The 112,835-nt window shown below is 69.5% G+C and carries 109 protein-coding genes, 1 rRNA gene and 3 pseudogenes (1 of these 113 cut by a window edge); 36 read left to right on the forward strand and 77 right to left on the reverse strand.

The annotated features are described in order from the left end of the window. Positions 1-829: the 5' portion of a glycoside hydrolase family 5 protein gene (locus ACLJQ7_RS04660; RefSeq protein WP_410646887.1), read on the reverse strand. 251 nt of this gene lie to the left of the window's left edge; only the first 829 of its 1,080 coding nucleotides appear in the window; its start codon is at positions 827-829; its stop codon lies off the left edge, out of view. A 177-nt stretch (positions 830-1,006) separates the two neighbouring features. Between ACLJQ7_RS04660 and ACLJQ7_RS04665 the strand changes: the two genes are divergently transcribed. After that, on the forward strand, positions 1,007-1,759 hold the full coding sequence (locus ACLJQ7_RS04665; RefSeq protein ID WP_410646888.1) for a PIG-L deacetylase family protein: 753 nt from the start codon (positions 1,007-1,009) through the stop codon (positions 1,757-1,759). Here ACLJQ7_RS04665 and ACLJQ7_RS04670 read toward each other — a convergent pair. Continuing rightward, on the reverse strand, positions 1,748-2,311 hold the full coding sequence (locus ACLJQ7_RS04670; RefSeq protein ID WP_410646889.1) for a CGNR zinc finger domain-containing protein: 564 nt from the start codon (positions 2,309-2,311) through the stop codon (positions 1,748-1,750). The two genes, ACLJQ7_RS04665 and ACLJQ7_RS04670, sit on opposite strands and share 12 nt — an antisense overlap. Before the next feature lie 248 nt (positions 2,312-2,559). After that, entirely contained in the window at positions 2,560-3,405 is an 846-nt protein-coding gene (locus ACLJQ7_RS04675) for an LLM class flavin-dependent oxidoreductase (RefSeq protein ID WP_410646890.1), read from the reverse strand. Between the two features lie 181 nt (positions 3,406-3,586). Between ACLJQ7_RS04675 and ACLJQ7_RS04680 the strand changes: the two genes are divergently transcribed. Further along, a complete protein-coding gene (locus ACLJQ7_RS04680) occupies positions 3,587-4,852 on the forward strand; it encodes a family 1 glycosylhydrolase (RefSeq protein WP_410646891.1) in 1,266 nt (421 codons plus the stop codon). Here ACLJQ7_RS04680 and abc-f read toward each other — a convergent pair. Continuing rightward, the gene (gene abc-f / locus ACLJQ7_RS04685; RefSeq protein WP_410646892.1) at positions 4,836-6,458 is read right to left on the reverse strand and encodes a ribosomal protection-like ABC-F family protein; all 1,623 of its coding nucleotides are present in this window, start codon (positions 6,456-6,458) and stop codon (positions 4,836-4,838) included. The two genes, ACLJQ7_RS04680 and abc-f, sit on opposite strands and share 17 nt — an antisense overlap. A gap of 284 nt (positions 6,459-6,742) precedes the next feature. Between abc-f and ACLJQ7_RS04690 the strand changes: the two genes are divergently transcribed. The 5 genes from ACLJQ7_RS04690 to ACLJQ7_RS04710 all read left to right on the forward strand — a co-directional run bounded on the left by ACLJQ7_RS04690 (position 6,743) and on the right by ACLJQ7_RS04710 (position 10,729). Beyond that, the gene (locus ACLJQ7_RS04690) at positions 6,743-7,339 is read left to right on the forward strand and encodes a hypothetical protein (RefSeq protein WP_410646893.1); all 597 of its coding nucleotides are present in this window, start codon (positions 6,743-6,745) and stop codon (positions 7,337-7,339) included. Positions 7,340-7,381: 42 nt separating this feature from the next. Beyond that, positions 7,382-8,209, forward strand: a complete 828-nt coding sequence (locus tag ACLJQ7_RS04695) for a M55 family metallopeptidase (protein ID WP_410646894.1) — start codon at positions 7,382-7,384, stop codon at positions 8,207-8,209. Continuing rightward, a complete protein-coding gene (locus ACLJQ7_RS04700; protein WP_410646895.1) occupies positions 8,202-9,497 on the forward strand; it encodes a M20/M25/M40 family metallo-hydrolase in 1,296 nt (431 codons plus the stop codon). Before ACLJQ7_RS04695 ends, ACLJQ7_RS04700 begins: the two co-directional genes overlap by 8 nt. A 61-nt stretch (positions 9,498-9,558) precedes the next feature. After that, positions 9,559-10,092 (forward strand): hypothetical protein, encoded by a 534-nt coding sequence (locus tag ACLJQ7_RS04705; RefSeq protein WP_410646896.1) that lies wholly within the window; start codon positions 9,559-9,561, stop codon positions 10,090-10,092. Between the two features lie 16 nt (positions 10,093-10,108). After that, positions 10,109-10,729 (forward strand): maleylpyruvate isomerase family mycothiol-dependent enzyme, encoded by a 621-nt coding sequence (locus ACLJQ7_RS04710; protein ID WP_410646897.1) that lies wholly within the window; start codon positions 10,109-10,111, stop codon positions 10,727-10,729. 20 nt (positions 10,730-10,749) lie between these two features. On the opposite strand, the gene ACLJQ7_RS04715 is transcribed toward ACLJQ7_RS04710, so the two are convergent. Then, positions 10,750-11,352, reverse strand: a complete 603-nt coding sequence (locus ACLJQ7_RS04715) for a TetR/AcrR family transcriptional regulator (RefSeq protein ID WP_410646898.1) — start codon at positions 11,350-11,352, stop codon at positions 10,750-10,752. 66 nt (positions 11,353-11,418) lie between these two features. Here ACLJQ7_RS04715 and ACLJQ7_RS04720 point away from each other — a divergent pair, with 66 nt between their 5' ends. After that, positions 11,419-12,999: an FAD-dependent oxidoreductase gene (locus tag ACLJQ7_RS04720; protein WP_410646899.1), complete on the forward strand. Its 1,581-nt coding sequence runs from the start codon at positions 11,419-11,421 to the stop codon at positions 12,997-12,999. Positions 13,000-13,110: 111 nt separating this feature from the next. Beyond that, on the forward strand, positions 13,111-14,184 hold the full coding sequence (locus ACLJQ7_RS04725; RefSeq protein WP_410646900.1) for a GDSL-type esterase/lipase family protein: 1,074 nt from the start codon (positions 13,111-13,113) through the stop codon (positions 14,182-14,184). Between the two features lie 114 nt (positions 14,185-14,298). On the opposite strand, the gene ACLJQ7_RS04730 is transcribed toward ACLJQ7_RS04725, so the two are convergent. The 6 genes from ACLJQ7_RS04730 to ACLJQ7_RS04755 are packed head-to-tail and all read right to left on the reverse strand — an operon-like array spanning position 14,299 to position 18,287. Further along, positions 14,299-14,598: a hypothetical protein gene (locus tag ACLJQ7_RS04730; RefSeq protein ID WP_005150941.1), complete on the reverse strand. Its 300-nt coding sequence runs from the start codon at positions 14,596-14,598 to the stop codon at positions 14,299-14,301. Beyond that, positions 14,585-14,812, reverse strand: coding sequence for a hypothetical protein (locus ACLJQ7_RS04735; RefSeq protein WP_007035425.1), 228 nt, complete (start codon positions 14,810-14,812; stop codon positions 14,585-14,587). The genes ACLJQ7_RS04730 and ACLJQ7_RS04735 overlap by 14 nt, the downstream gene beginning before the upstream one ends. Positions 14,813-14,859: 47 nt before the next feature. Further along, positions 14,860-15,312 carry an Lrp/AsnC family transcriptional regulator gene (locus tag ACLJQ7_RS04740; protein ID WP_410646901.1) on the reverse strand — a complete coding sequence of 151 codons (453 nt, stop codon included), beginning with the start codon at positions 15,310-15,312 and terminating at the stop codon, positions 14,860-14,862. Continuing rightward, a complete protein-coding gene (locus ACLJQ7_RS04745) occupies positions 15,309-16,451 on the reverse strand; it encodes a M24 family metallopeptidase (RefSeq protein WP_410646902.1) in 1,143 nt (380 codons plus the stop codon). Before ACLJQ7_RS04745 ends, ACLJQ7_RS04740 begins: the two co-directional genes overlap by 4 nt. Before the next feature lie 10 nt (positions 16,452-16,461). Further along, the gene (locus ACLJQ7_RS04750) at positions 16,462-17,712 is read right to left on the reverse strand and encodes an MFS transporter (RefSeq protein WP_410646903.1); all 1,251 of its coding nucleotides are present in this window, start codon (positions 17,710-17,712) and stop codon (positions 16,462-16,464) included. Next, positions 17,709-18,287, reverse strand: a complete 579-nt coding sequence (locus ACLJQ7_RS04755) for an ArsR/SmtB family transcription factor (RefSeq protein ID WP_410646904.1) — start codon at positions 18,285-18,287, stop codon at positions 17,709-17,711. The genes ACLJQ7_RS04750 and ACLJQ7_RS04755 overlap by 4 nt, the downstream gene beginning before the upstream one ends. A 118-nt stretch (positions 18,288-18,405) precedes the next feature. Here ACLJQ7_RS04755 and ACLJQ7_RS04760 point away from each other — a divergent pair. The 3 genes and pseudogenes from ACLJQ7_RS04760 to ACLJQ7_RS04770 all read left to right on the forward strand — a co-directional run bounded on the left by ACLJQ7_RS04760 (position 18,406) and on the right by ACLJQ7_RS04770 (position 20,944). Next, a pseudogene (locus ACLJQ7_RS04760) lies at positions 18,406-18,941 on the forward strand (NADPH-dependent FMN reductase). Positions 18,942-19,016: 75 nt separating this feature from the next. Further along, complete coding sequence (locus tag ACLJQ7_RS04765) at positions 19,017-19,961, forward strand: 5'-3' exonuclease H3TH domain-containing protein (RefSeq protein ID WP_410646905.1); 945 nt, start codon at positions 19,017-19,019, stop codon at positions 19,959-19,961. Then, positions 19,958-20,944, forward strand: coding sequence for a pirin family protein (locus ACLJQ7_RS04770; RefSeq protein ID WP_410646906.1), 987 nt, complete (start codon positions 19,958-19,960; stop codon positions 20,942-20,944). Before ACLJQ7_RS04765 ends, ACLJQ7_RS04770 begins: the two co-directional genes overlap by 4 nt. A 158-nt stretch (positions 20,945-21,102) precedes the next feature. Here ACLJQ7_RS04770 and ACLJQ7_RS04775 read toward each other — a convergent pair whose 3' ends face one another. The 5 genes from ACLJQ7_RS04775 to ACLJQ7_RS04795 all read right to left on the reverse strand — a co-directional run bounded on the left by ACLJQ7_RS04775 (position 21,103) and on the right by ACLJQ7_RS04795 (position 28,001). Continuing rightward, on the reverse strand, positions 21,103-22,323 hold the full coding sequence (locus ACLJQ7_RS04775) for a GNAT family N-acetyltransferase (protein WP_410646907.1): 1,221 nt from the start codon (positions 22,321-22,323) through the stop codon (positions 21,103-21,105). A gap of 44 nt (positions 22,324-22,367) precedes the next feature. After that, entirely contained in the window at positions 22,368-22,766 is a 399-nt protein-coding gene (locus tag ACLJQ7_RS04780; RefSeq protein ID WP_410646908.1) for a DUF4333 domain-containing protein, read from the reverse strand. A 34-nt stretch (positions 22,767-22,800) separates the two neighbouring features. After that, positions 22,801-24,000 carry a GNAT family N-acetyltransferase gene (locus ACLJQ7_RS04785; RefSeq protein ID WP_410646909.1) on the reverse strand — a complete coding sequence of 400 codons (1,200 nt, stop codon included), beginning with the start codon at positions 23,998-24,000 and terminating at the stop codon, positions 22,801-22,803. A gap of 41 nt (positions 24,001-24,041) precedes the next feature. Further along, positions 24,042-24,818 (reverse strand): DUF4333 domain-containing protein, encoded by a 777-nt coding sequence (locus tag ACLJQ7_RS04790; protein WP_410646910.1) that lies wholly within the window; start codon positions 24,816-24,818, stop codon positions 24,042-24,044. A 405-nt stretch (positions 24,819-25,223) separates the two neighbouring features. Continuing rightward, on the reverse strand, positions 25,224-28,001 hold the full coding sequence (locus ACLJQ7_RS04795; RefSeq protein ID WP_410646911.1) for a DEAD/DEAH box helicase: 2,778 nt from the start codon (positions 27,999-28,001) through the stop codon (positions 25,224-25,226). 151 nt (positions 28,002-28,152) lie between these two features. Here ACLJQ7_RS04795 and ACLJQ7_RS04800 point away from each other — a divergent pair, with 151 nt between their 5' ends. Further along, the gene (locus ACLJQ7_RS04800) at positions 28,153-28,701 is read left to right on the forward strand and encodes a hypothetical protein (RefSeq protein WP_410646912.1); all 549 of its coding nucleotides are present in this window, start codon (positions 28,153-28,155) and stop codon (positions 28,699-28,701) included. Here ACLJQ7_RS04800 and ACLJQ7_RS04805 read toward each other — a convergent pair. The 7 genes from ACLJQ7_RS04805 to ACLJQ7_RS04835 form a co-directional block, all read right to left on the reverse strand. Further along, positions 28,685-29,560 (reverse strand): diacylglycerol/lipid kinase family protein, encoded by an 876-nt coding sequence (locus tag ACLJQ7_RS04805; RefSeq protein WP_410646913.1) that lies wholly within the window; start codon positions 29,558-29,560, stop codon positions 28,685-28,687. The two genes, ACLJQ7_RS04800 and ACLJQ7_RS04805, sit on opposite strands and share 17 nt — an antisense overlap. A gap of 7 nt (positions 29,561-29,567) precedes the next feature. Next, a complete protein-coding gene (gene tatC, locus ACLJQ7_RS04810; RefSeq protein WP_410646914.1) occupies positions 29,568-30,539 on the reverse strand; it encodes a twin-arginine translocase subunit TatC in 972 nt (323 codons plus the stop codon). A 95-nt stretch (positions 30,540-30,634) separates the two neighbouring features. Then, complete coding sequence (tatA, locus tag ACLJQ7_RS04815) at positions 30,635-30,970, reverse strand: Sec-independent protein translocase subunit TatA (RefSeq protein ID WP_410646915.1); 336 nt, start codon at positions 30,968-30,970, stop codon at positions 30,635-30,637. Between the two features lie 38 nt (positions 30,971-31,008). Then, positions 31,009-31,218, reverse strand: coding sequence for a bacteriophage holin (locus tag ACLJQ7_RS04820; protein WP_219152056.1), 210 nt, complete (start codon positions 31,216-31,218; stop codon positions 31,009-31,011). Positions 31,219-31,227: 9 nt separating this feature from the next. After that, positions 31,228-32,205 (reverse strand): helix-turn-helix transcriptional regulator, encoded by a 978-nt coding sequence (locus tag ACLJQ7_RS04825; RefSeq protein ID WP_410646916.1) that lies wholly within the window; start codon positions 32,203-32,205, stop codon positions 31,228-31,230. Further along, positions 32,202-33,182 carry a helix-turn-helix transcriptional regulator gene (locus ACLJQ7_RS04830; RefSeq protein ID WP_410646917.1) on the reverse strand — a complete coding sequence of 327 codons (981 nt, stop codon included), beginning with the start codon at positions 33,180-33,182 and terminating at the stop codon, positions 32,202-32,204. The genes ACLJQ7_RS04825 and ACLJQ7_RS04830 overlap by 4 nt, the downstream gene beginning before the upstream one ends. Positions 33,183-33,191: 9 nt before the next feature. After that, a complete protein-coding gene (locus ACLJQ7_RS04835) occupies positions 33,192-33,623 on the reverse strand; it encodes a winged helix-turn-helix transcriptional regulator (RefSeq protein WP_410647012.1) in 432 nt (143 codons plus the stop codon). A gap of 100 nt (positions 33,624-33,723) precedes the next feature. Between ACLJQ7_RS04835 and ACLJQ7_RS04840 the strand changes: the two genes are divergently transcribed. The 3 genes from ACLJQ7_RS04840 to ACLJQ7_RS04850 are packed head-to-tail and all read left to right on the forward strand — an operon-like array spanning position 33,724 to position 35,847. Further along, positions 33,724-34,662, forward strand: coding sequence for an NADP-dependent oxidoreductase (locus tag ACLJQ7_RS04840; protein ID WP_410646918.1), 939 nt, complete (start codon positions 33,724-33,726; stop codon positions 34,660-34,662). A gap of 37 nt (positions 34,663-34,699) precedes the next feature. Next, positions 34,700-35,152: an SRPBCC family protein gene (locus tag ACLJQ7_RS04845; RefSeq protein WP_410646919.1), complete on the forward strand. Its 453-nt coding sequence runs from the start codon at positions 34,700-34,702 to the stop codon at positions 35,150-35,152. Next, complete coding sequence (locus ACLJQ7_RS04850) at positions 35,149-35,847, forward strand: SDR family oxidoreductase (RefSeq protein WP_410646920.1); 699 nt, start codon at positions 35,149-35,151, stop codon at positions 35,845-35,847. The genes ACLJQ7_RS04845 and ACLJQ7_RS04850 overlap by 4 nt, the downstream gene beginning before the upstream one ends. A gap of 171 nt (positions 35,848-36,018) precedes the next feature. Here the strand turns inward: ACLJQ7_RS04850 and ACLJQ7_RS04855 are convergent, their stop codons facing one another. Further along, a complete protein-coding gene (locus tag ACLJQ7_RS04855) occupies positions 36,019-37,062 on the reverse strand; it encodes an oxidoreductase (RefSeq protein ID WP_410646921.1) in 1,044 nt (347 codons plus the stop codon). A gap of 78 nt (positions 37,063-37,140) precedes the next feature. Next, positions 37,141-38,499, reverse strand: a complete 1,359-nt coding sequence (gene pafA / locus ACLJQ7_RS04860; protein WP_007035399.1) for a Pup--protein ligase — start codon at positions 38,497-38,499, stop codon at positions 37,141-37,143. A gap of 147 nt (positions 38,500-38,646) precedes the next feature. On the opposite strand from pafA, the gene ACLJQ7_RS04865 reads away from it, so the two are divergent. Further along, the gene (locus ACLJQ7_RS04865) at positions 38,647-40,125 is read left to right on the forward strand and encodes a bifunctional phosphatase PAP2/diacylglycerol kinase family protein (protein ID WP_410646922.1); all 1,479 of its coding nucleotides are present in this window, start codon (positions 38,647-38,649) and stop codon (positions 40,123-40,125) included. Positions 40,126-40,320: 195 nt separating this feature from the next. Here the strand turns inward: ACLJQ7_RS04865 and prcA are convergent, their stop codons facing one another. The 4 genes from prcA to dop form a co-directional block, all read right to left on the reverse strand. After that, positions 40,321-41,082, reverse strand: a complete 762-nt coding sequence (gene prcA / locus ACLJQ7_RS04870) for a proteasome subunit alpha (RefSeq protein WP_410646923.1) — start codon at positions 41,080-41,082, stop codon at positions 40,321-40,323. Positions 41,083-41,134: 52 nt separating this feature from the next. Then, on the reverse strand, positions 41,135-41,971 hold the full coding sequence (prcB, locus tag ACLJQ7_RS04875; RefSeq protein ID WP_410646924.1) for a proteasome subunit beta: 837 nt from the start codon (positions 41,969-41,971) through the stop codon (positions 41,135-41,137). 77 nt (positions 41,972-42,048) lie between these two features. Beyond that, the gene (locus ACLJQ7_RS04880; RefSeq protein ID WP_410646925.1) at positions 42,049-42,243 is read right to left on the reverse strand and encodes a ubiquitin-like protein Pup; all 195 of its coding nucleotides are present in this window, start codon (positions 42,241-42,243) and stop codon (positions 42,049-42,051) included. Positions 42,244-42,340: 97 nt separating this feature from the next. Beyond that, a complete protein-coding gene (dop, locus tag ACLJQ7_RS04885) occupies positions 42,341-43,843 on the reverse strand; it encodes a depupylase/deamidase Dop (RefSeq protein ID WP_410646926.1) in 1,503 nt (500 codons plus the stop codon). A gap of 43 nt (positions 43,844-43,886) precedes the next feature. Here dop and ACLJQ7_RS04890 point away from each other — a divergent pair, with 43 nt between their 5' ends. Continuing rightward, entirely contained in the window at positions 43,887-44,405 is a 519-nt protein-coding gene (locus ACLJQ7_RS04890; protein ID WP_410646927.1) for an NUDIX domain-containing protein, read from the forward strand. Here ACLJQ7_RS04890 and ACLJQ7_RS04895 read toward each other — a convergent pair. Genes ACLJQ7_RS04895 through ACLJQ7_RS04905 form a run of 3 tightly spaced genes read right to left on the reverse strand, consistent with a single transcriptional unit; the run spans position 44,402 to position 46,356 of the window. Continuing rightward, the gene (locus tag ACLJQ7_RS04895) at positions 44,402-45,007 is read right to left on the reverse strand and encodes a hypothetical protein (protein WP_410646928.1); all 606 of its coding nucleotides are present in this window, start codon (positions 45,005-45,007) and stop codon (positions 44,402-44,404) included. The genes ACLJQ7_RS04890 and ACLJQ7_RS04895 overlap by 4 nt on opposite strands. A 54-nt stretch (positions 45,008-45,061) precedes the next feature. After that, the gene (locus ACLJQ7_RS04900; RefSeq protein ID WP_410646929.1) at positions 45,062-46,015 is read right to left on the reverse strand and encodes an aldo/keto reductase; all 954 of its coding nucleotides are present in this window, start codon (positions 46,013-46,015) and stop codon (positions 45,062-45,064) included. Then, on the reverse strand, positions 46,012-46,356 hold the full coding sequence (locus ACLJQ7_RS04905; RefSeq protein ID WP_410646930.1) for a hypothetical protein: 345 nt from the start codon (positions 46,354-46,356) through the stop codon (positions 46,012-46,014). Before ACLJQ7_RS04905 ends, ACLJQ7_RS04900 begins: the two co-directional genes overlap by 4 nt. A 143-nt stretch (positions 46,357-46,499) precedes the next feature. Here ACLJQ7_RS04905 and ACLJQ7_RS04910 point away from each other — a divergent pair, with 143 nt between their 5' ends. Then, on the forward strand, positions 46,500-47,411 hold the full coding sequence (locus ACLJQ7_RS04910) for a DMT family transporter (protein WP_410646931.1): 912 nt from the start codon (positions 46,500-46,502) through the stop codon (positions 47,409-47,411). A 54-nt stretch (positions 47,412-47,465) separates the two neighbouring features. Here the strand turns inward: ACLJQ7_RS04910 and arc are convergent, their stop codons facing one another. After that, the gene (arc, locus tag ACLJQ7_RS04915; protein WP_410646932.1) at positions 47,466-49,268 is read right to left on the reverse strand and encodes a proteasome ATPase; all 1,803 of its coding nucleotides are present in this window, start codon (positions 49,266-49,268) and stop codon (positions 47,466-47,468) included. A 362-nt stretch (positions 49,269-49,630) separates the two neighbouring features. Here arc and ACLJQ7_RS04920 point away from each other — a divergent pair, with 362 nt between their 5' ends. Both ACLJQ7_RS04920 and ACLJQ7_RS04925 read left to right on the forward strand, forming a co-directional pair. After that, positions 49,631-50,452, forward strand: a complete 822-nt coding sequence (locus ACLJQ7_RS04920) for a hypothetical protein (RefSeq protein WP_410646933.1) — start codon at positions 49,631-49,633, stop codon at positions 50,450-50,452. Between the two features lie 7 nt (positions 50,453-50,459). Continuing rightward, the gene (locus tag ACLJQ7_RS04925; RefSeq protein ID WP_410646934.1) at positions 50,460-50,915 is read left to right on the forward strand and encodes a hypothetical protein; all 456 of its coding nucleotides are present in this window, start codon (positions 50,460-50,462) and stop codon (positions 50,913-50,915) included. 209 nt (positions 50,916-51,124) lie between these two features. Here the strand turns inward: ACLJQ7_RS04925 and ACLJQ7_RS04930 are convergent, their stop codons facing one another. Beyond that, on the reverse strand, positions 51,125-51,949 hold the full coding sequence (locus ACLJQ7_RS04930) for a tRNA (adenine-N1)-methyltransferase (protein WP_007035384.1): 825 nt from the start codon (positions 51,947-51,949) through the stop codon (positions 51,125-51,127). Positions 51,950-52,046: 97 nt separating this feature from the next. Next, a complete protein-coding gene (locus tag ACLJQ7_RS04935) occupies positions 52,047-53,198 on the reverse strand; it encodes a M50 family metallopeptidase (protein WP_410646935.1) in 1,152 nt (383 codons plus the stop codon). Between the two features lie 128 nt (positions 53,199-53,326). Between ACLJQ7_RS04935 and ACLJQ7_RS04940 the strand changes: the two genes are divergently transcribed. The 3 genes from ACLJQ7_RS04940 (at position 53,327) to ACLJQ7_RS04950 (ending at position 56,177) form a co-directional block, all read left to right on the forward strand. Further along, positions 53,327-54,220, forward strand: a complete 894-nt coding sequence (locus ACLJQ7_RS04940; protein WP_410646936.1) for a RecB family exonuclease — start codon at positions 53,327-53,329, stop codon at positions 54,218-54,220. A gap of 168 nt (positions 54,221-54,388) precedes the next feature. Continuing rightward, a complete protein-coding gene (locus ACLJQ7_RS04945; protein WP_410646937.1) occupies positions 54,389-55,174 on the forward strand; it encodes a thioesterase family protein in 786 nt (261 codons plus the stop codon). 67 nt (positions 55,175-55,241) lie between these two features. Continuing rightward, entirely contained in the window at positions 55,242-56,177 is a 936-nt protein-coding gene (locus tag ACLJQ7_RS04950) for a ParA family protein (protein WP_410646938.1), read from the forward strand. Between the two features lie 75 nt (positions 56,178-56,252). On the opposite strand, the gene hisG is transcribed toward ACLJQ7_RS04950, so the two are convergent. From hisG to ACLJQ7_RS04975, 5 genes are all read right to left on the reverse strand, one after another. Then, on the reverse strand, positions 56,253-57,098 hold the full coding sequence (gene hisG / locus ACLJQ7_RS04955) for an ATP phosphoribosyltransferase (RefSeq protein ID WP_410646939.1): 846 nt from the start codon (positions 57,096-57,098) through the stop codon (positions 56,253-56,255). 32 nt (positions 57,099-57,130) lie between these two features. Continuing rightward, complete coding sequence (locus ACLJQ7_RS04960; protein WP_034306611.1) at positions 57,131-57,394, reverse strand: phosphoribosyl-ATP diphosphatase; 264 nt, start codon at positions 57,392-57,394, stop codon at positions 57,131-57,133. 72 nt (positions 57,395-57,466) lie between these two features. Beyond that, complete coding sequence (locus tag ACLJQ7_RS04965) at positions 57,467-57,958, reverse strand: methylated-DNA--[protein]-cysteine S-methyltransferase (RefSeq protein ID WP_410646940.1); 492 nt, start codon at positions 57,956-57,958, stop codon at positions 57,467-57,469. A gap of 15 nt (positions 57,959-57,973) precedes the next feature. Further along, positions 57,974-59,437: an AlkA N-terminal domain-containing protein gene (locus ACLJQ7_RS04970; protein ID WP_410646941.1), complete on the reverse strand. Its 1,464-nt coding sequence runs from the start codon at positions 59,435-59,437 to the stop codon at positions 57,974-57,976. A 56-nt stretch (positions 59,438-59,493) separates the two neighbouring features. Then, entirely contained in the window at positions 59,494-60,174 is a 681-nt protein-coding gene (locus tag ACLJQ7_RS04975) for an HAD family hydrolase (protein ID WP_410646942.1), read from the reverse strand. Positions 60,175-60,351: 177 nt separating this feature from the next. On the opposite strand from ACLJQ7_RS04975, the gene ACLJQ7_RS04980 reads away from it, so the two are divergent. Next, on the forward strand, positions 60,352-61,251 hold the full coding sequence (locus ACLJQ7_RS04980; RefSeq protein ID WP_410646943.1) for a PAC2 family protein: 900 nt from the start codon (positions 60,352-60,354) through the stop codon (positions 61,249-61,251). A gap of 195 nt (positions 61,252-61,446) precedes the next feature. Here the strand turns inward: ACLJQ7_RS04980 and ACLJQ7_RS04985 are convergent, their stop codons facing one another. From ACLJQ7_RS04985 to ACLJQ7_RS05010, 6 genes are all read right to left on the reverse strand, one after another. Next, complete coding sequence (locus tag ACLJQ7_RS04985) at positions 61,447-63,789, reverse strand: polysaccharide lyase 8 family protein (protein ID WP_410646944.1); 2,343 nt, start codon at positions 63,787-63,789, stop codon at positions 61,447-61,449. Positions 63,790-63,895: 106 nt separating this feature from the next. Beyond that, complete coding sequence (locus ACLJQ7_RS04990) at positions 63,896-65,356, reverse strand: aldehyde dehydrogenase (NADP(+)) (protein WP_410646945.1); 1,461 nt, start codon at positions 65,354-65,356, stop codon at positions 63,896-63,898. A gap of 60 nt (positions 65,357-65,416) precedes the next feature. Then, positions 65,417-66,583 carry a hypothetical protein gene (locus tag ACLJQ7_RS04995; protein ID WP_410646946.1) on the reverse strand — a complete coding sequence of 389 codons (1,167 nt, stop codon included), beginning with the start codon at positions 66,581-66,583 and terminating at the stop codon, positions 65,417-65,419. A gap of 4 nt (positions 66,584-66,587) precedes the next feature. Next, positions 66,588-67,844, reverse strand: a complete 1,257-nt coding sequence (locus ACLJQ7_RS05000) for a glucarate dehydratase family protein (RefSeq protein WP_410646947.1) — start codon at positions 67,842-67,844, stop codon at positions 66,588-66,590. A gap of 2 nt (positions 67,845-67,846) precedes the next feature. Further along, positions 67,847-68,830 carry a 5-dehydro-4-deoxyglucarate dehydratase gene (locus ACLJQ7_RS05005; RefSeq protein WP_410646948.1) on the reverse strand — a complete coding sequence of 328 codons (984 nt, stop codon included), beginning with the start codon at positions 68,828-68,830 and terminating at the stop codon, positions 67,847-67,849. Positions 68,831-68,876: 46 nt separating this feature from the next. After that, positions 68,877-70,388, reverse strand: coding sequence for a sodium:solute symporter family protein (locus ACLJQ7_RS05010; protein WP_410646949.1), 1,512 nt, complete (start codon positions 70,386-70,388; stop codon positions 68,877-68,879). Positions 70,389-70,551: 163 nt separating this feature from the next. Here ACLJQ7_RS05010 and ACLJQ7_RS05015 point away from each other — a divergent pair, with 163 nt between their 5' ends. From ACLJQ7_RS05015 to ACLJQ7_RS05025, 3 genes are all read left to right on the forward strand, one after another. Then, entirely contained in the window at positions 70,552-71,364 is an 813-nt protein-coding gene (locus ACLJQ7_RS05015; protein WP_410646950.1) for an IclR family transcriptional regulator, read from the forward strand. Between the two features lie 35 nt (positions 71,365-71,399). Beyond that, complete coding sequence (locus tag ACLJQ7_RS05020; RefSeq protein ID WP_410646951.1) at positions 71,400-72,224, forward strand: NAD-dependent epimerase/dehydratase family protein; 825 nt, start codon at positions 71,400-71,402, stop codon at positions 72,222-72,224. Between the two features lie 133 nt (positions 72,225-72,357). Then, complete coding sequence (locus tag ACLJQ7_RS05025; RefSeq protein WP_410646952.1) at positions 72,358-72,834, forward strand: hypothetical protein; 477 nt, start codon at positions 72,358-72,360, stop codon at positions 72,832-72,834. Positions 72,835-72,849: 15 nt separating this feature from the next. On the opposite strand, the gene ACLJQ7_RS05030 is transcribed toward ACLJQ7_RS05025, so the two are convergent. Further along, entirely contained in the window at positions 72,850-73,092 is a 243-nt protein-coding gene (locus ACLJQ7_RS05030; protein ID WP_410646953.1) for a hypothetical protein, read from the reverse strand. A 236-nt stretch (positions 73,093-73,328) separates the two neighbouring features. On the opposite strand from ACLJQ7_RS05030, the gene ACLJQ7_RS05035 reads away from it, so the two are divergent. Beyond that, a complete protein-coding gene (locus ACLJQ7_RS05035) occupies positions 73,329-74,777 on the forward strand; it encodes an amidase (RefSeq protein WP_410646954.1) in 1,449 nt (482 codons plus the stop codon). Positions 74,778-74,787: 10 nt separating this feature from the next. Then, positions 74,788-75,330 (forward strand): GNAT family N-acetyltransferase, encoded by a 543-nt coding sequence (locus ACLJQ7_RS05040; RefSeq protein WP_410646955.1) that lies wholly within the window; start codon positions 74,788-74,790, stop codon positions 75,328-75,330. Between the two features lie 134 nt (positions 75,331-75,464). Here ACLJQ7_RS05040 and ACLJQ7_RS05045 read toward each other — a convergent pair whose 3' ends face one another. The 10 genes and pseudogenes from ACLJQ7_RS05045 to ACLJQ7_RS05090 all read right to left on the reverse strand — a co-directional run bounded on the left by ACLJQ7_RS05045 (position 75,465) and on the right by ACLJQ7_RS05090 (position 87,198). Next, a complete protein-coding gene (locus tag ACLJQ7_RS05045) occupies positions 75,465-76,433 on the reverse strand; it encodes a peptidylprolyl isomerase (protein ID WP_410646956.1) in 969 nt (322 codons plus the stop codon). 60 nt (positions 76,434-76,493) lie between these two features. Then, positions 76,494-77,060: pseudogene (locus tag ACLJQ7_RS05050) on the reverse strand (glycoside hydrolase family 95-like protein); the annotation flags it as partial. 26 nt (positions 77,061-77,086) lie between these two features. Further along, a complete protein-coding gene (locus ACLJQ7_RS05055; protein WP_410646957.1) occupies positions 77,087-77,251 on the reverse strand; it encodes a tyrosine-type recombinase/integrase in 165 nt (54 codons plus the stop codon). Further along, positions 77,230-77,835, reverse strand: a complete 606-nt coding sequence (locus ACLJQ7_RS05060; protein WP_410646958.1) for a hypothetical protein — start codon at positions 77,833-77,835, stop codon at positions 77,230-77,232. The genes ACLJQ7_RS05055 and ACLJQ7_RS05060 overlap by 22 nt, the downstream gene beginning before the upstream one ends. 147 nt (positions 77,836-77,982) lie before the next feature. After that, positions 77,983-79,395, reverse strand: a complete 1,413-nt coding sequence (locus tag ACLJQ7_RS05065; protein WP_410646959.1) for a M1 family metallopeptidase — start codon at positions 79,393-79,395, stop codon at positions 77,983-77,985. 74 nt (positions 79,396-79,469) lie between these two features. After that, entirely contained in the window at positions 79,470-83,372 is a 3,903-nt protein-coding gene (locus ACLJQ7_RS05070) for a Pls/PosA family non-ribosomal peptide synthetase (protein WP_410646960.1), read from the reverse strand. Between the two features lie 260 nt (positions 83,373-83,632). Then, entirely contained in the window at positions 83,633-85,153 is a 1,521-nt protein-coding gene (gene der, locus ACLJQ7_RS05075) for a ribosome biogenesis GTPase Der (RefSeq protein WP_410646961.1), read from the reverse strand. Positions 85,154-85,157: 4 nt separating this feature from the next. After that, a complete protein-coding gene (locus ACLJQ7_RS05080) occupies positions 85,158-85,826 on the reverse strand; it encodes a lysophospholipid acyltransferase family protein (RefSeq protein WP_410646962.1) in 669 nt (222 codons plus the stop codon). After that, positions 85,823-86,527, reverse strand: coding sequence for a (d)CMP kinase (gene cmk / locus ACLJQ7_RS05085; protein WP_410647013.1), 705 nt, complete (start codon positions 86,525-86,527; stop codon positions 85,823-85,825). Before cmk ends, ACLJQ7_RS05080 begins: the two co-directional genes overlap by 4 nt. Before the next feature lie 92 nt (positions 86,528-86,619). Continuing rightward, positions 86,620-87,198, reverse strand: coding sequence for a TetR/AcrR family transcriptional regulator (locus ACLJQ7_RS05090; protein WP_410646963.1), 579 nt, complete (start codon positions 87,196-87,198; stop codon positions 86,620-86,622). Positions 87,199-87,289: 91 nt separating this feature from the next. Between ACLJQ7_RS05090 and ACLJQ7_RS05095 the strand changes: the two genes are divergently transcribed. From ACLJQ7_RS05095 to ACLJQ7_RS05105, 3 genes are read left to right on the forward strand one after another with little or no spacing between them, the layout of a single operon-like run. Then, complete coding sequence (locus tag ACLJQ7_RS05095; protein WP_410646964.1) at positions 87,290-87,682, forward strand: DUF4267 domain-containing protein; 393 nt, start codon at positions 87,290-87,292, stop codon at positions 87,680-87,682. A gap of 15 nt (positions 87,683-87,697) precedes the next feature. Continuing rightward, on the forward strand, positions 87,698-88,180 hold the full coding sequence (locus tag ACLJQ7_RS05100; RefSeq protein WP_410646965.1) for a cation:proton antiporter regulatory subunit: 483 nt from the start codon (positions 87,698-87,700) through the stop codon (positions 88,178-88,180). Between the two features lie 6 nt (positions 88,181-88,186). After that, on the forward strand, positions 88,187-89,383 hold the full coding sequence (locus tag ACLJQ7_RS05105; RefSeq protein ID WP_410646966.1) for a cation:proton antiporter: 1,197 nt from the start codon (positions 88,187-88,189) through the stop codon (positions 89,381-89,383). Between the two features lie 126 nt (positions 89,384-89,509). On the opposite strand, the gene ACLJQ7_RS05110 is transcribed toward ACLJQ7_RS05105, so the two are convergent. From ACLJQ7_RS05110 to xerD, 7 genes are all read right to left on the reverse strand, one after another. After that, a complete protein-coding gene (locus ACLJQ7_RS05110; protein WP_410647014.1) occupies positions 89,510-91,384 on the reverse strand; it encodes a Xaa-Pro dipeptidyl-peptidase in 1,875 nt (624 codons plus the stop codon). Between the two features lie 93 nt (positions 91,385-91,477). Next, positions 91,478-92,230, reverse strand: coding sequence for a pseudouridine synthase (locus ACLJQ7_RS05115; protein ID WP_005153474.1), 753 nt, complete (start codon positions 92,228-92,230; stop codon positions 91,478-91,480). Then, positions 92,220-92,906 carry an SMC-Scp complex subunit ScpB gene (gene scpB, locus ACLJQ7_RS05120; protein ID WP_410646967.1) on the reverse strand — a complete coding sequence of 229 codons (687 nt, stop codon included), beginning with the start codon at positions 92,904-92,906 and terminating at the stop codon, positions 92,220-92,222. The genes ACLJQ7_RS05115 and scpB overlap by 11 nt, the downstream gene beginning before the upstream one ends. Continuing rightward, on the reverse strand, positions 92,903-93,838 hold the full coding sequence (locus ACLJQ7_RS05125) for a segregation and condensation protein A (protein WP_410646968.1): 936 nt from the start codon (positions 93,836-93,838) through the stop codon (positions 92,903-92,905). Before ACLJQ7_RS05125 ends, scpB begins: the two co-directional genes overlap by 4 nt. Next, entirely contained in the window at positions 93,838-94,263 is a 426-nt protein-coding gene (locus ACLJQ7_RS05130) for a cobyrinic acid a,c-diamide synthase (RefSeq protein ID WP_410646969.1), read from the reverse strand. Before ACLJQ7_RS05130 ends, ACLJQ7_RS05125 begins: the two co-directional genes overlap by 1 nt. After that, a complete protein-coding gene (locus ACLJQ7_RS05135; protein WP_378369859.1) occupies positions 94,260-95,276 on the reverse strand; it encodes a ParA family protein in 1,017 nt (338 codons plus the stop codon). The genes ACLJQ7_RS05130 and ACLJQ7_RS05135 overlap by 4 nt, the downstream gene beginning before the upstream one ends. Before the next feature lie 92 nt (positions 95,277-95,368). Continuing rightward, complete coding sequence (gene xerD / locus ACLJQ7_RS05140) at positions 95,369-96,271, reverse strand: site-specific tyrosine recombinase XerD (protein ID WP_410647015.1); 903 nt, start codon at positions 96,269-96,271, stop codon at positions 95,369-95,371. Positions 96,272-96,390: 119 nt separating this feature from the next. Here xerD and ACLJQ7_RS05145 point away from each other — a divergent pair, with 119 nt between their 5' ends. After that, complete coding sequence (locus ACLJQ7_RS05145) at positions 96,391-96,876, forward strand: DUF1707 domain-containing protein (RefSeq protein ID WP_410646970.1); 486 nt, start codon at positions 96,391-96,393, stop codon at positions 96,874-96,876. A 345-nt stretch (positions 96,877-97,221) separates the two neighbouring features. On the opposite strand, the gene ACLJQ7_RS05150 is transcribed toward ACLJQ7_RS05145, so the two are convergent. Beyond that, a complete protein-coding gene (locus ACLJQ7_RS05150) occupies positions 97,222-97,848 on the reverse strand; it encodes an NUDIX domain-containing protein (RefSeq protein WP_410646971.1) in 627 nt (208 codons plus the stop codon). After that, positions 97,845-99,545, reverse strand: a complete 1,701-nt coding sequence (locus ACLJQ7_RS05155; protein ID WP_410646972.1) for a CTP synthase — start codon at positions 99,543-99,545, stop codon at positions 97,845-97,847. The genes ACLJQ7_RS05150 and ACLJQ7_RS05155 overlap by 4 nt, the downstream gene beginning before the upstream one ends. Before the next feature lie 88 nt (positions 99,546-99,633). Between ACLJQ7_RS05155 and aroA the strand changes: the two genes are divergently transcribed. After that, complete coding sequence (gene aroA / locus ACLJQ7_RS05160) at positions 99,634-100,920, forward strand: 3-phosphoshikimate 1-carboxyvinyltransferase (protein WP_410646973.1); 1,287 nt, start codon at positions 99,634-99,636, stop codon at positions 100,918-100,920. On the opposite strand, the gene ACLJQ7_RS05165 is transcribed toward aroA, so the two are convergent. Then, entirely contained in the window at positions 100,917-101,849 is a 933-nt protein-coding gene (locus ACLJQ7_RS05165) for an aminoglycoside phosphotransferase family protein (RefSeq protein WP_410646974.1), read from the reverse strand. The two genes, aroA and ACLJQ7_RS05165, sit on opposite strands and share 4 nt — an antisense overlap. Positions 101,850-101,872: 23 nt before the next feature. Beyond that, positions 101,873-102,550: a GntR family transcriptional regulator gene (locus ACLJQ7_RS05170; RefSeq protein WP_410646975.1), complete on the reverse strand. Its 678-nt coding sequence runs from the start codon at positions 102,548-102,550 to the stop codon at positions 101,873-101,875. A gap of 137 nt (positions 102,551-102,687) precedes the next feature. On the opposite strand from ACLJQ7_RS05170, the pseudogene ACLJQ7_RS05175 reads away from it, so the two are divergent. Continuing rightward, a pseudogene (locus tag ACLJQ7_RS05175) lies at positions 102,688-103,127 on the forward strand (aspartate/glutamate racemase family protein); the annotation flags it as partial. A 72-nt stretch (positions 103,128-103,199) separates the two neighbouring features. On the opposite strand, the gene ACLJQ7_RS05180 reads toward ACLJQ7_RS05175, so the two are convergent. The 9 genes from ACLJQ7_RS05180 to rrf form a co-directional block, all read right to left on the reverse strand. After that, positions 103,200-104,147, reverse strand: a complete 948-nt coding sequence (locus ACLJQ7_RS05180; RefSeq protein ID WP_410646976.1) for a copper transporter — start codon at positions 104,145-104,147, stop codon at positions 103,200-103,202. Beyond that, positions 104,144-105,328: a putative cytokinetic ring protein SteA gene (gene steA, locus ACLJQ7_RS05185; RefSeq protein WP_340685737.1), complete on the reverse strand. Its 1,185-nt coding sequence runs from the start codon at positions 105,326-105,328 to the stop codon at positions 104,144-104,146. Before steA ends, ACLJQ7_RS05180 begins: the two co-directional genes overlap by 4 nt. A gap of 243 nt (positions 105,329-105,571) precedes the next feature. Beyond that, on the reverse strand, positions 105,572-107,368 hold the full coding sequence (gene recN / locus ACLJQ7_RS05190; RefSeq protein WP_410646977.1) for a DNA repair protein RecN: 1,797 nt from the start codon (positions 107,366-107,368) through the stop codon (positions 105,572-105,574). Between the two features lie 104 nt (positions 107,369-107,472). Beyond that, the gene (locus ACLJQ7_RS05195) at positions 107,473-108,384 is read right to left on the reverse strand and encodes an NAD kinase (RefSeq protein ID WP_350586084.1); all 912 of its coding nucleotides are present in this window, start codon (positions 108,382-108,384) and stop codon (positions 107,473-107,475) included. Continuing rightward, a complete protein-coding gene (locus ACLJQ7_RS05200; protein ID WP_410646978.1) occupies positions 108,381-109,196 on the reverse strand; it encodes a TlyA family RNA methyltransferase in 816 nt (271 codons plus the stop codon). The genes ACLJQ7_RS05195 and ACLJQ7_RS05200 overlap by 4 nt, the downstream gene beginning before the upstream one ends. A gap of 4 nt (positions 109,197-109,200) precedes the next feature. Next, complete coding sequence (locus tag ACLJQ7_RS05205) at positions 109,201-109,443, reverse strand: hypothetical protein (protein ID WP_410646979.1); 243 nt, start codon at positions 109,441-109,443, stop codon at positions 109,201-109,203. Between the two features lie 22 nt (positions 109,444-109,465). Next, complete coding sequence (locus ACLJQ7_RS05210) at positions 109,466-110,455, reverse strand: HAD-IIA family hydrolase (protein ID WP_410646980.1); 990 nt, start codon at positions 110,453-110,455, stop codon at positions 109,466-109,468. Continuing rightward, positions 110,448-112,388 (reverse strand): hypothetical protein, encoded by a 1,941-nt coding sequence (locus ACLJQ7_RS05215; RefSeq protein ID WP_410646981.1) that lies wholly within the window; start codon positions 112,386-112,388, stop codon positions 110,448-110,450. Before ACLJQ7_RS05215 ends, ACLJQ7_RS05210 begins: the two co-directional genes overlap by 8 nt. A gap of 163 nt (positions 112,389-112,551) precedes the next feature. After that, positions 112,552-112,668 (reverse strand): 5S ribosomal RNA (gene rrf / locus ACLJQ7_RS05220). Positions 112,669-112,835 lie beyond the last annotated feature (167 nt).

Raw genomic sequence — 112,835 nt, forward strand, 5'->3', positions numbered from 1 at the left:
CGGTCACGAACAGCGGGATCTTGCTCGCGGCGCGGCTCAGCGCGTTGAAGTACTCGGATTTGTGCGACGCCGCGTAGAAGTGGAACGTGTACATGAAGTTGCCGGCGCGCACCGGGTTGTTGATGATGTCGGTCTCGTTGCGGCCGTCGGAGATGCCGAGCGAGCCCCAGCCGTGCGTGCCCACGAGTACGACGCCGTCGGAGTCCTGGGCGCGGATGACCGGGATCATCTGCTCCGCGTAGCTGCGGACCCGGTCCCAGCTGACGTTGTTGGGCTCGTTGGCGATGTCGTAGATGATGTTGGTCTTGTCCTTGTGCCGCTGGGCGATCTCGGTGAAGAACGTCTTGGCGCGGCTGAGGTTGGCGTTCGGGTCGCCGGGGGTGAGCTGGTGCCAGTCGACCAGGGCGTACATCCCGCGTTTGGTGGCCTCTTCGATGTAGCCGTGCACCATGTCGGTGAACTTGCGCGGATTGGTCTCGTAGCCGCCTTCCTGGATGTACATCGAGATCCGGAGGACGTCGGCCTTCCAGTCGTTGGCCAGCGCGTCGAGCGAAGCGGTCTTCACGCACTGGCTGAACCACTGGATCCCGTGGGTGCTCATGCCACGGAGCTGGATCGGTTTGCCGGCGGAGTTGCAGAGCTGGAGGCCGCAGACCTTCAGCTGCCCGTTGACCGCCGCCGGACTTCCCGGCGGCAGCGCGGCGGCTGCCTGCGTTGCGGGTTCTGCCGCGGTCTCGGTCGCCATCGACGTGCTCGCGATCGCGACCGGGGCGAGCAGTCCGGCGGCCAGTGCGGCCGTCACCCGGAGACGGATCTTGTCCCAACGCATTCGGCTTCTCCTCTCGCGTCGACGGCACCGACGTTGGCGCGCCGACGGTCAGGGCGGCGGAGTTAAATAGGAAACTTTCCTTACTATTGGAAAGTAAAGGGAAGATTACCCACAGGGTCGACGGACGGTCAAGAGCCGACCACCGACTGTTCCGGGGACCTCGGGCATGCTCGAAGCGTGACGACCATCGTGACCTTCCACGCCCATCCGGACGACGAAGCCCTGCTGACCGGCGGCACCCTCGCCCGCGCCGCTGCGGACGGCCACCGGGTCGTCCTCGTCGTCGCCACCATCGGCATGCTGGGCGCGAACGCGCCGCGGTGGGCCGAACTCGAGGCGAGCGCGAAGGTGCTGGGCGTCGCGCGGGTCGTCCATCTCGGCTACGCCGACAGCGGTCACGGCCCGATTCTCTATCCGGACCCGCCGGGCTGGGTCCGTTTCGTCCGCGCGAGCACCGACGAAGCGGCAGCCCGGCTCGTGACGATCCTGCGCGAAGAGGAAGCTTCGGTTCTGCTGGGCTACGACCGCAATGGCGGCTACGGTCACCGCGACCACGTCAAGGTGCACGAAGTCGGCAAGCGGGCGGCGGAACTCGCCGGCGACGTCCGGCTGCTGGAGGCCACGATCCCCCGCGACGTCGTCGCGCGCCTGGTGCGGATCGTGCGCCTGTCACGGATCCCGTTCCGCTACGACGTCGACGCGCTTCTCCGCTTCTACAGCGCCAAGTCCGAGATCACGCACACCTTCGACGTCCGGCGCTTCGCGCGCCAGAAGCAGGCCGCGATCGCCGCTCACTCCTCGCAGGTGAAGGGGAACGGCAGGCTCGCGCTGCTGATGCGCGTGATCACCCGGCTCCCGGCGCCGCTCTTCGGTCTCATGTTCAACCGCGAGTGGTACGTCGACGCGACACCACGAGGCTCACACTCCTGACCGGCGGGCGCGGTACGCGGCGGCCTTCACCCGGTTCTGGCAGGCGAGTCCGCAGAACCGCTTGATCTGCGCCTGGCTCGCGTCGACGTACACCTGGTCGCACCGCGGCGCCGCGCACAACCCGACCCGATGAGGGATGTCGTCGCCGAGCACCGCCGCCACGGACACCGCGAGACCTGCCGCCCACTGCTGGACGAGGTCGGCTTCAGGACCGTGGAAACGCAGCTGCCACGACTGTTCGCCGTGGCGATGCAGGGATGGCCGGGCCTTGCTGTCGACGAGCATCTGGTTGAGCAGCCCGGCCGCCCGATCCTGTTCCCGCACCGACAGCGACTCGATGATCTCCCGCAGACGCGACGCGAGATTCCGCAGCCGCTCCGCGGTCAGGAGATCGACCTGGCCGTTCCCGGTTCCGAGCGCTTCAGTGGCGTCGCGGACCAGATCCTGGCCCCGGAGGGCGGGTTTCGGCCTGCCGTGGATATGCTCCCCCGTCAACGCGTTGACCAGCGAGACCCCGGTTTCCAGCCGCGTCGCATGGTGCTCGTCAGCCATTCCGCCCCTCCCCCGAGCGTCACTGGTTCGCAGGACGCCGCGGTGACGTTAGCAAAGGCCGGCGACACCGCAAGGGTGATGAAGTCGTTCGGAGCAACGAGATCCGACGGACGGCGGAGTGTCGGTCCACTGTGGACAGCCGACGAGAGGACGGCGGACACGGCATGTTGCGAAAGCCACTTTCGCAACGTTGAGGGTTGCGAAAGTGGCTTTCGCAACGTCGGCACCGTTCGAGGCCGAGTGGCCGCTCACCACCGAGGCGGGCCGGCGTCCACGATCTTCTGCGAAAGCTCCAGCGGGTCGAGGTGCATCAGCGACTCCATCCACCACGTCATCCCCGCCTGCCCCAGCGCGGGCAGGTCGACCTTGATCGGCTCCTCCCACGCCGGGCTCGCGTTCCCGGCGACGGCGACGTCGAAGGGACGGCCCGGCTCCAGCCCGGCGAGACCGAGCGCACGGTGGGTCTCCGCGATCTCCTCGGCGGTCGGCGTGTGGTCCTCCGGATTCGGGAAGATCCCGTCGCACAACGCCGCCCGCCGGACGACGCGCGGGTTGTCGGTGGAACTCGCCACCCAGATCGGGATCGGGAACGGCTCGGGCGGGGCTTCGGCGAGCGCGACCTGGTAGTGCGCGCCGTCGTGATCGAAGCGCCTGCCGGACCAGATCGCGCGGATGACCTCCAGGCCCTCGTCGAACATCGCCGATCGGGTCAGCAGGTCGGTCTGCTCACCGAACCGGCTGAAGTCACCGGATTCGTCGGAACCGAGCCCGGTGCCGAGGATCAGCCGCCCGCCGGAGAGCCTGCTGACCGTCGACGCGTGCCGGGCGACCACCCAAGGGCGGCGCCGGGCGGGCGGGGTGATCATCGGGCCGAACAGCAGCCGGTCGGTGGCGTGCGCGATGGCGCCGAGCGTCGTCCACGGATCCGCGATGGGCATGGTGTCCGCGACCACGTGGTCCCACAGGAAGAACCCGTCCCAGCCCGCCGCCTCGGCGCGTACGGCGAGGTCGACGAGCACTCCCGGCTCACCGAACGGGCCGAAAGGCGGCAGATAGACGGCGTGTCGGACCGTGCTGCCGGTCAAGTCGATCATCTCCCCAACGTCATCGTCGAAGTCCCCGGACGGCCGCTTGTTTACACCGTTCACCCACGTTAGCGTCCCGAGGATGGCGGACGCTGGTGAACGATCGACGAAGTGGCCGGAGCATCGGAGAAGGTTACGCCGGGTGTTGTCGTCGGTGGTCGCCGTCTCACTATGCGCGACACTTTCGGCCGTGAACGCGTCCGCATCGCAGGATGACGACTGGTCCCGGGACTTCTACTGGGGCGTCGCGTCTTCGGGCTACCAGTCCGAAGGCAGCGCGCCCGACAGCAACTGGAAGCGGTTCGTGGACCGTTCCGCCGGCAAGGACGGCGTCGACGAGTACCGCGACTCCGTCGACTTCCGGCACCGCTACGCCGACGACATCCGCCTCGCGGCCGGGCTCGGCGTCAACACTTACCGCTTCGGCATCGAGTGGGCTCGCGTCGAACCCGCACCCGGCCGGTGGGACGAGACCGAACTGGCCTTCTACGACGACGTGTTCCGGCAGGTCCGGGCCGCCGGCATGACCCCGATGATCACGCTCAATCATTGGGTCTACCCGGGCTGGGCGCTGGATCAGGGCGGCTGGGCCGAGTCTCGGACGGCCGACGCGTGGCTGGAGTTCAGCCGGAAGATCGTCCAGCGCTATGCCGGGCAGGACGTCCTCTGGGTGACGTTCAACGAGCCGCTCATCTTCCTCAAGAACGAACAGAAAGTCGGCGCGCTGAACGCCACGCGGTACTTCGCCGCGCAGTCCAACATCGTCCAGGCGCACCGGCGGGCCTACGACCTGATCCACGAACTCGACCCGACGTCGAAGGTCACCAGCAACCAGGCCTACCTCACCGGGGTCAACGGGATGGCCGACTGGTTCTTCCTTGACCAGGTCAAGGACAAACTCGACTTCATCGGGATCGACTACTACTACGGTCTGAGCATCGACAACTGGACGGTGTTCGCCGCCGCCACCGACAAGTTCTGGGACGTGAAGCTCCAGCCCGAAGGCATCTACTACGCGCTGCGCAGCTACCACGACCGATTCCCGCGCCTGCCGCTCTACATCGTCGAAAACGGCATGGCGACCGACAACGGGAAGCTCCGCGACGCGGACTACACCCGCGGCGACCACGTCCACGACACGGTGTATTGGCTCCAGCGAGCCAAAGCCGACGGGATGAACCTCATCGGCTACAACTACTGGAGCCTCACCGACAACTACGAATGGGGCAGCTATCGCGCCCGGTTCGGACTGTACACAGTGGACGCTCTCACCGATCCCGCGCTGGCCCGGCGCCCCACGGACGCCGTCCCCGCCTACCAGGCTCTGGTGAGGGCGGGTGGCGTGCCGCAGGGCTTCCGGCTCGAACGCGGTCCGGGGACCTGTTCCCTCGTGGACGGGCTGAACAGTTGCCTCGATCCGGCCAAAGTGGACGGACCGCTCATGCCGCTGAAGTGACCAGTTCCAGCCGCCTGCCCTCGAACGTCCGCCGCATCCGCCGGTCGTGGGTGACGACCACGAGCGCGCCGGAGTACTCCGCGAGCGCCTGCTCCATCTCCTCCACGAGATCCGGGGCGAGATGGTTGGTCGGCTCGTCGAGCAGGAGCAGATCGGTCTTGGCCGTCACGAGCCTGGCCAGTTCCAGTCTGCGCCGCTGCCCGATCGACAGCTCCCGGACCGGCTTGCGCAGATCCGGCGCCCGGAACAGGCCCAGCGACAGCAGCCTCTCGGCCGCCGCGTCCTCGTCACCGTCCCCGGCGAAGACCGCGAGAACGGTCCGGGCGTCGGCGGCGAGTCCGCCGTTCTGGTGCAGGAACCCGATCCGTCCGGTCCGCTCCGCCGACCCCGTCGACGGCGTCAGCTCACCGGCGAGCACTCGCATCAGGGTCGTCTTGCCCGCCCCGTTGGGCCCGGTCACGAGGACCCGTTCGCCGGGCAGCACGCTGAGCGACGTCCGCGGCAGACGGCCGTCGACCGACACGTCGTCCACCTTCACCACGTACTGATCGACTTCGGTCTCCCCTGCGGCGATCCGTGCGGTGAACCGGAGCGGCTCGGGCGGCGGCGGAACGCGGCCCGCCTCGAGCCGCTGGATCCGCTCGCGCGCCGACCGGATCCGGCTCATCGCCCCGTGCGCCCGGGATCGGGCCCGGAACGCGCCGGCCCCGCTGAAGGCCGCCGGAGCCTTGCGCGGGATCGCCGAGAACCGGTCGATGTTGACGTCCGCGAGCCGTTCGTAACGGGCCATTTCCAGCCGCCACTCCTCGTACTCCCGGACCCACCGGGCCCGCGCGGTCTCTTTCGCGGCGAGGTAACCCGCGTAACCGTTGCCGTGCCGGTGCACGGTCCGGCGGTCGGCGTCGACCTCGAGGATCGTGGTGGTGACCCGGCTGAGGAACAACCGGTCGTGGGTGATCGCGACGAGCCTGCCGCGATGCCCGCGGAGGTGGTTCTCCAGCCAGGCGACGGCTTCGTCGTCGAGATCGTTGGTCGGCTCGTCCAGCAGCAACAATTCCGGCGAAGCGGCCAGGGTGGCCGCGAGCGCCAGCCGGGATCGCTGACCGCCGGACAGGCTGCCCAGCGCACGGTCACGATCGAGGCCCGGCTGCCCGAGCCCGTGCAGGGCGGCCTCGACCCTGGCGTCGGCCTCGTAACCGCCACGGGCTTCGTAGGCGGTCATGAGTTCGCCGTAAGCCGCCAGGTCTTCTGCGGTTTCGAGGACTGTTTCGGCTGCCCGCAGCCGCGACTCGAGGTCCCGGATGTCGGCCAGCGCGAGGTCGATCGCGTCGCCGACCGTGGCGGTGTCGGGCAGTTCCAGCGTCTGCGGGAGATAGCCGACGCCTCCGGGCGCGGTGACGGTCACCGAGCCGTTGTCCGCCCGGTCCCGGCACGCGATCAGCCTCAGCAACGTGGACTTGCCCGAGCCGTTGTCGCCGATGACGCCCGCCTTCTCCCCCGGTTTGACGGTGAAGGAGACCTGGTCCAGTACGACGTGGTCGTCGAAACGCTTGGTGACACCGGAGAGCACGAGTTGTGTTACGGGATTTCGATGCGGGGTACGCACAGGGGCGTCCTCCTGATTCTCGCAAGGGAAGAAGAGAACATGCGGAAGGACGCGGCCCGGCGGAGCGAAAGGCTCTACGCCAGGGCCGCGTCGAAGGCGAGAATCACAGAGTGAAGAAAATCCCCATGCCGAAGACGGTAGCGGGGGAACGCGGGCGGGTAAAACGAATTAAAGGTTGTGTACGGGTTCACAGAGTGGTCTGTGTCCCCATACCGCGACAACGGCGCCGCGGTGACCGAGAATCGAAGACGGAGTTTTCGCGGTCTGAGGGAATGGGGTTCCTCGTGCACGGGTCCAGCGGTCCGATCGCCCGGTTCGGGCGACGGCTCTTCCCCGGTCACAACTCGCTGGCCCGCGGCTCCGACCGGTTCGAAGCCCTGGTGCTCAAACTCGTCATCCTCGCGGCCTTGCTCGCCATCCCGGTCGCGGCCACCGTCGGCTCCACCAACCACGGCAGGCAGGTCGCCGCGGCCGCCGCCGATGCCACCGGGCGCCAGGCCGCCACCGCGTATCTGCTGACGGCCGCGCCCGTCCGCATCGTCGACAGCGAGAGCGTCGGGACCGACGACTCCACCACCCAGGCGATCTGGACCGACTCGCGCGGAACGCGGCACACCGGTGGCGTCCTCGCGACGCCGGGCAGCCCCGCCGGAACGGCCGTGCCGGTCTGGATCGACGCCCGCGGCGAGCTCACCGCCGCCCCGAGGAACGCGTCGACGGCGGTGTTCGATTCCGTGCTCGTCGGCCTCTGGCTGTGGTTCGCCGTGGTCGCCGCGCTCGTCCTGGTCCACCGGGTCGTCCGGCTGGTGCTCGACCGGCGGCGCGCCGCGGCCTGGGAGCGTGCCTGGGCGGTCTATCCGCGCTCCGGTTCCTGGCCGTGATCCCGGCGGCGAAGGCAAAGAGCCTCGGCTAGGGTGCCCCGCATGCGCATCATGATCTCGGCGGACATGGAGGGCGCCACCGGCGTCACCTGGACCGAGGACGTCATCCCCGGTACCGAGCAGTGGCAACGATTCCGGCGCCTGTTCACCGGTGACGTCAACGCCACCATCGCGGGCCTGTTCGACGCCGGCGCCACCGACGTACTGGTCAACGAGGCGCATTCGTCCCAGCGGAACCTCTTGCTCGAAGACCTCGACGGCCGGGCGCGCATGCTCACCGGCAGGCACAAGCCGCTCTCGATGATGCAGGGGATCGACACCGGCGTGGACGGCGTCGTCTTCCTCGGCTACCACGCCGGCGCGGGATTCGACGGCGTCCTGTCGCACACGTACCTGGAGAACCAGATCACCGGCGTGTGGCTCGACGACGTCCCCGCCAGTGAAGGCAGGCTGAACGCCGCGATGGCCGCCGAGTACGGCGTCCCGGTACTCGTCGTCTCCGGAGACGACAAGGCCTGCGACGACGCCCAGGACTACGCGCCGGACGCCGAACTGGTCACGGTGAAGGAATGCGTCAGCCGGTACGCCGCGATCTGCCTGCCGCCCGCGAGGACGGCCGAACTGCTGAGCTCCGCCGCGGCGGACGCGATGAACCGGGCGGGCCGGGTCGAGCGGTTCACCACGCCGCACCGGATCGAGGTCGAGTTCGACGCGAGCCACCTCGCGCAGGCCGCGGCGGTGATCCCGACGGTGGAACAGATCGGCGTGCGGCGGGTCGGCTTCGACGCACCGGACATGACCGAAGCGATGAAGGCGTTCAAGATCGTCACGGCGATCGCGGCCGGGGCGGTGCAGGGTATCTATGGCTGAGCTGGATGTCGTCGAAGTCTGTTCGCGGCTGATCCGGTTCGACACCACGAACCGGGGCGACGGGGACTCCGCGGGCGAGCGCGAGGCCGCCGAGTACGTGGCGTCGCTGCTTTCGGGACTCGGGATCGACACGAAGATCATCGAGTCCGCGCCACGCCGCGCGAACGTGATCGCCCGGGTGCCTGGAACCGACCCGCGCCTGCCCGCGCTGCTCGTGCAGGGACATCTCGACGTCGTCCCGGCCGACGCCGCCGACTGGTCGGTGGATCCGTTCTCGGGCGAGGTCCGCGACGGGTTCCTCTGGGGCCGGGGCGCGGTCGACATGAAGGACTTCTGCGCGATGGTGCTCGCCGCCCTCGCCACGGGTGTGCGGCCGCGGCGGGACATCGTCCTGGCGTTCGTGGCCGACGAGGAGGACAAGGGCGAGTACGGGGCCCACTGGCTCGCCGCGGCGCACCGGGACCTGTTCGACGGCTGCGCGGCCGCGATCAGCGAATCGGGCGGATACACCTACCACGTCCCGGCCGCCGACGGCCGGACCGTGCGGCTTTATCCGGTGGCGACGGCGGAACGCGGTACGGCACATCTACGTCTGACCGCCAAAGGCCGCGCGGGACACGGGTCGCGCCCCAACGACGAGAACGCGGTCATCCGGTTGGTCACCGCTCTCGGCAAGATCGCCGCGCACCGCTGGCCGATCCAGGTGACGCCGACGGTGCGAGCGTTCCTGGAACGCACCGGTGAGGCGCTGGGCGTTCCGGTCGATCTGTCCGATGTGGACGGAACGATCGCGCGGCTCGGGCCCGCCGGGGCGCTGGTGGTGCCGACCGTCCGCAACAGCACGACGCCGACCATGCTCGACGCCGGGTACAAGGTGAACGTCATCCCGACTTCGGCCGAGGCCCAGGTCGACGTCCGTGTCCTCCCCGGTACCGCCCCCGAACTGCTCGCCGAGATCGACACGATGCTCGGCGAGGGCGTCAGCCGCGAGTTCGTCGCGCACCAGCCGCCGGTCCAGGCTCCGGTGGATTCGCCGTGGTTCGACGCGATGGCTGAAGCGCTGCGCTCCGAAGACCCCGACGCCGTCGTCGTGCCCTACTGCATGGGTGGCGGCACGGACGCGAAAGCGTTCAGCCCGCTGGGGATCGACTGCTACGGCTTCGCGCCGTTGTGGTTGCCGGAAGGCTTCCCGTACCGCGCGATGGCGCACGGTGTGGACGAGCGCGTCCCGGTGGAGGGCCTGCGGTTCGGAACGCGAGTGCTGCGTCACTTCCTGGAGAACTGCTGAGGCGGCCACACCGGCCCGAGGCTTCATCCGAATTTCATGAAGGCCACCTAGCGTCGGCGGCGTGAGACCTCTGACTTCGCGCGGCCGGGCCGCCGTGCTCCTGATCGGCCTCGGCACCCTCCTTTCCGCGTGCCACGGCGGGCTTTCGCTCCCGCTTGCCGACTCGTCTCCCATGACGTCGACGTCGCACTCCGCTCCCCCGGTCCAGACCGAGACCCTCACCGTGACCCCCTCGGCGCCGACGGCGCCGAGTTCGACGGCCGCGCCGGGCCTCGAACCCGCCGCGATCGACCGCGTGTTCCAGGTCTACATGAACGGGCTGGCCAATCACGACATGACCGCGTTGCGCAGCGGGACCTGTCCGCGTCTGCGGGCGAGCCTGCTCGGGTTCGAACTCCACGGGCACTACGTCGAGCGCTGGGAGATGCTGCCGTACTCCGTCCCGTCCGGACAGGAGTACGTGACGGTGCAGGCCACGATCACCCAGCGGAACGCGCGCACCGGCAAACTCGCGGGTGACGTCGTCTACTCCTGGTACGTGGAGCGGAACGAGGACACCGCCTACTACGTTTGCGGGTGGCTCGACTACCAGTGATTCGAGGAGGCCGCCGGTGAGCTCAGTCGTGCGACTCGCGCGGGACGAACGAGCGGACTTCGCCGCTTTCCTGCGAACGCTGACCCCCGGACACTGGGACGCGCCGACGTTGTGTTCGGAGTGGACCGTCCGAGAAGTGGTCACCCACGTCGTCGACTACGACGCCTTGCGCCCGCGTGATCTGCTCGGCCAGGCCGTCCGCGGCGGGCTGCGGCTCGACCGGATGAACGCCCTCGGAGTCGCGCGAGAACCCGGCCGGACGCCGGAGGAGCTGATCGCGAGGATCGAGGAGCACCTCGAGCCACGCGGCCTGACCGCCGCGTTCGGCGGGCGGGTGGCGCTGCTCGACGGGCTCATCCACCAGCAGGACATCCGGCGTCCGCTGGGGTTCCCCCGCGAAGTGCCGCGGGATCGGCTGCGGCACGCTCTGGCCTTCGCCCGCTACGCCCCGCCGATCAAAGCGGGCCGGAGGGCGCGCGGGCTCCGGCTCGTCGCCACGGATCTCGACTGGTCGGCCGGGGGCGGGCCGGAAGTCCGCGGCCCTGGGGAAGCGCTCCTGATGGCGATCGCGGGCCGGGTCGCGGCGCTCGGCGAGGTTTCCGGGCCCGGCACGGCGATCCTCGCGTCCCGAACCTGACCAGGATCGACGGGCCGGCTTCACCAAGCCGCGGCCAGCGCAGTGAACGCGGCGTTGAGCCGCTCGCAATGCGCGGCGACGAGGACGTCGAGATCGTCTCCGGCGAGGCGTCGCCGGGTCGTCGCCACGGCGACGGTGCGGTACGCGGCGACGATCACCGCGGCGACCAGTTCGCTGTCGCCCGAGAACCGGGCATCGCTTTCGAGCTCGTCGGCGAGCTCCGCCTCGATCTCGTGCTCGAACTCGCGCAGTCGTGAGATGAGCGCGCGCGACCCGGCGACGGTGCGCGCGAGCGGCTCGCCTGCCGGACTCAGCCCCGAAAGCGGATGTTGCTCCTGCGCGAGAGCGAGCGCCGTCCGGCGGAACGCTTCCACGACCCCCACTCCGTCCGGCCGGTCGCGGATCGCGGCGCGGGCGACGCCGACGGCGTCGGGCAGCCGATCGAGCGCGAGGTCCTCCTTGCGCTCGAAGTGCGAGAACACCGTCACCTTCGAGACGCCGGAGGCGGCGGCGATCTCGGCGACGGTGACGTCGTCGAAACCTCGCTCCACGAACAGCTCCGTCGCGACCGCGGCGATATGCGCCCGCGTCTTCGCTCCGCCTCGATCTCCCCGCTTCGCCATATGACAACCTTACCTTTACTCATTAAGCTTACCGAGTAAGCTTAATGAGTAAAGCTTGGAGTCGACGTGGAACGCATCGATGTACTCGTGGCCGGAGCGGGACCCACCGGCCTGCTCGTCGCGAGCGAACTGGCCCTGCGAGGAGTGCGGGTGACCGTGCTGGAGCGGCTCGAGGAACCGGATCCGACGATCAAATCCGGCTCGATCAACGTCGCCAGCGCCGAGATCCTCGACCGCCGTGGCCTGCTGCCCGCGGCGGAAGAGGTGCAGCGCCGTCGCTTGGCGGAGGCCGGCGCCTTCACCGCCGGCCGCTCGAACCGGATGGTGCGCGAGCTGACGGACGCGGCGGGCCGGAAGTCCCGCCGGTTCGCGGTCCTCGGGCATTTCGCGGGGCTCATGTTCCGCCACGACCTGGTCGACCAGACCGACCCGGTCCTCGCCGCGCATACGGCGGTGGCGAACGGGATCATGGTGCCGCAACACGACCTCGAACTGCTGCTCGGCGAACACTGCGCCCGGCTGGGCGTCGAGATCCGCCGGGGTGTCGAGGTACGGGGCCTGCGCGGCACCGGCTCGGGGCTGGACGACGACGCCGACGTGGTCGTCGAAACCAGCGCGGGTGACTTCACCGCCGGCTGGGTCGTCGCGGCCGACGGCGGACGGAGCGTCCTCCGCAAGCGGCTCGGCGTCGACTTCGTGGGTACCGGCCCGGAACTGGTGGGCTACCAGGCCATCGCGGATTTCGACGACCCGGGCGAACTGCGCCGAGGCTGGAACTGGACGCCTCGCGGCATCTACACCTACGGTCCGGTGCCGGGACGCGTCCTCGTCGCCAGGTTCGCGCCCCAGCCCGAGGACAAGAACGCTCCAGTCACCCTCGAAGAGCTGCAGAGCGCGGTGCGCGACGTCACCGGCGTCCCGGTCACGATCACGAGTCTGCGCGGGCGGGCGACGCGATGGTCGGACAACGCGCGCCAGGCGCGGACCTACCGCCACGGCAGGGTGTTCCTCGCCGGCGACGCCGCTCACGTGCACTCGCCGTTCAGCGCACAGGGCCTCAACCTCGGCCTCGGCGACGCCGTGAACCTCGGCTGGAAACTCGCCGCGACCGTCACCGGCCGGGCGCCCGCCGGTCTGCTCGACACCTACCAGACCGAACGGCATCCGATCGGAGCGTGGGTCCTGGACTGGACGCGAGCCCAGGTGGCGCTGATGCGCGGCGATGAACGGACCGCTCAGTTGCGGAAGGTCGTCGGCGACGAACTGTTCACCGTTCCCGGCGCCACCAACCGGATGATCGCGCTCTCCTCCGGGATCCTGCAGCGGTACGACGTCGCCGAGGACGCCGCAGCCCCGGTCGGGTCGATCGCCGGGGACGTCGACCTGACGTCCGGCACCCGGCTCGCCGACCACGCTCACGACGGCCGTTTCGTCCTCGTCGACCGCTCGTCCGATGGCCGGTACGCCGACGCGGTCACCGGGTTGGCGGACAGCGTCGCGTACACGGCGGATCCGACGTCCGAGGACTCGACGCCGAGCCTGCTCGTGCGCCCGGACGGGGTCATCGCCTGGGCCGACGCGTCCGAAGACTCCGTCGAGAACGCGCGAAAACTGCTCGACGCCGCGATCCGACGCTGGGTCTGCTGACCGGCGGAAGTCCCCTTCTTTGCGGCAAACGCAGGAAGGGGACTTCACGAGACCCGGCCCACACGGCCATGATCACCCTATCGGTCCACGGGTCCGTAGAATCCGGTGACGATGCGACGTTTCCGGTGGTGGTGGGGTGCTCTGGCGCTCACGTTCGTGGTGGTTCTTGTCGGGTTCATTGCCTTCACCGGGTCGGAAAGCCGCCCAGGGCAGCCGTCCCCGCGCCAAGGCCCACCGGGGACGGGGCCGCTGACGGTCGTGTCCATCGGCGACAGCACCGTGTCCGGCGAGGGCGCGGGCGACTACACGCCCACGACCAACGGGCAGGGCGGCAACTGGTGCCACCGCTCCCCCAACGCCTTCGTCGAGCAGATCAAGATCCCCGACGTCACCGCCCGGGTGAACCTCGCGTGTTCGGGGGCTCCCTCGGAGCAGATCGCCCTCGGCGACGTCAAGCAGTGGACCGAGCCGTCACAGGCCCAACAGCTCGCGAACCTGATCAAGGACCATCGGGTCGCGGCGGTGATGATCGCGATCGGCGCGAACGACGAGCCCAAGTTCTCCGCGCAGGTCAACGAATGCTTCAAGGCCTGGTTCTCCCCGCAGAACCCGCCGTGCAGCGCGGCTCTTCGCACCACTTGGAAGTCCAAAGTGGACGCCATGGTGCCGAAGGTGACCAACGCCGTCGCCGACGTGAAGAAGGTGCTGGCGCAGGCCGGTTACGTCCCGGCGGACTATCAGCTCGTGCTGATGTCCTACGCCTCGCCTGTCGGCCCCCAGATCCCGGAGGCCCTGCGCAGCCTCAACGGCTGCCCGTTCCGCACCGAGGACCTGGAGTGGATGCGCCGCGACGGCGTCTCCGTCCTGTCGGACGGGCTCAAGCAGGCGTCGAGGGCGACCAGCGCGCGGTTCCTGGACCTTTCGCGGGCGGGCGCCGGGCACGAGGCGTGCAGCAGCGACCCGGCGAACGAGTGGTTCAGCAGGCTGACGCTGCAGCTGCGTGACCTCGGCCAGGTGGAGCGCGCGAGCCACGCGCTGCAGGAGTCGTTCCATCCCAACGCGAACGGCCACGCGCAGATCGCGAACTGCCTCAACGAATTCCTCGCCGCCCGCGGCGGTAACGCGTCGTGCCTTTCCGGCCCCGACGGCAAACTGCACGCCGCGCCCGAGGTGATCGCGCGTTAGTCGCGTGATCAGGCGCGCGACATGCGTGATCGGAGACGTGACTCGCGTGATCGGAGACGCCACTCGCGTGATCAGACGCGCGACATGCGTGATTGAAGACGCGACTCGGGCGGGCTAGAGGTCGAGTGCGGCGCGCAACGCGATGTCGATGCGCTCCTGGACCTCTTGGTCGATCTCCGCGATCTTCTCGTCGAACCACGGCCGGTACAGGCGCGTGAGGTTCAGCGTGGAGACCCAGTACCGCGCGTCGACGGCGACGCCGAGGATGTCCTGCGGATCACGGTCCAGCAATTCGGTGCCGAGCAGCCACGGCCGCTCGGATTCGTTCACCCCGTCCGAGGACAGCAGGACGACGGTGCGCTGCCGTGCCGGTTCGGTCGGGGGGTGGTACGTCCAGACTTCACCCCTGTGCACGCAGATCCTTCTCCGCGGCGGTCAGCTCGGCCTCGTCCGATTCGGCGGACGGTTCGACCGGGGCGCGCTGCGGGGTGTATCCGGTGCGGACGGCCTCCCTGCGGGCCGCTTTGGACAACCACGACGAGACCGAGATCCCGTGTGCCTTCGCGGCCCGCTCGGCGAACTCGAGCGCACCACTGTCGAGTGAGAGAGTGACCTTACGTGTTGCCATACCTTTTATCGTACCAGCGCCGCGCAAGCCCACCCCTTTTTCCGCTCTCACAGAGTAGGCGAACGGCCCTCGAACGGCGTCGACAGCACCACCGTGGTCCTGGTCGAGACCTTGGCGGCCTCCCGGATACGGCGGAGCAGGTCCTCCAGTCCGAGCGGCGAAGCCACCCGGACCAGGAGGATGTACGACTCGTCCCCCGCGACCGAGTAGCAGGACTCGATCTCCTTGATGTGCTCCAGACGCTGCGGGTAGTCGTCCGGGGCAGCCGGATCGTTCGGGGTCAGCGAGATCAGCGCCGTGAGCGGCAGGCCGATCTGCTCGCCGTCGAGCCGCGCGGTGTACCCGAGGATGACCCCGCGCTGCTCCAGGCGGCGCACCCGCTGGTGCACCGCCGACACCGAAAGCCCGACCCGCTCCGCCAGATCGGTGAAACTGCGCCGTCCGTCCGCGGCCAGTTCCTGCACGATGGCCTGATCCAGCGGCTCCAGGGAAGCGGTCATGCGTCGAGCACGATCAGGTCGTGCGGGCGCTGGTTGACCGGCTCGACACCGTTCTCGGTGACCACGACGATGTCCTCGATGCGGGCACCCCAGCGGCCGGGCTGGTAGATGCCGGGTTCGACGCTGAAGGCCATGCCCGGTTCGAGCGGCAGGGCGTTGCCCTTGATGATGTAGGGCTCCTCGTGCACGTCGAGGCCGATGCCGTGGCCGGTCCGGTGGATGAAGTACTCGCCGTACCCCGCCTCGGTGATGATGTCGCGCGCGGCGGCGTCGATCGACTCGGCGGCGACGCCCGGGCGGACGGCGTCGACGGCGGCCTGCTGCGCCCGCTGCAGGACGGCGTAGGTCTCGGCGACGTCGGCGTCACGCGGCTCGCCCACCGCGTACGTCCGGGTGGAGTCGGAGTTGTAGCCCTCGGCGATCGGGCCCCCGATGTCGACCACGACGACGTCACCGCGCTCGATGACCCGATCGGAGACGTCGTGGTGCGGGCTGGCGCCGTTCGGGCCCGAACCGACGATCACGAAGTCGGCGTGGGTGTGACCCTCCTCGACGATCGCGGCGGTGATGTCCGCGCCGACTTCGGCCTCGGTGCGGCCGGGGCGCAGCCATTCGTGCACGCGGGCGTGCACGCGGTCGATCGCCGCGCCCGCGTCGCGCAGCGCCTGGATCTCGGCGGCGTCCTTGCGCATCCGCAGTTCGCGCACGATCGGCCCGGCCAGCGTCTGCTCGGCGTCGCCGAGCGCGCCGCGGAAGGCGAGCACGTGCAGCGCCGGGGTGAAGTCGCTGACCGCGACGCGGCCTGGCTTGCCCAGCCGGTCGGCGACCAGTTCGTAGGCGTTGTCACCGTCGACCCAGGTGACGATCTCGATGCCGAGTTCGTCGGCGGGGACGTCGGCGTAACCGGGCGCCTCCAGCTTCGGCAGCACCAGCGCCGGGACGCCGTCGGCCGGGATCACCAGCGTGGTCAGCCGTTCGAAGGAGCCCCCGGCCTGGCCGATGAGGTAGCGCAGGTCCGAGCCGGGTGCGATCAGCAGGGCGTCGGTGCCGGCGGCGGCCGCGGCGGCGCGCGCCCGGTCGAGGCGGGCGCGAAGACCGGCGGCGTCGGGGGCTGGGTTGTGGAGGGAACGGCGCGACATGATGGCGAGCCTAGTCGGTCCGCGCCGCTCGGCTCACCGGCCGGTCACCCCCGATCGGGGCGGGATCGTCGAGCCCGCGCCACACCCGGAAGATCGCCGGGAAGGTGCCGGCGATCAAGTACAGCCCACCGAACACGGCGAGCGCGCCGACGAGGCCGATCCCGTCCAGCAGCAACCCGGCCATCATCGAGCCGAGCGGCATCGCGGCGAGCACCCCGCCGACGAGAAGGCTGAGCACCCGGCCGCGGACGGCTTCCGGGACCCGCTCGTAAACCGCCGGGAGCACGATCGGATTCAGTGCGCCCGCCCCGATCCCGGCGACCACGAGCCCGGCCAGAAGCACGGGCGGTGCGGGTTCCAGCGCGAGCAAGGCGAAGCGCGGCGCGCCTTCGATCGCGACAGCGACGAGGATCGCCGTCCGCCGGGAGAACCGGTGGCCGATCCAGCCGTAGATCGCCGAACCGAGCAGAGCGCCCGCCGCGACCGCGGTGATCATCGCGCCGATGAGCGCGGTGCTGTGCAGGATCTGGTCGCCGTAGGCCGGGTACAGAACGCCGAGCAGCCCGAAATCGAGGCTGTTGGTGAGCATCAGCATGCCGACCACCGCGCGCAGTACCGCGTCGCGTTTGACGTACCCGAGCCCCTCGCGCAACTGCTTGAGATACCCGCCCGTCGGCGGCCGCGGCGGCCCGGCCGCGGCCGGGATCAGCGCGAACACCAGTGCCGAGGAGAGCAACAGCGCGCCCGCGTCGACGAACAGCACCGGTATCGGGCCGATCAGCGCGATCAGCGCACCGGCGGCGGGCCCGCCGGCCATCCGGCCGGTTCTCATCGCCGCTTCGACGGCGCTCGCCGCCCGGCTCACGCCGACACCGCCGAGTTCCGCGACGCCGGGGAGCAGCACCTGCTTCGCCGTGTCGGCGGGCCCCCGGGAAACACCCATCACGAACGACAGCGCGATCAGTCCGGGCAGGCTGAGCCCTGTCGTGCCCATCGCGAGCGGGATCAGCAGCACCGTGACGGTGGTCAGCAGGTCCGCGCCGACGCTGGCCCGGCGCGTGCCGACCCGGTCGACGATCGGCCCGCCCAGCAGCGCCGCGACCATCAGGCCCAGCACCTCGGCCGCGGTGACGAGACCGGTCTTGGTGCCGCTGCCCGTGCTCTGCAGCACGAACCAGGGAATCGCGAGCAACGTCATCATCACCCCGGCCGAGGAGAGCCCCGAAGCCACGACCAAGGCCCCCAGTGGCATCCGGCTCATGGCCTCTCCGGCCGGGACTCCCTCGGGAAGGCCGCCCAGTGCACGCGGACCTGGGTGTCCCCGTCCTTCTCAGGACGGCGGTAACGGCCGATGACGTCGAGGATTTCGTCACTCAACGCGGCGGCCTCGTCCGGTGTCAGCGAGAGCGGCGAGTCGTGGAAGCTGACCTTGTCGATCCACTCGTCGGCCCAGTCCCGCACTTCGGCGACGAACTGCGCTTCGGCGGCGTAACGCCGCTCGATCATCGTGTGCGCGTAGGCGTTGAACGGGCCGGCGAGATCGGGATCGTCGATGAAGTCCCTGGCCTGCATCTGGTCTCCCTCGTGCACGGCCTTCCACCACCGGTCGCGCCTGCTGCCGCGTTCGGTGTCCTCCGTGATGAGCCCGGATTCGGCCAGCTGACGCAGATGCCAGCTCGTGGTCCCGGAGCTCTCCCCCACCCGCTTCGCCAGCCCGGACGCCGTCGCCGGACCGTCCTCTCGCAGCAACTCCAGGATCTTGACGCGCAGTGGATGCGACAGCGCCCGCAGAATGCGGCCGTCGACCCGCGCGAGATACCTCTCGCTCTTCCCCATGCGCTACACCCTATGACCGCAGAGAGTTCTTTGCAAAGAGTCCTCTGCGATTAAGCCCCGACATACGGCGATTCTGGAGTTTGACCTCAAGTTAAGTACAGGTTCTACGGTTTTGGGCATGACAACGAACTCGCCTTACCAACTCGCCGTCGTGATCAGCAGCGTCCGCGAGGGCCGCTTCGCTCCCGTCGTCGCGAACTGGTTCCTCGACCGCGCCAAACAGCGCGACGACGTCACCCTGTCCGTCATCGACCTGGCCGAAAGTCCCGGCGATCTCTCCCCCGGCGTCGCCGCCGCGGACGCCGTCGTCGTGATCGTCCCCGAGTACAACCACAGCTACCCCGGCCCGCTCAAGAGCGCGCTCGACGCCACCGGCCCCGAATGGCACGGGAAACCGGTCGCCTTCGTGTCCTATGGCGGATCTCGGGCGGCCTGCGCGCGGTGGAACATCTGCGCCCGGTCTTCGCCGAACTCCACGCCGCCACGATCCGCGAGACCGTGAGTTTCCCCTACGCCTGGAACCACTTCGGTCCGGACGGTGCGCACGACGACTTCGAAGGCGCCTCCGTCGCGGCCACCACGCTGCTGAATCAGCTGAGCTGGTGGGCCAACGCCCTCCGCGACGCGCGCCGGGTGCGGCCCTACGCGGCCTGACGATGTCCGTGGAGGACCCGGCTGGGGGTCGGGTCCTTCACGGACATCCGGGGCGGGACATGGCAGGCTGTCCGCGTGACCGGACCACTCGCTCTCCTCGATTCCGCGAGCCTCTACTTCCGCTCGTTCTACGCACTGCCCGATTCGATGACCGCCCCCGACGGGACACCGGTCAACGCGGTGCGCGGGTTCACCGACACCATCGCGCGGATCCTCGTCGACCGGCGGCCTTCCCGGCTCGTGGCGTGTCTCGACGCGGACTGGCGCCCGAAGTTCCGCACCGATCTGCTGCCCAGCTACAAGGCGCACCGGGTGGCCGAAGAGGTCCCGGAAGGCAGCGACGTCGAAGAGGTGCCGGACACCCTGACACCCCAAATCCCGATCATTCTGGAACTGCTGGAGGCCTTCGGGATCGCGACCGCCGAAGCGGCCGGATACGAGGCCGACGACGTCATCGGCGCGCTCGCGATCCGCGAGCGGGAATCCCCCGTCGAGGTCATCACCGGTGACCGTGACCTGTTCCAGCTGGTCCGCCATGAACCGACGCCCACGGTCGTCATCTACGTCGGCAAGGGCTGGAACAAGGCCGAGGTCCTCGGCCCGGAGGAGATCGCGGAGAAGTACGGGATCCCGGCCGGGATCGCCGGGCCCGGATACGCCGACATGGCGGCGCTGCGCGGAGACCCGTCGGACGGGCTGCCCGGCGTCGCCGGGATCGGCGAGAAGACGGCGGCGAAACTGATCACCCAGTTCGGTTCGCTGCAGGAGCTGATCGAGGCATCCAACGCCGGCGACTCGCGGGTGCCGCTCAAGACCCGGCTCCGGCTGACCGACGCCGCCGACTATCTCGCGGTCGCCCCGACCGTCGTCCGGGTCGCCGCCGACGCGCCGATCGACCAGTCCCGCCCGGACGTCGTCCCGGCCGAGCCCGCCGACCCGGACAAGGTCGCGGAACTCGCGGAGCGCTGGAATCTCGGTCGTTCGGTGGAGCGGCTGCTGGCCGCGCTCCCGAAGTCATGAGCAACACCGAGGCCGCCCCTGCCGAACTGCTGTACTCCGAACGCCCGGGCGAAGGTGTCACCGTGCTGACTCCGCGCGACGTCCCGCTCGGCGGTCCGCGCGCCATCCGGGTCCGGCGGACACTCCCGCAGCGCCGACGTTCCCTGATCGGCGCCTGGTGTTTCGCCGACCACTACGGCCCGCAGGACGTTGCGGAGTCCGGTGGGATGGACGTCGCGCCGCATCCGCACACCGGATTGCAGACCGCGAGCTGGCTGTTCAGCGGCGAGATCGAGCACCGCGACAGCATCGGCACCCGGGCGATGGTGCGGCCCGGTGAGCTCAACCTGATGACCGCCGGGCACGGCATCGCGCATTCCGAGGTGTCCACAGTGTCCACAGTGTCCTTATCGGACACCTCGACGCTGCACGGCGTCCAGCTCTGGATCGCGCTGCCGGACGAACATCGAGACACCACACGGGACTTCCGGCACTACGCGCCGCCGCTGCTCGACCTGCCCGGCGCGACCGCCCGGGTCTTTCTCGGGAGCCTCGCCGGGGCAACGTCACCCGTCCCGGCGTTCACTCCCCTGCTGGGCGCCGAACTCACCGTGGAGCCCGGGGCGACCCTGGCCCTCGACGTCGACCCGGCCTTCGAGCACGGTGTCCTGCAGGACATCGGCTCCGTCACCGTCGCCGGAGCCGCATTGGCCACCGGGGAACTCGCCTACCTCGCACCCGGCGCCGGACGGCTCGAACTGACGAACTCCGGCGGCGAACCGGCTCGGGTGCTCCTGCTCGGCGGGACGCCGTTCACCGAGGAACTCGTCATGTGGTGGAACTTCGTGGGCCGCAGCCACGAGGAGATCGCGGAGTACCGCGAGGCGTGGCAGGCACAGGCGGACCGGTTCGGTCAGGTGGAGGGCTACGAGGGCACGACGCCGTGGCTGCCCGCACCCACGCTGCCGCAGGTGCGGATCAAGCCTCGCCGCAATCCGGCTTAGCAGCGCGGGCCCTCGTGGACCCCTGTCCCAGTCCGTGAAGGCCTCCTTGAGCGACCCTGGGTCCCTCAAGGAGGCCTTCACGGACTCGGCATCACCAACGTCCATCAGCAGCCACAACAGGCGCTCGTGAAGGGGCACCGGTGCCGAGCAGGCGTGGGCTAGAAGAACGTCCCGCACCACGGCGTGCGCGCGGTGTGGAACAACGCGTCGGCACGGGCGACCGCGGCCTCGTCCAGCACTTCGACCCGGCCGGACAGGGCCAGATCGCCGAACAGGCCGTGGCCGAGGTACAGCGACGACAAGGTGGCGACGTCCAGCCGCAGATCGGCCTCGGCGGTCGTGCGTTCCACGCCGTCCGGGCCGACGACGTAACGGCCGTCGTTGTCCGGAAGCTGCTTGTCGCGCACTTCGAGCACCACGGGCCCGGCGGTGCCATAGGAACGTGCCCGCAGCGCCGCGAGCACGTCGACGAGCCGCAGCCACAGGTCGTCGATGACCTCGGTGGTGTTCACCGCACGCGGGTCGGTGACCAGTTCGGCGAGCGGCTCGTCCAGCGGGCGGCCACGGCCGGCGACGGCCGAGACCAGGTCGATCGACAGCAGGAAGCGCCACAGTCCCGCCCACGCCTGTGGCGTGGCGGCATGGAGTTCACGGACGTCCAGGAGCGCGCCGCGCTCCGGCGCCTGCCGGTCACGAGTGTCGATGGTCTGGTAGACGACGAAACCGTCGTCCCCGTCCGGTCCACTGTGGACGGCGACCCGATACCCGTCGTCTCCGGTGACCACTCGGTCGAAGAAGCCCGGCCACCAGTTGGCGGGCCGAGCGACGAAACCCGGCCGTGTTCCCTCGAAGCGGCTGTACAGCGCGGGGACGCGCTCCACGGCTTCGGCCGGGGTGACGAGCCTGGCCACGCCGTCCCGTCCCACGCCGTCGCGAAGCCGGGCGCGGGGGCGTTCGACGGAAACGCCCCTGCAGAACGTGGCCGCGCCGTAACCGAAGCGACCGTAGATCACCGCTTCCGAAGCATGCAGGGCCGCGAGCGGGACACCGCGCGCCGCGAAGTCTTCCAGTTGTACGGCCATCATCGCGGTCAGGATCCCGCGGCGGGTCCAGTCGGCGCGGACGCCGACACCGTCGACGGCGGCCGTGACGAGCTTCCGTCCACCTGGGACGGTCAGCTCCACCTCGAACGAACTGGTGATCCCGACCGGGGAGCCCTGGTCGTCGAACGCGGCGAATTTCCCGGCGGCGGGCCAGGACGAGGCCATCTTCGCCCAGACCTCGTCCGTGGCGGGCTTGCCGTGCAAGGATTCCGACAGGACGTCGAGACACGCCCTCTGTTCGCCTTCGGCCACGGCACGCACATGGAATTCGCTCATACCCGCCGATCCTGCCGTCAGGGCCGGGCGAACCCAACCGGTTTTCAGGCGGGCGCGCCGACCTCGTAGCGGCCGTCGTCCCCGGTGACGGTGATCGTGACGGTCTTGCCCTCCCCGCCGACCTGGACGGTGCAGGTGAACGTGCTGCCGTCCTTGACGGTCTGGTTCGCCGGGCAGAGCACGTCGCCGACTTCTCTCACCTGATAGGTCTCGGTGAGGATCTTCCGCACGTCCGCCTGCATGGTCCGCGGGTCGAAGACTCTGCCCGGCGAGGCGGAAGACGAACCGCCCGACGTGCCGGGCTTGCTCGACGAAACGCTCGTCGTCGGCGGGACCGTGACGGTCTTCGTCGCCGGCGCGGGCTCCGGGGTGTCCGAACACGCCGCCAGCACCGCGAAAGCGGCACAACACAGACCGACCGTCGCGACGGCTCGCCTGCTCAAGCTTCTCCACCCCCACCGGTGTGATCATCCAACGTCAGAAGAAGGTACCGCACCAGGGGTTGACCCGCGTGCCGAACAGCAGGTCCGCACGTTCCAGAGCGGCCGCACCGGTGGCACGGACCCGCCCGGCGGCCGCGAGATCCGAGGGACGCCAGCCGCCGAGGTACACCATCGACAAGGTGTCGGCATGCAGTTTGAGATCCGCCGGGCCGGTGGTACGGACGGCGCCGTCCTCGGACAGGCGATAGCGGCCGGAGTTGTGTTCCAAGAAGGGATCCGTGACGTCGATGACGACCGGCTCGCCCCGGTACGTGCGCGCGCCGAGCATCCTCTCGACGTCGACCAGCCGGAGCCAGCCTTCGTCCTGGATCTTCTGCACCGTCACGTGCCGCGGGTCGGTGAACAGCAATTCGACCGGCTCGTCGAGCGGCCGTTTCTCGGCGGTGATGAGGTCGACCAGGTCCACGGACACCAGATAGCGCCACAAACCCGCGAACGCGTCAGGACTCGCGTAGTGGAACGACTGGATCTTCAGCTGCGTCGGAGCACCGAAATGAGCCCTCTCGACGGTGTAGGTGACGTAACCGTCGATCCCGTCCTGGCCGCGATGCACCGCGGTCGTGACCGGCGTGGTCGCCCGGCGCAGTTCCCGTTCGTAGCCCGGCCACAGATGTGGGCTCCGCGCGATCATGCCCGGCCGGGTGCGTGGGAGCGCGTCGAAGAGCGACGGCCATTGCTCGACGGTGCTTTCCAGATCCAGCAAGGAGATCTGACCGCCCGCGGGCGCCTCGGGCCGGAAGCGGGCACGACGCTTGTCGACCTCGATCGACTTCGCCCGCACGGCGACGCCGTAGCCGAACCTGCCGTAGATGGCGCCTTCGGACGCGTGCAGCATCGCCGCGGGAACGCCCCGGTCGGCGAAATCCTCGAACTGAGCGCGCATCAACCCGGTCAGCACGCCGCGGCGGGTCCGGTCGGCGCGGACGCCGACCAGGCTGACCGCGGCGAGCGGCGTGCTGCCGGCGCCGGGCAGCGTCACGTCCGAATCGAAGGACCGGAGGGTGCCGATCAGCTCCTCGTCGAACGCGCCGAACCCGCGGTCCGGCTGCATCGACGGGGCGATGGCCGACCATTCCTCGTCGGTCATCTCCTTGACGTGCAAGGCGCGCCTGAACAAATCGGTCGCGGCCCGTTCCTCGTCGGACCGCAGTCGCCGTACGGAGAAGTCGCTCATGACTCGATCATGCAGGATCGACCGCGCCAGGCGCCCGCCGTTTATTTGGTGGCGGGCGGCGAGACCTCGTAGTTGCCGGTGTCACCCTTCACGGTGATCGGCACCTCCTGCGGCTTGCCCTCGATCGTGGCGGTGCAGGTGAACTTCACGCCGTCCTTGACCTCCTGGCCGGAGGGGCAGGTGACCGCGCTGATCTCCTTGATCCCGTAGGTCTCGGTGAGCAGCTTCTGCACGTCGGTCTGCATCTGCGTGTTGTTGAACACCTGGGTGTTGAACCAGCCCGGCGTGACGAAGCCGAGGATGCCGACCGCGGCGATGATCACCACGAGCGCGCCGATCCCGATGAACAAGCCCTTCTTGGACTTCGGCTTGTTCTGCGCCTCGCCCTGGGTGCCCTGGAACTGGCTCTGGCCGTAGTCGTACTGGCCGGGCTGCTGTTGCCCGTACTGCGGCTGCTGCTGCGGGCCGCTCTGGGGGTAGCCGGGCTGCTGCTGGGGCCCGCTCTGCGGATACCCCGGCTGCTGGCCGTACTGCGGCTGCTGACCCCACTGGGGCTGCTGTTGCTGCGTCTGCGACGGGTCCTGCTGCTGCGGGTACCCCGGCTGCTGCTGGGACGGGTCGTAGGGCGCGGGCTGCTGACCCCATTGCGGCTGTTGCTGCTGGGTCTGCGACGGGTCGTACTGCGGCTGCTGACCCCACTGCGGTTGCTGCTGCGGGCCGCTCGGCGGTTGAGCGCCGCCAGGCTGTTGCCCGTAGCCCGGCTGCTGCCCCCATTGGGGCTGCTGCTGCGGGTCGTTGCCGCCATACGGCGTGCTCATCGTTCGCCTCCGCCTGTTCCGCCATCGTCACCGGCCGACCTGCATGGCCGTCGTGGGCGATCCAACCACAGGTCGGCGCCCCTGCCCACTGTTCCCGGCCGGTGTCGGGGCAACTCGCCGCGACCGTGCTCACACCGGCGGCGGGGCACTCCGCCGGTCAGCCCAACATCTCGGGACTGGTATGGACGATTCTCGCCGTCCTTGCCACCCAGGAAACTTGACCGGTTCGGTGCCGCCCGCTTGAAGTACGTGAAGGACCCCTTCCCTCGGCTGAGCCGAGGGAAGGGGTCCTTCACGCGCAGCCCCTGGTGCTGGTGGGGCGCGTGTGACGATCATCGAGTCCGTGAAGGCCTCCTTGAGGGACTCTGGGTCCCTCAAGGAGTCCTTCACGGACCGGGCCGGGGATCACGCGCCGCCGGCCGCCACGACTCCTCGCCGCAAGGCCTTCACCGCGTCCGAGGCCGCCGCTCCGACCGGATCCGCCTTCCCGAGGACGTCGCGGATCTGGTCCAGCAGGTCGATGACCTGCCGCGACCACCGCACGAAGTCACCGGCCGACAGCTCCTGCCCGTTCGCCTCGGCGGCGGTGAGGACCTTCTCCAGCGATTCGCCGCGCGCCCACCGGTAGACGGGCCAGGCGAAGCCGGCGTCGGGTTCGCGGGTGCGGTCCAGCTTGTGGCGCCGCTCGTCGTCGGTGAGTTCGATCCACAGCCGCGTGGTCGCCTGCCAGGCGTCGAGCACCTTGCCCGCGGGCAGGCGCGGCTCCCCCGCGGTGTCCCGCCGCGCCTCGAAGACCAGCGTCGAGACGACGGCGGCGAGTTCGGCGGGCGCCAGGCCCTTCCAGACGCCGTGCCGGATGCACTCGGCGGCGAGCAGATCGGACTCGCTGTAGAGCCGGGTGAGCCGCTTGCCGTGTTCGGTGACGCGGTCCTCGCCGTCGCCCTTCGACTCGGGGCCGAGGTACCCGCGCTCGCCGAGCAGCCGCAGGATGCGGTCGAAGGCACGGGCGAGCGAGTGCGTGGTCGCGGCGACCTTGCGTTCCAGTTGCTCGGTCTCGCCCGTGAGCCGCTGGTACCGCTCGACCCAGCGCAGGTTCGCCTCGCGTTCGGCGAGGCCATGGCACGGATGCGCGCGCAGCGCCCGCCGCAGCGCGGCCAGCTCACCGTCCTCATTGGCCCCCGTGCGGCGTTTTTGCCTGCCGGGCAAGGAGATTCCCGCGTTGCGCAGACTCGAGGCGATATCCCGCCGGGTCTTGGGCGAGCGCAGCTCGATGTGCTTCGGCAGCTTGATGTTCCCCAGCGCCTCGACCGGCGACGGGAAGTCGGAGACCGAGAGCGGCCCGGACCAGCGGTCCTCGGTGACCACCACGGGCCGCGGTTCGCGGATCGGGTCGAGCCCCGGGTCGACGACGACCGCCAGGCCCGCACGCCGTCCCGCGGGCACGGCGATGACGTCGCCCTTGCGGAGCTTCTCCAGCGATTCGGCGGTTCCCGCACGGCGGGCGGAGGTGTTCTGACGGGAGAGCGCCTTCTCCCGGGCGGAGATCTTCGCCCGCAATTCGACGTATTCCAGCATCTGGTCGAAATCGCCGGTGATGGCCGAGGTGTAGCCCCGCAGGGCCTCCTTGTTCCGCTCGATCCGCCGCGCCGTCCCGACCACCGACCGGTCGGCCTGGAACTGCGCGAACGACTGTTCCAGCAGGTCACGGGCCTCTTCGGCGCCGACCTGGGCGACCAGGTTCACCGCCATGTTGTAGCCGGGCCGGAAGGACGACCGCAGCGGGTACGTCCTGGTCGAGGCCAGCCCGCCGACCTGCTTCGGGTCGATCCCCGGCTGCCAGGCGACGACGGCGTGGCCTTCGACGTCGATCCCGCGCCGTCCCGCCCGCCCGATGAGCTGCGTGTACTCCCCCGGCGTCAGGTCGACGTGCGCCTCGCCGTTGTACTTCACGAGCCGTTCCAGCACGACTGTGCGCGCGGGCATGTTGATGCCGAGCGCGAGCGTCTCGGTGGCGAAGACGGCCTTGACGAGACCCTGGACGAACAGTTCCTCGACGGTCTCCTTGAACGCCGGGAGCAGCCCGGCGTGGTGCCCGGCGATACCGCGCTCGAGGGCCTCACGCCATTCCCAGAAGCCGAGGACGCCGAGGTCGCCCTCGGGGAGATCCTTGGTGCGCTCGGCGACGATGCGGCGGACCTTCTCGACCTCCTCCGGGCCGTTGAGCCGCAAGCCCGACCGGACGCACTGGCCGACGGCGGCGTCGCAGCCGGCGCGAGAGAAGATGAACACGATGGCGGGGAGCAGACCGGCGTTGTCCAGCCGCTCGACCGTCTCGGTCCGGGACGGCGGCCGATATCGCGGCATCCGCGACGGCGCCCCTCGCCGTCCTCTCGGCCCGCGCAGCCCGGCCGGGGCGAACCGCCCGCCGATCTCCTCGGTGCGGCGAAGCAGGCTGGGGTTGATCCGCAGCTCGGCGCCCGGCGCGTGTTCCTCCTGGCCGGCGAACAGGTCCATCAGCCGGTTGCCGACCAGCATGTGCTGCCACAGCGGCACGGGACGGTGCTCGTCGACGACGACAGTGGTGTCACCGCGGACCTCGACCAGCCATTCGCCGAACTCCTCGGCGTTGCTCACCGTGGCCGAAAGGCCGACCACCCGCACGTGTTCGGGCAGGTGCAGGATGACCTCTTCCCAGACGGCGCCGCGGAACCGGTCGGCGAGGTAGTGGACCTCGTCCATCACCACGTACGCGAGCTCGCCGATGGTCGAGGACCCGGCGTAGAGCATGTTGCGGAGAACCTCGGTGGTCATGACCACGACCTGCGCGTTGCCGTTGATCGAGGTGTCCCCGGTCAGCAGGCCGACGGCGTCCGCGCCGTAGCGGCCGACGAGGTCGGCGTACTTCTGGTTCGACAACGCCTTGATGGGTGTCGTGTAGAAGCATTTGCGGCCCTCGGCGAGGGCGAGATGCACCGCGAACTCGCCGACCACGGTCTTCCCGGCGCCGGTGGGCGCGCAGACGAGCACGCCGTGACCGTCTTCGAGCGCCTCGCAGCCGCGGACCTGGAAGTCGTCGAACTCGAACGACGATTCCGCCGCGAAGCGGGTCAGCTGGGGGTATCGAGCTCGGCGCTGGGAGGCCGTGTAGGCCTCGGCCGGGGTCTGAGAAGGGCTATTGACCACTTCGTCAGGGTTCCATACCCCACCGACAGTTCGCACTCGGTGTGACGATCTCGGGAACGGCCGCCACCCTGGTGTCATCCAAGGGGTGGATCCGTGATCGAGAGGGGACCCCATGGAGATCGCTTGCCCGCGATGCGCGCAGGTAGACCAGGTGCAGAGTGTGCCGGCGGTGTTCCAGAGCGGGCAGACGACCTACCGGGTGCAAGGGGGCATGACGGCCATCCCGGCGGGCGACGGCGTGGTCTACACCGCGACGACGCACACCGGCGTGTCGGTGACCGCGACCGCGGCCTCCCTCAGCCCGTACCCGGTGCTTCGCGGCGGCGGTTGCTTCCTGGCGCTCGCGCTGGTCATGCTGGTCCCCGCGTTCGTGTTCGTCGCGTTCGCCAGCGACGTGCTCGCCGAGAACCCCGCTCCGACCGCGGGCGGCCGCGTCGGTGCGGCCATCGGCGCCTGGCTCTTCCCGTTCGGGGCCTTCGCCCTGGTCGCGCTGTTCGCCGTGCTGTTCGTGCTCAGGCTGCGGCGCAACGCGCGGATCCGGCGGGGCATCCCCGACGCGCTGGAGTACTGGCGGCAGGCGTGGTTCTGCCACCGCTGCGGCGGAGTGTTCTTCCCACGCGGCGAACTGATGCCGGCCGCGACGTTCCGCGGACTGGTGTGGCGCGCGGGTGACTACGCCGGGCTCACGCGACGACGGTGAGCGCGCCGGGGACGCAGGTGACGTCGATCGGCAGGCTGCCCAGCGGCTCGCCGTCGGCGTACACGGGCAGGTCGCTGCCCGCCAGGTGGAGCTGGCTGGCTTTGAGTACCCGCACCGCCGGATGGGCGGTGTGCTCTCCGGACCGGACACCGGGCAACATGCGAAGCAGGTCGCGCCGGGTCGCGTTGCCGACGACGGTGACGTCGAACAGGCCGTCTCCGGGGTCCGCGCCGGGGCAGATCGGCATGCCGCCGCCGTAGTACGGGGTGTTGCCGACGGCGATCATGGTGGCGTCGAGTTCGAGCGTCTCGACATCCGTGCGGAGCACGACCGGCCGGGGCCGGAAGGCGGCGAGTTCGGCCAGGATCGCGACGTCGTAGCGGCGCGGGCCACGAGGCCAGGTCATCCGGTTGGCTCGCTCGGTGACCAGGGCGTCGAAGCCCGAGCACAGCACCGTGGCGAACCATTCGCCACCGGCCCTGCCGAGGTCGATCCTCCGCCGCTTCCCCTCCGCGATCCGCCGCGCGACGAGATCGGCGGCGGCGTGGGGGCGTTCGGGGATGCCGAGTGCCCTGGCGAAGTCGTTGCCGGTGCCCGCGGGGACGAGCCCGAGGGCGACGCCGGATTCGGCGCAGAACTGCACGCCTTGGTGTGCCGCGCCGTCACCGCCGAGGACGACGAGGACGTCCAGCCCGGCAGCGCGCGAGTCGGTCATCAGCGCACGGGATTCCTCGACCGTGTGGGCGACGAGGACGTCGAGCCGGTCGACGACTGGCCGCAGCCGCGCCGCAACCGACTCCATCAGCCGTCCCGCGGCCCCGTCACCGGAGGCGGGGTGGACGGCCAGCGCCGCGTGCATCCCGGGCTCAGGTGACGTCGTCAGTGCTGGTGCGCTTGCCGTTCGTGGCGGCCGACGGCTCTTCGTCGATCTTGCTCGGCGTGTAGTCGAACGGCGCGGCCTCGTCGTCGTCGAGCTGGTCCCAGCCCTCGGTGCCGCGCTCCTTGTCGAGCTTGCGGTCGTGGAAGCGCGCGATCTGGATCGAGAGTTCCAGGAGCACCACCAGCGCGCCTGCCAGAGCGAGCATCGAGAACGGGTCCGAACCGGGCGTCGCGAAGGCGGCGAAGACGAACACGACCATGATCAGGCCGCGGCGCCACTTCTTCAGCGTCTGGTACTTGAGCACGCCGACGCGGTTCAGCATCACCACGAACAGCGGGAGTTCGAAACTGACGCCGAAGATCAGCAGCAGCGACAGGATGAACGAGATGTACTTGTCACCGGTGAGGGCGGTGATGAACTGGTCGCCACCGAAGTTCATCAGCAGCTCGAGAGCGTGCGGGATGAGCAGGTACGCCAGTACGGCGCCGGCGGCGAAGAGGATCGACGCGAAGAAGACGAAGGTGAGCGCGTACTTGCGCTCCTTCGAGTAGAGGCCGGGCGCGATGAACGCCCAGATCTGGTAGAGCCACAGCGGGGCGAGCAGGACCGCTCCCGCGGCGAGACCGACCTTCAGCTGGATCATGAAGGCTTCGAACGGGACCGTCTGGAGCAGCTGGCAAGGACCGTCCGGCGTGCCGCCGAGCCTGCGCTGGTACGGAATGCCGCAGTACGGCCCGGTCATGATCTGGCCGAGCGACGGGATCGGGCCCACCTTGGTCTGGAACCAGATGAAACCGATGATCCCGCCCGCCAGGATGGCGAGCAGCGCGAAGCCCAGACGGCGCCGGAACTCGTAGATGTGCTCGATGAGCGTCATCGTGCCGTCGGGGTTGGCCCGACGGCTGCGCTTGCGCCGCTTGGTGCCGCGGCGCTCCTCACCGGAGGCGGAATCCGCCACTGGACAGTCCGTTCTCGTCAGGGTCCACCATGAGCGCGCCGGTGGTTCGGCGCGCTCATCCGCGAACAGGCTCCGCTTGGCTGACTAAAGCTCGCTCAGCTGGCGTTCTTCTGCGCCTGCTCGGCCGGAGCGGGCGCGGTGGCCTGCTGCTTCTTGAGCTCGTCGAGCTGACGCTGGAGGTCGGCGACCTGCTTGTCCTGCGCGGTCGCGGCGGGCGGCGCGGGCGTGGTGGCCTGCGGCAGCTGCTTGGTCTCGACCTCTTCGGTCTCGGCGGCCTTGTCCTTGTCTCCGGCCATGTCCTTGGTCTCGGCCTTGAAGATCTTCATGGACTTGCCGATGGACCGCGCGGCGTCCGGAAGCCTCTTGGCGCCGAACAGCAGGACAACGACGAGCACCAGGATGATGATGTGCCACGGCTGCAGCGCGTTCATCGTTTGCGGCCTCCTTCTCGAGTCTCTCAGGTGTGATGTTACCGGTCTTCGAGCCCACGCCGTTGCGCGATCGCCACGCGCAGCGCGGCCGACCGGGCGCGAAGGAGCCCTGTCCGTTTCCGGGTGTTCGTAGCCACCATGCTCATCGTATGGGTGAGCACGCGCAAGACTCTGCGTAATTTGATGAGCAGAACAAAGAGCACGATCAGCCCGGCGACGGCGAGCGCGATGCTCGGCAGGTACGACACGGCGTCACCCTACTGCTCGTAGGTTGACGTTAGGTGACGAGCCCGGGCCAGCGCGTCGGCCGCCCGGCGACGAACAGCCTCTCCGAGCGCGACCGGGCTTTCGACCTGCGCGTCTCCGCCCAGTCCCAGGATGAGCCGGACCATCCACGACTCGTCGGCGTACCGCATCCGGATCCGCAGCCGCCCGCCGTCGAGCTCGTCGAGCTCCTCGCACGGGTAGTACTCGGCTACCCAGCGTGCGTCGGGGTCGAGAACGAGAACGGCTTCCTGCTGATCGGGACGCGGGCGGAAAACACCATCGGAAATGTCAGTGGGCCGCGCGTGCGCCGGCGGGACGGCGGGTTCGTCGAGCACGGTGAGTTCGTCGATCCGGTCGAGCCGGAACAGCCGGACGTCCTCGGCGCGGCGGCACCACGCTTCGAGGTACCCGACCGCCTGCACGATGAGCAGACGCATCGGATCGACGGTGCGTTCGGTGATCTCGTCCTTCGACGCGGTGTAGTACCGGATCCGCAACGCGCGCTTCGCGGTGAGAGCGGCCCGGACGGCTTCGCGAGTGCCTGCGGTCTTCTTGCCTTCCCGCACTCCCCCGCCTACGACGATGCCCGACGGCTGGGCCTGCCCCGCGGCGACCTCGATCTTCGCGATGGCCCGGCGGACCGCGTCGGCGTCGACCACTCCGGGCGTCTCGGCCAACGCGCGCAGCGCGACGAGCATGGCCGTCGCCTCGCCGCCGGTGAGCCGCAGCGGGCGGTTCATCCCGGCGTCGTGCGTGACGACGATCGTGTCGCCTTCGAAGGAGAGGTCGATCAGGTCACCGGGGCCGTAGCCGGGCAGCCCGCACATCCACAGCAGTTCGAGGTCCTTGCGCAGCTGCTTGGGCGTGACGTCGAAGTCGTGGGCGGCGTCGTCGATCTTGATCCCGGGCCGCGCGAGGAGATACGGCACGAGCGCGAGCAGCCGCGGCATCCGTCCGGTGGTGCTCATCGGGCACCACCGGCGTGCGCGATGGCTTCGAGGCGGCTGAAGACCGACTTCGCGAGCACCTCGGGTTCGAGGACGAGGACGTCCGGCCCGTGCGCGGTGAGCCAGTCCGCGGCGGATTCGGGGTAGTACAGCTCGATCTCCACGAGGTCGCCTTCTTCTCCCCCGGCGTCGCTGCGGCCCACCACCCGGCCGCGGCGGCGGACCCCGGCGGCGCGGCCGTCGGCGACCCAGACACTGGCGGTGGTCGGCGCGGACGGATCCTCGCCACTGCTGGCCGAGACCATCCGGAGCAGGTTGACCCCTTCCGGGCGTTCGACGACGCCGGTTTGCCCGAACGCGTCGACCCTCCCGGTCACGCGCGAGAGACGGAAGCACCGAGAGGCGCCACGGTCCCTGTCATGCCCGACGACGTACCAGCGGCCCTTCCACGACACCACGCCCCACGGTTCGAGGGTGCGGATCTTGCGTTCGGCCGAACCACTGCGGCGGTACTCGAAACGCACCGCCTGCCCGGCCTGGACGGCGGCGAGCAACGGACCGAACGCCGGTTCGGCGCGGACGCGGGGTTCGACGACGGTCGGGGCGTGGTCGTCGACCTCGACCCCGGCGGCGCGGAGTTTCACCAGCGCGCCTTGCGCCTCACCGGTCAGTTCCGGCGAATCCCAGAGCCGGACGGCGAGACCGACCGCGGTCGCCTCGTCGGGCGCGAGGTCGATTTCGCCGAGTTCGTAGTCACGGCGCGCGATGCGGTAGCCGTCGATCGCGTCGAACGCGGAGTTGCGGCCGGTCTCCAACGGGATGCCGAGTTCGCGCAGTTCGGTCTTGTCGCGCTCGAACATGCGGAAGTACGCCTCGTCGCTGGCCGCGTCGGCGTACCCGGGCACGATGCCCCGGATCCGCTCGGCGGTGAGGTACTGCCGGGTGGACAGGAGGGCCAGAACCAGGTTGACCAGACGTTCGGCGCGTGCGGTGGACACCCGGCTACCCTAGCCCGCGCCGCCGGCCCCGATGGTGAGAGCCGCCGATCGCGCGTCGTAACGGTCCCTGGCGGTCTCGACCTCGTCGAATCTGGTCTCGGCCCACTCCTTGATCCCGGCCAGCAACTGCCGGAGACTCCGGCCGAGTTCGGTCAGCTCGTAGTCCACGCGGACCGGTACGCAGGGGGTGACCGTGCGGGTCAGCAGGCCGTCCCGCTCGAGGGTTCGCAGGGTCTGCGTGAGCATCTTCTGGCTGACGCCGGCTATCCGGCGCGAGAGATCGCTGTAGCGCTGGGGCCCGTCGCCGAGGGCGACGAGGACGAGGCTGACCCATTTGCCCGAAACCTCGTCGAGCAGCTTCCGGGCGGGGCAGGCCGCGAGGTAGGCGTCGTAGGCCTGTTTCCGTTCATCCCGGCGTTCCTGTGCCGTGCGCGTGACCACGGTGTGCGTACCTCCGCGTGGGTTGGGCACCTCGAGGTGCGTACTTCCCGAAAGAGAGTAACCCCATACGGTCGCCGAGGAACGATCCCTTGGAGGAACGATGCGCGCAGTGGTGGTCCGCCGGTTCGGCGGCCCGGAAGTCCTGGAATTCGCCGAAGTCCCGGTGCCGGTACCGGGACCCGGTCAGGTGCGGGTGAAGGTGGCCGCGGCCGGGGTCAACCCGGTCGACGCCGGGACCCGGTCGGGTTTTCTGACCGAGGCGGGAATCGTCCCGCCGCGTGAGGTGCTCGGAATCGGCTGGGATGTCGCCGGGACGGTCGACGCCGCAGGCGACGGCGTCACCGGATTCGCCGCGGGCGACAGCGTGATCGGTCTGCTGGACCGGCCGTCGGCGGCGCTCGGCACGTATGCCGATTTCGTCGTCCTCGACGCCGACGCGGTCGCCGCCGCCCCGCGGACAGTGTCGCTCGTGGAGGCGGCGACCTTGCCACTGAACGGTCTCACCGCGGCCCAGGCCCTCGATCTGCTCGACCTGCCAGCGGATTCGACGGTTCTGGTGACCGGCGCGGCGGGAGCCGTCGGCGGTTACGCGGTCGCCTTGGCCAAGGCGAGGGGATTCCGCGTGGTGGCGATCGCCGGCGCCACCGACGAGGCCTTGGTCCGCGGGTTCGGCGCGGAGATTTTCGTGCCCCGTGGCGATCTCCTCGCCGATCGCGTGCGGGCGGTGATCCCCGGCGGCGTCGAGGCGGTACTCGACACGGCACTGCTCGGGCTCGAAGCGTTGGACGCGGTGACGAATCGTGGCCGGTTCGTCGTGTTCGCCGCCGGAGCCGCCCCGATTCCGTTGCGGGGCATCAGGGTCGAGCACGTCTGGATAGCCGCCGACGGCGCGGCACTCGCCAGGCTGGTGGCTTTGGTCGACAACGGCACGCTCACCCTCCGGGTCGCGGACACCTTGCCCTTGGCCGAGGTGGTGAAAGCACACGAACGCCTGGCGGAGGGCGGACTCCGCGGGAGACTGGTCCTGACCAACGAATAAGTTGACGCTTAATTAAGCCTACGGTTATCTTCACATCATGGACAATGAGGAAACCCGGCTCGAACTCCGGCGCGAGTACCCGGACCCGATCGAGGACGTCTGGTCGGCGCTCACCGAATCCGAGCGCACGGCCCGCTGGCTCGGCACCTGGACGGGCGAAACCGGAGTCGGCAACACGATCATGCTGTCGATGACCGCCGAGGAAGGCTCCGAGCCGGGTCCCGCCGTCATCCGCGAATGCGATCCACCGAAACGGCTGGTCATGGATCTGCACAACACCGGCGAGCCGACCTGGCGAGTGGAGCTGACCCTCACCCCGCGCGGCGAGGGAACGGTGCTCGACTTCGTGCACCGAATGCCCAAGCCCGATTGGGACACCTCGGATATCGCCAAGGGCTGGCATTTCTACCTCGACCGGCTCGGCGCTTCCCTCGCCGGCGAACCGGTGCCCGAATGGGACACCTACACGCCGCCTAGTTTGGAGGCATGAACGATCGAGTACTGCTGATCACCGGCGCTTCCCGCGGCCTCGGTGAGGCCACCGCGCGCCGGGCCGCAGCCGCCGGGTTCCGGCTGGCGTTGCTCTCCCGCGACCGCGAGGCGCTGCTCCCGCTCGTCGCCGAGTTCGGCGAGGATCGCGCTCTCGCGGTCGCGGCGGACGTCACCGAGTGGGGGTCGCTGTCCGCGGCCGTCGAGACGGTGAAGAACACCTTCGGCCGGCTGGACGCGGTGTTCGCCAACGCGGGGCAGAGCGTCGTCGTCTCGTTCTTCGGCGACGGCGGCGCGGACCCCGAACAGTGGCGGGACATGGTGCTGACGAACGTCTACGGCACCGCCCTCACCGCACGGGCGACCCTTCCGTCACTGGCGGAATCGAAGGGGCACCTCGTGCTCACCGGTTCCGTCGCCGGGCGCTACCACCGGCCGGGGAACCTTTACTCGGCGACGAAATGGGCGGTGACCGGACTCGCCGGGTCCATCCGCGAGGAGGCCGTCGGCACCGGCGTGCGGGTCACCGTCGTGCAGCCGGGCCTGGTCGACACCTCGATGATCCCCGAGGACTCGAAGTCCAAGCCGAAACTGGAGCCCGACGACATCGCGAGGGCGGTGCTCTTCGCGTTGGAGCAGCCGCCCTCGGTCGACGTCAACGAGATCGTGGTCCGCCCGACCGGCCAGGTCCGCTAGCGCAGCAATGCGTCCACCCGAGCACCTCTGGTGCGGTCATGACCCCCAGGCAACAGTGGCGTGTTGCGAAAGCCACTTTCGCAACCTTCAACGTTGCGAAAGTGGCTTTCGCAACGTCGGTGTGGGGGTAGGCGGTCGGACAGGTGAGGGCCACGCACCCGCCGCCGAAGCTTAGGCGGTGCCGAGCCGCGCGGCCCTGCCGTTGGCCCCGCTCGCCCAGCACGCGCCTCGAGCACAGTCGACCGAGTCGAGCGATCCGGTGTCGAAGGACTGCCAGTGCCGTCCGCCGTCCGGGCTCAGATCGCTGCCGCCGGGGCCGACGGCGATCACGATGTTGCCCAGCCACGCCAGGCCGGAACGGTAGCCGACCGGGGCCTCGGACGGTGTCCGCCAGGTGCGCCCCTTGTCCGCGCTGAGCGCCACCGCCGGGCCAGGAGCGTTCGGCGCCGCGTAGTCGCCGCCGATGGCCACGCCGTGCCGCGGGTCCCGGAACGTCACCGAAAAGACCCCGGCGGAGGCGCCACTGGGCAACGGGGTGTCGGCGGCTTCCCAGGTCGTCCCGCCGTCACCGGAGTGCAGCACCCGAGCGCGGGCGCCGCCGCCGGTGGCGATCCAGGCGTCACGCGGGCCCGCCGTGGTGAGGCACTGGCCGCTCGCGGCGAACCCGAACTCGCCGTCGAGTGCGGGAACCATGCCCTCGGCGGGGACGGGCTTCCACGTGCGGCCGCCGTCCGAAGTGGACTGCAACCGGAACTTGCCGTCCACCGGATCGCTCATCGCGAGGCCGCGCCGGTGGTCGAAGAACGCGACACAGTCGTAGAAAGCGGCGGGGTCACTGTTCCGGAAGGACAGTCGCCAGCTCTTGCCACCGTCGTCGGTGCGGTAGATCCGCGACGCGTCGCCGGGACCGATCGACAACGCGACGGCACGATCGGCGTCGAAGGCCTCGATGTCCCGGAAGTCGAGTGCCTCGGTGCCCGCCGGGGCGACGGGCTTCCAGGTGCGGCCGCGGTCGGTGGTGCGCAGGATGGTGCCCCTGCTGCCGCTGACCCACGCCGTACGGGAATCCACCGCGGACAGGCCGCGCAGCTGGGCGTCCGTGCCCGTCGGAGTCTCGGTCCACGCGGGCTCCGGGCATTCCGGTGCGGCGTGCGCGACGCCGGTGAACGCCAGCGGGACGACCGCACCCAGCAGGACCAGCAACGCACGGCGCATCGTCGCACTCTCCCTCGAAGATCCGTGAAGGCCACCTTAAGGGACTCTGGTTCCCTCAAGGTGGCCTTCACGGACCAATCAGAGTGAGCTGATCAGCCTCTCGACGCGTTCGTCCACCGAGCGGAACGGGTCCTTGCACAGCACGGTCCGCTGCGCCTGGTCGTTGAGCTTGAGGTGCACCCAGTCCACGGTGAAGTCACGCCCGGCGGCCTGCGCGGCGGCGATGAAATCACCGCGCAGCTTCGCCCGCGTGGTCTGCGGCGGGGTGTCCTTGGCCAGCTCGATCTCGCCGTCGTCGGTGACCCGCCGCACGAGCCCCTTCCGCTGCAGCAGGTCGAAGATGCCCCGCCCGCGCCGGATGTCGTGGTAGGCCAGGTCGAGCTGCGCGATCCGCGGGCTCGACAGGTCGAGGTCGTGCTTGTTGCGGTAGCGCTCGACCAGGCGGTGCTTGATCGCCCAGTCGATCTCGGTGTCGATCTTGCTGAAGTCCTGCTGCTCGACCGCCTCCAGCGCCCGGCCCCACAGTTCGACGACGCGCTCGGACTGCGGCGACGAACCGGTCTCCTTGACATGCTGGACGGCGCGGGCGTGGTACTCGCGCTGGATGTCCAGCGCGGAGGCCTCGCGGCCGCCGGCGAGCCGCACCTGGCGGCGGCCGGTGAGGTCGTGGCTGATCTCGCGGATGGCCCTTATCGGGTTGTCCAGCGTGAAGTCGCGGAACTGGACGCCCGCTTCGATCATCTCCAGCACCAGGTTCGCCGATCCGACCTTGAGCATCGTGGTCGGCTCGGCCATGTTCGAGTCGCCGACGATCACGTGCAGGCGCCGGTAGCGTTCGGCGTCGGCGTGCGGCTCGTCGCGGGTGTTGATGATCGGCCGCGAGCGCGTGGTGGCGCTGGAGACGCCTTCCCAGATGTGTTCCGCTCGCTGGGACAGGCAGTACACGGCGCCGCGGGGCGTCTGCAGCACCTTGCCGGCGCCGCAGATGAGCTGCCGGGTCACCAGGAACGGCAGCAGCACGTCGGCGATCCGGGAGAACTCACCGGCCCGCGTCACCAGGTAGTTCTCGTGGCAGCCGTAGGAGTTGCCCGCCGAGTCGGTGTTGTTCTTGAACAGGAAGATGTCGCCGCCGATGCCCTCGTCCGCCAGCCGCCGCTCGGCGTCGACCAGGAGGTCCTCGAGGATCCGCTCCCCCGCCTTGTCGTGCGTGACGAGCTGGACGAGGTCGTCACATTCGGCCGTCGCGTACTCAGGGTGGGAACCCACGTCGAGGTAGAGCCGCGAGCCGTTCGACAGGAAGACGTTCGACGAACGTCCCCAGGACACGACACGCCGAAACAGGTAACGCGCCACTTCGTCCGGGGAGAGCCTGCGTTGCCCGTGAAAGGTGCACGTGACCCCGAACTCGGTCTCGATGCCAAAGATCCGCCGCTGCATCCCACCAGAGTAGGCGGTGAAGACCCACTGAAGGTGCGCCGTTCGGGCGGCGACACGCGGTCGGTACGTTGCATTCGGTGAAAGGTGTGCGGGGAGTCCCGATCGGGTATCACGCGCATGACGTACTGGCCCGGAAGTAGGGAACCCGTGTTAAAGCAGCTCAAGCGCCCTTTCCGCAAGGTCGGCCGGACCGATCGGCGGCTGATGGCACGGAGTGCGGCCCTGCCGAGGAGCAGGGCCGACGACGTGATCACCTCGCTCTCCAAAAGTGCGGACAAATCCAAGCTCTGGTGGTGTGTCGCGGTCCTGCTCGCCGCGAAGAAGGGGCCGACGCGCCGGGGCGCGCTTCGCGGCGTGGCCGCCATCGCCGGGGCCAGCGCGGCGGCGAACCTGGTCGGCAAGCCGCTGTTCCCCCGCCGCCGCCCGGCGGCCGAAGAGGTGCCGATGCACCGTCGGCTCGTCCGGCGGCCGACTTCGTCGTCGTTCCCGTCCGGGCACTCGGCGTCCGCGGCGGCCTTCGTCACGGCCGTCGCGATGGAATCGCCCAAGGCAGGCGCCGCCCTCGTACCGCTGGCCGCCGCCGTCGCCTATTCCCGGGTCCACACCGGCGTCCACTGGCCCAGTGACGTCGGCGTGGGGATCGGGATCGGTGTCGGCGCCGGCCTGCTGACGCGGCACTGGTGGCCGCTGAACGACGACGTCCCCGGCCGCACCGCGCATACCGCCGAGGCGCCCGAGATGCGCGACGGCGAGGACATGCTCGTCCTGGTCAACCCGCATTCGGGGGTCGACGGCCAGGATCCGACCGAGGAAGCCCGGTTCGCCTGGCCCAAGGCCACCATCCTGTATCCGGACGCGAAGCGTGACCTGCGCGATCAGCTCTGCGACGAGATCGCCGCCCGAAACAACACCGTGCGCGCACTCGGTGTCGCCGGCGGTGACGGGACGGTCGCCGCGGTGGCCGCCGTCGCGGCCGACCACGACCTGCCGCTCGCGCTCATCCCGGCGGGCACCCTCAACCACTTCGCCCGGGACGTCGGCATGCGCTCGATGCCCGACGCGGACGCCGCCACCGAAGCCGGCGACGCCGTCGGCGTCGACCTCGGCGAGGTCGAGATCAACCACGACGACGACCACCGCTACTTCGTCAACACCGCCAGCCTCGGCGGCTACCCGGAAATGGTCCGGATCCGGGAAAGGCTGCAGAAGCGGCACCCGAAGTGGCCATCGGCGGCGATCGCGCTCGCCCGCACCCTCCGGCGCGCGAAACCGCTGGAAGTGACCCTCAACGGCAAGCACACCAGCATCTGGCTGCTGTTCGTCGGCAACGGCACCTACTCGCCGAAGGGGTTCGCGCCCTCACGCCGTCCGGCGCTCGACACCGGTCTTCTCGACGTCCGGTACCTGCGCGCCGACGTGCCGTACTCGCGGGCGCGGTTCATCCTCGCCACGATCACGAACAGTCTCCACGCCAGCCACGTCTATCAGGAACTCGACGTTCCGGAGCTGCACGTCCGGCTGCTGAACGGCAACCGCCGCGTCGCCACCGACGGCGAGGTCGGCCCGCTCGGCAACGACTTCCGCTTCCGGTCGCGGCCCAGCGCGCTCACCATCTACCGCCTGTAGGCGCCGTCCTGGCGGCCGTGTCCACTGTGTACTGAGTGGGCGAAGGTGGCAGGTTGCGAAAGCCACTTTCGCAACGTTGAAGGTTGCGAAAGTGGCTTTCGCAACGTCTGGCGGGAGTCAAGGCCCGCGACTACGTGAAGGCCCCCTTCACTGCGCTAGACGCAATGAAGGGGGCCTTCACGTACTTCGAGAGGCTCAGTCCTTCTTGGACTCACCGCCGGGCTTGTCGCCCTCGGCGTCGTCCTTCTCCGGCTCCTCCGGCTCGGCGGGCAGCAGCGCGTCCAGCACGGCACCGGCGACCCGGCGGAACTTGCGGCCGCGCCGGTCCCGCTCCAGGACGGCGACCTCGAGCTTCACCGGGTCCGAGTCGCCGTTCGCGGGCGTGGGGGTGTTGGCGCGCAACGCCTTCACCGCGACACCGAGCGCCGCTTCCAGCTCCATGTCCGACTCGAAGCTCTCCTTGAGCTTCGTGGTGAGCGTGTCGGCCTGACCGCCCATCACGACGAACTTCGGCTCGTCGAAGATCGAGCCGTCGTAGGTCAGCCGGTACAGCTGGTCCTCGGCGGCGGTCGCGCCGACCTCGGCGACGCAGACCTCCACCTCGAACGGCTTCAGCTGCTCGGTGAAGATGCTGCCCAGCGTCGCGGCGTAGGCGTTCGCCAGCGCACGCGCGCTGACGTCCCGCCGGTCGTACTGGTAGCCCTTCAGGTCCGCGTGCCGGATACCGGCGACGCGGAGGTTTTCGAACTCGCTGTAGCGGCCGACGGCCGCGAAACCGATCCGGTCGTAGATCTCCGACACCTTGTGCAACGTCGCCGAGGGGTTCTCGGCCACGAACAGCACGCCACCGCGGTACTTGAGCACGACCACGCTCCGGCCACGCGCGATGCCCTTGCGCGCGATCTCGGAACGCTCCCGCATCAGCTGCTCGGGAGAGGCGTACAACGGCATCGTCACTGTGGTGCTCCGCTCTTTCGGGCTCTCATCGGGAAGGGACAGGGAAGGACGGCTAGCGCCCGCGCTCGGCTCGTACGGCCACGACGGCCTCGGCCACCGCTGTCGTCTGCTCGAGCGGCACCGCCACCGCACCCTGCTCCGCGGTGACCGTCACGATCGTCGGGAAGATCCGGCGCACCAGATCCGGCCCGCCGGTCGCGGTGTCGTCGTCCGCCGCGTCGTACAACGCCTCCACCGCCGTCCGGATCGCGGCTTCGGCGTCCGCGTCCGGGTCGTACAGCTTCTTCAGCGAGCCCTTCGCGAACAGCGAACCCGAGCCGATGGCGTGGTAGCCCGCGCTCTCCTCGTAGCGGCCGCCCGTCGCGTCGTACGAGACGATCCGGCCCGCGTGCTTCGCGTCCTCGGCGTCGAGGTCGTACCCGACGAACAGCGGCAGCACGGCCAGCCCCGCCATCGCCATCTCGAGATTGGACTTCACCAGCCCGGCCAGCTTGTTCGTCTTACCGTCGAGCGAGAGCGAAACACCCTCGATCTTCTCGTAGTGCGCGAGTTCGACCGCGTACAGCCGCACCATCTCGATCGCCAGCCCGGCCGAGCCCGCGATGCCCACGGCCGAGAACTCGTCGGTGACGTGCACCTTCTCCATGTCGCGCGAAGCGATCAGGTTGCCCGACGTGGCCCGCCGGTCACCGGCGATCAGCACCCCGCCCGCGAACTTGACCGCGACGATCGTCGTCCCATGGGGGGCGTCCAGCCCACCCGCCCCGGTCGAGACCCGCCGCTCCGGGAGCAGCTCGGGCGCCTGCGCCCGGAGGAAGTCCGAGAACGACGAGGTCGCCGACGAGAAGTACGCGGCGGGCAGCGCCGACTTACCCGAGGTGTGTTCCATACGTGCTCAAAGTTCCAATCTGTGTGATCCGCCGGCTCCGCACGGGCGGCCCCGGCCCGGGGCCGCCGGAAGACGAGCTACTCGCCGCCCTTTTGCACGTAGGCGCGGACGAAGTCCTCGGCGTTCTCCTCGAGCACGTCGTCGATCTCGTCGAGGATCGTGTCGACGTCCTCGCCGAGCTTCTCGCGCCGTTCCTGACCCGCCGGACCGCCGTCCTCGAACTCGTCGTCCGAGTCGCCGCCGCCGTGCTTTTCGATCTTTTCCTGAGCCATCTCGCCTCCCGGTGTGGCCGATGTTTCCTAGCCTACCCAGCGGTCCCGACAATCCGCGGGATCCGTGATCGCTTAACCCCGATGAAAGGAAATCCCGCTAGTCCGAACCGGTGAGCGCCTCCACCAGCTCCTCGGCGGTCGCGGAGTCGTCCAGCAACTTCCCCACGTGGGCCTTCGTGCCCCGCAACGGCTCCAACGTCGGGATCCGCACCAGCGATTCCCTGCCGACGTCGAAGATGACCGAATCCCACGACGCCGCGGCGATGGAGTTGGCGTACTTCTCCAGCGTGCGGCCCCGGAAGTAGGCCCTGGTGTCCGAAGGCGGGGTCGTGACCGCCTCCAGCACCTCCTCCTCGGTCACCAGGCGCTTCATCGAACCCCTGGTGACGAGCCTGTTGTACAGGCCCTTGTCCAGCCGGACATCCGAGTACTGCAGGTCGACCAGCCGCAACCGCGGCGCGCCCCAGGCCAGCTGGTCCCGCGCGCGGTAGCCCTCGAGCAACCGCAGCTTCGCCGGCCAGTCCAGCCTGTCCGCGCATTCCTGGGGATCTCTCGCCAGCGCGTCCAGGATCTCGCCCCAGACCCGCAGGACCTCCTTGGAGGCCTCGTCCGCGCCGGTGCGCTCCAGGTTCGCCGAGGCGATCTCGTGGTAGGCGAACTGGAGGTCCAGCCCGGTGTACTTGCGCCCGTTGGCCAGCGACACCTTCGCCTTCAGCGTCGGGTCGTGGCTGATCTGGTGCACGGCCCGCACCGGCTCGTCCAGTTTCAGGTCGTCGAACCGGATACCCGCCTCGATCAGGTCCAGCACCAGTGCCGTCGTGCCGACCTTGAGGTACGTCGAGTACTCGGCCAGATTCGCGTCGCCGATGATGACGTGCAGACGGCGGTACTTGTCCGCGTCGGCGTGCGGCTCGTCGCGGGTGTTGATGATCCCGCGTTTGAGCGTGGTCTCCAGACCGACCTCGACCTCGATGTAGTCCGAGCGCTGCGAGAGCTGGAAACCCGCTTCTTCGCTCTGCTGCCCGACACCGACGCGGCCCGAACCCGTCATCACCTGGCGGGACGCGAAGAACGGCGTCAGCCCCGCGATCACCGCGGTGAACGGGGTCGACCGCTGCATCAGGTAGTTCTCGTGCGTGCCGTAGCTCGCGCCCTTGCCGTCGACGTTGTTCTTGTAGAGCTGCAACGGCGGCTGTCCCGGCACGGTGGCGGCCTTGCGCGCCGCCTCCTCCATGACCCGTTCGCCGGCCTTGTCCCAGATGACCGCGTCGCGCGCGTTCGTCACCTCGGGCGCGGAGTACTCGGGGTGGGCGTGGTCGACGTACAGCCGCGCCCCGTTGGTCAGGATCACGTTCGCCGCGCCGAGGTCCTCGACGTCCGGGTCGTGTCCCGGGCCGCTCGGGCCGGTCAGGTCGAACCCGCGCGCGTCGCGCAGGGGCGATTCCACCTCGTAGTCCCACCGTGCCCGCCTGGCCCGCGGGACGTCCGCCGCGGCCGCGTAGGCGAGCACGACCTGGGTCGAGGTGAGTACCGGGTTCGCCGTCGCGTCGCCCGGCACCGCGATGCCGTACTCGACTTCGGTTCCCATGATCCGCCGCATACCCACCACCCTACGGGGTCCGGGCCGTGCGACGATGCCCCCCATGTCAGGCAGTGACGAACTCGTTGCGCTCTATGACCTCGGCGGAACCGTGGTGGGAGCGGCCGCCCGCGCTCGGGTCCGCGCCGAAGGACTCTGGCACGCGGCGGGCGTGGTGTTGGTCCGTTCGAGTGACGGAGGCTCCGTTTACGTGCACCTGCGTACTCCCACGAAGGACGTCTATCCCTCCACTTGGGACTGCTGGGCGGGTGGCATCGTCGCGGCGGGTGAGACGCCGGAGGAGTGCGCGCGCCGGGAACTGGCCGAAGAACTGGGCGTTCACGGAGTGGAACTGCGACCGCTTTTCGTCCATGTCACCGACGACGACACGATCCGCTGCCACAACTTCGCCTTCGAAACCCGCTGGGACGGCCCGTTCGTCCATCAGCTTTCCGAAGTCGTCGAAGGGCGTTGGCTGACGCTCGACGAGTTGCGTTCGTGGCTCGAGGATCCTTCGAGCGCGTTCGTGCCGGACGGACGGCTCGGTGCGCTGGAATGGTTCCGGCGGGAGAACGCCCGCTAGGCCGAACGGAGGCGCTGCGCGACGATCGGCAGCAGCCGTTTCGCCGCTTCCGTTGCCCGCGCCTCGGTTCCGGCCGTGACGCTGAGCGCGGAGACGAGCTTCCCCTTGGCGAGCAACACCGTGCAGGTCGTGCCGTCGCACCACGCGCGCTGGACCTCGATGCCGGTTTGCTTCGCGAGAGTGACCTTCTTGCCGTCACAGTCCGCCCGGGCGACGACGTCCGAAGCGACACGGTCGGCGTACTCGGTGACCTGATGTTCCAGCGTCGAGCCACTGGGGTACGACCACGCGGCCGAGCGGCTCGTGTCCCGGGTGAGACCGGTCAGACAGCCGGACATCTTGCTCTCACCGGGAACGACCTTTTCCTCGGCGACGTCCTCGTCGGTCAGCAACGCGGCGGAAACGGCCGCGGGGACGGGGGCCCGGGTCGACGACGGCGGCACCGGGTTGGCCTGCGGCTTGACCGAAGGCTGCGACGGCTCGACCGTCGGTGTCGGTGCCGGGTCGTCGTAGTAGGTGTCGAGGTCGTTGGGACGGTCGGCGCATCCCGACAGACCGAACAGCGCGACCGTCGCCACCGCGAGCACCTGCCGATGACGCACCCTCGAGCCCTCCCGGCTTCCGCCTGACATTTGCCGCGAGACTAGTCCAGCCCCTCAATGCCAGCCGAGGCAGGACCGGTGCCGCCAGTAGGCGACCGGGTCCTCCGCGAGCGCGGCCAGCTCCGCGAGTTCGCCCTCGGCGAGTTTCACGTTCGCGGCACCGAGATTCTCCGCGAGCTGAACGGTGCTCGACGGCCCGATGACCGCGATCGGACGCCAGTCCTGCGCCAGCACCGCCGCGACGGCCACCGCGTCCGGGCCCGTCCCGTGTTCCCGCGCGATCCGCGCGAGCGGCGCCGGTGGCTCGACCACCAGCCGTCCGTTCGCGACGGTTTCCTTGACCAGTACCCGTTTCCCGGCGGCGTGCGCTTCCGCGAGCGCCGGGCCGACGGAGGGTTCGAGCAGGTTCCAGGTCGACTGCACGGCGCTGAAGACCGGCGTCCCGGACACCTCCAGCTCGAACGCCCGGCGGACCGCGTCGGTCTGCGACGGCCCGGACGTCGAAAACCCCACCGGCACCCCGTCCGCGGCGAGTTCCGCGAGCGCGCCGATCAGCCGGTCGTCGGTGAACAGTGGACTGTCCACAGTGAGCGAATGGACCTGGTAGAGCGAGATCGCCTTCCCCAGCAGCCCCAGGGATTCGGTCCATTGTTCGGCGAGCCGCGCGGCGGTGTGCTCCTTGACCTCGTGCACCTCCGCGTCGAGCTTCCACTCCCCCACGTAGCGGTAGCCCCATTTGCTCGACACGATGACGTCCGGGTGGCCGCGGTCGGCGAGCCAGCCGGCGAGGAACTCCTCCGAAGAACCATACGAACGGGCGACGTCGACCCAGCGGACGCCCGCCCGGTACGCGTCGTCCAGCACGTCGTAGGTCGCCGCGCGCATCGCCTCGAACCCGCGTCCGGGCGGCAGCGCGTCGACCCGGCCGAGGTTGATGTACGCGGGCCTGCCGAGCGCCGCCAGTCCGACGGCGATCCGGTCTCCGACGGGGGTTTCCGACTCTGTCACCGGGCTCCTTCGTTCTTGTGGCGGAGGATCGCGAGCCACTGGCTCGAGTTCTGCGCCTGCCGATGGAGCTTTTCGAGGCGCGCCGCCGGAGCCCGAACGTAACCCTTGCCGAAGACGGACGCGATCTGACGGAGGCTGGCGCCCTCTTCCCTGGCGGCGAGCAGAGCCCAGTCCGACGCGTCGGCGCAGGCCGCGGAGGCGCGGCGCAACTCCCCCAGGATCTCGATGAGCTCGGGAGCGCTCACCTCCCCCGCTTGTACGGCGGCGGCCGTCGTTTCCAGCCAGGCCAGCACATCGGCTTCGGTGATCGGCGCGCGCGGACGCCTGGAAGATTCGCTCACAGCCCAGAAGTATAGGTCGTTATACAGATGGTTCGGGTGACCGCCACGCGCGAGTCGTCGGACACATCGTCCGAAAACCGCTGGAACGCAAGAGGGTTCCGGGTTTCACTGAGTCCTGACTTGAGGATTCAGGAGAAGGACAATTGGGACGTTTCGGTATCGCGATTCGGTTCGCGGCGCTCGCGGTCGTCTGGGGTGCGAGTTTTCTGTTCATCAAGGTCGGTCTCACCGGCCTCTCGCCGGCTCAGGTGGCACTCTCGCGCATCTGCCTCGGCGCCGTGGCGCTGATCGCCATCGCCGCATGGCGGCGTAAGCCACTCCCCCGCGATCCGGCACTCTGGGGCCATCTCGCCGTCGTTTCCGTGCTGCTGTGCGTGATCCCGTTTCTGCTGTTCTCCTGGGCCGAGCAGTACATCTCGTCCGGGCTCGCCAGCATCTTCAACGCGACGACACCGCTGATCACCATGCTCATCGCCGCCGCGGCCCTGCCGTCGGAACGGTTCACGAAGGCCCGCACGACCGGTCTGGTCCTCGGCTTCCTCGGCGTGCTCACCATCGTCGGGGTCTGGCAAGGGATCGACGTGTCCCACGAACTGACCGCGCAACTGGCGTGCCTCGGCGCGACGACCTGTTACGGCATCTCGTTCGTCTACGTGCGACGGTTCATCTCCTGGCGGAACCTCGACGCGCCCACCGTCGCATTGGGACAGGTCTGCTGTGGTGCGGTCGTGATGCTGGTGCTCGCGCCGTTCATCGCGACGACGCCGGTCCGTCTCGACACGCCGATCGTGCTCAGCATGATCGCGCTCGGGGCACTGGGCACCGGGCTCGCCTACGCCTGGAACGCGTCGATCATCGCGGCGTGGGGCGCGTCGAACGCGTCGGCCGTGACCTACCTCACACCGGTCGTCGGCGTACTGCTCGGTGTCCTGGTCCTCGACGAACCCTTGGCGTGGAACCAGCCTGTCGGCGCGCTGCTCGTCGTCCTCGGCATCCTGGCCGCGCACGGACGGCTGAGCGTGCGCAAGAAGGTCCGGGAACCCGTACCCGTGTGACGCGAAAGGGCCCTTCGCCGCAGGTGCCGCGGCGAAGGGCCCTTTCGGCTTGCCCTACAGGTACTGACCGGTGTTCGTGGCGGTGTCGATCGCCCGCCCCGAATCCTGGTTCTTGCCGGTGACGAGCGTGCGGATGTACACGATCCGCTCGCCCTTCTTGCCGGAGATCCGGGCCCAGTCGTCCGGGTTGGTGGTGTTGGGCAGGTCCTCGTTCTCCGCGAACTCGTCGACGATCGCGTCCAGCAGATGCTGCACGCGCAAGCCGGGCTGCTGGGTCTCCAGCACCGACTTGATCGCCGACTTCTTCGCCCGGTCCACGATGTTCTGGATCATCGCGCCCGAGTTGAAGTCGCGGAAGTACAGGACTTCCTTGTCACCGTTGGCGTAGGTGACCTCGAGGAACCGGTTTTCGTCCGTCTCCTCGTACATCCGCTCGACCGTGTGCTGGATCATCGCGTCGAACGTCGCCCTGCGGTCCCCGCCGAACTCGGCGAGGTCGTCCGCGTGGATCGGCAGGCCATCGGACAGGTACTTGGAGAAGATGTCCTTCGCGCCTTCGGCGTCCGGACGCTCGATCTTGATCTTGACGTCGAGCCGGCCCGGCCGCAGGATCGCCGGGTCGATCATGTCCTCGCGGTTGGAGGCGCCGATGACGATGACGTTCTCCAGGCCTTCCACACCGTCGATCTCCGAAAGCAGCTGCGGGACGATCGTGGTCTCCACGTCGGAGGACACGCCCGAACCGCGGGTGCGGAAGATCGAGTCCATCTCGTCGAAGAACACGATCACCGGGGTGCCTTCGGAGGCCTTTTCCCGAGCTCGCTGGAAGATCAGGCGGATATGCCGCTCGGTCTCCCCGACGAACTTGTTCAGCAGTTCCGGACCCTTGATGTTCAGGAAGTAGGACTTCCCGTCCGCCGCGTCGCCGCGGGCTTCCGCGACCTTCTTGGCGAGCGAGTTGGCCACCGCCTTGGCGATGAGGGTCTTACCGCAGCCAGGAGGCCCGTAGAGCAGCACGCCCTTCGGCGGGCGCAACTGGTACTCCTGGTAGAGATCAGCGTGCAGGAACGGAAGCTCGACGGCGTCGCGGATCTGCTCGATCTGCCGGGTGAGGCCACCGATGTCCTCGTAACGGACGTCGGGCACCTCCTCCAGCACGAGATCCTCGACCTCCGCCTTCGGCACGCGCTCGTAGGCGTAACCGGCTTTCGAGTCCACCAGCAGGGAATCGCCCGGCTTGAGGGGCTGTTCGGCCAGCGGATCGGAGAGCAGGACGACCCGCTCCTCGTCCGCGTGCCCGACCACGAGCGCACGCGGGCTGCCGCCCACGACGTCCGGGGCCAGCACCTCGCGCAGCGCGCAGACCTCGCCGATCCGCTCGAAGTCACCGCCCTCGACGACGGTGAGCGCCTCGTTGAGCCGCAACGCCTGTCCGCGCTGAAGCGACGAGACCTCGACCGCGGGTGAGACCGAAACCCGCATTTTGCGGCCCGCGGTGAACACGTCCACCGTGTTGTCCTCGTACGCGGTGACGAACACGCCGTAACCGCTCGGAGGCTGGGCCAGCCTGTCGACCTCCTCTCGCAACGCGAGCAACTGGCCACGCGCCTCGCGGAGCGTCTCGACCAGTTTCGTGTTGCGTTCCGTGAGTTGGCTCACTCGTTCCGACGCCTCGGCGAGTCGCTGCTCCAGCACTCGGTTCTGGCGTGGCGAATCGGTGAGCTTCCGGCGCAGCAGGGCGACTTCCTCCTCGAGGAAGCGGATTTGACGTGCCTGCTCGTCGGACGTGGTTCCAGCTCCGGTCGTTTCTGAAGGGTCGGCCTCCTCGCGCCGACCTCCGGGAAGGTCATGATGCATCGGGCACCTCCTCGGAGTGCTTTTCATTCCACGGTACCGGCGATCACCGACAATAAAAGGCCTTTCCGCATCACAAGATCGGCGCGTCGCGTTCCGGACGACCCGACAGCACGTACGTTCCCGCAGCGCAAGGGGCCATCCCGGTGCCGGGGCCGGCACTCCCATGGTCACAATCAGTCCACCTGGTCTGACCTGCGGCGGAATACCCGGCTCCGTCCGGGTGCAAACGGGATCCCGGTATCAGTTCGGCCCTAATCGAGCGGCGATCCGGCTCGATGGCTAGCATCGGGCGACGTTCGCCGGGGAGGCGGACCCGCAGGTCATAGTGAGCATTTTCGCAGAACAGCTAGGGGGCACCAGCCATGACTTACCCGCCGCAGCAGCCCGGCGGCTACGGACAAGATCCGTACGGCCAGCAGGGCGGGTACCCGCAGAGCGGCCCCCAGCCGCAACAGGGATACCCCGGTGGCGGCCAGTACGGGCAGGACCCGTACGGCCAGCAGCAAGGCGGCTACCCGCAGAGCGGTCCTCAGCCCCAGCAGGGATACCCCGGTGGCACGCAGCAGTTCGGCCAGCCGGATCCGTACGGGCAGCAGGGCGGCTACAACGCCTACCCGCAGGAAGGCGGGTTCGGCGGCGGAGAGCCACCCAAGAAAAAGAAGACCGGCCTGATCGTAGGTATCGCGATCGGCGCGGTCCTGCTGGTCGGTGGCGGTGTCACCGCGCTGGTCATCGCGCTGAACTCGGGCGACGACAACCCGACCGCCGCGCCGCCCAGCAGCAGCGCCGCCCCGTCGGAGGCCCCGTCCTCGTCGTCGCAGAAGCCGAGCTCGACCCGCACCAAGTCCAGCTCGCCGAGCACGTCGTCGACCAAGAGTTCAGGTCCGGCGCCCGGCGGCAAGGCCTCACCGCAGGAAGTCTTCGAAGGCGCCGCGACCTCCTACAGCGCGGGTGACAAGAAGACGTTCCTCGATCTGATCTGCCGCAGCGAGAACACCAAGGACGAGGGCAAGCCGCTCGACCCCATCAAGCTCGAGATCACCGAGCCCGCCAAGGAAAGCGGCGACCGGGCGACCGGCCGGTACCGCGCCACCCAGGGCACCAAGACGGCGGAAGGCACGATCACGGCGGCCAAGGAGTCGAACCTGTGGTGCCTCAAGGACATCAAGGCCGACAAGAAGTGACCTGTCCGTGACGGTGAGCCACAGGCTGACCGCCGTGGCGGTGGTTTGTGGCGCGGTCGTGGCCGGGGTCGTGGTGGGGCTGCTGCTGGTGGCCCCCTCCGGCTCCGACCCGGCCGCGTCGAGCACCGGCGCGCCCACGCCACCGCCCGGTTCGTCCCGTCCGGTTCCGGTGGATCCGGACGTGGCGGCGGTCGAGGTGGTCGGCAAGGCGATCGCCGCGGCCATCGTCAACCACGACGCGACGGCGTTCGGGAAACTCACCTGCGTCCAGCAGTCGTCGGCCGATCTGGCCGAACTCGGCCGGAAATGGGCGGCGGCGGGCAAGGTGACCGCGACCGTCCCGGATCCGCCGGTGGTCGGCGGCGACTCCGCCACCGTGACCGTCCATGTCGAAGGCGTCGGCGGCCAGAAGGACACGCCGTTCCCGCTCAAGAAGCAGGGCGGAAAGTGGTGCGTGCCCTGACGTCGTGAATGGCGTTTCGGGTTTGGAGCTGGGCACTGGGCTTGCCGCAGTACATGAAGGCCCCCTTCCTTGCGCCAGGCGCAAGGAAGGGGGCCTTCATGTACTGCCAGGTCCTGCTGGGTGCTGGGCCTGGCCCGCGGGCGTTGCGAAAGCCACTTTCGCAACGTTGAGGGTTGCGAAAGTGGCTTTCGCAACGTCGGCTGTACCGATCAGCCCTTGCCGGAGCGGCGGTGCACCCGCGGCGAAACGGTGCCGTCCGCCAGGCGGCGCGCCGTCAGCAGGAACGCGGTGTGCGCGACCATCCGGTGATCCGGCCGCACCGCGAGACTCACGACGTGCCAAGGCCGCATGAGGGTCTCCCACGATTCCGGCTCGGTCCAGCACTGCTGGTCCCGCAGGGCTTCCGTGATCCGCGAAAGCTGTGTGACCGTCGCCACATAGACCGTGAGCACACCGCCCGGCACCAGATGCGCGGCGACCGTCTCCAGTTGATCCCACGGCGCCAGCATGTCGAGGACGACGCGGTCGACCTCGCCGGTGTGCGTCGACAGGTCCGCGACCGTCAGCGACCAGTTGTCCGGCTTGTGGCCGAAGAACTTCTCGACGTTCCGCTCGGCGTGTTCGGCGTGGTCGTCCCGGATCTCGTAGGACTGCACGGTCCCTTCCGAACCGACCGCCCGCAGCAGCGAACAGGTCAGCGCGCCGGAGCCGGCACCCGCCTCGAGTACTCGCGCGCCGGGGAAGATGTCGCCCCACATCACGATCTGCGCGGCGTCCTTCGGGTAGATCACCTGCGCGCCACGCGGCATCGACAGCACGTAGTCCGGCAGCAGCGGGCGAAGCGCCAGATAGTGGCTGCCGCCCGCCGACGTGACGACCGAACCCTCCTGCGCACCGATCACGTCGTCGTGCGCCAGCGCGCCGCGATGGGTGTGATACTGCTGTCCCTCGGCGAGGACCATGGTGTAGTGCCGCCCCTTGGAGTCGGTCAGCTGAACCCGGTCACCAACACGAAACGGCCCTCGGACCGACACTGAACCTCCATACGCGCGAATGCTGAGCCCGTGCCGCCCTCGGCGGGAAAGAGTGCCTCGGACGGGACGACCGATCCTCGCAGGTGGCCGCGCCGCGTTACGCCGGGGGTCGGCTCCGGGTCATCGCGGCACGCAGGTCTTCCCGCCTGAGCACTCCCGCGGGCCTGCCTTCGTCGTCCACCACGAGGAACTGCCACGCGGCCGTTTCCCGCACCCGCTCGGCGATCTCCTCCCCCGACTCCGACGAAAGCAGCACGGTGTCGGCGCGGATCGGCTCCGCGGCCATCTCCGCGGGCGCGTGCGGCGACGTCCCGGCCAGTTGTGCGGCGGCCGTCTCGTCGAGCAGACCCGCCGCGACGCCGTCGGCACGCACCAGGACCACGCCGCGACCCGCCGAAGCGGCCAGCGCGTCCGAGACGGGGCTCTCCGCCGGAAGCTGGAGAACGGGCCGGACGAGTTCGCTCAGCCGCACGCCTTCCGGCCACCCACGGCGGGTTTCGGCGGCGAGTTCGCTTCGAGCGCCGAGGATCACGAACCACGCCGTCACCACGCAGACACCGAGCCGGAGCCAGCGGTCCTCGCTGCCCGCGGCCAGCCCCCACAGCGCCCAGACGACCAGTCCGGCGGCGACGACACCGCCACCGACGACCGCCGCCCGCGTGCCCTTCTCGCGGCGGCCGGTCGCCGCCCAGACCCCGGCACGGACCAGCCTGCCGCCGTCGAGCGGAAGTCCGGGAAGGAGGTTGAAGAGCCCGACGGCGAAGTTCGCGACAGTGCATTCGGCGATGAGCAGCCAAGCCGCGCTTTCCGGCGGGACGGCGAACATCAGCAGACCGCAGAAACCGCCCAGCAGCAGCGAAACGATCGGTCCCGCGGCGGCGACGAGCCCTTCTTGCCTCGGCTCGCGCGGTGTCCTCGCGACTTCCGAGAGGCCGCCGAGCAGGAACAGCCGCAGGCGCCGGACCGGGATGCCGAGCCGCAGTGCGACCAGGCAGTGCCCGAGTTCGTGCGCGAGCACAGAAAGTCCGAGAAGGACCGCGAACGCGGCCGCCAGCAGCCAGGAGGTCAGCGTGGTCGCGCCGGGGAGGATCCGCCCGACCAGCGGCGTGTAGAGCACCACGATGATCAGGGAGCCGATCCACCACGAAGGGGCCAGCAGCACGGGGATCCCGGAGACGCGGAACAGCAGGAGCCCGCCCTCTGGTGCCACGCCTCGTCGAGGCGGGCCCTGCTCACCCGTCACCGCCATGTGTCAGAGCGTAGATGCCCAGGTGTGGGGTGCCGGTAACCCGCCCTTCCCGTCCGGGTGGTGTCGGTCATGCCGCTCCGGTGCGTCGCGGTCCCGGAACTGTCGGTGCCCGGCGATACGCTCATCCCATGCCCGACACCGACACGGTCACCGCCGATCCGCCGCCCGGCGCCGAAGTCCCGCGCCGTCGGCCGGCCCTGTCCCCGTCGCGTGCCAGCGACTTCAAGCAGTGCCCGCTGCTCTACCGCTTCCGCGCGGTGGACAGACTGCCCGAGATCCCGACGAAGGCCCAGCTGCGCGGCACGCTGGTGCATTCCGTGCTGGAGCGCCTGTTCTCCCTTCCCCAAGCCGACCGCACCCCGCCGCAGGCCAAGGAGCTGCTCGCGCCGGCGTGGGAGGACCTGTCCGCGGAACGTCCGGAGTGGATCGAGCTGTTCGACCAGGACGATTCCGAAGCCGTCACCTCGTGGCTTTCGTCGGCCGAGCAGCTCGTCGACACCTACTTCGGTCTCGAAGACCCGCGCCGCCTGGAACCCGAGGCGTGCGAGCTGCACGTCGAGATCGAGCTGGGCTCCGGAGTGCTGCTCCGGGGCTACGTCGACAGGCTGGACGTCGCGCCGACCGGCGAGATCCGGGTCGTCGACTACAAGACCGGCGCCGCGCCCCGCGAAATCGGCGAGGCCAAGGCGATGTTCCAGATGAAGTTCTACGCCGTGGTCCTCTGGCGGCTTCGCGGTGTCGTGCCGCGTCAGCTGAAACTGATGTACCTCACCGACGGACAGTCCCTGGCCTACACCCCGGACGAGGGCGAGCTGATCCGCTTCGAGCGCACGCTGGAGGCGATCTGGCAGGCGATCCTCAAAGCGGGCAAGACCGGCGATTTCCGCCCGAATCCGAGCAAGCTCTGCGCGTGGTGCGATCACCAGGCGCTCTGCCCGCAGTACGGCGGCACTCCCCCGCCGTATCCCGGCTGGCCGGAGCCTGATCCCGGCGAAGAGTCCGTATTGGACCGTGCGGACTAGGCCGTGCCCGGTGAGTCCGTTCGATGGGCTTCGTGATCCAGGTGGTTCCTGGCGGTGCGGGCGGTTCTCCCTCGGGGTCGTACTCGGGTGAACCGCCCGTGCCGTCAGGGGCCGCGTGGGCGCGGAGACCACGAACCGGACTCACCGGGCACGGCCTAGAGTGCCCTTGTGACAGAAGCCTTCTACGTGCCGTCGGGCGACGGCGTCTTCCTCCCGACCCCGCACACCGCCGGGCCTTGGACTCCGGACGCGCAGCACTTCGGGCCGCCTTCGGCGTTGCTCGTCCGCGCGCTCGAAGAGGTCGAGGCGCCGCACGCGAGCCAGCTGGCACGGGTGACGGTCGAGATCCTCGGGCCCGCGCCGCTGAAGGAGCTTTCGGTGCGGGCGTGGGTGGAGCGGCCGGGCCGGTCGGTCGAGTGGCTGGTCGCCGAGCTCTCCCACGGTGAGCGGGTCGTCGCCCGTGCGTCGGCGTGGCGCCTCGCGACCTCGGACACCACGGCGGTGGCCACCGCGGAAGGTCCGCCGCTGCCCTCGCCGGAAGGGCTGCCGGCGTCCTCCTGGCCGGAGGGCTGGCACGGCGGATACCTCGACGCCGTCGAGTGGCGGCGGGTCAAGGGCGCGCTGGACGCGGCGGGGCCGGCGACGGTCTGGGGCCGTCAGCGCGTCGCCCTCGTCGACGGGGAGAAGCCGAGCCCGCTGCAGCGGCTGTTCGTCCTCGCGGATTCGGGCAACGGGATCTCGAACTTCCTGGATCCGCGTGCATGGTGGTTCATCAATTCGGAGCTGACGGTGCACCTCCGCCGTCCGCCGCTGGGCGACTGGATCGGCGTCGACGCGGCCACCCTGGTCGGCCCGAACGGCGTCGGGACCGCGACCACCACACTGCACGACGCTTCGGGCCCGATCGCCTCCGGCGCTCAGGCTCTCCTGGTGAGGCCGCGACAGGCGGGCTGATAGACGCGCTTTCTCGGCGGGTTTCCAATAGCCTTCCCGGAACAACAGACGCAGGGAGCGCTTCGGCATGCAGATCACCTCGGTGGTCAACCAGAAAGGCGGGGTCGGCAAGACCTCACTCAGCGTGGGCGCGGCGGCCGCACTGGCCGAACGCGGTCGCCGGGTGCTGCTGATCGACCTCGACCCACAGGGCCACGCGACCACCGAACTCCTCGGGCTGGACGAGGTGGCGCACGACATGCCCAGCCTGGCCAAAGCCCTGACCAAGGTGTGGAAGGGGCCGATCGAGGAACTCGCCGTGCGGCATCCGCGCAGCAACCTCGGCCGGGGCGGCGCGTTCGACGTCATCCCGACCTCGCCGGGCATGTTCGATCTGATCCGGCGGCTGGACCAGTTCCGCGTACCCGGCTGGCAGCTGGCCAGGGTCATCCAGTTCGCGAACTACGACCACATCATCATCGACTGCCCGCCCGCGCTCGACGTCCTGACCAACAACGCGCTCGCCGCTTCGCACGGGATCCTCGTGCCGGTGCAGCCGGACCGGACGAGCATCCGCGCGTTGCGCCTGCTCGCGGACCAGGTGCGTTACGTCGAACAGACCGTCGGCCGTCCGCCGATCGCCTATTACGGTCTCGTTCCCGGGCTGTACCGCCGCCCGATCTCGCACTACGCGGCGGCCGCGTTGCAGGAGCTGTACACGTTCGGGATCCCGATGCTGTCGCATGTGCCGCTCGGCGTCGTGATGAACGAGGCCGCCGCGCACGGCGTGCCGGTGACGACCTACGCGCCGGAAACCTTGCAGGCGCTGTCGTTCCGGGAGATCGCGGCGACGCTGGACGGCTACCTGCAGAATTATCCGGCCGCGGCGATCGTGCCCGCGGACGAGGAGTTCGTCTTCGAGGACTTCATCACCGAGGTGTCGGTGACGCGGAGCGCGAAGGACAACGGATCGCGCAAGAAGCTCTACGACCTCATGCCCAAGAAGCCGAACCGGCCCCGCTAGCCAATGCCATGAAAGGTCCTTTCCTTGCAAAATTTGCAAGGAAAGGACCTTTCATGGCGTGTGTGGGGACCGAGATCAGAGCCGGCAGGCCCGGATGTCCGAAGCCAGGACGGCCTTGGCGCCGGTCTCGGCGAGTTCGTCCATGATCCGGTTGACCTCCTTGCGCGGCACCATCGCCCGCACGGCCACCCAGTCTTCGTCCGCCAGCGGCGCGACGGTCGGCGACTCGAGACCCGGCGTGATCGCGATGGCCGCGTCGAGCAACGTACGCGGGCAGTCGTAGTCCAGCATCATGTAGTGCTGGGCGAAGACGACTCCCTGCAGCCGTGCCTTCAGCTGGTCCTTCGGCCGGGTGTGCTCGGTGCCCGCACGCTGCAGCAGCACCGCCTCCGACACGCAGATCGGATCCCCGAAGGCCACGAGGTTGTGCTGGCGCAACGAACGTCCGGACTCGACGACGTCCGCGATGGCGTCCGCGACGCCGAGCTGGATCGAGATCTCGACGGCGCCGTCGAGGCGGATGACCTCCGCCTCCACGCCGTGCTGCTTCAGGTTCTCGCGCACGAGGCGCGGGTACGACGTCGCGAGCCGCTTGCCCTGCAGGTCTTCGGCCTTCCAGTCCCGGCCCGCGGGTGCGGCGTACCGGAAGGTGGAACCGCCGAAGCCGAGGCCGAGGATCTCCTCGACCGGGGCGCCGGAATCGAGGGCGAGGTCGCGGCCGGTGATGCCGAGATCCAGCTCGCCGGACCCGACGTAGATCGCGATGTCCTTGGGACGCAAGAAGAAGAACTCGACCTCGTTGACGGTGTCCAGCACGGTCAGGTCGCGGGCCTCATGTCGCTTGCGGTAGCCGGCCTCTCCGAGCATCTCCGACGCGGCGGCGGCGAGGGCTCCCTTGTTCGGCACGGCGACACGCAGCATTGCTTCTCCTTGGTTCTCCGGACGCGACCGCGTCACAGGTACCGGTACACGTCCTCTGTCGACAGTCCTCGGCCGAGCATGAGCACCTGTACGCGGTACAGCAGCTGTGAGATCTCCTCGGCGAGCCTGTCGTCGGATTCGTGCTCGGCGGCGATCCACACCTCGCCCGCCTCTTCGAGCACCTTCTTGCCCTGCGCGTGCACTCCCGCGTCGAGCGCGGCGACGGTGCCGGAACCGTCGGGCCGCGTGCGGGCGCGGTCGGCAAGCTCGGCGAACAGCTCATCGAAGGTCTTCACAGTCTGGAGATCCTTCCATCCGCGCCCGCGTCGCGCTGCCCCGGGCCGGTGTGGTGCCGGTCGCGTCACACTTCAGAACAGCACCGCGCCGCCTCGCTCGAAGTCGAGCAGCTGCCGCTTCCGTTCGACACCGCCGCCGTAGCCGGTGAGATCGCCGGTGGAGCCGATCACCCGATGGCACGGCACGATGATGCTGATCGGGTTCTTCCCGTTCGCGAGGCCGACCGCGCGCGACGCGGTGGGCCTGCCGAGCCGGTCGGCGAGCTGACCGTAGGAAACCGTCTCGCCATACGGGATCCCGAGCAGGCCCTCCCAGACCATCCGCTGGAACGCGGTGCCGCCGAGGCTCAGCGGAAGATCGAAATCCTTACGCTGACCGGCGAAGTACTCCTTCAGCTGTTTCTCGGTGTCCACGAAGATCGGTGAGCCCGGGTCGGGATGGCCGAACGTCTCCTCGACCGGGCGATGCCGCTGCTGGACCATGTACACCCCGCAGAGGCCTTCGCCGTCCGCGACCAGGGTCAGCTTGTCGTACGGGCTGTCGATGACGGTGTGCGTGCGCATGGCGCTCCTCGGAACTCAGGCGGCGGGGAGCCGGTTGATCGGGTGGTCTCCGGTCGCCCAGAGGTGTTGGACGGCGTAGGCGCGCCACGGACGCCAGCGTTCGGCGTGCGCGGCGAACGCGGCCGGGCCGAGCCCGAGGCCCTTCGCCGCGACCTTGACGCCGAGGTCGGTCGGCAGGAAGGCGTCCGGGTCGCCGAGCGCGCGCATCGCGATGCTCTCGACGGTCCACGGGCCGAAACCGGGCAGCGCGTGCAGCCGCTCGCGGGCTCGCTGCCAGTCACTTCCCGCGCCGAGGTCGAGGTCGCCGTCGTTCAGCTCGGCCACGAGACCGAGCAGGGTCCGCTTGCGGCTCTGCGGCATCGCGAGGCTTTCCGGGTCGAGGTCCGCGAGCGCGGCGGCGTCCGGGAAGACGTGCGTGAGGCCGCCGTCCGGGTCGTCGACGGGAGCACCGTGCGCGAGGACCAGCCGGGCGGCGTGGGTGCGGGCCGCGGCGGTGGACACCTGCTGGCCCAGAACGGCGCGGACGGCGAACTCGTCACCGTCGACCGTCCTCGGCACCCGTCTGCCCGGCGCGGCCGCCACGAGCGGTTCGAGCAGCGGGTCCGCCGCCAGTGCCTCGTCGACCGCGGCCGGGTCGGCGTCGAGGTCGAGCAGGCGGCGGCAACGGCTGATCGCGGTCGAGAGGTCCCGCAGGTCCGACAGCGTGAGACGGCAGCCGATGTAGCCGTCCTCCGGCTTGAGCGCGACGACGGCGGGGCCGTGCGGGAGACGCAGCGTCCGGCGGTACGCGCCGTCGCGCCATTCTTCGACGCCGGGGACGCCTGTCGCGACCAGATGCCCGAAGAGGTTGTCCGGGAACAACGGCTTCCGGTACGGCAGGCGCAGGTTCAGCGTCCCGGCGGCGGTCGCCGGCGCCGTGCGGACGCGAGCCCGCAGCTCCGTCGGAGACAGGGCGAAGACCTCGCGCACGGTGTCGTTGAAGGTCCGGACGCTGCCGAAGCCCGCGGCGAGGGCGACGTCGATCATCGACAATCCGGTGGTCTCGATCAGCAGCCGTGCCGTCTGCGCCCGCTGGGCGCGGGCGAGGCTGAGCGGGCCGGCGCCGAGTTCGGCGCGCACATGCCGCTCCACCTGCCGCACGCTGTAGCCCAGCCGGGAGGCCAGCCCGCTCACGCCGTGGGTGTCGACGACGCCGTCGGCGATCAGCCGCATCGCCCTGGCCACCAGGTCCGCGCGCTCGTTCCACTGCGGCGAACCCGGGCTCGCGTCCGGACGGCAGCGCTTGCAGGCGCGGAACCCGGCCTCCTGCGCGGCCGCCGCGCTCGGGTAGAAGGTCATGTTCTCGGGTTTGGGCGGGACGACCGGGCAACTCGCCCGGCAGTAGATCCGCGTCGTCAGGACCGCGGTGAAGAACCAGCCGTCGAACCGGGCGTCGTTCGACTGGACCGCCCGGACACAGCGCTCGAAATCCTCATGCACCCGGCAAGCATCACCGACCGCACCGGGCGGGGTCTAGCGGAAACGCGACATGGCGGTCAGGGCAGGAGCGCGGTCAGCGCCGCCACGTCGAGACCCACCAGCGACGAGCGGAACACACGCCGTTCACCCGGTTCGACGTCGACGTCGTTCGGGATCACCACCACCATGCAGCCCGCAGCGGCCGCGGAAGCCGCACCCGGCGGCGAATCCTCGATCGCGACGCACCGGGAAGCCGGGACCCCCAGCAACTCCGCTGCCAGCTGATACGGCCTGGCGTCCGGCTTGTTCAGACCATCGACCTCGTCGCCGCAGACCGTGGCGGCGAAGTGCCCGCGGCCGATGGTGTTGAGCGCGAGCTCGGTCAGCGACCGTTCGGTGGAGGTGACCAAGGCCATCGGGACACCGTTGGCGCGCAACAGTTCGAGCAGTTCCTGAGCGCCGGGCCGCCACGGGAGCGGGCCGTCGAAGAGGTTGGCCGTGCGGCGGCGGATCCACACCCCCATCTCCGCGATCGACTCGGGCGTGACGGGCCTGGCGCACACTTCGAGGAGGAACGCGGCCGTGTCGTCCATATTGGACCCGACGAGACTCAGGCGCTGGTCCTCGGTCAGGGTGCCGCCGAGGCTTTCGACGGCCTCGTAGAGCGCGACGTCCCACAGCTTCTCCGAGTCGACCAGCGTGCCGTCCATGTCCCACAGCACGGCGGCGAGTCCGTCCAGTGTGGACGGTTCGGTCACGGTTCCCCCTCACGATCGGATGGACCTTCCAGGACCCACGGTAGCCGAGACGGATTCACGTCGACGGCGTGGTCGCCACCCGAAATGTCGCGTACGTCGGCTCCGCACGGTTCGCCCCGGCGAAACGCCGCCGGACATGCCCAACGCCGCACGGCCCCCTGGTCGTAGGCTGGTCCGGTGAGTGAGCCCGTCGACGAGACCCAGCGGCCCGGCCGCGACCACCCGGATGACAGCAAGCCGATCTTGATCGTCGCCTTCGAAGGATGGAACGACGCAGGTGACGCGGCCAGCCGGGCGGTCGAGCATCTCCAGCTCAACTGGGATGCGACCCCGCTGAGCGAGCTGAGTCCTGACGAGTACTACGACTTCCAGGTCAGCAGACCGACCGTACGCATGGTGGACGGCGTCACCCGAAGGGTCGACTGGCCGACCACCCGGCTCTCGGTATGCCGCCCGGAGGGCCTCAGCCGGGACATCGTGCTGGTCCAGGGGCCCGAACCGAACATGCGCTGGCGCGCCTTCTGCGCCGAACTGCTGGAGCACATCCAGCAGCTGGAAGTCGCCACGGTCGTCACCCTCGGCGCGCTCCTTGCCGACACCGCGCACACCCGACCTGTCCCGGTCACCGGGACGGCGTACGACAAGGACACCGCTTCGCAGTTCGGCCTGGAGCTGAACAACTACCAGGGCCCGACCGGCATCGTCGGGGTCCTGCAGGACTACTGCGTGCAGGCGGGCGTCCCGGCCGTGTCGATCTGGGCGGCCGTGCCGCACTACGTCTCGCATCCGCCGTCGCCCAAGGCCACGCTGGCGCTGCTGCACAAGCTCGAGGACATCCTCGACGTCGAGATTCCGCTCGGCGCCCTGCCCGAGCAGGCCGAAGAGTGGCAGCGGACGGTCACGGAGATGGCCGAGGAGGACGAGGAGATCAGCGAGTACGTCCGGGGACTCGAGGAGCGCGGCGACGCGGAGACCGAGTTCACGCTGGACGACGTGAGCGGGGACAAGATCGCGGCCGAGTTCGAGCGGTACCTGCGGCGGCGCCGCCCCGGCCAGGACGGTCCCGGACGCGGCTGATCTCTCTGGCCGTGAAGGCCCCCTTCCCTCGGCTGAGCCGAGGGAAGGGGGCCTTCACGCGCAGCGGGCTTGGGTAGTGGAGAGCTGGGTTGCGAAAGCCACTTTCGCAACGTTGAAGGTTGCGAAAGTGGCTTTCGCAACGCCGTTGGGTGGAGCGGCCATCACCTCGCCCCTACCGCCTCCGCAATCAGTCGACTAAACGCGGACGACCTGCGTGGCGCCGAAGGTGTCCTTCACCGGCACCTCGACGGTCTTGCGCCGCACGGTCACGCGCAGGACGTCCTGCCGCTGCGTCGGATCCGAAACAGTGAGCCGCCAGCCGTCGCGGGTCCGGCCGAGCGCCACCGACGCCGGACCGGACACCGTCACCTCGTCGACCGAGCCGGCGGCGAAGAAGTTCGCCAGCAGGGTCGCGTCCCACAGCCGGACGGCCTGCACGGTCGCGGTGTTGGACCGCACGCGCCACGACCAGGCCGAGGCGATCGTCTCCAGCACCGACGCGGTGGGGAGCACCGCATAGGCGTAGCTCGCGTTCGAGGGTCCGGCCCCGTGTTCGATGACCAGCTTCTGATAGCGCCGGGTGCAGGGCACGGTCGTTCCCTTGGTGTTGGCGCCCTTGTCGATGTCGCGCCAGGTCCCCGTCCGGTCCTCGCGCAGCGCGGTGACCTCGGCGTCATCGAGCAGGACGTAGCCGCCGACCTTCTCCAGATGCAGCCATCGCTTGCGCCGCAAGGACTCCGAACCGCCGATGAGACGACCGTCGGCCAGCAGGACACCGGAGCCGTTCTCGCCGAGGTTGCGGTTCTCGATCGTGGTGCGGACCCGCTCACCGGAGGAGTCGGTGATCCCGGCGCCGAGACACAGCACACCCGACGGCGTGAAGAACCATGACTTCTTCGCGGTCAGCGTGCCGTCTTGGGAAACGAAGTCGAGGGCGTGCGCGCCGTGCCGCGCGTCCCAACGAACACCGCCGCAATGATCCTTGCTCGTCAGCGGCACCGACTCCAGTTTCGGGGTCGGACCGGTCTTCGTGGTGGTGCCCGGCAGCAGCAGCGGGTCCACCGTCGGCCAGTAGGCGTCGGTGAAATGTCCCTTCGCCTTGGGCAGGAACAGATACAGCGAGCCGTCGCCGACGTACCAGCCGTGCAGGTTCATCGAGTTGATCGACTCGTATCGCGAAATCCGGGTCGAGGCGACGCCGAGCGAGGCCGACCAGCCTTCGGTGATATGCACCATCCGGTCCTGCTGGCCGAACACGCGATGCGTCGCGACCGTCCGTGCCGGCCGGAGCCCGGTCGCCAGCAGTTCCTGCGCGAACTCGATACCGGGGATGCCGACGAGGTCCGGCCCCGGCGCGAACCGTTCGGGATCCGGGATCTCCAGGTACGGCGCGAAAGTGTCTTCGGTGATCCACTTCGCGGCGAGGCCGCCGAGTTCGTCCTTGCGCTTCCCGCTCGCCGACCGCGCCAGCAGGACCACCGCGCCGGTGAGCTGATGTCCGATGTCGTGCGCGGATTCCCCTTGCCGTGAAAGGAATCGGCCGCGGACCGACTCCAACAGCGCGCCCGCGTGGACGAACGGCGCGAACGTGTCGGCGACCAGCGCGTACGTCGCGTCGCGCACGTCGGCGGGCAGTGCGAACTCCGTGCCCTGGGTGACGTGGATGGCGGACACGACCGCGGTGAGCAGGATGATCCCGTAATGCCCGGGATACGGCACCGAGTCGTGCTGCAGGAAGGAGCCGTCGGTGTGGAAACCGTCGCCCGCCGCGCGATGGAGTTTGGCGATGACACTCGCCGCTCCCCCGCCCTCGACGTCGGTGAACGCGCCGACACCCCGCTTGATCCGTTCGACGTCGCCCAGCATCGCGCCGGAGACGATGGAGATCATCGACTTGTCCGCGCGGTTGGCGCCGGTCTCGACGACGCTGGGGTTGTTGGTGCGGCGGTTCGGATCGCCGGAGAACTTGAGCACCGGCTTCAGGTACTTGGCGAGTTCGTCCTCGGTCAGTTCGTCGGCGACCGTCGCGAGGATGTGCAGCAGGTAGAGCGGGATACCGATCTCGTAGGTGTACCAGTTGCCGATCTCGGCGGTCTTCTCGCTGTACTGATCGCTGGTGTACAGCAGTTCCAGTGCCGCCTTGATCCGGGCGAGCACGGCGGGATCACCCGCGAGCGCGCCACCGGGGGTGCCCCAGTTGACCGCGATCGCGCGGAGCCGGGCGTACATCGAAGTCGTGAACTCGCTGCCGGGGCCGAGCGGGAGGTCCTTCCACAGTGGACCGCCGTCGACCGTCATGCTGTCGTGGTAGGACTTCGCGACCCGGTCCAGGTTCGCCAGCGCGGCGGCGCGTTCCGCCGACGGCCGGTTGATCCCGGTCTGCAGTGCGCGATAGCCGGTCACGATGGACGCCGTGTCCGGAGCCGCGGGTCGCGCTGACGAAGGGCTCGCGAGAGCGGTCGTGAAAGCCACCGAAGCGGCAGCGGCCGCACCTCCCCGCAAAGCCGTTCTCCTGTCGAAGTGACCGAATTCGGACATGACGGTGCCTCCCAAGGGGGTCGAAAGACGGCAACTAGGGGCGGCGGCGGGAACTGGGGTCGTGAGTGATTTGGGTCGTTGGAACGACCCAAATCACTCACGAGCGTTACTGGCGTTTTCCGTCGGTCCTGCGGGGCAGCTCCCACGGGTTGTTCTCCTGCAACGGTTCCGGCAGCAGCGCGTCGGGGAAGCCCTGCCAGGCGATCGGTCGCAGGAAGCGCTCGATCGCGGCCGTGCCGACCGACGTGCTGGTCGGCGCGGTGGTCGCCGGGTAGGGACCACCGTGTTCCTGTGCCCAGGTGACGGTGACACCGGTCGGCCAGTCGTTCCACAGCAGACGGCCGGCGACGCGGGTCAGCGACGGGAGCACCGGGCGGATCCAGTCCACATCGGACTCTTCACCCTGGATGGTCGCGGTGAGACCGGGTTCCATCACGCCGAGCAGGCTGATCAGTTCGTCCTGATCGGCGTAGGTGACGATCAGCGACGCCGGACCGAAGCATTCCTCGCGGACCGTGCCGGCATCGGCCAGGAAGGCCTTGGCGGTGGTGGCGAGCAGGGTCGCGCCGTGCGAGATCCCTTCTGTACCGCCGGATTCCGACAGCACCTCGACACCGTCGACCTCGCTCAGCTTCGCCAGCCCGTCGGCGAATCCGGCCGCGATACGCTCGTTGAGCATCGGCTGCGCCGGGATCGCCGCGACGGCCTCGCGCAGCGTGTCTTCGAGGCCGTGCCCCTCGGGCAGGAACAGCAGCCCCGGTTTGGTGCAGAACTGCCCGGCACCGAGGGTGAAGGAGCCCGCGTAGCCCTTGGCGACCGCTTCACCGCGCGCGTCGATCGCGGCCTGCGTGACGACGACCGGGTTGACGCTGCCGAGTTCGCCGTAGAACGGGATCGGCGACGGCCGCGAGGTCGCGATGTCGAACAGCGCGCGCCCGCCCGGCACCGAACCGGTGAACGAAGCCGCCTGGATCCGCGGGTCCTTCAGCGCCGTGACGCCGTTCTGCTGGCCGTGGACGACCGCGAAGATCCCTTCCGGCGCACCGGCCCCGAGCAGCGCTTCACGCAGGATCTCGCCGGTGCGGGCGGACAGCTCAGGATGCCCCGAGTGCGCCTTGAGCACGACCGGGCAGCCGGCGGCCAGCGCCGAAGCGGTGTCCCCGCCCGCGACACTGAACGCGAACGGGAAGTTGCTGGCGGCGAACACCAGCACCGGACCGATCGGGGTGAGCAACCGGCGGATGTCCGGCCGCGGACCCATCGGCCACGCGGCGTCCGCGTGGTCGACCGTGGCGCCGAGGAACGCGCCGTCGGCCAGCACTTCGCCGAACAGGCGCAGCTGGAACGTCGTGCGCTTCAGCTCTCCCTGCAGTCGCGGTGAGGCCGGGAGATGGGTCTCCCGGTTGGCCAGCGCGATCAGCTCGTCGGCGGCCGCGTCGAGGGCGTCCGCCGCCGCGTTCAGCCATCCGGCGCGCCGGGCTGGGGTCGCGGCCGCCGTCGTGCCTGCAGCATCGGCGGCGGCCGCGAGGATCTGGTCGAGCGTGGCGGGATCCGTTGCCTGGCTCATTTTTCTTGCTTCTCCTAGTTCAGTTAAGGCGCGCACTGGTCACCTCGAGTCCGTCACGTCTCACCCGACGTCGCCGCGGGAACCGACTTCTTGCGCGGCGCTGACGGCGGCGATGAGATCCGCCCAGCGCCCCGGGCCGGCGAGGCCGAGGTGGTACAGGTGCAGCTCGGTGGCGCCTGCCTTGCCGAGTTCGATGGTGTAGGCCTCGATGTCGGGCACCGGGCTGGCCGCCACCGCGGTGATGTAGCTGCCGACGGCGACCTTCTCCGGCAGTTTCGCCCGTGCCGCCGCGACGGCGTTCACACTGGGGTGACCGGGTGCCCAGTTCTGCAGCACCACCGCGTCGACGTCGTCCGGGGCCGACGGCGTCAGCCCCGGCAGCGCGCCGGTGACCCACGGGTCCATCGCGCCGTGCAGCACGATCCGGGGCCCGGACGGGATCTTCGCGAGCACCTCGCGCCGGAGGGCGTCGGTCGCCCGCTGCCGCGTGTCGAGCAGGACCTGCCGCAGGGTGGGCAGGATCTTGTCCTCGGTCGCCCGGAGGTCACCGCTGTCGATCAGCCGCCGGACCTCGGCCCGCAGCTTGCCCAGCGCCTTCGCCGGATCCTGACCGGCCGCGGCCCAGGCGTCGAGACACTCGTCGCAGCAGCAGATCGACAGCAGCCGCGCGACCGCTGGCGACCAGACGCCGTCGGTCTTCTCGTGCTGGTGCTGGTGCACGGCGCCGAGCGGACCGCAGGCCTCGAGGATGACCGTGGCGAAGTCGAGCCCGGCGAGACTCTCCGCCGTCACGTTCGCCGCGTACTCCCGGACGGCGGGCTGGCCTGGGCACAGCGCCCACGGGTACCGCTCGCCGAAACAGTTGCGCACGGTGAAATCCGGGAACTCCGTGCCCAGCTGCGAATTGTGGGTCAGCACGAGCCACGCCGCCGCCGGGACACCCGCCTCGTTCAGCATCCGGACGGCGTCGCCCGCGCTGTCGCGGCTTTCGACCCAGTCCGGTTCGGCGGGCTTCAGCTCACCCCACGCCTCCTCACGCACGGGCCGGTACAGCGCCGCGTGGCGCGCGACGATCGAAGTGCGCTCGGGCGACCAGGGAGTCGCCGCGCGGGCGCTGTGGTACGACACGGCGACGGCGACCTCGTCGACGCCGAGCTCCCGTACGCGCTCGACGAAGCCGGGATCGTCGACGACGTCCCAGGGGTAGGCGTATCCGGTGACCTTCACCTCGTCACCACCGTGCCGTGTTCGGTTCGAAGCTTCCGACGAACTTCCGCATATAGGTCACGTCATCCCGTTTGGTCTGTCCACTTCGGACATAGTCTTCATGGGCCCGCGCCAGCGCGTCGGGGTCGAGTTCGACCCCGAGCCCGGGCTTGTCGGGCACCGCGACCGCACCGTCGGCGAACTCCAGCGCACCCGGGGCGATGACGTCGGCCGTCTTCCACGGCCAGTGGGTGTCGCAGGCGTAGGTCAGGTGCGGCGTCGCCGCGGCCACGTGCACCATAGCGGCCAGACTGATCCCGAGATGACTGTTCGAGTGCATGGAAAGCCCCACGTCGAAGCATTCCGCCGTGGTCGAGAGGGCTTGGGTGTCCCGCAGGCCACCCCAGTAATGATGGTCCGAAAGTATTACGCCGACCGCCCGCTGCCGGAACGCCGGCTCGATGTCCGCGAAGCGCACGACGCACATGTTCGTGGCCAGCGGCATGTTCGCCTTCTCCGCGACCCGCGCCATGCCCTCGATACCCGGCGTCGGGTCTTCGAGGTACTCCAGGACACCGTCGAGTTCTTCGGCGACCCGGATCCCGGTCTCGACGGTCCACGCCGCGTTCGGGTCGATGCGGAGCGGATGATCCGGGAACGCGTCCGCGAGCGCGCGGATCCCGTCCATCTCCTGGTCGGGGTCGAAGGCGCCGCCCTTCAGTTTGATGGAGCCGAAGCCGTACTCCTCCACCATGCGGCGCGCCTCGCCGACGAGCGCCTCCGGCGTGGTCACCTCGCCCCACGAGTCCTCGTCGGCGCCGATGTGGGCGCCGAACTTGTAGAACAGGTAGGCGGAGAAGTCGACGGCGTCGCGTGCCTTGCCGCCGAGCAGGTCCACCACCGGCCTGCCCAGGTAGTGACCCTGCGCGTCGAGCGCGGCCACCTCGAACAGCGAGTACACGCTGGCGACGGTCTTGCTGACGGAGAAACCGCCGGTGAGCCCGTGCGCGTCGGCGAAGACGACCTCGCCGAGGGTGGTGGCGACCTTCCGGCGGAGGCCGGGCAGGTCGAACACGTCGTGCCCCTTGAGTTCGGGGAGCACCTTCCTGACCTGGTCGAGGAACGCGAGGTCACCGTAGGACTCGCCGAGGCCGACCACACCGTCTTCGCAGATCAGCTGGACAACGCCGCGCAGCGCGAAGGGCTCATGCACGCCCATCGCGTTGAGCAGCGGGGGGTCGGCGAAGGCGACCGGGGTCAGGACGACGTCGAGAACCTTCATCTTCAGGCACCGGCCTCGACGGACTTGAGGGCGGCGAACCCGTCGTCGATGATCTTCTCCAGGCGGGCGATCTGGTCCGCGGTGGGCTCGACCAGCGGCGGCCGGACCGAGCCGACCTTGTCACCCCGCAGACGCGCGGCGGCCTTGACCAGCGACACGGCGAAGCCACGGCCTTCGTCCCGCAGCGCCACCAGCGGAAGGTAGAACCCGGCGAGCAGCGCCTCCATGACGGCGTCGTCGTTCTCCGCGAGCGCGCGGTGGAACCGGGCCGCGATCTCGGGGGCGAAGCAGTGCACGGCCGAGGAGTACCGCGCCACGCCGACCGCGGAGTAGGCGCGCGCGGAGACCTCCGCCGTCGGAAGACCGTTGAAGAACAGGAAATCCCGGGCCCGGCCGGTGCCGACGGAACGGATCGTGGTGATGATCCGGCTCATCAGCTCGACGTCGCCGAAACCGTCCTTGATGCCGACCACCGACGGGATGCCGAGCAGGTCCACGGCCGAGTCCGGGGTGAACACGCCGGTGGACCGGTGGTAGACGATCACCGGGATCGAGGACTCCCCGACGGCGTACCGCACGTGGTCGACCAGCCCGGACGGCGGACCGGTGACCAGGTAGGGCGGCAGGAGGAGGACGCCGTCCGCGCCGCCCGCCTCCGCCGCCGCGATTCCGGCACGGGCCGACGCCGCACCACCGCCCGCCCCGACCCACACGGGCACCCGCCCGGCGACGACCTCACGAGCCTTGCGCAGGATCGCCGCGTGCTCGTCCGGGGACAGCGAGCTGAATTCGCCCGTACCGCAGGCGACGAACAGCGCGCCGGCTCCGGCGGCCACGTGGCTCTCGACGGTTTCCGCGAACACGTCGAGATTGAGTTCCAGTCCCTCGGTGAAGGGGGTCAAGGGGAACGCCAGTAGGCCGTCGAGTTCGATCTGCGCTGATGAGTTCTCGGCGGGAACGCGTGCCTCGAACTTGGGCTGTGCCATGGATTTCTCTTTCGTTCTTTGTGGATGGTCCCGGGTACGGGCCCGGTCAGGCGGGCACGGTGGTGCCGTCCTGCGACTTGCGGGGTAGGACTTCGTCGTCGCGGTCGATCGTGTCGATGAGCTCGTCCGTGGTCGCCTTGCGCTCTGGCATGAGGTAGCCGAGCCCGATGAACAGCCCCAGCGAGACCAGGATCGGGGTGGACACGGTGACCGCGAGGGTGGCGTTGTAGCCGTAGTAGGCGACCGCGTAGGCGATGAGACCGCCCGCCCACGAGATCAGCGCCGCGCGGGAGCCGGAACGGCGGAACCACGGGAGCATGCCGAGCAGCAGCGGGACCGAGATCGGACCCATCAAAGCCGCGACCCAGAGCACCACGATGCCGAGCACACCGCCGAGTTTGGGGGCCTGCGTGGCGACCGCCATGGTCAGCACGATGAAGATCGCGGTCGTGACGCGGGCGGCCAGCAGGCCCTGCGCTTCGGTCCACCGCCGGGTCTTCTTCACCAGCACGGGCAGCATGTCGCGGGTGATGACCGCGGAGATCGCGTTCGCGTCGGACGACACCATCGCCATCGTGTGGGAGAAGATGCCCGCCAGCACCAGCCCGATCAGGCCCGGCGGCAGGAACGTCGTCGTCATGATCGCGTAGGCGTTGTCCGGGTTCTGGATGTCCGGGATCAGCAGCGGAGCCGCGAACATCGGGAACATCATGAACAGCGGCCACACCAGGTACAGGATCGAGGAGAGCCGCGCGCCCCGGCGTGCCGCGTGCGTGTCGGGCGCGGCCATGTAGCGCTGCGCCAGGTTCCACATACCGCCGTTGTACTCCAGCGTCTTCACCAGTACATAGACGAGCAACACGACGGTGGTGAACTTCGACGTGGTCGGGTTGAGGTGGCTCGGCGGGAGATCGCCCCACATCGTCCACAGACCCGAGACGCCGCCGAGTTTGCCCAGCACCACCCAGAGCATGGCGATGGCCGCGATGGCCTGGATCACGAACTGGCCGAAGTCGGTGAGCGCGTCGGCCCAGAGACCGCCGACGGTGCAGTAGGCCAGCGTGACCGAGCCGGTGATGATGATGCCCCAGGTGTAGTCCACCCCGGCGAAGACGTTGAGGATCGTGGCGATCGCGAACCACTTCGCCGCGATGTCGAAGATCTTCAGCAGGCTGCCGCTCCACGCGAGCGCCTGCTGGGTCGGGACGTTGAACCGCCGCGCGAGGTACTCGAGCGGGGACGCGACCCCCACCTTCGACCGGAGCCTGTTCCACCGGGCGGCGAACAGCCAGCTGCCGATACCGACGCCGATGCCGATACTGGCCATGCCCCAGAAGTAGACGGTGATCCCGCTCGTATAGGCCACGCCCGCGTAGGCCACGAACAACACCGCGCTGTAACCGGACATGTGATGCGAGATCCCGGTCAGCCACCAGGGCATCCTGCCTCCGGCGGTGAAGAAGTCCTTCACATCGTGGATCCGCTTGTGCGACCACCAGCCGATCACGACCATCAACGCGAAATACGCGCAGACCATCGCCCAGTCGAGTACGTGCACCGTTGACTCCTCTCCGCGTTCACGAAGGCCCAGCCCAGCGCCGGTCAACTGTTCACATTCATGAACGGAGTCTGTTATAGTGATTATGTTCATCCATAAGAACGCTGTTCGGGACGCTAATATGGCCGGAGTCACAAGTCAACGGCCGGATGGAGGAGCACGGATGCCACCGCAGGAAGCCGCTGTCACCGTGGCGAACGGCGCGCCCGCCGCCGAACCCGCCGGGGTCAAATCGGCCCGGCGGGCGATCGACCTCATCGAGACCTTCGCCGCGAACGACGTGTGGCTTTCGCTGTCGGATCTCCACGCGCGGACCGGGTTTCCCAGGTCGAGCCTGCACGGCCTGCTCCGCACCCTGCTCGAAGCGGGCTGGCTGGAAGTGGACACCAACACCGCCCGCTACCGCCTCGGCGTCCGCGCGCTGATCTGCGGCACGGCCTATCTGGACCGCGACCCGGTCGTCCCGTACGCGACCGAGGCGCTGGAGCGGATCCGGGAGAAGACCGGCTACACCGCGCATTTCGCGCGCCGCGAGGGCACCGACGTCGTCTACCTGGAGACGCGCGAGTCCCGGCACTCGACGCATCTCGTGTCTCGCGTCGGCCGCACGCTGCCCACCCACGCGACCGCGCTAGGAAAGGCGTTGCTGGCCGAACTGACGCACGACGAGATCGACGGGCTCTTGACCGGAGAGCTGTCGGCGCTCACCCCGAACACCATCACCACCGTCGAAGCGCTGCACGCCGAATGCGCGAAGACCCGCGAACGCGGCTATGCGGCGGAAATCGAGGAAGGCAGCCTCGGCGTCCGGTGCGTCGCGGCCGTGATCCCGTACCGCATCCCCGGCACCGACGCGATCAGTTGCTCCATGCCGGTCACCGAGGTCACCGACGCCGACGCCCGGCGCGTCGGCGAACTCCTCGCCGAAATCACCGCGGAACTCGGCCAGCAACTACGCCGCGCCGGCATCCGCTGATCATTCCGTTCTTCCTTCACTGACAAGGGGTTCACATGGCAGACCAGCGCGTCCTGATCACCGGCTCGGCGGGTATCGTCGGCACCCTGATGCGGCCGCGGCTGCGCCGTTCCGGCCGGGTGCTGCGGCTGCTCGACCTGGCCGCGCAGCCCGAAGCCGCGGGTGGCGAGGACATCGAGCTGATCACCGCGTCGGTGACCGACCCGGAGGCGATGGCGGAGGCTTGCGCCGGTGTCGACGCGGTGATCCACCTCGGCGGGCACAGCCGCGAGAACTCGTGGGAAGCCACCCTCGACGTCAACATCAACGGCACCCACACCGTCCTCGAAGCCGCGCGAGCCGCCGGTGTGCCGCGCGTGATCCTGGCTTCCAGCAACCACTCCGTGGGCTTCCGGCGCAACGACGAAGCAGGTGAGAACGGTCTCCCCGCCGACTCCACACCCCGGCCCGACACCTACTACGGCGTCAGCAAGGCGACCATCGAAGCACTCGGCAGCCTGTACCACTCGCGGTTCGGCATGGACGTGATCGTCATCCGGATCGGTTCCTGCTTCGAAAACCCGCTCGTCCTCGGCCCGCGCGGCCTGGCGACCTGGCTCTCCCCCGACGACGGCGCGCGGCTGTTCGAGGCCTGCCTGAGCTACCCCTCCCCCGGCTACCGGCTGATCTGGGGCGTCTCGGACAACACGCGCCGGGTCTACTCGCTCGCCGAAGCCGAGGCGCTGGGCTACAAATCGCTCGACAACGCGGAGACGTACGCGGATCAGCTGGCCGACAAGCCCGCGCCGACCGGGATCGCGGCGGAGTACATCGGCGGGCCGTTCTGCACCGCGCCGCTGGGGGCGCACAACCCGCTCTGAGCCTCACGGTTCAGGTTGGGTGGTCAAGCCCCGTTCCCAGAACCCGCCACGTGAAGCGTTGCCACCACATAGGATCACCTCGGCGCGGTCCGGACGTCACGATCTCCGGCGGGGAAAGCTGTGGAAGGCAGGTATGTCAACCTTTACGTTCGCGAGCATCGACGTCATCCCGCGGGTCTTGCAGCTCGTGGTGGGCCTGCTCGGCTTGATCTTGTCGGTCAAGGCCCGTTCCCGGGGAGTCTCCGGCCTGATGGTGGGCGCCTTCGTGCTCATGCTCGTCACGACGGCGGCGGGCATCGTCTGGCGGTTCGTGTCGGTGAACGTGCCTGCCTGGGTCTCGTCCGGCAACCTTTCCGCCGACGAGATCCAGTTGATCTTCATGGGCGTCGGCATCCCGCTCGACGCCGTCGCGCTGCTTTCCTGGCTCCTGGTCGCCATCGCGGTCGCCAAGAGCGGCCATCCGCCCCGGCACCAGGCCGGCTTCGCGCCGAACACGGGACCGGTCAACTACCCGATGGGGACACAGCCGGGTTTCCAGTCGCCGCAGGCTGGCTACCCCCAGCCAGGCCAGCCACAGTCCAACCCGCCGACTCAGCAGCCGCCGAACTGAGACCCACGTACGCGATCAGGCCCGTTCGATCCCGAACCGGGCCTGATCGCGTGTTTCCCAGTGCCTCGCTACGACGTCCTTCTGGACGCCATACCTCCCCCAGGCGCGGCAACTGACGCGGGCGGCCCCCATGCTGACACCGTCCACGAACCAGTAGCGGGAGTGCGCCCAGTGCCATTGCCCCTTCTTCGCCTCGACGGGGACGACGCCATCGCTCGGCGCGCCAGCCGTCCCGGCCATCGCCGGAGCGGTCACCACACGGGCTCCAACCCTTTTCGCTGGAGCGAAAAGGTCAGAAGCGCAACCAAGCGGACAATGCGCATTGAGATATCCGTCCCGTTGCACAAAGCGGCATTCCATGGCTCGCACGAGCGGAGTCACCCACTTTCAGCACCGTGACCTGCGCCGATCCCCGAACGAGTCCACGAAGGACTCTTTCTGTTGCCTGACTCGGAATTTCGTGCCCCCAGGAGCACGTCGATAGCTTCGAATTCATGGAATCAAGCTTTCAGACGGCCGAAGAAATCATTGCCGCTTTACGCGCCGGTGCGGTGACATCGGCGGAACTCACCGACGAGGCGATCGCCCGCATCGAGCGCGAAGACGAGGTGCTCAACGCGATCTGCGTGCCGGACTTCGATCGCGCGCGGGCCGCCGCGCACGGTGCCGACCGGGCACGCGCGCGTGGTGAGGACCGGCCGCTGCTCGGCGTCCCGGTGACGGTCAAGGAGTCGTACGACATGGCCGGGCTGCCCACGACGTGGGGCATGCCGGCGCACCGGGACTACATGCCCGTCGAGGACGCGGTTCAGGTGGCGCGGCTCAAGGCCGCGGGTGCGGTGGTGCTCGGCAAGACCAATGTGCCGTTGGGGCTACAGGACATCCAGAGCTTCAACGACATCTACGGCACCACCGTCAACCCGTGGGAGCACGGTCGGACGCCGGGCGGGTCCTCCGGCGGATCGGCGGCGGCATTGGCGTCCGGGTTCGGCGCGCTGTCCATCGGCTCCGACCTCGCCGGATCGCTGCGCACCCCTGCGCATTTTTGTGGCGTCTACGCGCACAAGCCGACACTCGGACTGGCGGCGACCCGCGGCATGGTCCCGCCGACCGAGCCTGCCTTGCCGGTCGACCTCGACCTCGCCGTCGCCGGTCCGATGGCACGCACCGCCCGCGACCTCACCCTCCTGCTCGACGTCATGGCCGGGCCGGATCCGCTGACGCTCGGCAAGGCGCACAACGTGACGCTGCCGCCCGCACGCCACGAGCGCCTCGGCGAATTCCGCGTCCTGGTCCTCGACGACCATCCGCTCATCCCGACCGGTTCCGCTGTGCGGGCGGGCGTGCACCGAGTGGCCGCCGCGCTCGCCGACAACGGCGTCCGCGTCGAACGGCACACTCCGCTGCTACCCGACCTGACCGAAGCCGCGACCCTCTACATGGAGTTGCTGATTTCGGGCTCCGTCGCGCGCTTTCCCATCGAATCGCTCGAACAGCTGCGGGCAGACGCGGACGACCAGAGCCTTGACGCCGTGCGGCTGCGCGCCATGCTGTTCAGCCATGGCGACTGGATGGAGGCGGACAAGCGCCGCGAGGTCCACCGCCACGGCTGGCGGCGGCTGTTCGCCGAGTTCGACGCCGTGCTGTGCCCGATCACGCCGACGCCCGCGTTCCCGCACGACCACCACCCCAATCCGATGGAACGGCGCATCGACATCGACGGCGTCGAGTACCCGTACTTCGACCAGCTTGTCTGGGCGGGTCTGGCCACCATGCCCGGCCTGCCTGCCACCGCCATCCCCACCGGCCTCTCCGCTGAGGGCCTGCCGGTCGGAGTGCAGCTCATCGGCCCGATGTTCGAAGACCGCACTCCCTTGCGCCTGGCTGAACTGCTCGAGCGGGAGATCGGCGGCTTCCAGGCACCGGGCGACGGGGTGCGATAGGTTGCGGCCCATGACCAAACTCGGTCACGTCGTCTGGCCACCTGCCCCGATCGAGACCGAGCGGCTCGTGCTCCGCGGGTCCGAGGCCCGTGACCGTTCGGCGTTCATTGAGCTCTTCGCCTCGCCAGAGGTGGGAACCTACATCGGCGGCGCTCGACCGCGTGACGAGCTGGAGCGCACAAGCCCCGAGATCCCGGGCAGGCGCCCCGGGCTGTTCGTCATCGAACTCGACGGATCGATGATCGGCATGATCACGCTCGATCAGCGTGACGCGGAGCGTCCGGGGCATATCCGACCGGAGGCCGGGGAAACCGAACTCGGATACCTGATCTTGCCGCAGGCGTGGGGACGCGGGTACGGCGCCGAGGCCTGCGCGGCGGCGCTCGACTGGTTCACCGACGCGCTTCCCGACGAGCCGGTGGTGCTCTGCACGCAGACCGCCAACGAAAGCTCGATGCGCCTCGCGGCGAAGCTCGGGTTCGCTGAAGTGGATCGGTTCGAGGAGTACGACGCGGAGCAGTGGTTCGGCGTCCGGTACCCGCCGTCCCGCTGAGCGCACGAAAACCCGGTCCGTGAAGTCTCCATTCAAGTACATGAAGGACCCCTTCCTTGCGTCAGGTGCAAGGAAGGGGTCCTTCATGTACTTCAGGCGGGCAAGACCACCGGCACCGAACTCGAAAGCCTCGTTCAGCCCACCGCGATCGACTGGAAAGTCACCGGGATCCGCGGCGGGCCGGTCCCGTCGCCCGGCCCCTTCGCGTCGTCCACCCCGCCGCGCGCGACCTTGTCCAGGGTCTGGAGTCCGGCGTCCGAAATGCTCCCGAACACGGTGTAGTCGGGCGGCAGTTCCGCTTCACCGAAGACCATGAAGAACTGACTGCCGCCCGAGTTCGGCGCCTGCCTCTTCGCCACGGCGAGAATGCCCCGCCCGTACCTGAGCCCGGAGAAGACTTCGTCCGGAACGGTGTATCCCGGCCCGCCCATTCCGGAACCTTCGGGGTCGCCGCATTGGAGCATCTGCAGTCCCGAGGTACCGAGCCGGTGACACGAGGTTCCGTCGAAGTAACCCTGCTGCGCCAGCGAGAGGAAGCTCGCCACCGTGCACGGCGCGAGCCCGCGGTCCAGCGTCAGCCCGACTTCGCCCGCCGTCGTCCTGAGGGTGACGGCCATCGTGCCGGACGCCGGGGCCGGGGCCGCCGCGGGCGGGTTCACCTTCTTCGGCGCCGGACCGGAGGAATCCGCCGGGAACGCGCAGTCCGTCGGATCCGCCAGCGGGGCGCTGCGCTGTGGCAGCGGAACCCTGCTCGAAGGGATGTTCACCGGACTCTGCGTCGCCGTGTCCTCGGTGCTGGACGCCGGAGCCGACGAGGAAGACGACGCGGCCGTGCTCTTGTCCTTCGAGTCCGGCAGGAAGAACCCCGGTGCCACGAAGCCGGTGATCGCGACGACGGCGACGATCACGACGAGTCCCAGCGCACCCAGCCCCACCCAGAGCACCGTCTTGTTCGACGACGACGGCGGCGGCTGTTGCGGCGCGCCGTACCAGCCCTGCTGCTGGTACGGCTGCTGCGGATAGGGCTGCTGATACTGCTGCTGGGGAGCCCCGGCGTCGGGCGCCTGGCCTTCGGGCTCACCCGGCTGCGGTGGCTGGGACATCTGTGCTCCTGTCGTCCGGAGGAAGTACAGGAACACTCTCGCGTATCGCCGCTCACGACGTCACGGCATCCCCCATGGCGTGCTGGTCCCGTTCGCCGGGACGGGCCGGATTTCGAGGTCCGGCCGGTCGCCCGCGCGGTGCACGACGGCCTCCTCCCCACGCCGCAGGTCGAGGTGGACGTCGCCGTTCGGCAGCCGCCGCCAGCGTTTCGGCCGTCCCCACCGGTCGCGGACGGTCAGCTCCCCGTCCATGTCCGTCCGCAGCACGCACGGCGCCCCCGCCTCGCTGGTGACCTTGACCCAGCGTGTCTTCCCCGCCTGCCGGGAAGCGCTGAGCAGGAACGCGCCCTCCGTGCGGAAGTCGCGCAACGCGGCGTCCGCCCATGCGGCGGGCACGGCCGGGAACAGCCGGATCACCCCGCCCCAGCTCTGCACGAGCATGTCGTGCAGAGACTGCGTGGCCGAAAGCGGCGTCTCGATCACCGGACCGGATTCCTTGTACATCGTGTTCGGCTGGATGTAGCGCCGCTGCAGTTCGCCGAGATAGAACGCCGCCATCTCACCGCGCAGCATCTACGCCGACATCGACGCGGCACCGGTGAACGTGTAGCCCTGCAACGCGCCTTCGACCGCAGATACATCCGACCTATCGGTCAGGAAGCGAGGTAGGCGCGAGTGGCTTCAGGCGACGCGTGCCCGAGCATCGCGGCGACGTCGTCGAGATCGACCCCGGCCCGGAGGAGGTTGACGGCGAAGGTCTTGCGCAGCGTTCGCGCCGACAACCCCGGCAGACCGATCAGGAATCCGAAGACGACCACGAGGCTCCCTCGTCGACACGCTCCCGAAGGCAGGCATCGAGCACCGGCCGGAGCTCAGGCGGAATCGGGACCGTACGCTGCCGCGGTCCACGGACGATGACCGCGTCGGCCGACACGTCCCGCAGAGCCAGCGCGGACAGTTCGCCGGCGCGAAGACCCGCGTAGTACAGGAGATGCAGGATCGCCGCGTCCCTGAGCGGCAACAGGTGCACCGCCGCCGATAGCATTTCACCCAGTTCGTCGTCGCTCAACGGCGACAAGGTTTCCGCCTCGAAGACCCTTCGCTCGTCCGTCATGGCGAGCTTCCCCTGGACGAGCGCGCCGAGCGTGGCTCCGGCCGACTTCTGCCACCGCTGCGGCCGGGTCTTGAGCAAACTCTCCTCGGCGATCGCGGCACCCTCGATATCCGCGGAGCCACGCGCACCGTTGAGCACTTGCTGCTCACGATGCCGGTTCGCCCGGTTCACCCGCCGCTTGTGGCGCGGAATGTTCTTGCGCGAGGACTTGTCGTTCTCGCCGTAGCGGTTGCGGCGATCCTTGGCGTAGCTCAGCCGCTTCTTCTCCTGCGGACTCTTTCTTCCCATCGCCCCTCCCCAGGCATCGACAGGGCGACTGTAGCGAGGTGCCGTGATCGCGAACCACCGATTTACCGGCAGGCCGGCCAGCGCGTCGATCTCCGCGACCGACCGCGCGCCTCACTCCGGGCAGCAGGCGCTGCCCGGGCACGCGAGTCAGACGGGCGGCAGAGGGGGCAGCGCCGGAGCGTCCAGCCAGGCGTCGAAGAACCCCGCCAGCGACCGGCCGGCAAAGCGTTCGGCAAGCGCCACAAAAGCCGCGGTGGTCACCAGACCGTGCCGGTTCTCCACCGCCCAAGCCTTCACCAGCTGGAAGAACACCGCGTCACCGACGGTACAACGCAAGGCGTGCAACAGAAGGCCGCCGCGTTTGTACACGCGCTCGTCGAACATCCGTGCCACGCCGGGGTCGGAGAGCCGCAGGTCCGCGGGCTTCACCTTCATCAGCGCGTGCCAGGTCTTCGCCCACTCATGCGCACTCTGCCCGCCGGATTCCTCGGACCAGAGCCATTCCGCGTAGGTCGCGAAGCCTTCGTTCAGCCAGATGTGCCGCCAGTCCGCGACGGTCAGGCTGTTGCCGAACCACTGATGCGCCAGTTCGTGCACGACGAGCCGCTCGTGGGTGCGCCGCCCGTCGACGTGGTTGGCGCCGAAGATCGACATGCCCTGCGCCTCGATCGGGTCGTCGAGGTCGTCGTCGGTGACGACGACGACATACTCGCCGAAGGGGTACGGCCCGAACAGACGTTGCAGCGAGTCCATGATCCGGCCCTGCCGCCCGAAATCACGCGCGAACGGCCGGCGCAGGCGCGGCGGCACGGCGGCCCGTTGCGGGACGGAGGTGACCACGGAGCCGCCGTCGAGGTTGATCCGGAACGCCTCGACGGAGGGTTGCGAGAACCAGCCCGGCTGGGGACCGGAGACCAGTTCGACGTCGTCGTACCGTCCTATTTGGACGCTCATCAGGTACGTCGGCGTCGGCTCGGGCCGTTCGAAGACCCATTTCGTGGTGCTCGCGCGTTCGTGTCTCGCCACCAGGTTCCCGGTGACGGCGACGAGATACGGCGACGATGTCGTCAGCGCGACCCGATAGGCCGCCTTGTCCGAGGGGTGGTCGTTGCACGGGAACCACGACGGCGCCCCGACCGGCTGGCTCGCGACGAGCGAACCGTCGGTCAGTTCGTCCCAGCCGATGTCGCCCCACAGCCCGGGAAGCGGCCGCGGATTGCCGACGTAGTGGACCTCGACCACGAACTCGCTGCCGAGCGCCAGCGACTTCGCCGGCTTCACCTGCAACTTGTGCGCGCGCCGCGTGTACTTGGCCGGTTTCCCGTTGACCAGCACGCGATTGATCCGGAACTCACCGAAGTCCAGCGTGAACCGCGACAGCGCCTGCGTCGCCTCCGCGGTGATGGCCGCGGAGGCCGACAGCCGGTTGGGACCGATCTTGTAGTCCAGCTCCAGATCGTAGTGCCGGACGCGGTAACCGCCGTTACCGTGACGGGGCAGATAGGAGTCGCCGGAGGTGTCCGCGCCGGGAGAGGGCAGCACGGAGTCCTTCGAAATCACCCGCGAAAGACCCCGCTTCCCATCATGTCCGTCGGTTCACCCGTACGGTCACACCTCAGCTCCGCCAACAGTCCCTACTTCGTCCAGGCCGAGATGGGATTGCCCAGCCAGCGCGAATCGGCGGGAACCGCGTCGCCCCGGGTCACCAGTGAACCCGGTCCGACGGTCGTCCGCGCGCCGATGCTCGCGCCAGGCAGCACGATACCGTGCGGCCCGAGCGTCGCTCCCTCGTCCAGGGTCACCGGCGACATCGTCATGATCCGGTCGTGGAACAGGTGCGTCTGCACGACACAACCGCGGTTGATCGTCGCGCCGTCGCCGAGGCTGACCAGGTCCGACTCGGGCAGCCAGTACGTCTCCAGCCACACACCCCGGCCGATCTTGACACCCATGGTCCGCAGCCACGCCGGCAGCAGCGGCGTGCCGCCGAGCGAACCGATCAGCCACGGCACGGCGAGCGCCTCGACGAAGGTGTCGGCGAGTTCGTTGCGCCAGACGAACGAGCTCCACAGCGGGTGGTCGACCGCGCGGAACCGGCCGACCAGCAGCCACTTCATCGCGGTGGCGGTCAGCGCGGCGACGGCACCGGCGGCGAGCAGCAGCGGTCCGCCGAGCAGCACCGCGATCACGAAACCGAAGGACGACGCGAGCGCGAAGATCCCGGCGGCCACCAGCACGGTCAGCGCGACACCGCACATCACCGGCACGATGCGGCACAGTTCGACGAGCGCACGCGCCGCCTTCAGCCGCAGCGGCGGGGTGTACGTGCGGCTCGTGTCGGACTCGCCGACCGACCGGCGGACCGGCAGCGGCGGCATCCCGAGGTACGACGAGCCCTTCTTCGCCTTGAGCGGCGCGGACGACAGCACGCCGACGAGACCGCGTTTCGGCACCGAACGGCCCGGCGCGGCCATCCCCGAGTTGCCGAGGAACGCCTGCTTGCCGATCCGCGCCGGGGCGACGTGCAGCCAGCCGTGGCCGAGTTCGTAGGTGGCGACCATGGTGTCGTCCGCGAGGAACGCGCCGCTGTCCACCTGGGTCATCTTCGGCAGCGCGAGGACGGTGGACGCCTCGACGTTGCGGCCGACCTTCGCCCCGAGCATCCGGAGCCACACCGGGGTGAACAGGCTGGCGTACAGGGGGAACAGGCCTTCCCGCGCCATGCCCATCAGCCGTTCGGTCGCCCAGACCTGCCATGCGACGCGGCCGTGCACGGGGTGGTAACCCTCGACCATGCCGATGCTCAGCGAACGGACGCCGACGAGCACGAGCAAGGCGTAGGACAGGAAGTACGCGATGGTCGCGAGCGGCGTGAACAGCAGCGCCTGGCCGAGCGCGGCGCCCAGCGAAGTCGTCCCGGCGATCGCGTAGCCGAGCACCGCGACGGCGGGCAGGGCGGCGACAGCGGGCAGAAGACCGAGAGCGACCGAGGTCGCGCCGTAGACCGAAGCCCAGCACCGCGAACGCGGCGGGCGGCTCGACGGCCAATTCAGCGAGTCCTTGGTGGCACGGGCGGCGGGGGCACCGGCCCAGCGCTGCCCGGCGGGCACACTGCCGCGGACGGTCGACCCGGCCGCGATCTCCGCGCCCTTGCCGATCCGGGCGCCGGGGAACAGCGTGCTGCGCGCGCCGATCCGCGCGTCGGCGCCGATGCGGATCTTGCCGATGTGCACGAGATCGCCGTCCACCCAGTGCCCGGTCAGGTCGACCTCGGGTTCGATGGCGGCACCACGGCCGAGTTTCAGCATGCCGGTGACCGGCGGCGGGGAATGCAGGTCGACGTCCTTGGCGATCCGCGCGCCGAGTGCCCTGGCGTAGGTAGTCATCCAGGAAGCACCGGCGACGCTGTCCGCGCCGCTGAACTCGGCGAGCTTCTCGGCCGCCCACAGTCGCAAGTGGACACTCCCGCCACGCGGGTAGCTACCGGGACGGACCCCGCGCAGCAGCAGCCGCGAGCCGGTCGCCGAGATCGCGATCCGGCCGGCGGGGCTGAACAGCACGATCCACGCGACGGCGATCCACACCCAGCTCAGCGTCGGCGCCCAGGCGAAACCGGCCAGCGACAGCACGTTCGACAGCGTCGCGGCGATGGCCGTCCACCGGAGGCCGACCAGGCCCATCAGCGGGATCATGAGCAACGACTGGATGACGCCCGCCTTGCGCGGGGTGGGCGCGATGTCACGGCGTTCGGTCTTCTCGCCGCTCAGCGCGTCCAGCAGCGACGCGAGCGCGCCGAGCTTCGGGTTGGCGTAGATGTCGCTCACCGACACCTGCGGGTGCCGGGTCCGGATCCGCGCGATCAACTGCGCGGCGGTCAGGCTTCCGCCGCCGTTGGTGAAGAAGTCGGCCTTCGGGTTGTCGACCGAGACGCCGAGGATCTCCGCCCAGCCTTCGGCGAGCCAGCTCTCCGTCGGCGACAGGCCGGACTTCGCGGCGTCCACAGTGGACAGCGGCCAGGGCAGCGCGTTGCGGTCGACCTTGCCGGAGGTGCGCGTCGGCAGATCGCCGATCAGGGCCAGGAGCGGGACGAGCGCGGCGGGCAGCTGCTCACGCAGCCTGGTCGCGGCTTCGTCGTGGTCGAACTCGACCCCTTCGGCGGGCACGACGTACCCGACGAGCACCTGGTTTCCCGCCTTGGTGCGACGGACCGCGGCAGCGGCGCCCTGCACTCCGGGAAGCGCCTGGAGCGCCGCGTCGACCTCGCCGAGTTCGATCCGGCGGCCGCCGAGTTTGACCTGCTCGTCGAGACGGCCGAGGAACAGCAGGCCCTCGGCTTCGGCGCGGACCATGTCACCGCTGCGGTACGCGCGGCGCCAGCCCAGCGAGGGCAGGGGCGCGAACTTCTCGGCGTCCTTCTCCGGGTCCAGGTAGCGGGCCAGGCCGACGCCGCCGATGACCAGCTCGCCGGTCTCCCCCATCGCGACCGGCTCACCCGCCTCGTTGACGACGGCGAGCTGCCAGCCCACCAGCGGAAGGCCGATGCGGACCGGACCTTCGCCGGTCATCTGCGCGGCGCAGGCGACGACGGTGGCCTCGGTCGGACCGTAGGTGTTCCAGACTTCGCGGCCTTCGACGGCGACGCGTTCGGCCAGCTCCGGCGGGCACGCTTCGCCACCGAAGATCAGCAGGCGGACGTCTTCCAGCGCGTCGGCGGGCCACAGCGCGGCCAGCGTCGGCACGGTCGAGACGACGGTGATGCCCTGCGCGACCAGCCACGGGCCGAGGTCGACGCCGGTGCGCACGAGCGAACGCGGCGCCGGCACCAGGCAGGCGCCGTGACGCCAGGCGAGCCACATCTCTTCGCACGACGCGTCGAACGCGACGGACAGCCCGGCGAGCACGCGGTCGCCGGGGCCGATCGGTTCCTCGGTGAGGAACAGCTGCGCTTCGGCGTCGACGAACGCGGCGGCCGAGGCGTGCGAGACCGCGACGCCCTTCGGCTTACCGGTCGAACCGGAGGTGAAGATGATCCAGGCGTCGTCGGTCGGCGCGGGCGAGCCCTCGATGCCGCTCGGCGAGCCGACGACGGTGATCGCGCCGCCATCGGTGACGACGGCGGCGACCTCGGCCTCGCCGAACACCAGTTCCGCGCGCTCGTCCGGGTCGTCCGCGTCGACCGGCACGTAGGCGGCGCCGACCGACAGGACGGCGAGGATCGCGACGTAGAGTTCCGCGGTGCCGGAGGAGATCCGGACGCCGACCCGGTCGCCGACGCCGACCCCGTTGGCGGTCAGCTTGCGGCCGTAGGCGTCGATCTCCTCGACGAGCTTGCGGTAGGACAGCGTGGTCTCACCGTCGTCGATCGCGCCCGCGTTGGGGTGGCGGGCGGCGGTCTCGGCGAGGATGTCGAGCAGGGTGCGCTCACCGGCTCCGAGGCCGGACCAGAACAGGGCCCGGTCGGCGACGGGGGCGGGCGAGGGAGCGACGGTGACGTCGGCGACACAGGCGATCGGCCGGGAATCGGCGGTCAGTGTCATCGGGCGGTCACCACGGGCAGGACAGAGCTGGCCAGAAAAGAACCATGGGCGCTCAAGCCCATCACACACCTTTCGCGAAGTGCGTCATTCGGGCTCGCTCTCCGAATGAGGCGCCCGCTAGCAGACCTATGACTTTACCGCAGGTGAACGACATATCTCGGGAGGATCTCGACAGAGTGTCGAAGCTCACCGGCGGACACGCCGAAACCCGAGGTCATCGGCGTGTCCACCCAGTGAACTATTCACCTACATCGTGAGAATCAGCGCGCTTTCGGTTTACCCGCTGATTTCCCGGCCGCTTTTCCGCCCGCCTTGGGCCGCTGCTTCTTTTCCCGTACTCGGACATTCACCCGGACGGGTGTGCCGTCGAAACCGAACCGCTCACGGAACTTCCGTTCGATGAACCGCCGATAACCCGCCTCGAGGAAGCCGGTGGTGAACAGGACCAGCGTCGGCGGCCGGATACCGGCCTGGGTCGCGAACAGCACCTTCGGCTGCTTGCCACCGCGCACCGGCGGCGGGGTCGCGGCGATGAGATCGGCGAGCCAGCCGTTCAGCTGACCGGTGGGAACCCGCTGGTCCCAGGACTTCAACGCGGTCCGCAGCGCGGGCGCGAGCTTGCGCACGGACCGGCCGGTGAGCGCGGAGATGTTGACCTTGTCCGCCCACGGCACCCGCACCAGGCCGCGGTCCAGTTCACGGACCATGGCGTGGCGGCGGTCCTCGTCGACGAGGTCCCACTTGTTGAAGGCGAGCACGCAGGCGCGGCCTGCCTCGACGACCATGGTCAGCACCCGCAGGTCCTGCTCGGAGAGCGGTTCCGCGGCGTCCAGCAGCACGATCGCCACCTCGGCCGCGTCGATCGCGGTCTTGGTCCGCAGCGAGGCGTAGTACTCCGCGCCGTTGGCCGAGTTGACCCGCTTGCGCAGACCCGCCGTGTCGACGAACCGCCAGGTCTCACCGTCCAGCTCGACCAGCGAGTCGACCGGGTCGACGGTGGTGCCGGCGACCGAGTCCACGACGGACCGCTCCTCGCCGGACAGCTTGTTGAGCAGGCTCGACTTGCCCACGTTCGGCTTGCCGACCAGCGCGACCCGGCGCGGGCCGGTGGTCGCGCGGTCACCGTCGCGCGGCATCTCCGGCAGCGCCTTGACGATGGCGTCGAGCAGGTCACCCGAGCTGCGCCCGTGCAGCGCGCTGACCGGGTACGGCTCGCCGAGGCCGAGCGACCACAGCGACGCGGTGTCGGCGAGCAGACGGTCGTCGTCGACCTTGTTGGCGGCGAGCAGCACCGGCTTCTTCGAGCGGCGCAGCACCTTGGAGACGGCCTCGTCGGTGGCCGTCGCGCCGACGCTGGCGTCGATGACCAGCAGCACCGCGTCGGCGGTGGCCATCGCCATCTCGGCCTGCGCGGCGACGGAGGCCTGGAGCCCGGTCGCGTCCGGCTCCCAGCCGCCCGTGTCCACCAGCGTGAACCGGCGGCCCGCCCAGAAGGCGTCGTAGGCGACGCGGTCCCTGGTCACGCCGGGAACGTCCTGCACGACCGCCTCGCGGCGGCCGAGGATGCGGTTGACCAGGGTCGATTTGCCCACGTTCGGCCTGCCGACGACGGCGAGGACCGGCTGCGCGAGCTGCGCCTCCTCCTCGGCCTCACCCGCGGCGATCTGCGCGTCGAGCGCGGTGAATTCGGACTCGTCGGACCAGGAGCCGTCGATCTCGCCGACGCCGTCGAGCCCCGCCGACGTACTTCCCCCCGCGGAGGCGGAGTCAAAACCTGTCATGTACTCAATCCTGTCGCGTGTCTCGGAGCCCGTGCTCCAAGCGCCATTCGTCCAGTGCCTTCACGAGGTCCGCGAGCGCGATGCGAAGCCGCTCGGTTCCCTCCTCCAGCCCTGTCCTTCCCTTCCCGATCGCGGGAGTGAAAGGTTCGCCGACCATGATGTCGACACGTGGCCGCCAACGCCTCTTGGCGCCGGCGGGTTTGTACGTCCCCCGAGTGGCGACCGGAACCACGGTCGCGTTCCCGGCGCGGACCAAAAAGGCCGCGCCGCGCTCGAAGTTTTCGGCGTCACCGAGGCCGCGGGTGCCTTCGGGGAAGATCCCCACCGCACCGCCGTCCTCGAGCACCTTGACCGCCATCATCAGCGGTTTGCGGTCCACCGCACCCCGTTTCACCGGGATCTGGCCCAGTTTCGGGAAGAACCAGCCGACGAACCCCCGGAAGAGTTCCTCCTTGACCAGGAACGCCGTGCGGCGCGACAACATTCCGAACAGCAGCTGCGGTTCCACCATCGAGCTGTGGTTGGCGATGAACACCACCGGACCCGACGCGGGCACCCGCTCGCCACCGTGGACCCGGACCCGGAAAGCGGGCCGGACGATGAACTTCGAGATCCCCCGGCCGAAAGTGTGGAACGAGCCGATCGCGCCTTCGGGCAGTCCTTTCGCGCTCACCGGGCGGCCTCGGCGGGGCACCCTTCGAGGAGCCCGCGGTGCAGTGCCAGTTCCGCCAGCGCGACGATCACCTGGTCGATGTTGAGCGCCGAGGTGTCCACCTCGACGGCGTCCTCGGCCGCGCGCAGGGGCGAAGCAGCCCGCGTCGAGTCGAGGTGGTCGCGCCGTTCCACGGCCGCCTTCGCGACATCCACGGTGGACTCGCGACCGGCCGCGGAGTCCTGCGCGCTGCGCCGCGCGGCGCGGACCTCGGCCGAGGCGGTGAGGAAGATCTTGAGCGGAGCGTCCGGCGAGACGACGGTGCCGATGTCGCGGCCTTCGACCACGATGCCGCCGACGCTGCCGAGGACCTCGCCGATGATCTCGCGCTGCCGGGTGACCAGCAGTTCACGGACCGCCGGGACGGCCGAAACCGGCGACACCGCGGTGGTGACGTCCGCGCCGCGGATCTCGGCGGCGACGTCCTCGCCCGCCAGGGTCACGATCGCCTCGCCGGGGCTGGTCCCGATTCCGAATTCGGCCTTCCGGGCGACGTCGGCGATCGCGTCCGCGTCGGTCAGGTCGGTGCCGGCGCGGAGGACGGCGAGGGTGACCATGCGGTACATCGCGCCCGTGTCGAGGTAACCGGCGCCGAGCTTCGTCGCGAGCTTCCGCGAAACCGTGGATTTCCCGGTTCCGGACGGGCCGTCCATCGCGACCACACCACGCAGGGCTCCCGTCACCGAAACTCTCCTCAGCTCTTTCGTCGCTCACCTGATCGATGACCATTCTGCCTGGTGGCACGCGACACGCCTCAGCCGCCCACGGCGAACCGGTCGACGAGCATGCCGATCCGTTCCGGGCGCGCTTCCGCCGGGAGGCGTCGGCTGCGCTCGAGCGTGACCAGGCCGTGCAAAGCCGCCCAGAAGGTCTCGGTGTAGATGCCGGGGTCGTATCCGCCGGAGACCGGGCCCACGACTTCGAGCAGCGCGCCGAACGCGTCCTTGAGCGGCTCCGGACTGTCCGGGCTGGCGAAGCTCAGTTCACTGGCGAGGGTGAAGATCGCGTCGTAGAGCGCGGGTTTGCGGTCGGCGAAGTCGAAGTAGTTCTCGGCCAAGCGCAGCAGCGCCTCCCGCGAGCCCTCCGCCGTCCTGGCGCCCTTCCGCATGTCGGCGGCCATTTCGGTGCAGCCTTCGAGCGCCGCGGCCGCCATGATCGCCCCTTTGCCGGAGAAATGGCTGTAGAGCACGGGCTGGCTGTACTCGATCTTCGCCGCGAGCCGCCGGGTGGTGACCGCGTCCCAGCCCTCTGCTTCGGCGATCTCACGGGCGGTGGTGACGATCAGCTGTTCGCGTTGCGAGCGGTCCCGCTCGCGCCGGGGATTGGTGACCATACGCACATACTAGCACCGCTAGACAAGCTAGCACTGCTAGCGCTAATGTCCGTCTCATTCCTAGCACTGCTAGCTTTCGGAGCCGGAGATCATGACCAGAATCAAGATCGCTTACGTCCTGTCCGCCGCCCTCGTGCTCTTCGTCCTCTACTTCGGGAGCGGTTACGTGTTCTTCCCGGCGACCCAGACGGGCGGATTCGGGCTGCCCGTGATGCCGTCCGAGGGCGACCCGATCCTCGCCGTCAAGGGTGTCCGCGACATCGGCACGGCGCTCGTGGTGCTCGCGCTCCTGCTGTTCCGGAACGCCCGCGCACTGGGCTGGGCGATGCTCGCGCTGGCGTTCATCCCGTTCGGTGACATGCTGATCGTGGTGACCCACCACGGATCCGTGGGCGCCGCGCTCGGTATCCACGGCGCGACGTGCGCCTTGATGCTCGGCATCTCGGCGCTGTTCCTGATCCGTCCCGCGCGAAACGAACGGTGAGTTACTGTTGTTCACGTGAACGTCGAAGTGACCCCGCTCCCCGGAATAGGTGTCCGCAAGGACTTCGCCACCCGCAACGGCCGCCGCGTGGGCGTGGTGACCCACCGCGACGGACACGTCGAGCTGATCGTGTCCAAAACGGACGATCCCGACGCCTGCCTGGCCTCACTTCCGCTCACCACCGACGAAGCGGGCGCGCTGGCGAACCTGCTCGGCGCGCCCCAGCTGGTCGCCCAGCTGACCGAGGAGCACCGGGACCTGCCCGGTATCAACACCAAGCAGCTGCCGCTCAAGGCGTCGTCGCCGTTCGACGGCCGGACGCTCGGTGACACGGCCATGCGGTCGCGCACGAGCGTCTCGGTCGTCGCGGTGATGCGGGCCGGGCAGGTCCACCCCTCCCCCGCGCCGGACTTCAACCTCACCGCGGGCGACGTTCTCGTCGCGGTCGGCACCTCGGAAGGTCTCGAGGCCGCCGTCAAGATCTTGAAGTACGGCTGATCGCGGATGGATCACACCGCACTGTCCTTGATCGAACTCGGGGCGGTCTTCTTCGGGCTGGGCGCGTTGGGCCGCCTCGCCGGGAAGATCGGGATGTCCCCGATCCCGCTGTACCTGATCGGTGGCCTGTGCTTCGGGCAGGGCGGGCTGATCCCGCTCGGCGACATCGGCGATTTCACCCACCTCGCCAGCGAGATCGGCGTCGTCCTGCTGCTGCTCCTGCTGGGCCTGGAGTACTCGGCGGCCGAGCTGTTCACCGGGCTGAAACGCTCGTGGGTGGCGGGTCTCGTGGACATCGTGCTCAACGCCGCGCCGGGCGCGATCGTCGCGCTCATCCTCGGCTGGGGGCCGATCGGCGCGATCGTCATGGCGGGCGTCACCTACATCTCGTCGTCCGGGATCATCGCGAAGGTGCTCGGCGACCTCGGGCGGCTCGGTAACCGGGAAACGCCGGTGGTGCTGTCGATCCTGGTGTTCGAGGACCTGGTGATGGCGCTGTATCTGCCGATCCTCACCGCGGTGCTCGGCGGGGTGAGCTTCCTCGGCGGGATGAAGGCCGTCGGGATCTCCTTGATGGTCATCACCGTCGTCCTGGTGATCGCGCTGAAGTTCGGCCGGTACGTCTCCGCGGCGGTGGACAGCCCGGACCGCGAGGTGTTCCTCCTCAAGGTCCTCGGCGCCGCCCTGCTGGTCGCCGGCCTGGCTTCGGCGATGCAGGTTTCGGCCGCGGTCGGCGCGTTCCTGCTCGGCATCGCGATCTCGGGTTCGACGGCGGAGAACGCGACGCACCTGCTCGAACCGCTGCGAGACCTTTTCGCCGCCGTGTTCTTCGTCGTGTTCGGGCTCAACACGAACCCCGCGTCGATCCCGCCCGTGCTCGGCTGGGCGGTCGTCCTGGCGGTCGCGACCACGCTCACGAAGGTCGGTACCGGCTGGTGGGCCGCGCGTAGACAGGGCATCGGGAAGATGGGCCGGGCCCGTGCCGGAGCCGCGTTGGTCGCGCGAGGCGAGTTCTCGATCGTCATCGCCGGGCTGGCGGTGGCGGCGGGCGCGGTGACCGGCGAACTCGCGGCACTCGCGACGGCGTACGTGCTCCTGATGGCCATCCTCGGCCCGACGGCCGCGCGGATCGTCGAGCCGGTGGCACGCGCTCTGCAGCGACGGCCCTTCGGTTCGAAGACCGCCGCTTCCCAGACCGGCTGACCTCCCGCCCACACGCGAGTTACGCCTCTGATCACGCGAGTTCGCCGGTCCCGCAAGGCAAGCTCGCGTGATCGGACACGGAACTCGCGTGACCAGACGGACGACACGAGGGTTCAGCGTCGAGGCCTAGCCACGCTCAAGCCCCGAAACGGTCGCCGGCGCGATCTGTGCCGGAGCCACCGGAAGCGGAGCCGGCACCGCCGACAGTCCCGCGCCTGCGACAGGCAGCGCCAGCGACGTCTTGCCCAGATCCACCGTGATCTTCGGGTACTGCGACGGACCGGCGATGAACGAACCGTCCGTCCCGCCGATGATCAGCGCGAGCTGATGTCCCGCCGGGACGACGTGATCCGTACTCGCCAGCCGGAACGTCATCGTGTACGGCTGCCCCGGCGTCAGCGGCGATTCCTGGCTCAGCGAACGATGGTTGGCCAGATCCGCCCACCCGCGGCTGATGATGTTCAGCCCCACCGAGACCGCGTCGGCGCTCGTGTCCTGATAGCAGGCGTCGTTACCGGGCGAGCTCGCGCCCCAGCACGATTGCGTCAGTTCGTTCTTGATGCCTTCCTTCGGTCCGGTGTAGTTCCGGATCGTCGCCGGGCCGTAGTCGACCAGGACCGCCGAGAGCCGCGCCGTGGACGTCGACGGCGTCGCGGTCACGGTCACCTTCGCCGTCCCGGACACGTGCAGGTCCTTCGCGAGCGCGCCGGTGCTGAACAGCACGCGTCCGCTCGCGGTCTCCGTCGGCCTCGCGGCCCAGCTGTTCGAAGACTGACCGGACGAGTCCGTGAACGACACCGTGCCCGTCCCCGCGGCCGTGCCGAGCGAGCCGACACCTGGTGTGCTCCCGGCCGCCGGGCGCAGGGTGACGGCGCTGCCCGCGGGCCAGGCCGGCTGGTCCACCCAGACGTCGGGCTCGCGTTCCACGCTCGCGCCCGGTGTCTTCTCGATACCGTTGTCCACTCCGAGCAGGTAGTGGTCGAACCACTTGTGCAGCGTGTCGACCCACGCCGACCGCCGATAGTCGAACGGATCGACGTGACCGGCCTGCGTCAGCCAGATCTTGCGCTCGACGTTCAGCGCTTCCCACCACTGCCCGAAGTTGATCGTCTTGACGTTGAGGTCGCCCAAGCCGTGCGAAGCGAGCACGCTGGCCTTCACCTTCGAAGCGCTCTGCACGTGGTCCCGGTCGAGCCAGAAGGCGTTGTAGTCACCGTTCGCCGTCGCGCCCGCGGTGAGTTTCTGGTTCGCCGCGCCGCAGTTCTGCCCGCCGTTGCGCCGGGACACGGTCGCCGCCAATCCCGCCGGGCTGCCCTGACGCAGGTTCGCGCCGTCGGAGCGGTAGTAGTCGTACCAGGAGCTGATGGCGCCGATCGGCACGATGGTCTTGAGCCCGTCGACACCGGTCGCGGCGACGCCGTTGGCCACCGTGCCGTCGTAGGACTTCCCGATCATGCCGACCGCGCCCGTCGACCAGGTCGCGTTCGTCCTGGCCGGGCCGGTGGCCGTCGTGTAGCCGTTCGCGCGGCCGTTCAGCCAGTCGACGACCTTGCGCGCCGAGTTGACGTCCGAGGGGCCGCCGACATCGGTGCAGCCGCGGGACTTGTTGGTACCGGCCAGATCCACCAGGACCACGGCGTACCCGCGCGGGACGAAGAAGTTGTCGTAGTACAGCGGGAACCCGACCGGTCTGCCCGCCGAGTCGTAGGTCTTGAGTTCGCTCTCGTTGCCCCGCCCACAGCACGAGTAGTACGGGCTGGCGTCCATGATGACCGGGACCTTCTTGCCCTGCGCCGCCGGTTCCTTCGGCCGGATGATGTCCGCGGCGACCCGGTCCGACCGGCCGTCGCCGTCCCCGTCGAGCCCGATGTCCACCCAAGCCGTCTCGCGGACGGCCTTGGCGAAGTCGTAGACCGGTTCGCTGCCCCGCGGTTTCGCCTCGGCCTGCGGTGCCGCGACCACACCGCAGGCCGCGGCGACCGCCAAGATCCCTGCCAGCACAACTGTTTTCACGGTCGAGCCCTTCCCCGTCGGCTGAAAGCCCGTCAGGGAGAGCTAAACGCGGTGATCACCGGTGCAGTAGGGCGGAAAGTCTTACAGATCGACGGCGCGGTACAGCGAACCGACCTCGCCGCGGTTCAGCCGCCGGATCGAACCCGAGCGCTGGGCGCCGAGCTGGACGTCACCGAGCGCGGTCCGGACCAGTTTGCGCACCGGGTGCCCGGTGGCCGCCATCAGCCGCCGCACGATGTGCTTGCGGCCCTCGTGGATGACGAGTTCGATCTGGGTGCGCCCGGCCAGCATGTCCTTGACCCGGAACTGGTCGACCTTGACGATGCCGTCCGGCAGCTCGAAGCCCGCCCGCAGTTCCTTGCCGAGCCCGCGCGGGACGATGCCCTCGACCTCGGCGAAGTAGGTCTTCAGCACGCGGAACGACGGGTGCATCAGCCGGTGGCCGAGGTCGCCGTCGTTGGTGAGCAGCAGGAGCCCTTCGGTGTTCTCGTCGAGCCTGCCGACGTGCACGATGCCGGGCGTCTCCTCGTACCGGCCGCGCAGGTAGTCGCCGACGCACGGACGGCCGCGGTCGTCGCTCATCGTGCTGTGCACGCCCTTGGGCTTGTTCAGCAGGAGGTACACGAGGTCCTCGCGGACCTGGACACGGGTGCCGTCGACGTGGATCACGGAGTTGTCCGGATCGACCCGGCGGCCGAGTTCGGTGACCACCTTGCCGTCCACGCTCACGCGACCGCGCACGATCAGGTCCTCGGCCGCGCGCCGCGAGGCGACGCCTGCCTGCGAAAGGACCTTCTGCAGCCGAATGCCGTCGGGATGCGGGTCAGATGTCATCGATGGTGTCCACTTCGGGTAGCAACGGAGCGATGGGCGGAAGGTCGGCCAGGGACGAGAGGCCCAGTCGCTCCAGGAACAGCTCGGTCGTCACGTACAGCGTGCCTGTGGTTTCGGGGTCGGTCCCCATCTCCTCGATCAGGCCGCGCGCCAGCAGCGTCCTGATCACCCCGTCCACGTTCACCCCTCGGACGGCGGCGACCCTGGCCCTGGTCACCGGCTGCCGATAGGCGATCACGGCGAGGCTCTCCAGTGCGGCTCGCGTCAGCTTGGAACGCTGGCCGTCGAGCAGAAGCTTCTCCACGAACGGGGCATAGACGTCCCTAGTGTAGAACCGCCACCCTTCGCCGACTCGGCGCAGGTCGATTCCGCTGGTCCGCTCGGTGAACTTCTGCGCCATCGTGCGCAGCGCCACGGTCACCCGCGACACCGGCTGGCCGACCGTGTCGGCGAGCGATTCCTCGTTGATCGGCGAGTCGACGACCAGGAGCAATGCCTCGATCGCCGCTTCGAGCGCCTCGTCGGAGGTGACGTCGGGGTAGTCGCCGTCGCCGGCCGCGACGAGTCCTTCGTCGGCAGGCGGCTCCGCCTCGGCCTCCGTCTCGCCGACAGAGGCCTCGGCGGTCGCTTCGGTCTCGGGCGTCTCTTCGGTCTTCTCGGTCTCTTCGGGGCTCACCCGTACTCCTCGTCCTCAGCGGCGGCGCGATCGTGCTCGGCCGCCACCGACGCCTCCTCCACGGACCCGCCGGTCCAGCGCACGTGCAGTTCGGCGAGCGCCTCCAGCTGCTCGAACTGGACCGTGGCCTCCCGGTACAGCTCCAGCAGCGCGAGGAACCGCGCCACGATCTCGACGGTGTGCTCGCAGTCGTCGACCAGCTCACCGAAGGTCGCTTCGCCTCGTTCCGCCAGCTTGAGCCGCAGCAGTGCGGCGTGTTCGCGCACCGAGACCCGGCCCATGTGGATATGCGCGATCGACACCGTCGGCGGCGGCTTCGGTTTGAAGACCGCGACCGCGATCTCGGAGAACTTCGCCACGTCGACGCCGAGCATCACCTCGGGCAGCAGTCCCATGAACCGGTCTTCGAGCGCGACCGACCGCGGATACCGTCGCAGCGCGCCGGCCTCCAGCTCCCCGAACAGCGCCGCGACCTGCTTGTACGCCCGGTACTGCAGCACGCGCGCGAACAGCAGGTCCCGTGCTTCGAGCAGGGCGAGGTCGTCTTCGCTCTCCACCTCGGCGGCGGGCAGCAGCCGCGCCGCCTTGAGGTCGAGCAGCGTCGCCGCGATGACCAGGAACTCGGTCGTCTCGTCGAGGTTCCACTCCGTGCCGAGCGCACGGGTGTAGGCGATGAAATCGTCCGTGACCTGGTGCAACGCGACTTCGGTGACGTCGAGCTGGTGCTGCGAGATCAGCTGGAGCAGCAGATCGAAGGGGCCCTGGAAGTTCGACAGGTTCACCTTGAACTTGGACGTGCTCAGCTCTTCACTGGCCAGTCCTTCGGGGACCATCCCGCCGTGCACGGTCTCGTGCACGACGGGGGTCTCGTCTGCTTCTGTCCGCTCGACCGGCTCTGAGCCGCTGGGAGCAGCCGCGGCCGGGTCGTCCATCAGCTCTCGGTCTCTTTCCCGTCCTCGCTGCCCGCCCGCAGGCGCTGGACGAGGACCGAGTCCTCGCCCGCCGCGTCGAAGTCGGCCAGCAGCACGGCCACCGCCTCGCGGACCAGCCTGCCGCGATCGAGTACGAGACCGTGCTTCGCCCGGAGGTTCAGCCTGGCCTGCTCCATCGCCAGCAGTTCGTCGCCGGAGACGTAGACGGTGATCTTCGCGTCGTGCTTGGTCCGCCCGGACCCGCTGCGCGCGGCCCGGGTCAGCTGTTCCTTGTGCGCGTGCCCCGTCTCGTCCCCGGAACCGTTCCCGTTGCCGTTCCCCTTCGCGGGGGCGGGCTGCTCGGGCGCGGGCGGGAGATCGAGGGCGGGGCTGGAGGTGATCCTGAAAAGTTCGGACGCTCCGGGCAGGGAAGCTCGCCTGCTCACCGAGCGATCACCTCGCGTGCCAACGCGCGGTAAGCCGCCGCGCCGGCTGATTTGGGAGCCCAGGTCGTGATCGGCTCGCCCGCGACCGTCGTCTCGGGGAACCGCACGGTGCGGTTGATCACCGTGTCGAACACGGTGTCGCCGAATGCCTCCACCACTCTCGCCATGACCTCCTTCGAGTGCAGGGTTCTCGGGTCGTACATGGTGGCGAGAATCCCGGTGATGTCCAGTTTGGGGTTGAGGCGTTCCTGCACCTTCTCGATGGTGTCGATCAGGAGCGCTACGCCTCGCAGACTGAAGAACTCGCACTCCAGCGGGATGATCACACCGTCCGCGGCGGTCAGTGCGTTCACCGTCAGCAGGCCTAGCGAGGGCTGGCAGTCGACAAGAACATAGTCGTAGTCGTTCATGACCGGACGAAGGACCCGTAACAAAGTGTGTTCGCGCCCTACCTCTGCGACCAACTGGACCTCGGCCGCGGACAGGTCGATGTTGCTCGGCAGCAGGTCGACGCCGTCCACCCGGGTCTTCCGGATGACGTCGGTGATGCTGACCGAGCGCTCCATGATGACGTTGTAGACCGTCTGGTCCAGCTCGTGCGGCTGAATGCCGAGGCCGACCGAGAGCGCGCCCTGGGGATCGAAGTCGACCAGCAGGACCCGGCGGCCGCATTCGGCCAGTGCCGCGCCGAGGTTGATGGTCGAGGTGGTCTTGCCGACCCCGCCCTTCTGGTTGCACATGGCCATCACCAGCGCGGGACCGTGCCGGTCCAGCGGAGGCGGCTCGGGGATCTCGCGGAACGGACGACCGGTGGGGCCGATACCGTCTCTCTCGAGTTCTTGCTGCTTGGTTTCTTTGGCGCGCTTGGCCTTGCGGCCGCGGGAAGAGATCGTGTCCTCCGACGGTTCGTCGCCGTCGTGTTCGGCGGGGGTTGCGATGGTCACCTGGCTGAGGCTCGCGGCAGCCGAACCGGCGGACGCGGACGGCTTCGCCGGCTCGTTCGGTGTCGACATAACGCGAAAGCTCCTCTTCGGCAGGATCCTCGGCAGCCTATGCGCGATCCGCGAGTCGAGCCAACGAGGCACGCCGGGACCGACCGGGTCGTTTAGCCGAGCGCGCGGGGATGCGCTGTCGCGTACACCTCGCGGAGCGTGTTGACCGTGACCAGCGTGTACACCTGCGTGGTCGTCACCGAAGCGTGGCCGAGGAGTTCCTGCACGACGCGGACGTCGGCTCCGCCTTCGAGAAGGTGCGTGGCGAAGGAATGGCGCAACGTGTGCGGGGAGACGCCCGCTTTGATCCCCGCGGATTCCGCGGTGTCCTTGAGAACCTGCCACGCGCTCTGCCGAGAAAGCCTGGAACCGCGGGCGTTCAGGAACATCGCCGGCGTCCCCCTCCCGTGGGTGGCGAGTGCCGGCCGCGCGCGGACGAGGTACGCGTGCACCGCTTCCAGCGCGGGACGGCCGATCGGCACGATGCGCTGTTTGCCGCCCTTGCCGTCGAGCAGCACGGTCCGTTCGGCGTCGTCGATTTCGTCGACGTCGAGCCCCACGGCCTCGGAGATCCGCGCGCCGGTGGAGTAGAGGAGTTCCAGCAACGCCCGGTCCCGCAGCGGGCGTTCACCCTCGGGCGGTGGGGTTTCCAGAAGCTTCAGCACGTCGTCCACCGGCAGCGCCTTGGGCAGCCGTTTGGCCGCGGCGGGCGGGCGGACCTCGCGGGCCGGATCGTTCTCGGTGATGCCGTCGGCGTGCGCGAACTTGTGCAGCCCCCGTACCGCGACCAGCGCGCGGGCCGCCGAGGACGCCGCGAGCGGCCGATGCTCGTCGTCGCCTTCCCGCAGCGCCGCTCCGAACGAGGTGATGTGCGCCGAGGTGACGTCACCGAAGCGCTCGACGTCGGCGGCGCCGAGGTACGCGGTGTACCGGCGCAGGTCGCGGGAGTAGCTGTCGAGGGTGTTCCTCGCGGTTCCGCGCTCGACCACCAGATGGTCGAGGTAAGCGGCGACCACCTGGGCGACTCCGGTACCACCGGCCCGTGACACACGGACACTCTAGGACCACCTCGACCCGTTCCGGGGGTTCGCCGCGCGTACCGCGTCGCGGGTGTGAAACGGGCTACCTTGGGAGCATGTCCCAGCAACCGGACCCGGACGAGATGCGCGTAGGCACCGCCGAACGCGAGGAGGCGGCGCGGCTGCTCGCCGACCACTACAGCCAGGGGAGGATCACGCCGGACGAGTACGAGGGCCGCGTCCTCGCCGCGTACGAGGCCGTGACGCTCGGCGAACTCCGGCCGCTGTTCCAGGACCTGCCCGCGCCCCACCCGAAGGCTCTGGCGCCGCGGTTCGATCCGCCGCCGTTCGTGCCCGTGTACCAGCAGCCCGCGGCGGTGATGCCGTACTCACCGAAGTCGAAGGTCGCCGCCGGGGTGCTGCAGATCGTGCTGCCGTTCGGGATCGGGCGCTTCTACACCGGCCATGTCGGGCTCGCTCTGGGGCAGCTGGCGGTCGTGGTGGTCACCTGCGGCGTCGGGGTGGTCTGGCCGATCGTCGACGGGATCGTGCTGCTGGCCAACGGCGGCACGGACGCGCAGGGCCGCCGCCTCCGCGACTGACCGCCGCCTGGGCACACGGCCGAACCTGGCTGTAGGCGAGATCGCCGCCCAATCACGAGTGTTCGCCTTCCAATCACGCGAGATCGCCTTCCAATCACACGTGATCGCCGCCCAAACACACGTGATCGCCGCCCAATCACGAGTGACGTCCCTAGACGCGCGCCGCCCATGTTGCGAAAGCCACTTTCGCAACGTTGAAGGTTGCGAAAGTGGCTTTCGCAACACGCCACGGCTTCCAACACGGCCCGGCACCGGCCCGACTGAAGCCCCCTCAAGAACGCCATGAAAGGTCCTTTCCTTGCAAATTTTGCAAGGAAAGGACCTTTCATAGCGCGCGAAAGGGGGTCAGAGGCCGCGCGAAGCGAACTTCGTCGGCCTGTCCTCCCAAGGAGCGTCGGCGGGCCGCGACGAAGCCGCCCCCGAGAGCACCGCGTGCGCGGCGAGCACGCCACCGACGGTCGACCCGTTCACCAGCTCACCGGACAGCGCCATCCGGACCGCCTCGGCGAGCGGGAACTTCCGCATGACGAGGTCCGCCTCCTCGTCGCCGAGGACCTCCCTGTCCACTTCGGACAGATCGCGAGCCAGGTAGACGCGGACGACCTCGTCGGTGAAGCCGGGCGACGCCGCGACGTCGACCAAGGTCTCCCAGCGCTCGGCGCTGAGCCCGACCTCCTCGACCAGCTCGCGTTTCGCCGCGCCGACGGGGTCCTCCCCCGCCTTGTCGATCAGCCCGGCGGGCAGTTCCCACAGCCGCCGCCCGATCGGGTGGCGGTACTGGTGGATCAGCGTCACCATGCCGTCCGAGTCGAGCGCGACGACGGCGACCGCGCCGAGGTGCTCGACGACCTCACGGCGAGCGGTGCCGCCGCCGGGCATCACGACCTCGTCGACCCGCAGCCCCACCACACGTCCGATGTGGACGTCCTTTGTGGACGCGACGGTGAACTCGTGCTTGCCGGGTTCGGTCACCGGGCCACCGTCTGAGCGGCCTCGGGCAGCTCGACCGGCAGCCGCTCGGCGACCTTGCGGTCGACGACGGCCTTCACGAACGCGCTGAACAGCGGGTGCGGGCGGGTCGGGCGGCTCTTGAGCTCAGGGTGCGCCTGGGTGCCGACGAAGAACGGGTGCTTGTCGGCGGGCAACTCCACGAACTCGACCAGGTGGTCGTCGGGCGACGTACCCGAGAAAACCAGACCGGCGTCGGAAAGGCGCTTGCGGTAGGCGTTGTTGACCTCGTAGCGGTGACGGTGCCGTTCGGAGACCTCGGTGCTGCCGTACGCCTTCGCGACCTGCGAACCCGGCTTGAGCTTGGCGACGTAGGCGCCGAGCCGCATCGTGCCGCCCATGTCGCGCTCGCCGGCGACGACGTCACGCTGGTCGGCCATCGTGGAGATGACCGGGTTCGGGCCGTCCTCGAACTCGGCCGAGTTCGCGTCCTCGATACCCGCCAGGTTCCGCGCCGCGTCGATCACCATGCACTGCAGGCCGAGGCAGAGCCCCAGCAGCGGCAGCCCGTGGGTGCGGGCGTAGGCGATGGCGCCGACCTTGCCCTCGATACCCCGGACGCCGAAGCCGCCGGGCACCAGCACACCGTCCACATCGGACAGCGCCGCGGCCGCACCGGCCGGGGTCTCGCAGGAGTCCGAGGGGACCCACGAGATCTGGACCTTGGCGCGGTGGGCGAACCCGCCCGCGCGCAGCGCCTCGGTGACCGACAGGTACGCGTCCGGCAGGTCGATGTACTTGCCGACGAGCGCGACCCGCACCGTCTCCGACGGGTTGTGCACCCGGTCGAGCAGGTCGCCCCATACGGTCCAGTCGACGTCGCGGAACGGCAGCCCGAGACGGCGCACCACGTAGGCGTCGAGCGCCTCACGGTGCAGCACCTTCGGGATGTCGTAGATCGACGGCGCGTCGGGGCAGGCGATGACGGCCTCGGTGTCGACGTCGCACATCAGGCCGATCTTGCGCTTGAGGTCCTCCGGCAGTTCACGGTCGGCGCGGCAGACGAGCGCGTCGGGCTGGATACCGATGTTCCGCAGCGCGGCGACCGAGTGCTGGGTCGGCTTGGTCTTCAGCTCACCCGACGGGGCGAGGTATGGGACCAGCGAGACGTGGAGGAAGAAGCACTGGTCGCGGCCGACGTCGTGGCGGACCTGACGGCAGGCCTCCAGGAACGGCAGGGACTCGATGTCGCCCACGGTGCCGCCGACCTCGGTGATCACGACGTCCGGGGTGTTCCCGTCCTCGTCGGCGCCCGCCGCGGCGGTGATCCTCGCCTTGATCTCGTCGGTGATGTGCGGGATGACCTGCACGGTGTCGCCGAGGTACTCACCGCGGCGCTCCTTGGCGATGACCTCGGAGTACACCTGCCCGGTGGTGACGTTCGCCTTGCCGTCGAGAGCCCGGTCGAGAAAACGCTCGTAGTGCCCGATGTCCAGATCGGTCTCGGCGCCGTCGTCGGTGACGAACACCTCACCGTGCTGGAACGGGTTCATCGTGCCCGGATCGACGTTGAGGTACGGATCCAGCTTCTGCATCGTGACCCGGAGCCCACGTGCGGTAAGGAGCTGACCCAGGCTGGAAGCCGTGAGTCCCTTACCCAGAGAGGAGGCAACGCCTCCGGTGACAAAGACATACTTGGTAGCCCGCGACTGAAGTCCCACGGGCTTCCACCTTATCGCACGCCCGCCGGGGCGCTCACCGGCCACGCCGCAAGCGTCCGATGGAGTGGAAAACCGCTACCCTCGCGGCGTGACAGACGCGCACGACACCTGGACCGCACCGGTCGCGGAAGGCCCGCTCGACGCGGACATCCGTGTCCCCGGCTCGAAGTCGATCACCAACCGGGCCTACGTCCTCGCCGCGCTCGCCAGCGCGCCGACGCGGGTGCGGACCCCGCTCGACTCCCGGGACGCGCGGCTGATGCTCGGCGCCCTCTACACGCTCGGCGCCCATTCGCAGGAAAGCATCTCCGGCTACCTCGTGCACCCGCTCGGCCCCGGGCGCGTGCATCCGAATGACACCGTCCGGGTGGAACTCGGCAACGCGGGCACGGTCGCCCGCTTCACCCCCGCGCTCGCCGCGCTGGGCACCGGCCCGGCGCTGTTCGACGGGGACGAGGCCATCCGCCGCCGTCCCATCGGGCCGCTGCTGAAGGCGCTGCGCGACCTCGGCGCCCGCATTGATGACGACCGCCGCGACGCGCCGCCCTTCACCGTCCACGGCGAAGGCGGTTTGCGTGGCGGCAGGGTCGACCTGGACGCCTCGGCGTCGAGCCAGTTCCTGTCCGCGCTGCTGCTCGCCGGGCCGTCGTTCCAGCAGGGTGTCACCGTGCGCCTCGTGGGCGGCCAGGTGCCGAGCGAGCCGCATATCGCGATGACCGTCGAGATGCTCCGCCGGTTCGGGGCCACGGTGGACCGCGAGGGCGCCGAGTTCCACGTCGCGCCGACGCGGCTTTCCTGCCCCGAGTACGTCGTCGAGCCGGATCTGTCGACGGCGGCGCCGTTCGTCGCCGCCGCGATCGCGACCGGCGGCACGGTGCGCGTCGCGGGCTGGCCGCAGCGGACGACGCAGCCCGGCGACTGGCTGCGCAGCCTGGCGCCCGTTCTCGGCGCCACCGCCGAACTCGACGCGGCGGGGCTGACGGTCACCGGGAGCGGCACGATTCCCGGCGTCGAGCTGGACCTGCACGACGTCGGCGAGCTGACGCCGGTGATCGCGGCGCTGCTGTGCTTCGCGGAGGGGCCGTCGGTCATCTCCGGGGTGGCGCATCTTCGCGGTCACGAGACCGACCGGCTGACCGCGCTCGCCACCGAACTGTCGTCGCTCGGCGCCGACGTCCGCGAGACCGAGGACGGGCTGCGGATCGCGCCGGCACCGCTGCACGGCGGGAAGTTCCGCACCTACGACGACCACCGGCTGGTGATGGCGGCCGCGGTGCTCGGCCTGAAGGTCGAAGGGGTCGAGGTGGAGAACCCGGGGACGGTCGGGAAGACCTTCCCCGGATTCGCCGGAGCCTGGACCTCGATGCTCGGCTAAACGGCACCCGCGAAGGGGGTTTCCCGCCACTGCTCGATCATCGGCTTCAACCCGTCCAGCAACATCGGCAACTCCGGCGCCATCGCCAGGCAAGCCACTCCTTGCAGCATGGCCAGCGCGCCCAGCGCCTTCAGCACTCGTTCGTCCGCCTCGCGCAGCCCGAACCGCCCGGCGGCCGCGTTGTAGGCCGCGATGCCCTCCGGGCCCATGGCCGGGAGGTCCAGCTCGGCCGGGGCGCGGTTGACGAGTTCGAAGTCCGAGCAGAGTTCGCCGTCCGGCGTGGCGATCAGGTTGTATCCCGGGGCGTCACCGTGCACCGGCTGGACCGTCGCGCCGGGGAAGGCACGGGTGAACGCCGCCTCCGACTCGAACAGCGGCCGGAGCACGTCCCATTCGCGCCGGGCCCGGTCCAGGTCGGCGGGCTCCAGCAGATCCGGGCGGTCCGCGAGCTGATCGAGACCGTCGGGGACGAACGGGATCAGACCGCCCATGAACGCCAGGTCGCCGTCGTACTCACGGAGGGCGGCGTGCAACCGGGCGACGATCTCGGCGCCGCGTTCGGGGCTGATCTCGGCTTCCTTGTCGTGCTCGACGAACTGCCAGAACGTCATCGAAAAACCGTCACGCTGCACGGGTTCCGCGGGCACCAGAGGGCTGGGCGGGACGACCGGATGCCCACGCCGCGCGAGCCAGCCGGTCACGGCCAGCTCACGCCGCTGGTCGATCAGCTGCGTCCGGAGGGTGGTCGTCCGCGGCAGGACGGTCGGCACGCGCACCACCACCGGCAAGGGTGACAAGCGCACGATGACGGAGAAGACGTCGTACAGCACTTCCGGCTCGTCGAAAGCCAGTCCGAGGTCGCGTCCCGCGGAAACCGCGGCGGCCACCGCCCGTGCGGTGCGGGCGGCCCGTTGTTCGTCGGTGATCATGTCGCGAGTCTGACATGTCCGGTTCACCCGGCGGAGCGCTCTCCGTCATCTTCGGGGAACAACGCCTTCAGCGTGACCTCCCGGTTCACCCGCACATGGTCGACGGCGTGGGCTCGCGCGCGGCCGGCGTCGCCCGAGGCGATCGCGTCGTAGAGGCGGCGGTGCTCGTCGAGCAGTTCGCCCCAGCGCTCGTTCTGGCTGGTCAGCCAGCGCAGCCTGCCCTCGAGCGGGCGGAGGATCTCGTGCAGCAGCCCATTGCCGGCGAGCGCGACGATCTGGTCGTGGAAGCGGGTGTTGAGCAGGGTGATCCGGGCCGGGTCGCCGCTTTCGGTCGCGCGGGCGGCGTCGGCGAGCAGCCGTTCGAGCGCGCGGAGCTCCGCTTTGCCCGCCCGTTCGGCGGCCAGTCCGGCGGCGAGCCCTTCGAGTGCCTCGCGGACGTCGAACAGCTCCTCGACGTCGGCCTTGGCCAGCCGGCGCACGACGATGCGCCGCGGCGACTGGACGGCGAGGAAACCTTCGGCCTCAAGGCTGCGGATGGCCTCGCGCACCGGGACCCGCGAGACGCCGAGGTCCTCGGCGAGTTCGCGTTCGACCAGCCTGTCCCCCGGCTTCAGCCGTCCGGCGAGGATACGTTCACGCAGCTCGTCGCGGACCCGCTGCCGGGTCGCGGCCAGCGGCTGACGTGGTCCTTCCTCGGCCACCTGAGCCTCCTTCACCACCGCTGTAACGGCTTGTAACACCGAGTTTATCGGCAGAAACCGTGACGACGGGCCACCGCGGGGTCGCGTGATGCGGATCCTGGTCACCGACTGCAACACCACCGAGGCGGGCGGCTGGACTGCTCAACAAGCTGGACGAGCCGTTCGACGCGCCCGTGATGGCCGGTTTCGGCGAGCACGGCCGGGAAGCATCTGGTCTCTCTGCTGGAAAGACGCTACGGCGTCGTGACCACATTGGACCGGACGTGCGGGCTCATCGAAGCCAGCCTGCACGCCGCGGGCGTCGCGCAGAACTGCGTCGGCGTCCTCGAACTGACCGACGAACACCCGACGGAATCAGCGCTGCTGACCGCCGGACGGCGCGCCCGCGACGCGGGGGCGGAAGTCCTCGTCTCGGCTGCGCGGGATTGACCGGCCTCGATCGCCGGATCTCGGCGATACTGGACATCCCGGTGATCGACGGCGTCGCCGCCTTGCCGAATCCCTTGTCGCACTCGACCTCAAGACCAGCCGGGCCGGTCCCTACGCCCGCCCGCTCCCGAAAACCCGCCTCTGCCCCCGCATTTCGTCCTCTGAATGCGGTAGTTGCACGCGCAAGTACCGCATTCAGAGGACGAAATGCGAAAGGGGGCTAGTTGCCGGCCGCGGCGATACCGGGGGCCGGAGCCTGGGCGTTGCCCGCGATGCCGTAGCGGCCCGCGCCGCCTTCGAGCTGCTCGCGCAGCGCCAAGATCGTGGTGACCCGGCCGGCCGCGGTCTCCGCGTTGTCCACAGTGGACAGGATCGAGGTCGACGAGGTGTCGGCGCGGACGACGCCGATCGCGCCGGTGCCGTCAGCCGATCCAGCGTCGCCCGCCAGGACGGTGCCCGCGCCGGAGCGGTCCATCTGCGCGGCGAACCGCGCGATGGTCGAGGCACGGTCACCGGCGCCGTCCCCGGTGTACTTGGTACCGGTGAGCACGATCGCGAGCTGCGCGGGCTTGACTTCCCCGCCGGTCTTGAGAAAACCGCCGTCGGTGAGCCCGCCGAGCGCGGCCGCCAGCTCCACCGGCGTCGACTGCGGCTGCGCGTTGTCCTTGTTCAGCAACGCCACCGCGCCGAGCAGAGCGCCCGCGAGCGTACCGGGGTCGCCCGCGGTCGGGAACTGGACACCGGCGGGCTGGAGCCGTGAAACGACGTCACGCAGCTGATCGGAGCGCATCGGGTCGGAGAACGCCTCGGTCAGCTGGATCTCTCCGGTGACGGCGGCGCCGGCCTGACCGACGAGCTGCTTGAGCGCGTCGCGATCCGCGGGCTTCGCGTCCTCCGTGGTCACCAGCACCACCGAACGCTTGTCCAGCTGCCCGGCGACGACCTTCGGCCCCATCGCGCCGGCGAACGCGTCCGCGTCGCCGAGCCTGGCGTTGAGGGTGTTGCGCTGCGCTTCCAGATCCGCGACCTGGGAGCCCAGATCCTCCTTCTGGCCGGCGAGACCGGAAAGCAGGGAACCGTTCAGCGCCGTCGACCCGAGCACCACTCCGACGGCGAGCGCCAGGAAGCAGGCGGCGATGGAAACGATGTGGTACCGCAGTGAAATCACGTGAAGAGTCCCTTGCCCCAAGCGATGAACGAGTTCCAGGTGTCGCGGATCCAGTCGAGGTAGACCGAACCCACGTCGGACACCAGCAGCGCGGCCGCGACGGCCACCAGGGTCGCGACGACCAGCAGGACGATGGCGCCGATCGACACCCGGCTGCGGTGCAGGGTCGCGACCGCCTTGCCGTCGACCAGTTTCGTGCCGAGCTTGAGCCGGGTGAGGAACGTCGACGGGTTCGAACCGGACCGGCCGTGATCGAGGAACTCCCGCAGCGTCGCCTGGAAACCGACGGTGACCACCAGACTCGCCTCGTGCGCGTCGGCCAGCAGCAGCGCCAGGTCTTCGGCGTTACCCGTCGCGGGGAAGGTGACCGCCCCGATCCCGAGGTCCTGAATGCGCTCGACACCCGGCGCGTGCCCGTCCGGCTGCGCCGGAACCACGACCTCACCGCCACTGCGCAGTGTCTCCGCGCCGATCCCGTGCGGGTCTCCGACGATGACGTCCGGCTGATATCCCTGCGCGCGCAGCGTGTCGGCCCCGGCGTCGACGCCGATCAGCACCGGTCGGTGCTCGGCGATGTACTTCTTCAGCTTCTTGAGGTCTTCGGCGTGCCCGTTGCCACCCGCGACCACGAGGGCGTGCCGGTCCTTGAGCGGAACCCGGATCTCCGGGACCCCGACACCGTCGAGGATGAGGCTGCGTTCCCGGCGAAGGAACTCGATCGTGTTCGCGGAGAACGCCTCGAGCTGGGTGGACATCCCGGCCTTGGCCTCGATCATCTGGTCCGCGACGCTTTCCCGCGTCTGCTGGACACCCGAGCCGAGCTGCCGCTCTCCGATGTAGACGACGCCTTCGTGCAGGCGGAGTTTCGTGCCGTCCTTCACCTTGCGCAGCAGTTCGCCGCCGACGGAATCGACGAGCGGGATCCCGGCCTCGAGCAGGATCTCCGGGCCCAGGTTGGGGAAACGGCCGGAGATCGACGGCGAGGCGTTCACCACCGCCGCGACTTCGGCCTCCACCAAGGCATCGGCCGTCGACCGGTCCAGATCGAGCTGATCGAGGACGACGATGTCGCCAGGGCTCAGCCGGCGGAGCAGCTCGCGCGTACGCCGGTCGACCCTGGCGACGCCGGTGATCCCGGGGAGGGTCTCTTGGTTACGCGAGAGCAAGCCGGTGAGCTTCATGCGACCGATAGTGACAAATTCGCGCGGCCTTCTGCGTCCGCCACGCCGATGGGGACACGCCGATTAACCCACACCGGGTCGGCTACGGCGTCGCGGGAGGCACGTTGCGAAAGCCACTTTCGCAACGTTCAAGGTTGCGAAAGTGGCTTTCGCAACCTCGCCTGAGTGGTTCAAGCCCGGCGGAAGTGAAGGCCTCCTTCCCCACTCTGAAGGTAGGGAAGGAGGCCTTCACGGACTCGCGCGCTACTTCGACTTCTTTCGCTTTCCGCCGCGACGGGCTTTGGGCTTGTCCGGCGCGCTCTTGTCGGCCTCGGCCACGGCGAGCAATTCCTCCGCGTGCGCCCGGCCGGTCTCGGTGCTTTCCATTCCGGCGAGCATGCGCGCGAGTTCGACCACCCGCTCGGATTGTTCGAGCACGCGCACGCCACTGCGGGTCACTCCGCCGCTGGTGCCTTTGTCCACCACCAGATGCTGATCGGCGAACGCGGCCACCTGCGGCAGGTGCGTGACCACCAGGACCTGGTGACTGCGCGCCAGCCGCGCGAGCCGCCTGCCGATCTCGACCGCCGCCCGGCCGCCGACCCCGGCGTCGACCTCGTCGAACACCAGTGTCTGCACGGTGTCCGCGTGCGCGAGGACGACCTCGATCGCCAGCATCACGCGGGAAAGCTCACCGCCGGAAGCGGCCTTGTGCACCGGGAGCGGCGGTGCGCCGTTGTGCGCCCGCAGCAGCAGCTCGACATCGTCGACGCCATCGGGCCCGGCGTGCACGAGCCTGCCCTCGACCTGCACCGCGTGCGCGTCGCTCTCGTCCACGGTGCGCCGCTCGACGGTGATCTCGATCTCGGCCTGTCCCATGGCGAGCCCGGACATCTCGGCGGTGATCGCCTCGGCGAGTTCGGCGGCGGCCTCGACCCGCGCCTCCGACAGCGCGAGGGCGTGTTCCGCCAGCGTGACGGCGAGTTCGTCGCGGCGCTTGGCCAATTCGGCCAGCGCCTCTTCGGAGGTGTCCATCGTGGACATCCGGCGGCGGGCGTCGTCGGCCCACGCGAGTACGCCGTCCACGTCCGCCGCGTATTTGCGGGTGAGCCGCTTCAGGTCCGCCTGGCGCGCGAGCACCTTCTCCAGGAGCGCCGGGTCGGCATCGAGCGTTTCGAGGTAGCTGCCCAGCTCGGTGCCCACTTCGGACAGCAGCACCGAAGCCTCGTCCAGCCGGGGCCCGAGTTCGCGCAGCACGGCGTCCTCGGAACCGGTCAGGTGGCGGGTGGCCTCCCCGATCAGCCCCAGCGCGCCGGGCGCGTCCGGATCCCCGTCCGCCGAACCGGCGACGGCGGCGTGCGCCGCACTGGCCGCCGCACGCAGCTCGTCGACCGCGGCGAGCCGTTTGATCTGCTCGGTGAGCTCGGTGTCCTCGCCCGGTTCCGGCGCGACGGCATCGATCTCGGCGAGACCGTGGCGCAAGAGGTCGGCCTGCTGCGCCATTTCGCGGGAACGGGTGGAGCGCTCGGTCAGTTCGGCGACGACGGCGAGCCACTCGTCCCGGACCGCGCGGTACCGCTCGAGCGGTTCGGTGACGGCCTCACCGGCGAACCGGTCGATCACCGCGCGCTGCTCGGCGGGCCGCAGCAGCCGCAGCTGATCGTTCTGCCCGTGGACGGCGATCAGTTGTTCGGACAGATCGGCCAGCACCCCGACCGGCACCGACCGGCCACCGAGGTGGGCACGGGACCGGCCGTCGACCGAGACCGCGCGCAGCGCGATGACGCTGCCGTCCTCGTCGACCTCCGCCCCGGCGTCGGTGACGATCCGGGTGGCGCCCTCGGCACCGCCCAGCTCGAATCGGCCTTCCACGAAGGCCTTCAGCATTCCGGTCCGCACCTTGGACACTTCGGCTCGGCCGCCGGAGAGCAGGTGCAACCCGCTGACGACCATGGTCTTGCCCGCACCCGTCTCACCGGTGACGACGGTGAAGCCCGCGTGCAGTTCCAGCAGGGCGTCCTCGATGACTCCGAGGCCCTGGATGCGCATCTCGGCCAGCACGACGCCCACCGTAGCGGCCCACCCCGACCATTCCCGCACCCGGCACGTCATGAAAGGGCCCTTGACTACGAAAGTTGTCCTCAAAGGCCCTGTCACGACATCCGTCAGCGGGCGTGTCGCTCCCGCCAGCCCTTGATCGGCAACGAGAACTTGTGCACCAGCCGGTCGGTGAACGGGCCTTCCCACAACCGGATCAGGCGCACCGGCACCCGGCCGCAGGTGACCCGCACGGCCGCGCCGGCGGGAAGATCGAAGGTCCGCGATCCGTCGCAGGTCAGGACGGCGGGCGAACCGTCCGGATCGATGGCGACGGTGATCTCCGAATCCCGGGAGACGACCAACGGCCGGGAGAACATCGCGTGCGCGTTGCTCGGGACCACCAGCAGGGCCTGGACGTCCGGCCAGATGATCGGCCCGCCCGCGGAGAACGCGTACGCCGTCGAGCCGGTCGGAGTGGCGCACAGGACGCCGTCGCAGCCGAAGGACGACACGGGCCTTCCGTCGACCTCGATGAGCGCGTCCAGCACACGCTCACGTGAGCTCTTCTCGACACTGGCCTCGTTGAGGGCCCAGGTGTCGACGGTCTCCTCACCGTCGACGGTCACGACGACGTCGACGGTCATCCGCTCTTCGACCTGGTAGTCGCCGTCGACGGCACGCTGGACGGTGTCGGCGAGCTTGTCCGAATCGGCCTCCGCCAGGAAGCCGACCCGGCCGAGGTTCACACCGAGGACCGGAACGCCGTTCGGCCTCGCCAGTTCCGCGGCCCGCAGCAGGGTGCCGTCGCCGCCGAGCACGAACACCAGCTCGGTGCCCGCGGCGGGGTCCTGTTCCGGCGCCATGACCGTGCAGGGCGCGCCGATCCCGCCGTCGGCTTCCAGCATCTCCCGGACGTCCTCGTCGAGCACCCGAAGCCGCACGCCCGCCTTGGCGAAACGGGCCGAAACCTCGCGTGCCGCGTCCCGGGTCGCGTCCCGGTCCGGGTGCACGACGAGCAGCACCTCGCGATCGCTCATTGGGGTCCCTCCAGGACTGCGGTCCGGACGAGCCGCTCGGCGTCGGTGCCGGCGGTCTCCCCCGTCCCGCGGGTAAGCCAGACGAAGTATTCGACGTTCCCCGACGGCCCGGGAAGCGGGCTCGCCACGACGCCGCGCAGGCTCAGGCCGAGCTTTTCGGCCTCGGCGAGCACACCGAGCACCGATTCGGCGCGCAGTTCCGGATCGCGGACGACGCCGCCGCTGCCGAGCCGGTCCTTGCCCACCTCGAACTGCGGTTTCACCATCGGCACCAGATCCGCTCCGTCCCGCGCGCAGGCGGCCAGCGCGGGCAGCACGAGTTTGAGCGAGATGAACGAGAGGTCCCCGACCACGAGGTCGACCTGCCCGCCGAGATCTTCCGGGGTCAGGTTGCGGACGTTCGTCTTGTCGAGGACGACCACGCGGTCGTCGGTGCGCAGGCGCCAGTCCAGCAGGCCGCGGCCGACGTCGGCGGCGATCACCGTGGCGGCGCCGTTGCGCAGCAGGACATCGGTGAAGCCACCGGTCGAGGCGCCCGCGTCGAGACAGCGTTTTCCCTCGGTGGAAAGACCTTGTGGGGTGAAGGCTTCGAGCGCGCCGAGCAATTTGTGCGCGCCGCGCGACGCCCAGCCGGGGTCGTCACCGTCGCGCACCACGATCGGCGCGCCGGACTCGACCCCGGTCGCGGGTTTGGTGGCCACCATGCCGCGCACGGTGACCTTGCCTCCGGCGATCAGCGCCGACGCCTGCTCCCGGGATCGGGCGAGTCCCCGCCGGACGAGCTCCGCGTCCAGGCGGGCGCGTTTGGGCACGCGGTCAGACCTTGTCGATGGTGGACAGCGCCACCGTCAGCTCGGTGTGCACGGCCTCGAAGCGGTCGACGTGCTCCGAGAGCGGAAGCGCGGCGAGGTCGTCGAGACCCGCGACGGCTTCGTCGATCCCGGCTCGGGGATCCGTGTCCTGCTGCGCGAACTGTTCGGCCTGAATAGCCGGAGGCCCGGGCACCGGCGGCGGGCCCGGTACCGGCGGTCGCGGCACGGGGTGGAAGTGGTCTTGCACCTCACCAAGTTAGCAGCGCTGGTCAGCCGAGGCGCAGCTCGGCGAGCGCGGCACGGGCGGTGTCGCCCACACCACGGACCTCGGTGATCCCCGAGTCCCAGGCCGCCGCGCACAACGCGCGCAACAGGTCGAGGGAGTCGCCTTCACCATCGGCTTCGAGGACGTCACCCTGTGCGGTGACACGCCAGCCGTCCTTGGGTCCGATTTCGAGGAGATCCGCCCGGCTGCTCAGCCCGGACAGGTCCGACGCGAGGTAGCGCGGACGCTCCTCGGGCCTCGCCGAGATCAGGGACGGCGCGTCGGCGACACCGGTCAGGACGCAGAGCGCGTCGATCCCCGCCGCGACGGCGCCCTCGATGTCGGTGTCCAGCCGGTCGCCCACGACAAGGGCACGCTCCGCACCCGCGTCCCGGGCCGCCGTGGTGAACAGTCCCGGCGCCGGCTTGCCCGCCACCAGCGGTTCGACGCCGGTGGCGGTGCGCAGCGCGGCCACCATCGACCCGTTGCCCGGCAACAGTCCGCGTTCGGTCGGCAGGGTCGCGTCGACGTTGGTCGCCACCCAGAGCGCGCCCGCGCGGATGGCGAGACACGCCTCCGCGAGAGCGGCCCAGGTGTTCTGCGGCGAGTGCCCTTGGACCACGGCCGCCACGTCCGGACCGGCTTCCCGGACCGTCCGCAGCCCTGCGGCCTCGATCTGGGCGGCCAGTGAGTCCGTGCCCACGACGAGGACCACCGCGCCCTGAGGCAACCGCTCACCCAGCAGGGCGGCGGCGGCCTGAGAGCTCGTGTGGACCTCTTCGGGCGTGGCGGGCAGTCCGAGTGCCTCCAGGTGCGCGGAGACCTCCGCGGGTGCCTTGGAGGCGTTGTTGGTCACCCAACGGACGGCCGTGCCGTGGTCCCGAAGCGCCCGGAGTGCTTCCGGTGCGCCCGGGACCACCGTGCTGCCGTGGTAGACCGTGCCGTCGAGGTCGAACAGGACCGCGTCGTACCCGGCCGACAGGGCGTCAGCCATTCGTGAGCTCCGCGGCGCGCTCGGCGGCGTCGGTCTCGTCCTCCTCGTCGGCCTCTGCCGCGTTCAGGAACCAGCGGATCGCCTCGTCCTTGCGGTCGGCGGCGGCGAGGTTGTCGGCGTAGGCGTAGAACAGCCGGGCGCTCCACGGGTCGCGCTTCTCCGCCTTGAGGTCGTCACCCTGCAGGGAGACGACGGCGGCGTCCAGCTGACCGAGGTCACGCCGAGCACCGGCCGCGACGATCGCGAGTTCGATCTGGGTCGCCTTGGACAGACGCTCCTTGTCGACCTCCTTCGCGAGGTCGAGCGCCCGTTCCGGGCGGCCGATGGCGCGCTCGGCGTCGGCGATGATCGCGATGTGGTCGTCGGCCCGGGTCATCCGGCGGACGGCCCGCAGCTCGGACAGCGCCTCGGACCAGTTTCCCGCGTGGTAGGCGACCAGGCCGAGCGCCTCACGGACGATCGGGACCCGCGACGCCTTGGCCTTCGCGTACTTGGCGTGCTCCATGGCGGCTTCAGGATCCTCGTCGACGAGTCCACCGGCCGCGACCAGGTGCTTGCCGACGGTTTCCGCGAGTGCCTTGGGCAGGGTGCGGAGTTCCCGGCGGACCTCTTCGTCGAGGTCGGAGAACTCGATGCCTTCGGGCAGCTCCGGAGCCTCGAGCAGCTCACGCGCCAAGGTCTCGTCGTCGACCGGCCTGTCCTCGGTACGCGGAGACGAACGGAAGTCCTTGCGGCCTTCGGAACGGTCGCGCTGAGGACGGTCTCCGCGCTTGTCGTCGTACCGCTTCTCCGGACGGTCGGAGGACCGGCGATCGGGACGGTCGCCGGACGGCCGGTACGAACCGCGCTTGTCCTCGCCACGGTTGTCGCGGTCGCCGAAGCTCTTGCGCTCGTAGCCACCACCGCTGGGACGGCGGTCGCTCGAGGAGGCACCACGACGGTCGCCGCCGTAGCCACCGGAACGGGAGCCACCGCGGTCGTCGCGGTCGTCGCGATAGGACGGACGCCGGTCGTCGCCACCCCGGTTGTCGCGGTCACCGTAGGACTTGCCCTGGGGGCGTCCTTCATAACGGTTGCCGGACGGGCGGTCGTCGGATCGGCCGCGGTTGTCCGAGCTGTAGCCGGAACGAGCCGGGCGGCTGTCGGAGCGCTTCTCGTACCGGCCCTCGGAACGATTGTCCGAACGATTGTCGGAACGGTTGTCGGACCGGCTGTCCGAACGATTGTCGGAACGGCTGTCCGAACGGTTGTCGTAGCGACGCTCGGGTCGGCTGTCGGACGAGCGGTAACCGCCGCGGTTCTCGGACCGGTAGCCCCCGCGGTTGTCGCCACCGCGATTGTCGCGGTTGTCGCCACCGCGGTATCCACCGCGATCGCCGCCCCGGCTGTCACGGCTGTCGGACCGGTAACCACCGCGGTCGCCACCACGGCTGTCGCCGCCACGGCTGTCCGTCCGGTAGCCACCACGGCTGTCACCACTACGGTTGTCCGACCGGTAGCCACCACGGCTGTCACCGCCACGGCTGTCCGAGCGGTACCCACCGCGGTCGCCGCCCTTGTTGTCGCGACTGTCGCGGCGGTCGTCGGAGCGGTAGCCGCCACGACGGTCGTCGCTGTTGTTGTAGCGGGGGCGGTTCTCGTCACGCCCCTGGCCGGCGAATCGGCTGCCACCGGGGCGCTGGTCACGGGGGTCGTCGCCGCTGCGGGCGGGCTTGCCCGCGTAGCCGCCACCGGAACCGCGGGCACCGCGGTCGTCCCTGCGCGGGCGGCCCTGGTAGCCACCATCGCGGCCGCCCCGGTCCTGCCTTCCGCCGGCGGAACCGCGCCGGTCACCTCGCTGCGCGTCAGACCGGCCTCCGCGGGGACTCTCGTCCCGGCGACCCGACCGGCCGGACGCGCCATCATCTGAGTCACGTCGACCGAACTCGGACACCTGGCCTCCTGCCACTATTGAAAAGTTTCGACACTCGAGCCCACCCGTCAGATGGGCCAACGGACCATTCTAGTCGGTCCATGGACATGAAAAGAGACAGGGCCCTGACCGGGGAGAACCTGTTGGGGTTCTCAACCCTGGTCAGGACCCTGTCCTGAAGTTAGTCCGGCGGTGTCCTACTCTCCCACAACCCTTCGGTTGCAGTACCATCGGCGCTGTCAGGCTTAGCTTCCGGGTTCGGAATGGGACCGGGCGTTTCCCTGACGCTATAACCACCGAAACACTACGAAACAACACACACTGTTTGTTTCACACAAACGGTGTGGTGTTTCAGAGCTGTAGAGTGGATGCGTAACATCTTTGTGGGCAAGTCCTCGGCCTATTAGTACCAGTCAACTCGACAACACATTACTGTGCTTCCATTTCTGGCCTATCAACCCAATGGTC

It is taken from the genome of Amycolatopsis sp. cmx-4-54, from assembly GCF_046548895.1.
Lineage (GTDB): Bacteria > Actinomycetota > Actinomycetes > Mycobacteriales > Pseudonocardiaceae > Amycolatopsis.

What these genes read in the sequence shown, in the direction of transcription:
- ACLJQ7_RS04670 (WP_410646889.1), bottom strand. Translation starts at nt 2,311, where the DNA reads ATGGCTGACGAGCACCATGCGACGCGGCTGGAAACCGGGGTCTCGCTG.
- ACLJQ7_RS04675 (WP_410646890.1), bottom strand. Translation starts at nt 3,405, where the DNA reads ATGATCGACTTGACCGGCAGCACGGTCCGACACGCCGTCTATCTGCCG.
- ACLJQ7_RS04695 (WP_410646894.1), top strand. Translation starts at nt 7,382, where the DNA reads ATGCGCATCATGATCTCGGCGGACATGGAGGGCGCCACCGGCGTCACC.
- ACLJQ7_RS04700 (WP_410646895.1), top strand. Translation starts at nt 8,202, where the DNA reads ATGGCTGAGCTGGATGTCGTCGAAGTCTGTTCGCGGCTGATCCGGTTC.
- ACLJQ7_RS04715 (WP_410646898.1), bottom strand. Translation starts at nt 11,352, where the DNA reads ATGGCGAAGCGGGGAGATCGAGGCGGAGCGAAGACGCGGGCGCATATC.
- ACLJQ7_RS04725 (WP_410646900.1), top strand. Translation starts at nt 13,111, where the DNA reads ATGCGACGTTTCCGGTGGTGGTGGGGTGCTCTGGCGCTCACGTTCGTG.
- ACLJQ7_RS04735 (WP_007035425.1), bottom strand. Translation starts at nt 14,812, where the DNA reads ATGGCAACACGTAAGGTCACTCTCTCACTCGACAGTGGTGCGCTCGAG.
- ACLJQ7_RS04740 (WP_410646901.1), bottom strand. Translation starts at nt 15,312, where the DNA reads ATGACCGCTTCCCTGGAGCCGCTGGATCAGGCCATCGTGCAGGAACTG.
- ACLJQ7_RS04745 (WP_410646902.1), bottom strand. Translation starts at nt 16,451, where the DNA reads ATGTCGCGCCGTTCCCTCCACAACCCAGCCCCCGACGCCGCCGGTCTT.
- ACLJQ7_RS04750 (WP_410646903.1), bottom strand. Translation starts at nt 17,712, where the DNA reads ATGAGCCGGATGCCACTGGGGGCCTTGGTCGTGGCTTCGGGGCTCTCC.
- ACLJQ7_RS04755 (WP_410646904.1), bottom strand. Translation starts at nt 18,287, where the DNA reads ATGGGGAAGAGCGAGAGGTATCTCGCGCGGGTCGACGGCCGCATTCTG.
- ACLJQ7_RS04770 (WP_410646906.1), top strand. Translation starts at nt 19,958, where the DNA reads ATGAGCAACACCGAGGCCGCCCCTGCCGAACTGCTGTACTCCGAACGC.
- ACLJQ7_RS04775 (WP_410646907.1), bottom strand. Translation starts at nt 22,323, where the DNA reads ATGAGCGAATTCCATGTGCGTGCCGTGGCCGAAGGCGAACAGAGGGCG.
- ACLJQ7_RS04785 (WP_410646909.1), bottom strand. Translation starts at nt 24,000, where the DNA reads ATGAGCGACTTCTCCGTACGGCGACTGCGGTCCGACGAGGAACGGGCC.
- ACLJQ7_RS04790 (WP_410646910.1), bottom strand. Translation starts at nt 24,818, where the DNA reads ATGAGCACGCCGTATGGCGGCAACGACCCGCAGCAGCAGCCCCAATGG.
- ACLJQ7_RS04805 (WP_410646913.1), bottom strand. Translation starts at nt 29,560, where the DNA reads ATGCACGCGGCGCTGGCCGTCCACCCCGCCTCCGGTGACGGGGCCGCG.
- tatA (WP_410646915.1), bottom strand. Translation starts at nt 30,970, where the DNA reads ATGAACGCGCTGCAGCCGTGGCACATCATCATCCTGGTGCTCGTCGTT.
- ACLJQ7_RS04825 (WP_410646916.1), bottom strand. Translation starts at nt 32,205, where the DNA reads ATGAGCACCACCGGACGGATGCCGCGGCTGCTCGCGCTCGTGCCGTAT.
- ACLJQ7_RS04840 (WP_410646918.1), top strand. Translation starts at nt 33,724, where the DNA reads ATGCGCGCAGTGGTGGTCCGCCGGTTCGGCGGCCCGGAAGTCCTGGAA.
- ACLJQ7_RS04845 (WP_410646919.1), top strand. Translation starts at nt 34,700, where the DNA reads ATGGACAATGAGGAAACCCGGCTCGAACTCCGGCGCGAGTACCCGGAC.
- ACLJQ7_RS04850 (WP_410646920.1), top strand. Translation starts at nt 35,149, where the DNA reads ATGAACGATCGAGTACTGCTGATCACCGGCGCTTCCCGCGGCCTCGGT.
- ACLJQ7_RS04855 (WP_410646921.1), bottom strand. Translation starts at nt 37,062, where the DNA reads ATGCGCCGTGCGTTGCTGGTCCTGCTGGGTGCGGTCGTCCCGCTGGCG.
- pafA (WP_007035399.1), bottom strand. Translation starts at nt 38,499, where the DNA reads ATGCAGCGGCGGATCTTTGGCATCGAGACCGAGTTCGGGGTCACGTGC.
- prcB (WP_410646924.1), bottom strand. Translation starts at nt 41,971, where the DNA reads ATGGAACACACCTCGGGTAAGTCGGCGCTGCCCGCCGCGTACTTCTCG.
- ACLJQ7_RS04880 (WP_410646925.1), bottom strand. Translation starts at nt 42,243, where the DNA reads ATGGCTCAGGAAAAGATCGAAAAGCACGGCGGCGGCGACTCGGACGAC.
- dop (WP_410646926.1), bottom strand. Translation starts at nt 43,843, where the DNA reads ATGCGGCGGATCATGGGAACCGAAGTCGAGTACGGCATCGCGGTGCCG.
- ACLJQ7_RS04890 (WP_410646927.1), top strand. Translation starts at nt 43,887, where the DNA reads ATGTCAGGCAGTGACGAACTCGTTGCGCTCTATGACCTCGGCGGAACC.
- arc (WP_410646932.1), bottom strand. Translation starts at nt 49,268, where the DNA reads ATGCATCATGACCTTCCCGGAGGTCGGCGCGAGGAGGCCGACCCTTCA.
- ACLJQ7_RS04920 (WP_410646933.1), top strand. Translation starts at nt 49,631, where the DNA reads ATGACTTACCCGCCGCAGCAGCCCGGCGGCTACGGACAAGATCCGTAC.
- ACLJQ7_RS04935 (WP_410646935.1), bottom strand. Translation starts at nt 53,198, where the DNA reads ATGGCGGTGACGGGTGAGCAGGGCCCGCCTCGACGAGGCGTGGCACCA.
- ACLJQ7_RS04940 (WP_410646936.1), top strand. Translation starts at nt 53,327, where the DNA reads ATGCCCGACACCGACACGGTCACCGCCGATCCGCCGCCCGGCGCCGAA.
- ACLJQ7_RS04950 (WP_410646938.1), top strand. Translation starts at nt 55,242, where the DNA reads ATGCAGATCACCTCGGTGGTCAACCAGAAAGGCGGGGTCGGCAAGACC.
- hisG (WP_410646939.1), bottom strand. Translation starts at nt 57,098, where the DNA reads ATGCTGCGTGTCGCCGTGCCGAACAAGGGAGCCCTCGCCGCCGCCGCG.
- ACLJQ7_RS04965 (WP_410646940.1), bottom strand. Translation starts at nt 57,958, where the DNA reads ATGCGCACGCACACCGTCATCGACAGCCCGTACGACAAGCTGACCCTG.
- ACLJQ7_RS04985 (WP_410646944.1), bottom strand. Translation starts at nt 63,789, where the DNA reads ATGTCCGAATTCGGTCACTTCGACAGGAGAACGGCTTTGCGGGGAGGT.
- ACLJQ7_RS04990 (WP_410646945.1), bottom strand. Translation starts at nt 65,356, where the DNA reads ATGAGCCAGGCAACGGATCCCGCCACGCTCGACCAGATCCTCGCGGCC.
- ACLJQ7_RS05000 (WP_410646947.1), bottom strand. Translation starts at nt 67,844, where the DNA reads ATGAAGGTTCTCGACGTCGTCCTGACCCCGGTCGCCTTCGCCGACCCC.
- ACLJQ7_RS05005 (WP_410646948.1), bottom strand. Translation starts at nt 68,830, where the DNA reads ATGGCACAGCCCAAGTTCGAGGCACGCGTTCCCGCCGAGAACTCATCA.
- ACLJQ7_RS05015 (WP_410646950.1), top strand. Translation starts at nt 70,552, where the DNA reads ATGCCACCGCAGGAAGCCGCTGTCACCGTGGCGAACGGCGCGCCCGCC.
- ACLJQ7_RS05020 (WP_410646951.1), top strand. Translation starts at nt 71,400, where the DNA reads ATGGCAGACCAGCGCGTCCTGATCACCGGCTCGGCGGGTATCGTCGGC.
- ACLJQ7_RS05025 (WP_410646952.1), top strand. Translation starts at nt 72,358, where the DNA reads ATGTCAACCTTTACGTTCGCGAGCATCGACGTCATCCCGCGGGTCTTG.
- ACLJQ7_RS05035 (WP_410646954.1), top strand. Translation starts at nt 73,329, where the DNA reads ATGGAATCAAGCTTTCAGACGGCCGAAGAAATCATTGCCGCTTTACGC.
- ACLJQ7_RS05040 (WP_410646955.1), top strand. Translation starts at nt 74,788, where the DNA reads ATGACCAAACTCGGTCACGTCGTCTGGCCACCTGCCCCGATCGAGACC.
- ACLJQ7_RS05045 (WP_410646956.1), bottom strand. Translation starts at nt 76,433, where the DNA reads ATGTCCCAGCCACCGCAGCCGGGTGAGCCCGAAGGCCAGGCGCCCGAC.
- ACLJQ7_RS05060 (WP_410646958.1), bottom strand. Translation starts at nt 77,835, where the DNA reads ATGGGAAGAAAGAGTCCGCAGGAGAAGAAGCGGCTGAGCTACGCCAAG.
- ACLJQ7_RS05070 (WP_410646960.1), bottom strand. Translation starts at nt 83,372, where the DNA reads ATGACACTGACCGCCGATTCCCGGCCGATCGCCTGTGTCGCCGACGTC.
- der (WP_410646961.1), bottom strand. Translation starts at nt 85,153, where the DNA reads ATGACAGGTTTTGACTCCGCCTCCGCGGGGGGAAGTACGTCGGCGGGG.
- ACLJQ7_RS05090 (WP_410646963.1), bottom strand. Translation starts at nt 87,198, where the DNA reads ATGGTCACCAATCCCCGGCGCGAGCGGGACCGCTCGCAACGCGAACAG.
- ACLJQ7_RS05095 (WP_410646964.1), top strand. Translation starts at nt 87,290, where the DNA reads ATGACCAGAATCAAGATCGCTTACGTCCTGTCCGCCGCCCTCGTGCTC.
- ACLJQ7_RS05105 (WP_410646966.1), top strand. Translation starts at nt 88,187, where the DNA reads ATGGATCACACCGCACTGTCCTTGATCGAACTCGGGGCGGTCTTCTTC.
- ACLJQ7_RS05115 (WP_005153474.1), bottom strand. Translation starts at nt 92,230, where the DNA reads ATGACATCTGACCCGCATCCCGACGGCATTCGGCTGCAGAAGGTCCTT.
- ACLJQ7_RS05125 (WP_410646968.1), bottom strand. Translation starts at nt 93,838, where the DNA reads ATGGACGACCCGGCCGCGGCTGCTCCCAGCGGCTCAGAGCCGGTCGAG.
- ACLJQ7_RS05135 (WP_378369859.1), bottom strand. Translation starts at nt 95,276, where the DNA reads ATGTCGACACCGAACGAGCCGGCGAAGCCGTCCGCGTCCGCCGGTTCG.
- ACLJQ7_RS05145 (WP_410646970.1), top strand. Translation starts at nt 96,391, where the DNA reads ATGTCCCAGCAACCGGACCCGGACGAGATGCGCGTAGGCACCGCCGAA.
- ACLJQ7_RS05165 (WP_410646974.1), bottom strand. Translation starts at nt 101,849, where the DNA reads ATGATCACCGACGAACAACGGGCCGCCCGCACCGCACGGGCGGTGGCC.
- steA (WP_340685737.1), bottom strand. Translation starts at nt 105,328, where the DNA reads ATGAAGCTCACCGGCTTGCTCTCGCGTAACCAAGAGACCCTCCCCGGG.
- ACLJQ7_RS05195 (WP_350586084.1), bottom strand. Translation starts at nt 108,384, where the DNA reads ATGAGCGATCGCGAGGTGCTGCTCGTCGTGCACCCGGACCGGGACGCG.
- ACLJQ7_RS05210 (WP_410646980.1), bottom strand. Translation starts at nt 110,455, where the DNA reads ATGGCTGACGCCCTGTCGGCCGGGTACGACGCGGTCCTGTTCGACCTC.